The 115,343-nt window shown below is 35.2% G+C and carries 110 protein-coding genes, 3 tRNA genes and 1 pseudogene (2 of these 114 cut by a window edge); 60 read left to right on the forward strand and 54 right to left on the reverse strand.

The annotated features are described in order from the left end of the window. The 5 genes from aspA to pta form a co-directional block, all read right to left on the reverse strand. On the reverse strand, positions 1-730 hold the 5' portion of the coding sequence (gene aspA, locus CCY99_RS03410) for an aspartate ammonia-lyase (protein ID WP_112060012.1). Its footprint begins 653 nt before the window's first position; only the first 730 of its 1,383 coding nucleotides appear in the window; the start codon lies at positions 728-730; its stop codon lies beyond the left edge, outside the window. A gap of 95 nt (positions 731-825) precedes the next feature. Then, positions 826-2,340, reverse strand: a complete 1,515-nt coding sequence (locus CCY99_RS03415; protein ID WP_112060013.1) for an McrC family protein — start codon at positions 2,338-2,340, stop codon at positions 826-828. 25 nt (positions 2,341-2,365) lie between these two features. Beyond that, the gene (locus CCY99_RS03420; protein WP_112060014.1) at positions 2,366-4,054 is read right to left on the reverse strand and encodes an AAA family ATPase; all 1,689 of its coding nucleotides are present in this window, start codon (positions 4,052-4,054) and stop codon (positions 2,366-2,368) included. A gap of 469 nt (positions 4,055-4,523) precedes the next feature. Beyond that, a complete protein-coding gene (locus CCY99_RS03425) occupies positions 4,524-5,723 on the reverse strand; it encodes an acetate kinase (protein WP_112060015.1) in 1,200 nt (399 codons plus the stop codon). An 18-nt stretch (positions 5,724-5,741) separates the two neighbouring features. Then, positions 5,742-6,740, reverse strand: a complete 999-nt coding sequence (pta, locus tag CCY99_RS03430; RefSeq protein WP_112060016.1) for a phosphate acetyltransferase — start codon at positions 6,738-6,740, stop codon at positions 5,742-5,744. A 551-nt stretch (positions 6,741-7,291) separates the two neighbouring features. Between pta and CCY99_RS03435 the strand changes: the two genes are divergently transcribed. From CCY99_RS03435 to CCY99_RS03450, 4 genes are all read left to right on the forward strand, one after another. Continuing rightward, a tRNA-Ser gene (locus tag CCY99_RS03435) sits at positions 7,292-7,382 on the forward strand. Positions 7,383-7,643: 261 nt separating this feature from the next. After that, on the forward strand, positions 7,644-8,111 hold the full coding sequence (locus tag CCY99_RS03440) for a hypothetical protein (protein WP_112060017.1): 468 nt from the start codon (positions 7,644-7,646) through the stop codon (positions 8,109-8,111). A 12-nt stretch (positions 8,112-8,123) separates the two neighbouring features. Beyond that, a complete protein-coding gene (locus CCY99_RS03445; protein WP_112060018.1) occupies positions 8,124-8,387 on the forward strand; it encodes a hypothetical protein in 264 nt (87 codons plus the stop codon). Between the two features lie 64 nt (positions 8,388-8,451). Then, on the forward strand, positions 8,452-8,673 hold the full coding sequence (locus tag CCY99_RS03450; RefSeq protein ID WP_112060019.1) for a hypothetical protein: 222 nt from the start codon (positions 8,452-8,454) through the stop codon (positions 8,671-8,673). 298 nt (positions 8,674-8,971) lie between these two features. On the opposite strand, the gene CCY99_RS03455 is transcribed toward CCY99_RS03450, so the two are convergent. Continuing rightward, positions 8,972-10,756, reverse strand: a complete 1,785-nt coding sequence (locus CCY99_RS03455) for a hypothetical protein (RefSeq protein WP_112060020.1) — start codon at positions 10,754-10,756, stop codon at positions 8,972-8,974. A 399-nt stretch (positions 10,757-11,155) separates the two neighbouring features. Between CCY99_RS03455 and CCY99_RS09685 the strand changes: the two genes are divergently transcribed. The 4 genes from CCY99_RS09685 (at position 11,156) to CCY99_RS09460 (ending at position 12,865) form a co-directional block, all read left to right on the forward strand. Then, entirely contained in the window at positions 11,156-11,449 is a 294-nt protein-coding gene (locus tag CCY99_RS09685) for a hypothetical protein (protein WP_220092228.1), read from the forward strand. Between the two features lie 2 nt (positions 11,450-11,451). Beyond that, positions 11,452-11,676, forward strand: coding sequence for a hypothetical protein (locus CCY99_RS09690; RefSeq protein WP_220092229.1), 225 nt, complete (start codon positions 11,452-11,454; stop codon positions 11,674-11,676). 750 nt (positions 11,677-12,426) lie between these two features. Beyond that, entirely contained in the window at positions 12,427-12,714 is a 288-nt protein-coding gene (locus CCY99_RS03470) for a hypothetical protein (RefSeq protein WP_112060022.1), read from the forward strand. Between the two features lie 7 nt (positions 12,715-12,721). Next, on the forward strand, positions 12,722-12,865 hold the full coding sequence (locus tag CCY99_RS09460; RefSeq protein ID WP_181646817.1) for a hypothetical protein: 144 nt from the start codon (positions 12,722-12,724) through the stop codon (positions 12,863-12,865). A gap of 427 nt (positions 12,866-13,292) precedes the next feature. Here the strand turns inward: CCY99_RS09460 and CCY99_RS03475 are convergent. Further along, positions 13,293-13,383, reverse strand: a tRNA-Ser gene (locus CCY99_RS03475). Between the two features lie 26 nt (positions 13,384-13,409). Between CCY99_RS03475 and CCY99_RS09315 the strand changes: the two genes are divergently transcribed. From CCY99_RS09315 to CCY99_RS03490, 4 genes are all read left to right on the forward strand, one after another. Then, a complete protein-coding gene (locus tag CCY99_RS09315; RefSeq protein ID WP_146744930.1) occupies positions 13,410-13,643 on the forward strand; it encodes a hypothetical protein in 234 nt (77 codons plus the stop codon). A gap of 117 nt (positions 13,644-13,760) precedes the next feature. Further along, a complete protein-coding gene (locus CCY99_RS03480; RefSeq protein ID WP_112060023.1) occupies positions 13,761-13,991 on the forward strand; it encodes a hypothetical protein in 231 nt (76 codons plus the stop codon). Continuing rightward, positions 13,975-14,142 (forward strand): hypothetical protein, encoded by a 168-nt coding sequence (locus CCY99_RS09860; protein WP_258443271.1) that lies wholly within the window; start codon positions 13,975-13,977, stop codon positions 14,140-14,142. Before CCY99_RS03480 ends, CCY99_RS09860 begins: the two co-directional genes overlap by 17 nt. A 335-nt stretch (positions 14,143-14,477) precedes the next feature. Beyond that, the gene (locus CCY99_RS03490; RefSeq protein ID WP_112060024.1) at positions 14,478-15,272 is read left to right on the forward strand and encodes a phosphoadenosine phosphosulfate reductase family protein; all 795 of its coding nucleotides are present in this window, start codon (positions 14,478-14,480) and stop codon (positions 15,270-15,272) included. Positions 15,273-15,464: 192 nt separating this feature from the next. On the opposite strand, the gene CCY99_RS03495 is transcribed toward CCY99_RS03490, so the two are convergent. Both CCY99_RS03495 and CCY99_RS09865 read right to left on the reverse strand, forming a co-directional pair. Beyond that, positions 15,465-15,842, reverse strand: coding sequence for a hypothetical protein (locus CCY99_RS03495; RefSeq protein ID WP_112060025.1), 378 nt, complete (start codon positions 15,840-15,842; stop codon positions 15,465-15,467). Further along, positions 15,820-25,803: a DUF3519 domain-containing protein gene (locus CCY99_RS09865; RefSeq protein WP_258443274.1), complete on the reverse strand. Its 9,984-nt coding sequence runs from the start codon at positions 25,801-25,803 to the stop codon at positions 15,820-15,822. The genes CCY99_RS03495 and CCY99_RS09865 overlap by 23 nt, the downstream gene beginning before the upstream one ends. Between CCY99_RS09865 and CCY99_RS09485 the strand changes: the two genes are divergently transcribed. From CCY99_RS09485 to CCY99_RS09505, 5 genes are all read left to right on the forward strand, one after another. Next, positions 25,767-25,845, forward strand: a tRNA-Ile gene (locus tag CCY99_RS09485). The two genes, CCY99_RS09865 and CCY99_RS09485, sit on opposite strands and share 37 nt — an antisense overlap. A 166-nt stretch (positions 25,846-26,011) precedes the next feature. Further along, entirely contained in the window at positions 26,012-26,203 is a 192-nt protein-coding gene (locus CCY99_RS09490) for a hypothetical protein (RefSeq protein ID WP_181646818.1), read from the forward strand. Positions 26,204-26,311: 108 nt separating this feature from the next. Next, positions 26,312-26,449 (forward strand): hypothetical protein, encoded by a 138-nt coding sequence (locus CCY99_RS09495; RefSeq protein WP_181646819.1) that lies wholly within the window; start codon positions 26,312-26,314, stop codon positions 26,447-26,449. A 225-nt stretch (positions 26,450-26,674) separates the two neighbouring features. Then, positions 26,675-26,968 carry a hypothetical protein gene (locus CCY99_RS09500; protein WP_181646820.1) on the forward strand — a complete coding sequence of 98 codons (294 nt, stop codon included), beginning with the start codon at positions 26,675-26,677 and terminating at the stop codon, positions 26,966-26,968. Positions 26,969-27,658: 690 nt separating this feature from the next. After that, positions 27,659-28,159, forward strand: a complete 501-nt coding sequence (locus tag CCY99_RS09505) for a hypothetical protein (protein ID WP_181646821.1) — start codon at positions 27,659-27,661, stop codon at positions 28,157-28,159. 593 nt (positions 28,160-28,752) lie between these two features. On the opposite strand, the gene CCY99_RS03505 is transcribed toward CCY99_RS09505, so the two are convergent. The 8 genes from CCY99_RS03505 to CCY99_RS09870 all read right to left on the reverse strand — a co-directional run bounded on the left by CCY99_RS03505 (position 28,753) and on the right by CCY99_RS09870 (position 33,099). Continuing rightward, positions 28,753-29,880, reverse strand: coding sequence for a PP2C family serine/threonine-protein phosphatase (locus tag CCY99_RS03505; RefSeq protein WP_220092230.1), 1,128 nt, complete (start codon positions 29,878-29,880; stop codon positions 28,753-28,755). Then, entirely contained in the window at positions 29,877-30,560 is a 684-nt protein-coding gene (locus tag CCY99_RS03510) for a VWA domain-containing protein (RefSeq protein WP_220092231.1), read from the reverse strand. The genes CCY99_RS03505 and CCY99_RS03510 overlap by 4 nt, the downstream gene beginning before the upstream one ends. Before the next feature lie 50 nt (positions 30,561-30,610). Next, positions 30,611-31,141, reverse strand: coding sequence for a hypothetical protein (locus tag CCY99_RS09695; RefSeq protein ID WP_220092232.1), 531 nt, complete (start codon positions 31,139-31,141; stop codon positions 30,611-30,613). After that, a complete protein-coding gene (locus tag CCY99_RS09700; protein ID WP_220092233.1) occupies positions 31,101-32,105 on the reverse strand; it encodes a PIN domain-containing protein in 1,005 nt (334 codons plus the stop codon). The genes CCY99_RS09695 and CCY99_RS09700 overlap by 41 nt, the downstream gene beginning before the upstream one ends. After that, on the reverse strand, positions 32,102-32,368 hold the full coding sequence (locus CCY99_RS03520) for a hypothetical protein (RefSeq protein WP_112060028.1): 267 nt from the start codon (positions 32,366-32,368) through the stop codon (positions 32,102-32,104). The genes CCY99_RS09700 and CCY99_RS03520 overlap by 4 nt, the downstream gene beginning before the upstream one ends. Before the next feature lie 120 nt (positions 32,369-32,488). Further along, the gene (locus CCY99_RS03525; RefSeq protein WP_112060029.1) at positions 32,489-32,764 is read right to left on the reverse strand and encodes a hypothetical protein; all 276 of its coding nucleotides are present in this window, start codon (positions 32,762-32,764) and stop codon (positions 32,489-32,491) included. Beyond that, positions 32,739-32,888: a hypothetical protein gene (locus CCY99_RS09510; RefSeq protein WP_181646822.1), complete on the reverse strand. Its 150-nt coding sequence runs from the start codon at positions 32,886-32,888 to the stop codon at positions 32,739-32,741. Before CCY99_RS09510 ends, CCY99_RS03525 begins: the two co-directional genes overlap by 26 nt. Before the next feature lie 82 nt (positions 32,889-32,970). Next, the gene (locus CCY99_RS09870; RefSeq protein ID WP_258443283.1) at positions 32,971-33,099 is read right to left on the reverse strand and encodes a hypothetical protein; all 129 of its coding nucleotides are present in this window, start codon (positions 33,097-33,099) and stop codon (positions 32,971-32,973) included. 708 nt (positions 33,100-33,807) lie between these two features. On the opposite strand from CCY99_RS09870, the gene CCY99_RS03530 reads away from it, so the two are divergent. The 3 genes from CCY99_RS03530 to CCY99_RS09515 are packed head-to-tail and all read left to right on the forward strand — an operon-like array spanning position 33,808 to position 38,460. After that, positions 33,808-36,894 (forward strand): acyl-CoA dehydratase activase, encoded by a 3,087-nt coding sequence (locus tag CCY99_RS03530; protein ID WP_112060030.1) that lies wholly within the window; start codon positions 33,808-33,810, stop codon positions 36,892-36,894. A gap of 18 nt (positions 36,895-36,912) precedes the next feature. Then, positions 36,913-38,301 (forward strand): 2-hydroxyacyl-CoA dehydratase, encoded by a 1,389-nt coding sequence (locus CCY99_RS03535; RefSeq protein ID WP_258443286.1) that lies wholly within the window; start codon positions 36,913-36,915, stop codon positions 38,299-38,301. Between the two features lie 3 nt (positions 38,302-38,304). After that, complete coding sequence (locus CCY99_RS09515) at positions 38,305-38,460, forward strand: hypothetical protein (RefSeq protein WP_181646823.1); 156 nt, start codon at positions 38,305-38,307, stop codon at positions 38,458-38,460. Between the two features lie 83 nt (positions 38,461-38,543). Here CCY99_RS09515 and CCY99_RS03540 read toward each other — a convergent pair whose 3' ends face one another. Genes CCY99_RS03540 through CCY99_RS03570 form a run of 7 tightly spaced genes read right to left on the reverse strand, consistent with a single transcriptional unit; the run spans position 38,544 to position 44,027 of the window. Continuing rightward, positions 38,544-38,726, reverse strand: coding sequence for a hypothetical protein (locus CCY99_RS03540; protein ID WP_112060031.1), 183 nt, complete (start codon positions 38,724-38,726; stop codon positions 38,544-38,546). Between the two features lie 30 nt (positions 38,727-38,756). After that, on the reverse strand, positions 38,757-40,244 hold the full coding sequence (locus CCY99_RS03545; RefSeq protein WP_112060032.1) for a GTPase: 1,488 nt from the start codon (positions 40,242-40,244) through the stop codon (positions 38,757-38,759). Continuing rightward, entirely contained in the window at positions 40,241-42,046 is a 1,806-nt protein-coding gene (locus CCY99_RS03550; RefSeq protein WP_112060033.1) for a dynamin family protein, read from the reverse strand. The genes CCY99_RS03545 and CCY99_RS03550 overlap by 4 nt, the downstream gene beginning before the upstream one ends. Continuing rightward, positions 42,046-42,477 carry a hypothetical protein gene (locus tag CCY99_RS03555; RefSeq protein ID WP_112060034.1) on the reverse strand — a complete coding sequence of 144 codons (432 nt, stop codon included), beginning with the start codon at positions 42,475-42,477 and terminating at the stop codon, positions 42,046-42,048. The genes CCY99_RS03550 and CCY99_RS03555 overlap by 1 nt, the downstream gene beginning before the upstream one ends. Positions 42,478-42,488: 11 nt before the next feature. Next, the gene (locus tag CCY99_RS03560) at positions 42,489-43,319 is read right to left on the reverse strand and encodes a GTPase (RefSeq protein ID WP_112060035.1); all 831 of its coding nucleotides are present in this window, start codon (positions 43,317-43,319) and stop codon (positions 42,489-42,491) included. A gap of 10 nt (positions 43,320-43,329) precedes the next feature. Further along, the gene (locus CCY99_RS03565; RefSeq protein ID WP_112060036.1) at positions 43,330-43,728 is read right to left on the reverse strand and encodes a TerB family tellurite resistance protein; all 399 of its coding nucleotides are present in this window, start codon (positions 43,726-43,728) and stop codon (positions 43,330-43,332) included. 11 nt (positions 43,729-43,739) lie between these two features. Continuing rightward, positions 43,740-44,027 carry a hypothetical protein gene (locus CCY99_RS03570; RefSeq protein ID WP_112060037.1) on the reverse strand — a complete coding sequence of 96 codons (288 nt, stop codon included), beginning with the start codon at positions 44,025-44,027 and terminating at the stop codon, positions 43,740-43,742. Between the two features lie 485 nt (positions 44,028-44,512). On the opposite strand from CCY99_RS03570, the gene moaA reads away from it, so the two are divergent. Then, entirely contained in the window at positions 44,513-45,730 is a 1,218-nt protein-coding gene (moaA, locus tag CCY99_RS09875; protein ID WP_112060038.1) for a GTP 3',8-cyclase MoaA, read from the forward strand. Between the two features lie 263 nt (positions 45,731-45,993). Here the strand turns inward: moaA and CCY99_RS03580 are convergent, their stop codons facing one another. Together CCY99_RS03580 and CCY99_RS03585 are read right to left on the reverse strand one after the other, a co-directional pair. Continuing rightward, positions 45,994-46,308 carry an SMR family transporter gene (locus CCY99_RS03580; RefSeq protein WP_112060039.1) on the reverse strand — a complete coding sequence of 105 codons (315 nt, stop codon included), beginning with the start codon at positions 46,306-46,308 and terminating at the stop codon, positions 45,994-45,996. Beyond that, on the reverse strand, positions 46,305-46,862 hold the full coding sequence (locus CCY99_RS03585) for a multidrug efflux SMR transporter (protein WP_258443294.1): 558 nt from the start codon (positions 46,860-46,862) through the stop codon (positions 46,305-46,307). Before CCY99_RS03585 ends, CCY99_RS03580 begins: the two co-directional genes overlap by 4 nt. A gap of 253 nt (positions 46,863-47,115) precedes the next feature. On the opposite strand from CCY99_RS03585, the gene CCY99_RS03590 reads away from it, so the two are divergent. From CCY99_RS03590 to CCY99_RS03655, 14 genes are all read left to right on the forward strand, one after another. Beyond that, positions 47,116-48,210: an alanine--glyoxylate aminotransferase family protein gene (locus CCY99_RS03590; RefSeq protein ID WP_112060040.1), complete on the forward strand. Its 1,095-nt coding sequence runs from the start codon at positions 47,116-47,118 to the stop codon at positions 48,208-48,210. A gap of 147 nt (positions 48,211-48,357) precedes the next feature. Then, positions 48,358-48,909, forward strand: coding sequence for a DUF507 family protein (locus tag CCY99_RS03595; protein ID WP_112060041.1), 552 nt, complete (start codon positions 48,358-48,360; stop codon positions 48,907-48,909). A 48-nt stretch (positions 48,910-48,957) separates the two neighbouring features. Continuing rightward, positions 48,958-50,121 (forward strand): glutamine-hydrolyzing carbamoyl-phosphate synthase small subunit, encoded by a 1,164-nt coding sequence (gene carA, locus CCY99_RS03600; protein ID WP_112060042.1) that lies wholly within the window; start codon positions 48,958-48,960, stop codon positions 50,119-50,121. Next, the gene (bamD, locus tag CCY99_RS03605; protein WP_112060043.1) at positions 50,118-50,750 is read left to right on the forward strand and encodes an outer membrane protein assembly factor BamD; all 633 of its coding nucleotides are present in this window, start codon (positions 50,118-50,120) and stop codon (positions 50,748-50,750) included. Before carA ends, bamD begins: the two co-directional genes overlap by 4 nt. A 26-nt stretch (positions 50,751-50,776) precedes the next feature. Continuing rightward, positions 50,777-53,125, forward strand: a complete 2,349-nt coding sequence (lon, locus tag CCY99_RS03610; protein ID WP_220092234.1) for an endopeptidase La — start codon at positions 50,777-50,779, stop codon at positions 53,123-53,125. An 8-nt stretch (positions 53,126-53,133) separates the two neighbouring features. Next, positions 53,134-54,456, forward strand: coding sequence for a 30S ribosomal protein S12 methylthiotransferase RimO (gene rimO, locus CCY99_RS03615; protein WP_112060045.1), 1,323 nt, complete (start codon positions 53,134-53,136; stop codon positions 54,454-54,456). Beyond that, positions 54,431-55,450: a tRNA lysidine(34) synthetase TilS gene (gene tilS, locus CCY99_RS03620; protein WP_112060046.1), complete on the forward strand. Its 1,020-nt coding sequence runs from the start codon at positions 54,431-54,433 to the stop codon at positions 55,448-55,450. The genes rimO and tilS overlap by 26 nt, the downstream gene beginning before the upstream one ends. Positions 55,451-55,496: 46 nt before the next feature. Continuing rightward, a complete protein-coding gene (gene serB / locus CCY99_RS03625) occupies positions 55,497-56,123 on the forward strand; it encodes a phosphoserine phosphatase SerB (protein ID WP_112060047.1) in 627 nt (208 codons plus the stop codon). 2 nt (positions 56,124-56,125) lie between these two features. Continuing rightward, entirely contained in the window at positions 56,126-57,076 is a 951-nt protein-coding gene (locus tag CCY99_RS03630) for a transaldolase (protein WP_112060048.1), read from the forward strand. Positions 57,077-57,161: 85 nt separating this feature from the next. Next, positions 57,162-57,866 carry an outer membrane beta-barrel protein gene (locus CCY99_RS03635; RefSeq protein WP_112060049.1) on the forward strand — a complete coding sequence of 235 codons (705 nt, stop codon included), beginning with the start codon at positions 57,162-57,164 and terminating at the stop codon, positions 57,864-57,866. 48 nt (positions 57,867-57,914) lie between these two features. Continuing rightward, positions 57,915-58,367 carry a DUF2393 family protein gene (locus tag CCY99_RS03640; protein ID WP_112060050.1) on the forward strand — a complete coding sequence of 151 codons (453 nt, stop codon included), beginning with the start codon at positions 57,915-57,917 and terminating at the stop codon, positions 58,365-58,367. A gap of 207 nt (positions 58,368-58,574) precedes the next feature. Continuing rightward, a complete protein-coding gene (locus CCY99_RS03645) occupies positions 58,575-59,969 on the forward strand; it encodes a DUF3373 family protein (RefSeq protein WP_112060051.1) in 1,395 nt (464 codons plus the stop codon). 14 nt (positions 59,970-59,983) lie between these two features. After that, a complete protein-coding gene (locus CCY99_RS03650; protein ID WP_112060052.1) occupies positions 59,984-60,217 on the forward strand; it encodes a hypothetical protein in 234 nt (77 codons plus the stop codon). A 53-nt stretch (positions 60,218-60,270) separates the two neighbouring features. Then, positions 60,271-62,031, forward strand: a complete 1,761-nt coding sequence (locus CCY99_RS03655) for a methyl-accepting chemotaxis protein (protein ID WP_112060053.1) — start codon at positions 60,271-60,273, stop codon at positions 62,029-62,031. A gap of 15 nt (positions 62,032-62,046) precedes the next feature. Here the strand turns inward: CCY99_RS03655 and CCY99_RS03660 are convergent, their stop codons facing one another. The 3 genes from CCY99_RS03660 to thiC are packed head-to-tail and all read right to left on the reverse strand — an operon-like array spanning position 62,047 to position 65,362. Continuing rightward, positions 62,047-62,988: an alpha/beta hydrolase gene (locus CCY99_RS03660; protein WP_112060054.1), complete on the reverse strand. Its 942-nt coding sequence runs from the start codon at positions 62,986-62,988 to the stop codon at positions 62,047-62,049. Then, positions 62,988-64,055: an Mrp/NBP35 family ATP-binding protein gene (locus CCY99_RS03665; protein ID WP_112060055.1), complete on the reverse strand. Its 1,068-nt coding sequence runs from the start codon at positions 64,053-64,055 to the stop codon at positions 62,988-62,990. Before CCY99_RS03665 ends, CCY99_RS03660 begins: the two co-directional genes overlap by 1 nt. Further along, the gene (gene thiC / locus CCY99_RS03670) at positions 64,052-65,362 is read right to left on the reverse strand and encodes a phosphomethylpyrimidine synthase ThiC (RefSeq protein WP_112060056.1); all 1,311 of its coding nucleotides are present in this window, start codon (positions 65,360-65,362) and stop codon (positions 64,052-64,054) included. The genes CCY99_RS03665 and thiC overlap by 4 nt, the downstream gene beginning before the upstream one ends. A gap of 209 nt (positions 65,363-65,571) precedes the next feature. Here thiC and CCY99_RS03675 point away from each other — a divergent pair, with 209 nt between their 5' ends. From CCY99_RS03675 to CCY99_RS03685, 3 genes are read left to right on the forward strand one after another with little or no spacing between them, the layout of a single operon-like run. Further along, a complete protein-coding gene (locus CCY99_RS03675) occupies positions 65,572-66,696 on the forward strand; it encodes a bifunctional 2-C-methyl-D-erythritol 4-phosphate cytidylyltransferase/2-C-methyl-D-erythritol 2,4-cyclodiphosphate synthase (protein ID WP_112060057.1) in 1,125 nt (374 codons plus the stop codon). Between the two features lie 28 nt (positions 66,697-66,724). After that, positions 66,725-67,630, forward strand: a complete 906-nt coding sequence (locus CCY99_RS03680; RefSeq protein ID WP_112060058.1) for a response regulator — start codon at positions 66,725-66,727, stop codon at positions 67,628-67,630. 26 nt (positions 67,631-67,656) lie between these two features. Further along, a complete protein-coding gene (locus CCY99_RS03685) occupies positions 67,657-68,139 on the forward strand; it encodes a phosphatidylglycerophosphatase A (protein ID WP_112060059.1) in 483 nt (160 codons plus the stop codon). Positions 68,140-68,144: 5 nt separating this feature from the next. Here the strand turns inward: CCY99_RS03685 and lnt are convergent, their stop codons facing one another. Further along, positions 68,145-69,512 (reverse strand): apolipoprotein N-acyltransferase, encoded by a 1,368-nt coding sequence (gene lnt, locus CCY99_RS03690; RefSeq protein WP_112060060.1) that lies wholly within the window; start codon positions 69,510-69,512, stop codon positions 68,145-68,147. A 111-nt stretch (positions 69,513-69,623) separates the two neighbouring features. Here lnt and CCY99_RS03695 point away from each other — a divergent pair, with 111 nt between their 5' ends. From CCY99_RS03695 to CCY99_RS03715, 5 genes are read left to right on the forward strand one after another with little or no spacing between them, the layout of a single operon-like run. Next, on the forward strand, positions 69,624-70,190 hold the full coding sequence (locus tag CCY99_RS03695) for a CvpA family protein (protein WP_112060061.1): 567 nt from the start codon (positions 69,624-69,626) through the stop codon (positions 70,188-70,190). Between the two features lie 9 nt (positions 70,191-70,199). Then, positions 70,200-71,768, forward strand: a complete 1,569-nt coding sequence (gene lysS, locus CCY99_RS03700; RefSeq protein ID WP_112060062.1) for a lysine--tRNA ligase — start codon at positions 70,200-70,202, stop codon at positions 71,766-71,768. 9 nt (positions 71,769-71,777) lie between these two features. Beyond that, positions 71,778-73,025, forward strand: coding sequence for a serine hydroxymethyltransferase (locus CCY99_RS03705; RefSeq protein WP_112060063.1), 1,248 nt, complete (start codon positions 71,778-71,780; stop codon positions 73,023-73,025). After that, positions 73,022-73,561: a DUF1882 domain-containing protein gene (locus tag CCY99_RS03710; RefSeq protein WP_112060064.1), complete on the forward strand. Its 540-nt coding sequence runs from the start codon at positions 73,022-73,024 to the stop codon at positions 73,559-73,561. Before CCY99_RS03705 ends, CCY99_RS03710 begins: the two co-directional genes overlap by 4 nt. A gap of 25 nt (positions 73,562-73,586) precedes the next feature. Next, positions 73,587-74,300, forward strand: a complete 714-nt coding sequence (locus CCY99_RS03715) for an SPOR domain-containing protein (protein WP_112060065.1) — start codon at positions 73,587-73,589, stop codon at positions 74,298-74,300. A gap of 173 nt (positions 74,301-74,473) precedes the next feature. Here CCY99_RS03715 and glcD read toward each other — a convergent pair whose 3' ends face one another. Together glcD and CCY99_RS03725 are read right to left on the reverse strand one after the other, a co-directional pair. Further along, complete coding sequence (gene glcD / locus CCY99_RS03720; protein ID WP_112060066.1) at positions 74,474-75,847, reverse strand: glycolate oxidase subunit GlcD; 1,374 nt, start codon at positions 75,845-75,847, stop codon at positions 74,474-74,476. A gap of 16 nt (positions 75,848-75,863) precedes the next feature. Next, on the reverse strand, positions 75,864-76,592 hold the full coding sequence (locus CCY99_RS03725) for a plasminogen-binding N-terminal domain-containing protein (RefSeq protein WP_112060067.1): 729 nt from the start codon (positions 76,590-76,592) through the stop codon (positions 75,864-75,866). Between the two features lie 74 nt (positions 76,593-76,666). Here CCY99_RS03725 and CCY99_RS03730 point away from each other — a divergent pair, with 74 nt between their 5' ends. Beyond that, complete coding sequence (locus tag CCY99_RS03730) at positions 76,667-77,347, forward strand: 5-formyltetrahydrofolate cyclo-ligase (protein ID WP_112060068.1); 681 nt, start codon at positions 76,667-76,669, stop codon at positions 77,345-77,347. Continuing rightward, positions 77,229-78,788 carry a ribonuclease Y gene (rny, locus tag CCY99_RS03735; protein WP_112060069.1) on the forward strand — a complete coding sequence of 520 codons (1,560 nt, stop codon included), beginning with the start codon at positions 77,229-77,231 and terminating at the stop codon, positions 78,786-78,788. The genes CCY99_RS03730 and rny overlap by 119 nt, the downstream gene beginning before the upstream one ends. Positions 78,789-78,859: 71 nt before the next feature. Here the strand turns inward: rny and CCY99_RS03740 are convergent, their stop codons facing one another. Beyond that, positions 78,860-79,273, reverse strand: a complete 414-nt coding sequence (locus tag CCY99_RS03740) for a superinfection immunity protein (protein ID WP_112060070.1) — start codon at positions 79,271-79,273, stop codon at positions 78,860-78,862. A 409-nt stretch (positions 79,274-79,682) separates the two neighbouring features. Between CCY99_RS03740 and CCY99_RS09525 the strand changes: the two genes are divergently transcribed. After that, complete coding sequence (locus CCY99_RS09525; RefSeq protein WP_181646825.1) at positions 79,683-79,847, forward strand: hypothetical protein; 165 nt, start codon at positions 79,683-79,685, stop codon at positions 79,845-79,847. A 54-nt stretch (positions 79,848-79,901) separates the two neighbouring features. Here the strand turns inward: CCY99_RS09525 and CCY99_RS03745 are convergent, their stop codons facing one another. The 7 genes from CCY99_RS03745 to CCY99_RS03775 form a co-directional block, all read right to left on the reverse strand. Further along, the gene (locus CCY99_RS03745; protein WP_112060071.1) at positions 79,902-80,396 is read right to left on the reverse strand and encodes a flavodoxin; all 495 of its coding nucleotides are present in this window, start codon (positions 80,394-80,396) and stop codon (positions 79,902-79,904) included. Between the two features lie 404 nt (positions 80,397-80,800). Next, positions 80,801-81,664 (reverse strand): aldo/keto reductase, encoded by an 864-nt coding sequence (locus tag CCY99_RS03750; RefSeq protein WP_112060117.1) that lies wholly within the window; start codon positions 81,662-81,664, stop codon positions 80,801-80,803. A 239-nt stretch (positions 81,665-81,903) separates the two neighbouring features. Further along, a complete protein-coding gene (locus tag CCY99_RS03755) occupies positions 81,904-82,545 on the reverse strand; it encodes a flavodoxin family protein (RefSeq protein ID WP_112060072.1) in 642 nt (213 codons plus the stop codon). 36 nt (positions 82,546-82,581) lie between these two features. Then, positions 82,582-83,076: a cupin domain-containing protein gene (locus CCY99_RS03760; RefSeq protein ID WP_112060073.1), complete on the reverse strand. Its 495-nt coding sequence runs from the start codon at positions 83,074-83,076 to the stop codon at positions 82,582-82,584. Between the two features lie 33 nt (positions 83,077-83,109). Continuing rightward, positions 83,110-83,793 (reverse strand): NAD(P)H-binding protein, encoded by a 684-nt coding sequence (locus CCY99_RS03765; protein ID WP_258443320.1) that lies wholly within the window; start codon positions 83,791-83,793, stop codon positions 83,110-83,112. Between the two features lie 12 nt (positions 83,794-83,805). Continuing rightward, entirely contained in the window at positions 83,806-84,939 is a 1,134-nt protein-coding gene (locus CCY99_RS03770; protein WP_112060074.1) for an SDR family oxidoreductase, read from the reverse strand. Positions 84,940-85,070: 131 nt separating this feature from the next. Continuing rightward, positions 85,071-86,360 (reverse strand): MFS transporter, encoded by a 1,290-nt coding sequence (locus CCY99_RS03775; RefSeq protein WP_112060075.1) that lies wholly within the window; start codon positions 86,358-86,360, stop codon positions 85,071-85,073. A 285-nt stretch (positions 86,361-86,645) separates the two neighbouring features. Between CCY99_RS03775 and CCY99_RS03780 the strand changes: the two genes are divergently transcribed. The 9 genes from CCY99_RS03780 to gltX all read left to right on the forward strand — a co-directional run bounded on the left by CCY99_RS03780 (position 86,646) and on the right by gltX (position 94,218). Beyond that, a complete protein-coding gene (locus CCY99_RS03780) occupies positions 86,646-87,296 on the forward strand; it encodes a CAP domain-containing protein (RefSeq protein ID WP_112060076.1) in 651 nt (216 codons plus the stop codon). Positions 87,297-87,514: 218 nt separating this feature from the next. Continuing rightward, positions 87,515-88,504 carry a phosphoribosylformylglycinamidine cyclo-ligase gene (purM, locus tag CCY99_RS03785; RefSeq protein WP_112060077.1) on the forward strand — a complete coding sequence of 330 codons (990 nt, stop codon included), beginning with the start codon at positions 87,515-87,517 and terminating at the stop codon, positions 88,502-88,504. Positions 88,505-88,545: 41 nt separating this feature from the next. Continuing rightward, positions 88,546-89,190: a glycerol-3-phosphate 1-O-acyltransferase PlsY gene (gene plsY / locus CCY99_RS03790; protein WP_112060078.1), complete on the forward strand. Its 645-nt coding sequence runs from the start codon at positions 88,546-88,548 to the stop codon at positions 89,188-89,190. Positions 89,191-89,200: 10 nt separating this feature from the next. Then, complete coding sequence (locus CCY99_RS03795; protein WP_181646826.1) at positions 89,201-89,551, forward strand: dihydroneopterin aldolase; 351 nt, start codon at positions 89,201-89,203, stop codon at positions 89,549-89,551. Next, on the forward strand, positions 89,544-90,668 hold the full coding sequence (locus CCY99_RS03800) for an ABC transporter permease (protein ID WP_112060080.1): 1,125 nt from the start codon (positions 89,544-89,546) through the stop codon (positions 90,666-90,668). Before CCY99_RS03795 ends, CCY99_RS03800 begins: the two co-directional genes overlap by 8 nt. After that, positions 90,668-91,429 carry an ATP-binding cassette domain-containing protein gene (locus tag CCY99_RS03805; protein WP_112060081.1) on the forward strand — a complete coding sequence of 254 codons (762 nt, stop codon included), beginning with the start codon at positions 90,668-90,670 and terminating at the stop codon, positions 91,427-91,429. Before CCY99_RS03800 ends, CCY99_RS03805 begins: the two co-directional genes overlap by 1 nt. After that, positions 91,414-92,253 carry an MlaD family protein gene (locus tag CCY99_RS03810; RefSeq protein ID WP_112060082.1) on the forward strand — a complete coding sequence of 280 codons (840 nt, stop codon included), beginning with the start codon at positions 91,414-91,416 and terminating at the stop codon, positions 92,251-92,253. Before CCY99_RS03805 ends, CCY99_RS03810 begins: the two co-directional genes overlap by 16 nt. Further along, entirely contained in the window at positions 92,250-92,834 is a 585-nt protein-coding gene (locus tag CCY99_RS03815) for a hypothetical protein (RefSeq protein ID WP_112060083.1), read from the forward strand. The genes CCY99_RS03810 and CCY99_RS03815 overlap by 4 nt, the downstream gene beginning before the upstream one ends. 16 nt (positions 92,835-92,850) lie before the next feature. After that, a complete protein-coding gene (gene gltX / locus CCY99_RS03820; protein WP_112060084.1) occupies positions 92,851-94,218 on the forward strand; it encodes a glutamate--tRNA ligase in 1,368 nt (455 codons plus the stop codon). Between the two features lie 6 nt (positions 94,219-94,224). Here the strand turns inward: gltX and CCY99_RS03825 are convergent, their stop codons facing one another. Genes CCY99_RS03825 through hisC form a run of 6 tightly spaced genes read right to left on the reverse strand, consistent with a single transcriptional unit; the run spans position 94,225 to position 101,581 of the window. Beyond that, positions 94,225-95,136 (reverse strand): hypothetical protein, encoded by a 912-nt coding sequence (locus tag CCY99_RS03825; RefSeq protein WP_112060085.1) that lies wholly within the window; start codon positions 95,134-95,136, stop codon positions 94,225-94,227. Continuing rightward, entirely contained in the window at positions 95,133-96,959 is a 1,827-nt protein-coding gene (gene dxs, locus CCY99_RS03830) for a 1-deoxy-D-xylulose-5-phosphate synthase (RefSeq protein WP_112060086.1), read from the reverse strand. The genes CCY99_RS03825 and dxs overlap by 4 nt, the downstream gene beginning before the upstream one ends. 26 nt (positions 96,960-96,985) lie before the next feature. Next, positions 96,986-97,756, reverse strand: coding sequence for a flagellar assembly protein FliH (gene fliH, locus CCY99_RS03835; protein ID WP_181646827.1), 771 nt, complete (start codon positions 97,754-97,756; stop codon positions 96,986-96,988). After that, positions 97,749-98,780: a flagellar motor switch protein FliG gene (fliG, locus tag CCY99_RS03840; RefSeq protein WP_112060088.1), complete on the reverse strand. Its 1,032-nt coding sequence runs from the start codon at positions 98,778-98,780 to the stop codon at positions 97,749-97,751. Before fliG ends, fliH begins: the two co-directional genes overlap by 8 nt. A 2-nt stretch (positions 98,781-98,782) precedes the next feature. Continuing rightward, positions 98,783-100,471 (reverse strand): flagellar basal-body MS-ring/collar protein FliF, encoded by a 1,689-nt coding sequence (fliF, locus tag CCY99_RS03845; protein WP_112060089.1) that lies wholly within the window; start codon positions 100,469-100,471, stop codon positions 98,783-98,785. 9 nt (positions 100,472-100,480) lie between these two features. Beyond that, complete coding sequence (gene hisC / locus CCY99_RS03850; protein WP_112060090.1) at positions 100,481-101,581, reverse strand: histidinol-phosphate transaminase; 1,101 nt, start codon at positions 101,579-101,581, stop codon at positions 100,481-100,483. 608 nt (positions 101,582-102,189) lie between these two features. On the opposite strand from hisC, the gene CCY99_RS03855 reads away from it, so the two are divergent. From CCY99_RS03855 to CCY99_RS03875, 5 genes are all read left to right on the forward strand, one after another. Beyond that, positions 102,190-103,728 (forward strand): phosphomannomutase/phosphoglucomutase, encoded by a 1,539-nt coding sequence (locus tag CCY99_RS03855; protein WP_258443333.1) that lies wholly within the window; start codon positions 102,190-102,192, stop codon positions 103,726-103,728. 2 nt (positions 103,729-103,730) lie between these two features. Then, positions 103,731-105,125, forward strand: coding sequence for a dihydroorotase (gene pyrC / locus CCY99_RS03860; protein WP_112060091.1), 1,395 nt, complete (start codon positions 103,731-103,733; stop codon positions 105,123-105,125). 203 nt (positions 105,126-105,328) lie between these two features. Next, a complete protein-coding gene (locus CCY99_RS03865) occupies positions 105,329-106,417 on the forward strand; it encodes a metallophosphoesterase (RefSeq protein WP_112060092.1) in 1,089 nt (362 codons plus the stop codon). A 72-nt stretch (positions 106,418-106,489) separates the two neighbouring features. Next, complete coding sequence (locus CCY99_RS03870; RefSeq protein WP_112060093.1) at positions 106,490-107,380, forward strand: aldo/keto reductase; 891 nt, start codon at positions 106,490-106,492, stop codon at positions 107,378-107,380. Between the two features lie 161 nt (positions 107,381-107,541). Next, positions 107,542-107,784, forward strand: coding sequence for an NAD(P)H-binding protein (locus CCY99_RS03875; protein ID WP_258443349.1), 243 nt, complete (start codon positions 107,542-107,544; stop codon positions 107,782-107,784). Between the two features lie 98 nt (positions 107,785-107,882). Here the strand turns inward: CCY99_RS03875 and CCY99_RS03880 are convergent, their stop codons facing one another. The 8 genes and pseudogenes from CCY99_RS03880 to CCY99_RS03910 form a co-directional block, all read right to left on the reverse strand. After that, positions 107,883-108,800: a hypothetical protein gene (locus CCY99_RS03880; RefSeq protein ID WP_112060095.1), complete on the reverse strand. Its 918-nt coding sequence runs from the start codon at positions 108,798-108,800 to the stop codon at positions 107,883-107,885. Between the two features lie 23 nt (positions 108,801-108,823). Continuing rightward, a complete protein-coding gene (locus CCY99_RS03885; RefSeq protein ID WP_112060096.1) occupies positions 108,824-110,161 on the reverse strand; it encodes an LTA synthase family protein in 1,338 nt (445 codons plus the stop codon). Continuing rightward, a complete protein-coding gene (locus tag CCY99_RS09320) occupies positions 110,131-110,322 on the reverse strand; it encodes a hypothetical protein (protein ID WP_146744932.1) in 192 nt (63 codons plus the stop codon). The genes CCY99_RS03885 and CCY99_RS09320 overlap by 31 nt, the downstream gene beginning before the upstream one ends. A gap of 19 nt (positions 110,323-110,341) precedes the next feature. Then, entirely contained in the window at positions 110,342-111,301 is a 960-nt protein-coding gene (locus tag CCY99_RS03890) for a site-specific DNA-methyltransferase (protein ID WP_112060097.1), read from the reverse strand. Beyond that, entirely contained in the window at positions 111,282-112,532 is a 1,251-nt protein-coding gene (locus tag CCY99_RS03895; RefSeq protein ID WP_112060098.1) for a restriction endonuclease subunit R, read from the reverse strand. Before CCY99_RS03895 ends, CCY99_RS03890 begins: the two co-directional genes overlap by 20 nt. After that, entirely contained in the window at positions 112,529-113,314 is a 786-nt protein-coding gene (locus CCY99_RS03900) for a site-specific DNA-methyltransferase (protein ID WP_112060099.1), read from the reverse strand. Before CCY99_RS03900 ends, CCY99_RS03895 begins: the two co-directional genes overlap by 4 nt. Continuing rightward, the gene (locus CCY99_RS03905; RefSeq protein ID WP_112060120.1) at positions 113,311-114,120 is read right to left on the reverse strand and encodes a site-specific DNA-methyltransferase; all 810 of its coding nucleotides are present in this window, start codon (positions 114,118-114,120) and stop codon (positions 113,311-113,313) included. The genes CCY99_RS03900 and CCY99_RS03905 overlap by 4 nt, the downstream gene beginning before the upstream one ends. 257 nt (positions 114,121-114,377) lie before the next feature. After that, positions 114,378-115,343: pseudogene (locus CCY99_RS03910) on the reverse strand (ABC-F family ATP-binding cassette domain-containing protein); its annotated part runs 567 nt beyond the window's last position; the annotation flags it as partial.

Genomic DNA, 115,343 nt, shown 5'->3' on the forward strand with positions numbered 1-115,343 from the left:
TATTTTTATAATTTTTTGGAGCGTTTATCCCCGTGCCTATCGCTGTTCCACCTAGATTTATAATCTTAAATTCATTCCTAGAATCTAAGATTCGACTAGAATCTTTTTGTAGCATCGAAGCAAAGGTCGAAAACTCCTGCCCCAAAGTCATCGGCACGGCGTCTTGAAGCTGGGTTCGTCCCATTTTTATAACATCCTCAAACTCCTTTGCTTTTCTCTCAAACGATTCGCTTAGGATTTTCATAGATTCCGCCAAGTTTCCAAGCCTTAAATAAAGTGCTAGGCGAATCGCCGTAGGATAGACATCATTGGTCGATTGACTTTTATTTATGTGGTCGTTTGGGTGGCAAAATTCATACTCGCCCTTTTTATGTCCCAAAATCTCCAACGCCACATTCGCGATGACCTCATTTGCATTCATATTCGTGCTTGTCCCCGCCCCTCCTTGAATCATAGGGACTACGAACTGCTCGTGAAATTCCCCCTCTAAAATCCTATCACACGCCTTTATTATGGCGTCTTTAAGCTTAGAATCCAAAAGCCCAAGCTCGAAATTTGCTAGTGCTGCAGCTTTTTTCACCATTACAATACTACTGATAAAAATGGGAAAATCACTTAATTTTTCCTTTGAAATAGGAAAATTCTCAATCGCCCTAAGGGTTTGAATCCCATAGTAGCAATCATCACTAAGCTCCATTTCACCGATAAAATCTCTCTCAATTCGTTTCATATATTTCCTTTATTTTAAACTATTTTGATTATAACAATTTGTTACTAATTTTTAAATATTTTGCAAAATCTAAAGATTGTTATAAATATCACCCTCTAAAATAGTGGGAAAAATATGAGAGTGATGGGGATTTTGTTTGCTTTGAAATGCCAGTTTGCGAGGTTTTCGGGATTTTGGGGCGTGATTAAGTCGCTTAAATCTGCGGAATTTTCGTGGGATTCTTGGGTGTTGTATGGGCGGATTTCTGGGTAGATTAAAAGGACTTTGATTTTGGAATCCGGGGTTTGGGTGTCGCTGGTGTTTGCGTATTTACAAGCATAGGCGAAAACTTGATATAAATCGCTTTGGGCGATTTTATTCAAGCTATCTATATTTTTCCATTTTGTATCAATGATGAGAATCTTAGATTCGCCGGACTTTTTAAGTCTTGCTACAATATCCGGGAGAAGTTTAAACTTATCCCCATTCGCCGTGTTTATAAGATGTTTCGGGCTATGTTCGGCTTGGGCTTCTATCTCGTAATCTTTGGCGTGAATTTTTAGCATTTTTGTTACAAAAGATTCAAAAAGTTTATTCATGTCAAGTAGAAACGCAAATGCCAAATCCGCCCCGCTATATGGCGTCCAAGCCTTGTGGCATAGGAAAATCTCACACCACTTCAAAACTAGCTCATACGCCTTGAAATGCCGTGAAATGCGACATTTTGCAAAATCCGCACTTATGTTGCAGCTCGCCCTAATCTCATCAAAAATAAATCGCAATTGATTTAGCCGCACACTAGTTTTGGGGCTAAAACTCCCTTGATATAACAAATGTAGCGTAGAGACAATCAAGCGATTTGGCGCTATATCGGCGATAAATTCATCACTTTGGGTGAAAAATCGCTCTTTGTGGGCGAGATTGTGCTTTAAATTTTCGCCAAAAAGTAGCTTGCCTTTTAGGAATTTGCGATTTTGCGATTTTTCTACATAATCGCTTTTAATGCCTTGTTTTACGAGCTTTTCGACCTCATCGATAAACATAATGACAAAGATTTCTAAAAGCGGAAGTTTGTTTATATTTAGATTTGCCAAATCGTTCTTTTTAAATGGAGAATCTTTAAGCGATTCTAGGCAATTTAATAAAATCTGCTTGGAAGCACAAAGGGGGCAAGTTTTGAGATTCTTGCTATTTGGGGAATTTGCTGGATTTGTGGAATCTATGGGGCTTTTAGATTCTGCTGATTTTTTAGATTCGCCCACATTTGCGGAATCTTTACTTGTGGAATCTAAATCCGCCCCAAAATACGCCATTTTATCCTTAAAAGATTCCTTGTCAAACTTATATTTTTCCTCACATTCGCAGTCGATAGATTCTCTATCCCTATAAATCTTAGGGAGAATCTCCACGCAAAAGCCACTTTTAGTCTGCAAAAGCCCCACGAAATTTTTTGCTTGAAGTGTGGCTTTGCCGTGAAATCTTAGAAATTTATCGTTATTTTTGCCTTTGGCAAATTCCTCTAATTCATCAAAATACTTTTTTGCTTTTGCCTCATCGCCACAAATTGCCGCTATTTTATCAATGTCAATTTTTCCCCACTCGGTGATAATTAGCGTTCTTTTTGGATTCATTTTGTGGCTTTATTCGGCGGGATTTTCATTTGATTTTTTCTGCGGAATCTTTAGGGTAAATTGCTATAAAATCCGCTTCGCTCCAATCGCCAGAATCTGTGATTTCATACACCTTTTTATCGCTATCTTTAAAATAATCACTCGAACCCAAATCGCCCATATCTTTAACTTTTATCATTACATTATCGCCCAAAACAGCGGAGATTTTGGCGTAATCATCATAGAAATACTCTTGCAAAAGTGGAATAATTTTGTTTTTAAAGACCTCTTTTAAGTCCTCCAAATTTTTCACATTCATAAAAAAGCTATGCCCGATTGTGTGCTCTCTATCAAGTAAAAATTCAATTCGCCTATTCATCATCTCCAACATTTTCGCCAGATTCACGCCCTCGCGTTCCTCCAAATTCGAAGCGTCCGGCATCATCTCAATAAAGCTAAATCTCCGCCTTAACGCCGTATCCAGCAGTGCGATACTCCTATCTGCCGTATTCATCGTGCCGATAATATAAAGATTCCTCGGCACCCCAAAAGTATCGCCACTATATGGGAGCCTCACGCGGATTTCCTCGTTATTATCTTTGTCTTTATCTAAACAAATGCGTTTATTGTCCTCAATTAGCGTGATTAGCTCCCCTAGAATCTTGCTGATATTCCCACGATTTATCTCATCTATGATTAAAATATATGGCTTTTCCTTAATCTGCTCTTTGGATTTTTTTGAATCTTCAAGATTTTTTAACGCAATTTCGCAGAGATTTTTAAAGATTCCGCTTTGGACTTCGTAGGCGATATGTTCGCTTTCATCGCTTACATCAGGCTTAATCCCCTCGACAAATTCCTCATATGAATAGCTTTGGTGAAATGTGATAAATTCAATCTGCCCTTTTTCCTTAAAATCATTGAAAATTTTCTTTGCCTCACCCCTATTATCGTGTGGGATTTCGGCAATCTCGCCGTATTGTTTAAGAATCAAGAGTGCCTTATCTATCGTATTATAAGTTTTCCCCGTGCCCGGCGGTCCATATAGGATTTGATTTAGCGGAATCTCATTTTCACTTTTTGCAGATTCATTAATTTCACTTTGAGATTCCTCATCGTCTAATTCATCTTTGGCATTCTTGCCATATTTGTTCCACAATGGCTTAAATTTTTCATCTCTCATCATTTCATATGTGTATGTTTTATCTTTCAAAAGCTCTTTGTGGATTTTTGAAATAGGCGAATTTTCATCTATGTTAGGTTCATCTTTTGCGATTTTCCTTAAAGTTTCTGTTCTAAAAATAAACACAATTTTTAAATCATCTAAATTTTGATACATAAATGCAAGAGCCCACTTAGTGCTATTTCCCAAATCAATTTTATCAATAGCCTCTAAATTATTGTTTTGACTTGCTTCTATGATTTGAATGATTCTTTTTTTTATACTCTCAAATGCCTCTTGCGCACTCTCGCCATATTTTTGATTCCACTGATATTTTCCATCAAATTTCATATGTTCTTTTTGTGGCTTATTGTTTGTCCTAAAAATCCCCCAGTTAGCACTAAAAGCACCGCGAAAGCCGGTAATTTTTAATTTGTGTTCTAAAAAATATGTAAAATAATCATCGTTATTTTCGCCTTTTAGATTCGTGTATTCCTCTAGCTTCATTTTTTTAACATTCTCTAAGCTGTATTTCTTTTGAAATTCCGCAACAATTTCTCTAAAATTACCCATTCCCCGCTCCTTTAAATATATTATTTAAAATTATTTTAAGATTATGCTACATATTCCGCCTTGATTTAGATTTCTAATTGTAGCAAAAGCATTATCCTAATTACCCCAACATAGAATCCAAGTAGAATCTAAAAGATTCCAAAGCACGAAAGCATGAACAAAAATATTTTAAAGTATTATTATAACCCCCCCCTTAATACCTCATTAAAAGCGAGATATTTTTAAGATTTGGGTGAAAATGACAAATATCTTATAGAATCTCATTTTTTGTAAAAATGCCACTTTTTTGTTATTTGGCTTTTTTGGTGGGAAACATTCACTTTGTTTTATAAAGCAATGGATTTTAAAAGTGCTATGGGGTGGTAAAATAAGGTTTTCAAGGTGGAGTTACTAAGAAATGGTAAATTTCCTAAAAGGGCAATTATCGTAAGGACGGACTTTTTAAGAAATTTTGTCCGTCCGCTAAAAATCATAAACCTTTTACTATATCATAAGTATCTTGTGCGATTACTAGCTCTTCGTTCGTTGGGATTACGCAGACCTTGACATTAGAATCTGGCGTAGATATGATTGCCTCCGTGCCAACGGTATTGACATTTACCTCTTTGTCTAGCTTTACACCCAAGAATCCCAAATGCTCGACTATCATTCCTCTTATATATACGGCATTTTCGCCCACACCCGCACAGAATGCAACCGCATCGATGCCATTCATCGCAGCCATATATGAGCCGATGTATTTCGCCACACGATAAGCAAATACGCCCCTTGCGAGTTTTGCAAGCTCATTGCCCTCCTCATCAGCTTTTAGCAAGTCTCTAAAATCACTTGATAGCTTGGAGATTCCAAGCACACCGGATTTTTTATTTAATATATTTAGAATCTCATCAATATTTAGATTTTCCTTTTTTGCGATATATTGAATAACCGCTGGGTCAATATCGCCACTTCTAGTTCCCATCGCAATACCCTCTAGCGGGGTTAGTCCCATACTTGTATCAATGCTCTTGCCATCTTTTACCGCACAGATGGACGAGCCATTCCCAAGATGGCAAGTAATAATCTTAGAATTATTTATATCAAGTCCCAAAAACTCCGCAGTTCGCTTACTTACAAAGCTATGACTTGTCCCGTGGAATCCATATTTTCGCACTTTATATTTTTCATACCACTCATATGGAAGTGCGTATAAATAGGCTTTTTTAGGAATGCTTGAGTGAAATGCCGTGTCAAAAACCGCCACTTGTGGAATCTTTGGTAGTAAATCTCTACAAGCCTCAATTCCCATAATATGTGCTGGATTATGAAGTGGGGCTAAATCGCTACAATCCCTGATTTTCCCTAACACATCATCATTTATCAACACAGATTTAAAGAAGTGCTCACCGCCGTGAACTACCCTATGCCCGATTGCCTTTATCTCATCAAGCGATTTTATCACACCATATTCACTATCCAAAAGCGCATCAAATACAAGCTTGATGGCACTTTTATGGTCTGGCATTGGGGTTTCTTTTTGCATTTTTTTACTACCGGCTTTGTGTTTTATCACGCTACCATCTATATAAATCCTATCACATATCCCAGATGATAAAACATTTTTTGTATTAATATCAATTAATTGATATTTTAGCGACGAGCTACCACAATTTATTACTAATATATTCATTTTAATCCTTTATTTATTTTACTTTGTTGCTTGAATGGCAGTTATTGCGACTGCTCCAACTATATCCTTGCTATTGCAACCGCGGCTTAGGTCGTTTATCGGCTTTGTCATTCCCTGTGTGATTGGTCCATAGGCTTCAGCTTTTGCTAGTCTTTGAACCAACTTGTAGCCGATATTTCCAGCATCAATATCTGGGAAGATTAGCACATTGGCATTTCCTGCTATTTTAGAATCTGGAGCTTTTGATTTTCCTATCTCAGGGACAATTGCTGCATCAAGCTGTAATTCGCCATCGATTTGTAAATCTGGGTCTTGATTTTTTGCGATAGCTAATGCCCTTAATACTTTTTCTATTTTTGGGTGCTCTGCACTGCCATAAGTCGAGTGGCTAAGAAGTGCTACTTTAGGCTCTTCTCGCATTAATTGCCTAAAACTTTTCGCCGAGGAAATTGCAATTTGTGCGAGTTCTTCATCGCTTGGGTCTTGGATAAGCCCACAATCGGAGAATAAAAATATCCCACTACTACCATATCCTAACCCAAAGTTGCAATTAGGCACAATTATCACAAAAAAGCTAGAAACAATCTTTGTATTTTCCGCTGTGCCTATGATTTGCAATCCAGCTCGAATAACATCAGCAGTCGCATTAATCGCACCTGCGACCATTCCATCGGCTTTATCATCACGCACCAATGCTGCACCAAAATAAAGCGGGTCGTTTAGCAAGAGATTTCTAGCCTTATGCTCGTTCATTCCCTTATGTTTACGCAATTTTATAAACATTTCTACATATTTATTTGTTAAATCGCTATTTTTTGGGTCAATTATTTGAACCTTATCTGGATTATCAATTTTTTTTGCAATCTCATTTTCATCACCGATTAGAATAATATCCGCAAAATCATCTTTCACAATGATATTTGCAGCTTCTATCGTCCGCTTATCAACACTCTCAGGTAAAACTATCGTTTTTCGAAACTCTTTCGCTTTTCGCTTTAGATTATTTACAAAATCCATTTTTCCCCCTTATAATTTTATAGTTTGTAATGAATGATAAAATAAAAATAGCAAATAATGCAAATAAAAATTATTAATAATGGATTCTTGTTTGTATTAAAGTGTATAAATTTCGCGTAAAAATCTAATATTTAGATTTTTTTTGCTAGAATTAGCGACTTGAAATTTAAAATTTTCAAGTTTAGTAAGATTTTGGCAGAGATTTAGCGAAATTTCAACAAAAACTTTGCCTATTGCAAAGATGAGTTTTACTAGTTTCGCGAAGTAAACACCTTAGATTCTCGAATTTTGCTTTAGCAAAAGTATTTGTAGCTTTAAGGATTTGACAAGAAAGCTTCGCTTTGAAAGGGCAAAATCCTTTGTCCCAAAGACTAGCGTGGCAAGGAAACTTCGCTTCGCTTATTTTGGAGTTTTAAAACAAACGAGATTCTACTTCCCTTCTCGATTTTTAGACGAGGTCTAAATAATCGTAGCTTTAGGGTGTTTAAGAGGGCAACGCCCTCCATCGCAAGGACGAATTTTACTAGTTTCGTGAAGTAAGAAATCTTAGTGGACCGGTGGGTGAGTTGGCTTAAACCACATCCCTGCTAAGGATGCGTAGTCGCAAGATTACCGAGGGTTCGAATCCCTCCCTGTCCGCCATACTTTTTAATACTTATATCAATCAATTTAAAGCTTTTACATAAGATTAATTATTAGAAAACTAAGGGTAATTTAGCCTAGTTTTTTGGAATTACAATTTTCTTACAAAACTACATTAAAAAATATTTATTTTCTACTTTTTTCTATGCCATTCCCTGTATATTGGGTGAGTTGAGTAGCCAAATATAGAATTTAGGATATAATTAATTTAAAGAATTTATTTTATATTAATTTAATTTATTAAAGAAAGGGGAAAGAAATATGTTAAAAAGAGTATTAGTATTATTGGGCGTTTGTGGATTGTTGGTTACTTTAAGTGCAGATATGGATAGTTATTATAAAACACAAGAAGAGGCAGCAAAAAGACTTCAAAAAGAACTTGATGAGTTGGAAGCAAGAAATAAAGCTAAAGGTAAAATGCTTGATGAAATGACATTAGATGAGGGTAGACCACCATTTAGTGTTAAATATCTTTATAATAACAAACTTTTAACTGGTTGTATGTTGGTTGAAGGGGAAAAAGAATATAAGAAGTGTTTAAAAGGTGAAGTTAAAGCATATAAGGATAGAACCACTAATTCAGAAACATATCTAACTAGAGAACAATGGAAAGCAAAATATAATTTAGAGCCTGAAGATACTTATTTTTGTCGCTCAATCAATAAACAACTAAATAAAGAAGACTATTTAAAGCAATATAAAAAGGATAGATGTAGTTTGTTTTATTAAGAGATTAGCATTATGAGTGATAGGGAACTTAAAGTATTTATATTAGGCAAAATCCTTGTAGATTTATTAGGTGAAAAAGAGGCTATAGCTGATTTGGAATTGTTATATGAACGACACCCTGAAATGTTTAGAGATAGGGAAGAAGTCGCAGAAGTCATTGAGCGAGTTATTAATGAGCCTGAAATTGTTATGAAAAATCCACAGAACAAAAGAGATGATGAGATTTTAGTAGCAAAAATGTTAGATGAGCGTAAAATGGGAGATGTAATAATATAAGAATTACAACGAAAAAACTACTATTTTCCATGTGAATAAAAAAGGATTAAGAGATTTTAGGAGATTGCAGAGAAAAGCAATCGATGGTGGAGACGCCCTCTCTCTCCACACAGCAGGACAAGCCTACACGGGCGCGAATGTTGCATCTAGTGCACTTTCATCGACTGCTAATATATCTGATAAATCAGACAATAATATTATATCACAGGATAATCAAAAAGAATCTATTAAGCCTAAAAATTCCAAGAAAGTTGGCTTTAACCTAGCAAATAATAAACCTAAATGATTAAAGCGATAAGCTTAGTATTAAAGAAAGGGAAAGAATTAATATTTTAATAGAGTTTCCAAGCTCTGTAATATAGCATTATTACAAACCTATAAAATCCTATAAATAGATATAAAAACCTATAAGTTTCAGCTTTAAAACCATACATTGTAGGCTAACTTATAAACTAACTATTCCCAAGCTCTGTAACACATCTTTAAAACCACGCAATATAGGCTAATCCATAAAAGCAAATTTAAACTTTTTTACATTTTATGTGAATCTTTACTTTAGATTCTACTTTTACACTTTTGCTAAACTATCTTCTATTAAACCTTTTATGGATTGTTCTAGGTTCAACATTTCTTCTATTGCTTTTATCTGTCCATCGCATTCTATAATCGGCGATTCTTTTAATTCCCAGCTTATGGAGTGCGTTAGAGTGCAGAAGCACCTTATCCCCGATTTTACTTGTTGCCATATGCCATAAGGGCAATACTCGCAAATGGTTTCTATTGGTGGTAGATTGTTTTGATGTAATTGCTTTATTAGATTTGATTGGTATATTTTGTTTGTGTTGTGTTGTGTTAGCTCTCTCATTTCTATCCTTTGTTTTGAGTTTGATTTTATCTACATTTGCAATAAGCTCACTAGAATCTATTAAGCCATATTTATATAATAATCTTAAATCCTTTGTTAGATAATGTAATTTCTTAATTGTTTCTTTTGAATAATTAGATTCTTTAGTATGTGTATCGATACTATTAAAAATAAATTGCTTTTTAGATTCTAGATTTGCTTTTAGCTTATCTCTAGCTTGAGATAGAGAATCTAATATAAATGATTGTTTTTTAGCATCAAATATCTCATTTTCATTTAAAAAATTCAATGTTTTAGTTATTTGTGTAATGGAATTAATATAATGATATAGATTGCGTTTTGTGGATTTAGAAAGTATTAGAGTATGTTTTATAGAATCTTCGCTTAGATTCTCTATTTTTTGCTTATTTGCCATAATGAATCTAAGATTCTCAATATCATTTTTATTTAAAGTGCTATTGTTTTTTTTAAACTCCAAATAATCCTTATAATATTTAATTTGATTTAGCAAACTAAGAGAGCTAGTGTTTTTAATACTATAGTTAAGTTTATCAATGGATTTTAATAATTTCTTTTTAGTTGTGTGGAGTTCTTTTATACGCTCTAAATATGTTCTATACTCAATATTTACTTGCTTAATCTCATTTATTTTTGCAAAAAATGCACTATTTATATTATCTTCTTCTTTGAATATATCTAAAGACTTTTGAATCTCTTTTCTTTTAGTTTCTAAACTATCAATCTTTGCTTGTATTTTTGGAATCTTATCTTGTATATTATTTAATTTTTTAGTGCTTGAACTTAGATTCTTATAAAAAGAATCTTGCACATAAGATAGCTCTATTTCTTTAGTTAATTTCTCTTGTAAATCTATACAATCAATCTTATTATGATTTGTAAATTTTTTAGTAGTATGGTAGCAATTAAGATTATCTTTAAAATCTTCTCGTAATTGAAAGAAAAAGTCTTTAATATGAGTTTTAGATTTAAAATGTAGTTTTTTATTATTGAATTTATTATTTTTATTTAATAATACATGAATGTGTGGTTTGTTTTGATGGATATGTGGAACTAAAATATATTTATATTCTATAAAATTTTGTTGCATAGTATCGCTTACTGATTTTAAAATATCATCAATACTATTTTTATTATCATTCACACTAAATACTAAATGCCAAGCTTCTTTTGCATTCTTTTTAAAACTATAATCATATTGCCAATTATTAAGAATCTCATCAATACTTTTTTGTTGATTAAACTCATCTATACAATAATCATTATTTGAATTATTTACAATGTAATTTATGCAATTTTTAATACCACTTGAACCAAGATTTGATATTAACTTTACTAATACTTGAGATGATGGATTTTTATTATTGTTTTGTGAATAATTATAGCTTAGTGATTTTAATATATTTGGAAAGTTTGGAGCATTTTTTGTGAATCTATTTTTATGAAATTCTTCAATAAAATAATCAAGTTTAGCAATATCACTCAATTTTTTTTCCCTTTCTTCAACTTAAGTTTATTAACCAGACAAACTACATAGAAGAAAGGAAAGAAATTATATAAAAAAATATGCTAAAAATCTATAAAAAAGCATAAAAATAAAAAATTAGTAGAAATTAGCAGGATAACCCTTTTGTCTGACAAAAGTTAGCATTTTATGGCTTGAAAAGCCCTATATTACGAAGTAAAATGCTATTAAGGGGATAAAATAGATAAAAAAGAAAATTATTATAGATTTTATGATTAATAAATATCGTAAAAAATATTAATATTTATTTTAAAAGAATGTCAAATGAAAATCGAAAAATACTTATTAGGCATATTTGATAACTTAGATGAAATGGCATTGTTTGTTAAAATTAAAAAAGTAATTGGCTAAAGAGATTTTATGGCAATTTATAATATCGAATATTTTTTCTCAAATTCAGGCTCTAGAAATGAAGTTAGAACAAGGGTGATAAATATTTTTCTAAAAGAATTGGCAGGAAAGGGAAAAGGTAGTTTGCAAACAAAATATTTTTATTTTATTGAAAAATTAACATCGGGTAATAGAATTTATTTAGAAAGACCTGCTAATTTGCATAATGGTTTTGATTTTTTAATAAATGTTGAAAATGTAAATTTCTCTAAAACAGCTAAAGTAAAAATAATCCTGCACATAATAATATTTTTGATGATTTAAAAATGAAAAAACAAGAATCTCTAGAAAAATATGAAAAATTATATTCATTAATCTATGAAGTTTACGAATGTAAAGAAATAAAAGACAATATCGATTTAAACTTTAAAAATGGTTATCCTGTAGATTTAATTTTAAAAGTTTTAAAATGGTTTTTCATAGAACAAGATATTCGTTATTGGAACTATTCGGGGAGAGAAATGTTTATGGCAGGTGTTCCAAAGCCTTAATAATTCCTAATTAAATATTCAATAATTTTACCTATGCTATTGTCTTTTATTAATTGCACTAAGTCCAAATTTTTAAATTTATATTTGCATTGTGAGTTAGGGTGAGGAGGGGGGAGATTGGGGAATGACCCCCCCCCATAGCCTAAAATCAAATTCAAAACCCCCGCTTTCTTTTTAAGCCTCTTTCGTTTTAAATTTATTTTTTGCAAACGCCTTAGATTCTAGCCCCTTAAATTTTGAAGTGGGCTTTTTCGTTTTGGGATTTTGTTTTTTTGGGCTTGGAGATTTTTGGGATTTCTTAAAGTTTTACTGCCACACTTTTTTAAGGTTACTGCCCCAAAATGCAAATTTACCTTAAGCTTAATTTCCCACTCTCACACTATAGGCACTTTCAAGCCAAAAAAGTAAGTTTAATAGTTACTCCGACCCTTTAAACCTTAAGCCAACTCCCACTAAAAGACCCATAATCCAAAGTCATTTATGAGATAGAGCCACGCCTATTTTGATAGGAAAGCCCTGCTTCACTCGTTGGCAAGGAAACTTCACTTCGTTTGTTTTCAAGGAAACTTCGTTTTACACGAAGCTAACGCTTTGCACTTTTGCACTCACAATTTTTCCCATGTCCCCATTGCAACCACAAGGTAAAATCCACCCCAAAACCCAGCAAAAAACAATTGCTTTTAGTAGATTTTCCAAAAAATCACAGCAAAAACTCCAAAGTCAATACTCCAAAAATAGCGATTTTTCATAATGTGGGGTGGTGAGGCACAAAAAGGGGAGGCTAAAGGGTATGAGAGGCTAGAATGTGGTGAAGTAGAAACGCCAAAAGGCGGACAAAGTCGTATAGAGGGGTGTGTGGCTAGAAATGTGCGTGGTGATGGTAGTGAAAAATGTCGAGTGTGTGGCGGTGGAAAGGCAGACAAAGGGAATAAAAGCGAGTCGGTGAGGCGTGTGGCAAAAAAGATGTGGCACGGAGGACAAGGAGACAAAGCGAGGCGGCGTGGAAAAGGAAAAAGGGGCGTAAAGGTAGAAATGTAGCGAGATAATGGCAAAACGGCGAGGTGCGAAATATGGGCGGTGTGCGGGAAATAAAAAGGTATGTGGCGTAAAGGGTGAAGTCAAAGAAGTGGCAACTAACGAGGAATTCTCGTTAGTTGAAGTGGTAAATAAAGCACTAAAAAGTAGCTAGGTGCTTCAAAATGCACGAAGCTTTATTTATAATCAGCTATAAATGCATTGAAAATAAGGCACAAGAATCCTTTTTGATGACGAAGTAATCTCCACCGCCCATACTATTTTAACACTAGAAAATATAAGCGTGGGTGAAATAATCTTTATAAATAATATAGCTTGTGAAGTTTATAAGAATTAACAAATTTTATAAAAACTAATTAAGCTAAGCTGGTTTCTCATTTTTTTAGTGAAGTTAATAAACGAAGCTTTAGGACGAAATATCGGGCGGGGTGAAGTTTCCTTGTTACTATCATTTGCCAAACTCCCCCTTGCAATACTAACCAATCAAGCTTTTTATGTTTAAGGTCAGGGGAGATTTACTTAATTTACCTATGGTGCTAATTGCAAGGGGCAATTTTCCTATAGAATTTCCTTTAAAATAATGGCAGATAGGGAGAGATTCGAACTCTCGGTAGTTTTAACAACTACACTTCTTTAGCAAAGAAGCGGTTTAATCCACTCACCCACCTATCTTTAAGTAGCACCCTAGCTTTTGGAGATTGCATAGCTCTCTAGGGTTTTATACAAGAAACTTCGCTTCGCTTGTTTTACTAGAGAGTAAAGTTCAAACGGGCTTACTTGGGATTCCGCCAGAATCTGTCTTTCGCCATTTTATGATTCTAGCTACAAATAAGGACATCATTGCCCGTCCCCCATATCATTGGGTAGCCCATAATATATTATTATGGTTACTATGCTTAGTCTTATGCTTACCATTGCAACATTTAGCATAATGGAGTCAAAGCTATCCGCTAAAGACTAAGCACGAACGAAATATATAAAAATCCAAATTCCAATAAAAGGTCGGTAGTTTTTAGTATAATTTGGCAAGATTTTTACAAGGAAAACCTATGACTTTAATAATTGAAAATGTAAAAGATGAGTTTGTGCCTAGCTTTAAAGATTTAGCGAAAACTTCTAAGGCAAAGCTAAGGGTTACAGATAGCCTAAGCCCAAAAGACGCACAGAATCTAAAAGAAATTTACAAAAGAAGCCAAAAAGGGGATTTAGAGCTTTTTGAGATTGGCGAGGCAAAGCAAAAAATGGATAGCTTTTTAAGCAAATATGAAAATTCTATTTAGTGATAATTTTCTAACCCAGCTTGAAAATATATTAGATTTTATCGCTAAGGATAGCCCAAAAAGGGCGATTGAGTTTAATAGCTCTTTATTCCAAGCTATCGAAAATATCTATCCAATGCCCCTTGAGAATTCCGCCAAAATAGAGAGCTAGGCGATAAGAGCGTTAGGGATTTAATATTTAAGGGCTACATTGTCCCATTTATCATTCAGGGTGAGTTTATTGAGATTCTAGGAATCTATAAAAGCAATTCTTGGAAAGCCCTTTAGTCTTTAGCAGTAGTTCGGTATTACCGAACAGCTCACATAACACCCCAGCTTACTTACATAAATAACACACTTCATTAAGGTCTGCGTCCTCGCATTCAAATAATTTAGGCGTGGAATCTAGCTCTTTAAAAAAGCCTAACCCAAACCACAAAATCAACCGCCCTTTTATTGGAATCCACTTTTTTATATCTTTAAAAAAAATTCTTTTAAGGATATGCTATGACAATCTCAAAAATAAGCGGTGGGCGAGATTCTACGGCGATGACCTTGCGATACTTAGAGCTAGGGAATGATATTGATTTTATCATTTTCTGCGATACTGGCTGGGAGTTCCCCCTAATGTATGAATACATAGACAAAGTAGATTCCTACTTGCAAAAGCGATTTAATAAGAAAATTATTCGCCTTGATGAATCTAAGACAATAGAAAAATGGGCGTTCGAGTTGCCAATCACAGAGGGCAAGTATCAAGGACATACTAGAGGCGTCCCACGCTTAAATGGTATCGATTACTGCACTAGGGAGACCAAGATTCACAGCACAGAGAGATTTTTAAAGGAAAATTTACATAGCTTAGAGAAGTTTCGTAATGAAATGCTTATAGGCTACACCTATAACGAAGTGGCACGAGGTCGCAAAACTAATGCTAGGTATGGGATTAGCGTGTATCCGCTTTTTGAGTGGAAGTGGAATGAGCCTGAGGTAAATGAGTATTTAAATAGCATTGCCCTAAATAATCCGCTTTATCGCCATTTTAATCGCACTGGGTGTTTTATATGCCCTAAGCAAAGCAAAACTAGCTTGTATAATCTGTGGAAGCATTATCCCAAAGAATGGCAGAGGGCTAAGGATTTTGAAGCTAGGTGTGTTAAAGAAAATTGCGTTTTACAAAAATTCAAATATACAAAATCATTAGAGCAAATCGAAGCCGAATTTAAAGAGCTAGATTCCACACCAAAGCTATTTGAATGCGAGGATGCAGACCTTAACGAAGTGTGTTATTTATGCCGATAGGGAGAGGGTGTTATTGTGAAGTTGTTCATGTAAAACAAACGCAGTGTAGTTTATTATCAATTAAGCAAAATAGTTTTATAATTTTGTCCAAGCAAGGTAGTCGATGGAGTTTGGGGAGATTTTCTCCCCTCCAAGACATCTTTTAGGTGCTTCTTGTTCCTGCTACCTTGTTTGCTTTTTCAAATACACCAATTAATCATTTTTAATCATATTCATTACTCTATTATGCGACCCATGATAGCTAGTTTTATAATTTAGTATATTTCCATCGCTTACTTCCACGCTTACTAGATTTATTATTTTGCCATTTTCATTTGTAAAAGGCTTATAGAAAAATAGCGTCCTCTCTGCGTTTTTAGTAACAAATAGCGGATTTAATAATGTTGGCAAGATTCCGCCATTTAGGAATTTCCTATTTTCTAGCTTACCATTTTTAACACGCCTAAGATGACTAAACGCATACTGCGGATTTATTTTTAGCTCACCCACCGGCGTTTTTATAATGTTATCGCCTTTTGGATTTTTAAACTGATTTACAAATTGCTCTTTATTTAGCCTTTTTGGAATCATCGCCATTTTTTGCTATAATTTCGCCACTTGTATCCTTTGGGTGTAGATTAGTCCCATCACCCTTCGTAAGCTCGTTACTTGGTAGGACATCTGGGCGAGGGGATACAGGCTTATCTATTTCATACGCTGTAATTATCCAGTTATTATCGCCTTTTCTATCCCAGCCCTTAGATAATCCTATCCTATAAGTATTTTTGCCATTATCAAAAATTATCGTATTGATATTATTTTCAGTTCGCAATTCACCATTTTTAACAATGTTTGGAATCTCATCTGCTACTTGAGGGTGTTTATCCAAAATATGCTTTAATCCAAAATTAGAATCTCCCCATACTAAGTCAATATCCCCTAATTCATCTCTATAGAATGCACCGCTTACTTGCCCTTGCTTTTCATTTAGTAGCTTCTTAATCGCATTCACGCCGTCATGGTAGTATTCACTATAATTTACACCAAATTTCTTAATAGGCTCAGCTTTTGGGAGTTTGTTTTTTAAATACTCACCTATCAATCTTTTTACTTCTGTCGACCTTTGAAGTGAGCTGTCTTTTTTATTATGTTCTGTGGAGTAGTTGTTTTCCCTTAGCTCTTTTCGTAGTTCAGTGTGGTCTTTATAATCGGTGTATACTATCAGCTTATTTGCATTCACATTGTGCTTTGTGCCGTTCGCCTCGATTATCCAACTCCCTTTTATTTCGCCGATGATTGTTTTATATCCTATAAATCTTGTATTTGGGTATTTGCCTGTATATTCCTTTATAACAGCTAATCCTATCCCTTCGCTTTTTAATTTTTCTGCTTTGATTTTCGGTGCTTTTGTAACGCCATTTTGAGCTATCTCTGCTATGGCGTCAATAAAAGAATAATGGTCGGTTTCCTTAAAATCTATTCCCGTGTGGTGCCAACTTGCCCTACCAGCTTTTTTAGCACTCTCCCTAAAATCCACCACGCTTGTATTTTTTAGAATTTCCTTTGCCTTTTCGACACTCACGCCATTATCCTCTAAGTCGCTTTTGTATTTATCAATTTCATTTATAAGACGATTCATTCGCTCCCTATTAAAAAGACTTAATGGCATTTCGAAATGCTCGATAGCCCAGCTTGAGTTTCTACTCCTAGACCAGCCACTATAGCCACTATTGGCATTCATTGCTGCTATCGTCTCATCTTTTATTCTGCCGGAGTTTTCGTATTTGAATGTAAAATCATCATCGTAGTTATCTACTATATCATACACTGCTTTTTTGATTCGCTCATATGCGTTAGATTCTACTATTTCGCCAGTTTTCCCAGCCTTTGCCGCTCGGTTTAGTAAAATATCCTTGCTAAAAGCAAAAAGCCTCGTAATTGCATCTATTACTCTCTCAAATAGATTTACCGCTTTTAGCTTTTGCCTAAACTCCGGATTGCTAAGCTCAGCTATCATCTCATGCACATTCTTTAAGCCATAGTCGCCAGCACTAAACGCCCTTAATCCCTCTTGCTTCTTGGCGTATTCCGTGCTAGATTTTAGCTCGTTATAAATCGCATTTAAATCATTCACTGCCCTTTTTTGTATAGGATTTAGAATCTCCGGCTTATCTAATGCGCGTGAAGTAACGCTATGTAAAAGCTCGTGGAGTAGCGTTTTTGATTTACGCTCTGTTGGTGTAGATTTCTTAACTACGCTTAGATTCATAAGTGGGAAGTAAGCTCCAGCGATTTTCTTACGCTCCTCATCACTCATTACCACATCATTAAAGGTATTAACCGCAGTCCTTACCTTTACCCCTAGTCTTTTAGCAATAGGTAGGATTTTCTCAAATAATTCTTTTTGCTCTTGGTCGGTTTCGTGCTTGTTAAAGAATTTTATAACTTCCTTATAATCCGCTTCTTTTTGTAAATCAAGTGTTGGGATTGGCTTAGAATCAGTTGGGAGTTCTTTTATAGTAGTGCCTAATTTTTCTTTTAAATAATGATATTTTCTAGCTATTGGGAATAGCTTGTTTGCCACTTGTTGCATTTCTGCTCTAGTTCTATATTGAAACTCGGGCTTTAGCTTTAATCCATGTCCTTTCCTAGTTATTATGTAGCCCTCTGCCTCACCCTCATCAAGTATTTTTTTGTATCTTAAAGCTAGTTTGTAAATATCTCTTTTAGTCCAGTATTCTAAATCTAGTGGGAGATTTAGCTTATTTAGCTCTTGGATTGTTTTCTTGGACTTTATTAGCTTTTCTAGCTCATCTCTTTTTTGGATTAGTGGGGCGATTTGGTTATAGCTTTGTGCGTTTGTATATTCTACTCCACCTTTTCCATCTAGCTTTGCTAAACCATTTCTTATTAGCCCATCTATTTTCTTTTCATATTCTCCAGTTGCGGCATTTCTTTCTCGTATTAAATTAATTGTTTCATCGTATAGCTTATCGCTTTCCTCCTTGCTTAAGCTTGGGATATTATCCAAATCTAGCGAATCCACATCGATTTTATTTATGGTGTTTGGCGTTTGTGGCTCGGTCGGCTCGGTGGATTTTGTAGATTCTGCCTTTGGTGTGGCAATCCCCTTAGATTCTAGCTCTTTTATTTTAGCTTGTAGCTCGGCTTCTAGCTCATTTTTTAGCTCTTGGAATTCTTTTGCTTTGTTTTCTGCATAGATTCTACCCTTGTCGCTATTTGCCTTTGGGGCTAGATTCTTATAAGTATCGATAGTTCTATTTCGTGCTTCTATGTCGCTTAAAATCCTAATAATCTCTTTATTGTGCTTTAGATTCTCTGGGACTTGTATAGCTTGGGCTGGGGCTGGTGGAATCTCGGTGCTTTGAACTTGTGGTGGATTCTGCAAATCCACCGCCGAATCGTTTGCATTTTCTATCTCTTTTGTGGTAGAATCCCCTTGAGGATTACTAGGAGAAAAGCCCTCCCTAGTAGCGTTTGCTTGTCGAGAGTCGATAAACTTCGGCGAATCCTCTTTCTTGCTATACGCTGTTATAATCCACTCATTAGTATTTTCACCTTTCCAATTATTCCTAAGTCCTACAATATCATTACCTAAAACGATATTTGTTCGCCCTTGTGCGTCTTTTACTATCTCGCCATTTTTAATCACGCTATCTAATTTTTCCAAGATTTCGGGGTGATATTTTGCGATTTTTGATAATCCAAAGCCATCGCTTTTGCCACTGCCAACCTCGCCCCATACTAAATCAATATCCCCTAATTCATCTCTATAGAATGCACCGCTTACTTGCCCTTGCTTTTCATTTAGTAATTTCTTAATCGCATTAGCTCCGTCATGGTAAAACTCCGCATAGTTTTCCCCAAATTCTTTTATAGGATTTATATTTAGGGCTTTTTCTAAATTGCTTCTAAAGCTTAATATTTGTGTATAGACTTTTTCTGCTTGTTCTTTAGCAATGGATTCTAAGCTCTCATTTTTTAATTCACCTTTAGATTTTAAGTGATTGTAGTATTCATTTATTTTATATCTATTGCTATCGATTATGTCTTTTGCTTCAAGCTTTATAAACTCATCTTTAGTTATATTTGATAGGCTTAAAAGTCTTAGTTTTTTATAATGGCTTTCAAAGGAATGTTGATTTGCTACTTCTAAATGCGGAAAGAATCTACTTTCATCGTCATTATCTACAATATTGCTTATAGTTTTATTCCTACCTTTTACATCATATAGATATTCCTTTGCAATACCATTAGTCCCTATCGTATCTAGTAATTTTTGTTTTTCTATTTTAAATACAAAGTTTTTAGTATCTCTTATTGCTTCGGTGATACTATATGCACTATCAATATGCTCTATAATCCCCCTTTTAAGATTAATATCTATATTACTATCTAAGATAATATTCCACGCTTTAATCTCATCTTTATTTTTTAGCTTTTTAATATGTGGGAGAATCTCATCAATGCTATTAAATTTATAAGCCTTAGCAATACCATTTCTTAGATTCTCATTTGAGTTAAAAAACTCTCTAAATACTGCTTGATTAGCTTCCATTGTAAAGGAGAATCTTTTATTTGTTTCGTTTTCAATGATTTTTTTTAGCTCAAAAGCAGTGTTATTTAGTAGGCTTACTATATTTCCTTGCTCTCTTTGATTGTAATGCTTTAGGAATTCTTGGACTTTTAGTGGTTCTACAGGCTCTAGGGGTTCTAATTCTTTATTTACTAAATCGCTATCTTTATCTATAGACTGCTTATTTATCATTTGTGTTTCATCTAGTAAAGAAACTTCATCTTTTAGCGTTTTGATTGTTTTTAGTGAGTTTGTTATATTTTCAGCACCAAAAGCACCCAATGGATTATAATTAGCAATAGCTCTTTTAAGATTAATATCTATATTATTATCTAAGATTATCTCCCACGCTCTAATCTCATCTTTATTTTTTAGCTTTCTTTTAACATATGGGAGAATCTTATCAACGCCATCATTCTCAATATCATTAAGCTTCATCGCCTTTGCAATCCCTTGAAATAAAAGCTCGTTTGTTGGATATTTTTCTAACATTAACGCATTCATTTCATCATTAGAAAAGCTTTTAAGCTCTCCCCTTGCTCCTATTGGTCTTTCTCTATTAATCCTTTCTTTTAAAACATCAAAAACATCTGCTATATGTTTTTTTAACCAGCCTTGTTCTCGCATACTATAACCATTTAAAAAATCCACTAATTCTTTTTTACTTGGCTCTTGTAGCTCTAGGGGTTGTGTGGAATCTATTTTATCCACTGGGGAATCTTTTAGATTCTGTGGTATAATATCGCCACTATCGCCACTGGCACGAACATCGCTTGAAGTGTCGGTATTATGCCTAGTCTGCTGTGAATGTGGTGGATTAGGGGCGGTAGTATTTTCATAGGCTGTTATCACCCATTTTCTATCCCCCTCGCCTTTGTAGTCAAGTGCTATCACCACGCTATTATCGCTATTTCTTATGAACGCCCTAGATTCGCCCATTTTTAGCACTCCGCTTTCTACTATCTGCGGAAGCGATTCTATAAATTCATTAGCCTTGCTTATCGCCTCGCTCTCGCTAAATCCTTGCTTTACATAATCGCTTTTTCTGCGTTCTAAAATGTGTTGAATGCCTTTGCTAGAATCTCCCCAGACTAAATCAATATCCCCTAGCTCTTGGCGATAGAATGCACCGCTTACTTGCCCTTGCTTTTCATTTAGCAATTTCTTAATCGCATTAGCTCCATCATGGTAAAACTCCGCATAGTTTGTGCCAAACTCCCTAATTACATTATATTTTTTATCGGTGTTGTCCCAAATGTATCCCTCTAAGCTTCGCCTAAAAAAGTCAAGTTCAGTTAGGTATCCACCAAATGAAGTGCGTCCGCTAATTTCGCCTTGTAGTAGCCCAATCCTATCGGTAACCACGCTTTTTCCATTTTCCTCTTTTAAGAATTTGCCATAATTTTCCATAAAGATTTCAAAGTCAAGTGCATGTTTCTCATCATATCGCCTTATTTGGTCTGTTCCCAGCCCAGTTCTGCCTATATATTCCGGGTGGTCTCTATGGCGTATATGCTCGTTATGTTCGCCTTGAATCCGCCTAATAATCCTATCCGCCTCTCTCCCTACGTCCTTTTTTATATCATCTATTATTTCCCTATCTGCCCTAACCTCACCATAAGATATAGGCTCACGCCCTCGCTTTAATAACTCCTCAATTTCCGCTTTAATATCCACTTTCACATCTTGTTTTGGCGGATTAAATCTATTTTCCGCTCCTAAGTGATAGCTTAATCCCTCATCTTTTGGCAATACATTTATTTTAGTCTCCCCAGTGGCTTTATCGGTTTGCTTTATGGTCGTTTTCTTTGCTCCATGCGAAATTCTTACAATAAGCTCATTATCCTCGTAAGTCTGTTGTGGTTTAAGGTGTTTATATTTTTCCTCTTGGAGTTTTGCTAGTGTGGCTTCTGCTTGTTTTTTAGCTTCTGCAAATTCTTTATCTAATGCTTCTTTTGCTAGTTTTTGTGGTTCGGTTAGATTCTCGCCTTTTAATACCAGCTTCATATATTCGCGCATTTTATCATCGCCCATAGATTCCCAGATGATTTTATATTTTGGGTTAATCGTGCCATCAATGTTTTTTAAATCAGACCATACATAAGCATAATCATTTATGAAATTTTCAAATGTTTTTTGTTCTTGTGTTTTTGTGTGGATTAGCTCTCTGCCCTCGCTAATTTCCTTAATAGTTTTATTAGTTTTTAGTGGTGTTTTGCTGGTAAGTAGCCATTCGCCATTTTCATTTTTTGCCACGCTTAAAACATACCTAATGTTATCAAAAGCATCGTATACAAAGCTATAAGAATCCTCGCTTTGTTTAATAAGTGCGTCTGCGTTTTCAATTATGGCTTTTGATAGATTTAAAAACGCTATCTTATCTTGTAGGTCGTTGGCGGATAGCTTCTCGCCTTTAATAAGGATTCCATTATTAAAAATAGATTCTGTTGCTTTTGGAGTTTTTAGAAAAAAATCTTGCTCTAAGCTATCTACCTTAAATAGCCTTTGTAGCAATTCCTTATTTTTGTCTTTTATGTTGCTTTGTGTTTGGTTTAGATTTTTTGCTATACTTTCATTAGAGTTTAAAGGGAGAGTCTCCCCTTTTGTCAAGCCGCTAGAGTTGATAATCTTATCGGCTTCTCTAACATCATCATACGCAGTAACTATCCATTTATTAGCAGTCGGCTCACCTTTCCAATTTTGCTTTAATCCTACTTTGTAAACCTTGCCTTGATTTGTGGTGTATTCTAGCGTCGCCCTAGCGTTATCATCTATTTTGATATTTCCATTTTTTACAATCTCATTTATTGCGTTTTGGATTCCAGCCTCGCCCTCGCCAAACTCGCCAAATTCCTTGCCGTGTTTATCCAAAATGTGCTTTAATCCAAAATTAGAATCTCCCCAGACTAAATCAATATCCCCTAGCTCTTGGCGATAGAATGCACCGCTTACTTGCCCTTGCTTTTCATTTAGTAGCTTCTTAATGGCATTCACGCCGTCATGGTAAAACTCCGCATAGTTTTCACCAAATTCTTTTATAGGGGTTATGTTAAAGGCGGATTCTAAATTTTTTCTTGCATTATCAAAAAAATTAAATAAGTCCGGATTGTTTTCTTTGTATCGTTTTACTATTTCCTTATAGGCTTCCTCCTCGCTCTTGCCAGACTTTATTAGCTCATCAAAATCTTTTCTGCCACCTCGCTTAACGCTTCTTTTTGTCTCAAAAAGCACAAATTCATCTATACTTATATTTGCGAAATTAGCAAGGCGTAGCATAAAATAGCCATATGCGTCATCTCTGCCAAGTGCGCTATAAGCTGGTAAAAGCTTGTCTGCATTTTCAATAAAAAAAGATTCCATTCTTTTAAATTTAGCTGGGTTACTCTCCTCTAAATAATCCCTTGCGACACTCTCAAGCCCCTCTTTATTTGCTTTTTCTGCCAATCTAAGCTCAAATCTATCTCTTGCTTTTAAATCAACAAAATGAGAAAATTTGAGTTGCTGGGTTTGTGATGTAGGGATAAAACTTCCCTCCTTGTCTAATTCAATTAAAAATCTTGTTTCTTTGCCACTTTCTACCTCTTTTAATAATTGTTCGTTTTGTGCTAATTTATATTTATATTCATTGATTTCAAGTTTACTTGCTTTCTCCTTTAGCCTTGATATTTGGTTTTTAATTGGAAGTTCCCCAAATATATTCTCCTTGTGTGCATCTACTGGGTGCCATCTATCCATTGCTTTATTTCTTTGAAGGTATACTTTAAGTTTACGAGCAAGTTTTAGATTTTCTTGTCTTTGTTGCCTACCTAAATCCACTTCTTTTTCTATAGACCCTATTAGCTCTTTTAGTTGTTTTATATCTCTTTTTATAAGGTTGACATATTCCCCTTTACTTGCTTTTTTATATGTTTTTCCATTAAAAGTATATGTTTTTGGGAGTTTTTCATAGGGGACTAGACTTGGATTATGCTTTGTATTGCCCTCTATTATGAAGCCTCTTAGCCTTGCTTCTATTCGCTCTCCGCTCTCTTTATTTTGCGTATGTTTGACAATCTTGCCAGTTTCGGTATCTTTTATCTCAAAATCTACTTTATCGCCGTTGTGCGTGATAGTGGTCTCCCACTCATCATATTTATAAGTCGTGCTATTTGGTGTGGATTTGATAATGGAATCTTGTAGTCTTTGTGTGGAATCTTTTGGATTCTGTGGTATAATTTTATCTAGGGAGTTATTGCTCGCAGTGCTAGTAACACTGAGGTCAGAGGGTAGCTCTCTTTTATAAGCTATATCATTTTTATAATCCCCTCTATTTTTTCGCATTGTCTTAAATGCTAGTTCATTTGCCTTTGGTCGCACTTCCTCCACTACTACATAATATCCGTTTATTTGCTTAAACGATACGATAGCCTCCAAGCCTCTATCAGTAGTTGAAGTAATCGCTTCATCAGCATTTTTAACGATATTTGGATAATTTGCAATATCCTCTAAAGTAATAGCAATTTGCCCCCTACTTTCCTCTATTGCGGAATCTCCATGTGCTTTTAGCGTGTGTTTTATTTCGCTACCTTGTAAAGTCCGCTTTGTATCATTTGGGTATTTCATTCCCAAAGATTCGCCGTTAATAGATTCTATTGCTACTTTTTTATTATTTTTAGCTAGATAATCCACCACTTCACCACTTAATCGCTCCTCGCCTATTATTGGTAAATCTAAGCCTTTTTGTGGGGAAGTTTCGATTAAATCTATAATGTCGTTATCGTTTGCATTTGGTGTGTCGCTATTTGGTTTTGTTGTGCTTAATGTTTTTGCTTCTTGCTCGGCTAATAGCTTAGATTCTAACTCTTTTGCTATGTCGTAGTCTTTTATAAAGGCTTTATCATATACATTTCTTTTCCTAGCAAATTTTAAAAGCTCACCTTTTGTTTGTCGTCCATATAAGTCTTGCATAGCGGAGAATATATTTGCTAGTTTGTCTTTGTCATATGTTTTTCGTATATAATCATAGGTGTGTGGAAACTCCCTTTTAAAATAGTCTTTGCTAAATCTTGCCATTTGTGCTTTTTGGTAGCGATATTTTTCTATGTCTTGGTTTCTATAGAGTTCGTTTAGTGCGTGATTCGTCTCTGCACTCTCTAGCATATTTTTATATTTTCTGTAAAGCCCACTCGCACCTTCGTCGATATATACATTCCATAAATCAGTTAAAAATTTTAGATTTATTATCTCTTTGTTTGTGCTATTTTTAAATTCATTTTCTAGCTTTATAGCTTCTTTGAAAACATCTTTATTATCAAAATTCTTTTTTACTAGCTCATCATAAGCGGATTTTTCCGCCATATATTCACTACTCCATTCATCTAGTCCCTTTGTTCTTTCTAAAAATTTTTGATATTCTGTTAGCTTTTGCGTGTATAAATCTACCACTTCCTCCCACTTAGATTCCCCTAGTTGTGTTCTAACCCAATTATATTTTGGGGAGCTTAGATGTCCTATATAAGATGATTTCTCTCCATACACTTCGCTAACTTTTTCATTTACCTTTTTTATCTTTGCTTCGATTCTAGGGTCGCCTACTTTTGGGCGGTATGATGATAAAGGCGGATGTTCCGCTTTAAATTTGGCATAATCAAATGGACGCTTCTCCGGGCGTGGCGTTTTAAGATTTTGTGTGGATTTTGTTTTTGGCTTTGGCTTTGCTGGGCTAGATTCTGCTTTTGGTGCTGGTGGAATCTCGGCTTTTGGTGTTGGGGAATCTATAGAATCTAAAGGGGAATCTTTTGGATTCTGTGGTATAATATTGTCTGTGGCGTCATTGGGCGTTTTAGGTTTGCTAGTCCCTAACTCTGTTTGACTTTGATTCCCATTGGCTAGGTGGTCTTTACTAGCGGGATTATATCTAGCCTGACTTATTTCATCTTGGGTTGAAATGCCACGAGAATTGGTAAAGTGGGACAAGGATTCTTGTCGTATCGCAGGTTCGATTCCTGCTTCGACCCTCTGTAAATTTGGATTATTTAATTCACTTCTTAAAACTTTTTTAGCCGTTACTACATAATTCCCCTCTTTGTCTGCGTTAAAATGTAAAAAATTTACTTTGTCGGCATTTTCCATATCCTCAAAATCAATAATAAAATTCCTTTTTTCTGTATCAATTAGGGCAGATTTGGCACTAGCGATTATGTTTGGGATTTCTTTTATTTCATTTGGGCTAAGTGCTTTATCGCCCTTTCTTTCGGCTCGTATGTGGCTAAGGTGCTTTTTGGTTAAAAATACGCTAGATTGCGGTAAAGCTAAGGCGTCTTGTAAGTCTTTATTAATATCATTTAGGCGGACGACATTAGGAGCGGACGCATAATCCTTGCCTAATACATCATCAACAAAATTATTAAATCCCTCTTGGCTTATCTTTTCTTTTGGTAAATCATATCGCTTTAGCGTTTCAAATTCCTTTATTATGCTTTGAGTGGAATCTATTGTATTCCCACCGCTTGAATCTATAGGACTACCACCGCCACCGCCATTATTCGACGGATTGCCATTTGGATTTATCGGCGGAGTTGGATTCTGTGGGTCATATGTTAGTAGCTCTTTTTTATCATAGCCGATTAGATTCTTTGAGTTTTTTTCTGCATTTTCTAGCATTAAGTTCGCTAGATTTTGGGCGTTATCTTGGACTTCTTGCATAGCCATATTTGATTTTAAGTGTTCGTAGTCTAGGTGCTTTAGCCACTCTTTTATTAATGGTTTTAGCTCGTGGAGTAAGTCAGGTGGAGTATGGGGGCTTGATACTAGATTAAAGATAAATTCCTTTGGCGTCCTTGAATACTTGGTCGATTGCCTTAAGTGGTATAAAAAGGCTGCATTTCGTCCGCCTTGTGTTGGGAGATACTTCATAGATTTTTTGAAAGTTTCACTTGCGATTTGCATTGCGATTTTGCCCTCGACGCTAACTGCAATATTATTTTTTATTAGCTTTGGGTGGGATTGGGATATTTTCGAAGCGAAATATAAATCGTTTTGGAATATGGTCGAAATCTCTTTGATTAAGTCTATATGCTCTTTCACGCTTGGATTTACGATGTTTCGCACTTCACTCAATGCCCTATTTAGCCCTTTATAGTCTGGGACAAATTTATTAGGCTCTAGCTCAATTAGATTTTTCTTTATAGTGGCATTTACTATCCCTATTTGCAAGGAATCTCTAGTATCTGCCTTTAGCTTACCAAATAGCGTATTATCAAAGTTTTTTATAGATTTGCCAAACTGCAATAAGACTTTATCAAGGCTTTCATTATTTACCTTATAGCTTTCGCTCATTAGGTCATTATAAAGCTTACTCTTGCCATTATTGCCGTGCTTAAACTCGCTCCATAGCTTGTATTCATCATTGATTAAATCCCATTGCTTTTTAAAGCGAGAATCTAGCCCTTTTATTTTAAGTGCATTTTCCATGAGAGTATCTATGTGGCTTGTTATATCCATTAGGATTCCTTTATCGCTATAGTTGCCACGAGTAAAGATATTTCTAAACTTCTCGTTTATAAATTGCCTTGCTTGGATTAGCTCTTTTAGGCTCAAATCTTTATCTTTAATCTTATTTCGTATTAAGTCCAAATCGCCGCTTATGTGGTCTTTACTAATATTTGCTTCTATTTCTTGCATTTTAGAATCTAAGAAGTCGGTAATATTAAATCGCTCATTTGGCATTACACTATCTAGTATATCGATAGTTTCTCCATATCTGCTACTTAAATCTTTGTCATAATCCCTTATTGCTGTCCTTAGCTCATCTATATCAATAGTAGAATCTTTGATTAGCAAGTTATCTGCCCTATTTGTGATTTGCTCTAGGACATTTTTAGCTACTCTTGGCTCACTCTTTATAATCTCGCCTAAGAATCCAGCAAATCGTGGCTGCGTATATGCAATATCCCACGCTATCTTTTGGATTTTTTTGGCATTAGCGGAGTTGCTTTGGAATGGAGAGAATGCTTCTTTTAGATTAAAGTTCGTCTGCATATTTGTAGTAACAAATCTATCGATATTATCTTGGACTTCTTGTATAAACTGCTCTCCTAAAGCCCTATCGCCATTAGCTATCACATCAGCTACCACTTTTGGGACGACTCCTGCGTTCCCGTCTCGTATGTATTGGATTGCTTCGTTTATGCCATTCTTTACACCACGCCCCACTTTAAAGGCAGTAAATACTGCGATATCAGATATCCCACTTAGTGCCATTTCCTCGCCCATAAATGCGAGTAGCTCCTCTGTGTTCCCCTCTCTATTTAGAATCATATTATTTACATAGTAGTCCCCTACGCTTCCCATACCAGCACCCAAAGCCCCACCGATGACGCTTCCAACTCCAGCTCCTAGCTTCCCAGCTCTAGCTCCAGCCTTAGCCCCATAATATGCCCCAGCCATACCAGTAAAGATACCCATTCTATGGGCTTCAAGGGAAGTGGTGATGGATATTCTTTGGGTGTCTTTCCTTTGGATTTCTAAGTCTTGCGGATTTGTCGCTGGAGATTATGTTTATGTCTGTGGAGATGGATTCTGTGTATTCTACGATTGAATCCGCAATGGTAATCCGTAGAATCTATCATAATGAGAGCGAGAATTCACTATTTTTGTAAGATTCCATTTTTTACAAAATTTAACTTGTTAGATTCTATAAATCTACAATATTCTACTGAATTTATATGGCTATTTGTTAGATTTCATTGTTATTTTAGCATAATTTAATTGTGTGGTTCTAGACTCTTAGAATATTTGCTCAATTTAGATTCTAGATTTATCGAAATCTATGTATACCAAATCTATAACATCTAACAAATTTGCAAAAAAAGTGAAAATATCATAAGTCTTTTAATAATAAAGAGCAAATAAATACTTGCTATATTACTGATTTTTATTGAGCAATGAAAACTTTACTAATTTTTCCAACATATGCCTAAAGAAAGTATAGATTGATTTACGCGGATTTATATTATTACACATATTGTGTTTATTATTTTGTGTATTCATAATTAAAATAGTGCGATAGCAATTAGAATGTTTTTCGACCAAATTTAGCTTGCAAAGCCTATCGAGATATTTTTTTACATATTTTTCTTTCAAGTGGATTTCTTGCGAAATTTGGGAAAGCGTGTGTTCGCTCATCAAAAAAACCAAAATATCATCATATTTCTTAATCATTTTTTTAGGGGATTTGGTATTAATTTCCAATAATTTGCATTTATCTTCGTTTGATAATTGCAAATATCCTTCAAAAGATTCATCTCCTTTTACAAGCATAGCAATACTGCAATCATCGCTTGTTGTCTTGATAATTACCTTTTCAAAACTTTCTCTAAGTTGCTCTTGTAGTTTCTCAATGGGGATAAATGTCGAAATTTGCATTATCTTTTTTACAATATCTGCTATTTTGTGCTCTTGTTTGTTATATAAACTTGCTTCGCTCCCATCAGACATTAAAACAAATCCGCAAATTTCTCCCAAATCGCCATTTATTAGCTTCATTGTCATAATGGCATCTTTTGAGGTGGTAAATACGGTTGTATTCACAAACTCGCCATTTTCCGGACAAGAGGCAGTCTTTAGCTCATTATTTTTAAGATAGCCTATTACTCCGTCCCCAATATGTGCCATTATAAACTGCTCGTTCTTAACTGCCACTACTAGCAAAGTAGAAGCCAAGTCGTTTATTTCACATTCTAGTTGCTCCGCCCTTTCGCTTAAAACTTCTAATAAGCCATCTAAAAGCTGTTGTTTTATGACTACTCCATCATTATTAGCAAAATAAGAATCAAATTTTTCGCTTAACTCCAAGCATATAAATTTAGTAACGCTCTCAGCCCCATAATGGGAGAATCTAGCAGATCCAGCACCATCTGCCAAAGCAATAATGAATGTGTCATTAGTGTAGAGAGAATCTGTCTTATCTTGGCAAGGCGTATTTGATTTTATATGTCCTCTGCCTTGCACGGCACATTGCATTATATTCCACATTTTAAGATTCTCAATCATAGCGTTCCCCAACCTTGTATCGCCTCTACATCTAGCGTTATGCTCTCTCTGGGAGTTGATTGTGAAGTCCTTGATACACTTTGGCTAAGCCACGCGAAAAATTCACGGAATTTTAAGCCTTGCAGTTTTAAAGGCGTCCTTTTGGTGGAGAATCCTGCAAGTATTTCCATATTTACCTCAGCACCTATGCCAATTGGAAATATGGTGAGCTTGTTTTGATTTTCTAATTCTAGCACTCTATTAACAGCACGCCACAATTCCTCTTGACTGCTAGTTGGCACTCCATCTGTCATAAGAACTAGCCAAGGCTGGTAATAATCTACTCCTTTTTCTTTATATTCACTTTTCCGCCTCTCTAATAAATCTAACCCTAAATTAATAGCCTCTCCCATTGGGGTTGCTCCACTGGCTTGAAGAGTTGGGGCATTGGGCTGTATTTCCAAACCTGCAAAGTCACAAACACATGTTGCTCCCCCTCCACCAAAAGTTACAATGCTAATTTCTGCTGAATACAATGCCATTTCGTCCTCACGGATAGCCTCGTAAAACAAGCGAACACCATCATTTAGCTCATTAATGGGAGCTCCGCTCATAGAGCCACTAGTATCTAAGCAAAGACATACTGGCACTCTTGCTGTTGGATTATCTGCCAAATCATCTATTTTCACTAATGCATACATTTTTATCCTCCTAAAATTAAATATTTAAAAATATTCATTTGTTCCTACTATTACACGAAACGGGTCCTTTTGTAACGAGTAGGAAACAATTCTAACGACATACTATCTTGTGTGCCAAACTTGCCACTATCTAACAAATCAATATAAAATTTAAAAATTTTAAGCCATTTTGTTACTGAGAGCCTAGTGTCCTCTGTGGAATAATTACCTCCTTTACTAAAAGTGTGATAAAACGCTTTTTTTACTTTATATGGCAAGTGGCTCCACATAAAACGCCACGAACCATCTGGCTCTTTATTATTAGCCTTATCTTCAAAGCGATATGGAAAATTCATTTGAATAATATTTTCAATTTGGTTTTCCCCGCCTCGATGTGAATATGGCGGTTTCCCCGGAAGCATAATCATAAAAAGCAGTGTAGCTACTGCAAAATTTTCATTGCCTATTGTTCGTAAAAAACTAGCAAAATTCTTTCTTTGAATCTCTGGTGCAGTATAGTTGATAGTGCCTACTGGACAAGGGAAATCGCCAATTTGATAGCTATCCGTATCGACAAAATAAACTTTCTTTGGCGATTCCACTAAAATATTTAGTGGATTTATATCTCCTATTATGATTTTTTTTGTCATGTAGATATTTAATTTTCTTTAAAATAGTTATACATAGTTCTACAGTATCGCGTTTTTTCCAATCTGGAAAATTTTTCAAAAATAATTTTTTAATGAAAATGCTTTTTTGTATTTCCTTTCCTTTTGCTTTTGGCATTATAAAGCCGACAAACTCATTCTTAGAGTTCCACAGCTCTGCAACTGGACAGCACACACCCTTACACTTCATTTCTTTGCTAAGCATAAGTTTAATTTTTTCATATTTTTTTTCGTCAATATTTTCTTTTTTGTAGATTTTGGCGACATATGGGGTATCTGTTGAGTATATGATGCCCTCGCCTCCACTTGCAACTTTGGATTCCAGCTTTATTTGACCTAATTTTGAATACACGATTTCATTTTCTTTTGGGATATGAGTTACATTTATAAATTTACTTAAGAATCCATACTCATTGATTTGCCTAACATGAATACAATTCGCTTTGACTGATTTATTGTTGTTTAAGGCTAAAATATCTCTAGCCAAATTATTATCTTGTGTGATAAGCAATAATTTATATGTCATTCTAAATTTGGTGAAAACCACTTGAAAGACATTGTCCGCGAAGCTATCATTTTCCTCGCCCCGAATGTCTATAAAATTATCATCATTAATTCGTTGCTGTAAGTCTTTTAGGCATCTTTTGGCTCGCTTGGCAAGTTCAGGCTTTGCTTTATTTGCTTCGTGTTTTTGTAGCTCCTCAATGATTTTAAAGGGGATAATCAGCTTATTTTGATATTGTTGAAGAAATGGAATAATATTTATCCAGAATCTGTCTGATGCAAAGTGCAATATGCTACAAGTATCTATAAATATTTTCCAATCTTTAGCATAATATTCAAAAGGAATTAGTGATGTTGAACTTCCAGTGTTGCTATTTATAGCTCCATTAATCAAGGTGCTACCCTTAAAACTTGATTTAGATTCTTAGAAGTTATATGAAGCATTTTGTTTGCTAAAAAGAAAATGGGTCGAATCTTGATGTTATTAAAAAGTAAAATGGGAAATGTGGCGGAAAATAGAATCTTGTTTTGGATAGAGGATTCTGGGTCTAAATGTAATTTAGCTAAATTGGGAATTTGCTCTACGAGATAGCTAAATCCCCCCCCCATATTTTGGGGCTTTGTAGCGTATAAAAATTGCATTAAGAGAATTAGCATAATCCCTCCATTTAATCCCCAAGTATAAATCTAAGGCATGACTTAAATGCCAAATCTAGAGCGAATATTAGCTAATTTTTCTTTAATTTTACATTTCTTGCATTTTTTATATCTCAATTTTTATTCCAAACATAAGATTTCTAAAACAATATGACAATCTCGCTTAAAAATCCAATCCATCACAATCGTTTTTATGCCTGTTTGTTGATAGACCAAAATCCGCTTTGGCTTGTTTTTATACTTCGCCATTGCGGTATTGGACTTGGTGTTGTTTATCTGTATGTATTCTATTCTTGGGGTTATATCACCCTTTTCAAAGACAGCAGATTCCGCCCTGCTACCAGTAGCGACATCACTTACGATTACGCCATTAAAGGCACTTTGGATTCGATACATTTGGCGGACTTGAGAGCTTTTCCACGCTTAATTCGTCAAACATATCATTATTAAGTGCTACAATCTGTTTGGCTAATTTAATATCACAAGTGATAATGGCTAATCTATTGAAACATTTAAACATTGCAAAAACCGATACATCGCGTATATCTATTAGCTATTCATTTTTTTAAAGCCAAAGGTTGTATCGCATCTAAAAATCAACTTCAACTAAAGCCGTTTGGTCTAAAAAATCCAATAGTTTTCTGCAATATTATTAAAATATTCATTTGTAATTGATACTGCCTATTTCCATAGAATTCATTTGAATGCAATATGGTTGAAATAATCGACAATGATTCTGGCTTGGCTTTACTCTACGCTACTATTACTTTCAATTGTGATATTAATCTCATTTGCTTTTGCTACCATATCTTTTGATTTTATCCCTAGTTCAAAGGCGATTTCAATAATTTTGACTTTGATTCTTGCTCTTTTGCCGTTTATAAAATATCTCCTTCAAACTTAAATTATTTCACATTTCTTAGCCAGATTTATAATCCCATTTATCAAAGTAGAGCATTATTTTACAAATAAATTCAATACTAGTTTAAAATTAATACTACTGGTCTAGAATATTTATTGCTATAAAAATCCGTTCTATAGCTTAATATGCTACTAAAAGTAATAATTTTCTAATTATTATTTAAGTTATAATTAATTTTATTATAACTATAATGAGAATCTATTTTATTTTAGATATAAATTCAAATATTAAGTTAGAATTAAAAAGTTTAATAACTTTCTAGTAAAATTTTTTGTAGTTTTGGCGAGGAAACTTCGTCTAGCATTTGTTTTTAAGGTTTCGAAACCAAGCAAAACATAGTCGTTTGTAAAAGGTAAAGCCTTGCATCGCAAAGGAATGCTTGTTTTCTCTAAAAATACACCTTAGCTTCTCGAATTTTTAGCTAAAATTCGTAGCTTTAGTGGGTAAAGGGGTGAAAGCCCATTGTTGCGAAGTTTGGCTTGCCAATACTAGCGAAGTAAAAATTTAGGATAAATCTATGAGTTTAAGTTTAGGAATTGATGTTGGTTCGACGACTGCGAAGGTAGTTTTACTCGAGGGCGAGGAGATAATCTTCTCAAAATACGAGCGACACTACTCAAAAGTGCGTGAAAAAAGCATAGAAATTTTAAAAGATTTGAGAGAAAAAATCGGCGATAAACGCTTTAGCGTAGCAATCTCCGGTAGTGCTGGCTTTGGCATTTCAAAAATCACAAATATCGACTTCGTTCAAGAGGTTTTCGCCACGGCTGAAGCAGTAAAAAAGCTAATCCCAGACACCGATGCAGTAATCGAGCTAGGAGGCGAGGACGCCAAAATAATCTTTTTAAGTGGTGGCTTAGAAGAGCGAATGAACGGCTCATGTGCGGGTGGCACAGGCTCATTCATCGACCAAATGATTACGCTGCTAAATGTAACGCCAGAGGAATTTGATGATTTAAGCCTAAATCACAGCAAAATCTATCCAGTGGCTTCGCGTTGCGGAGTCTTTGCAAAGACCGATGTCCAGCCACTTTTAAATCAAGGTATTAAAAAAGAGGATATTTCTGCTTCCATTTTCCAAGCGGTCGTCGAGCAAACTATTTCAGGTCTCGCACAAGGGCGGAAAATCGAGGGCAAGATTCTATTTCTTGGCGGACCGCTATTTTACTACAAAGGCTTACAAGAGCGATTTAAGGAGACTTTAAAATTAAGCGATGAAAATGCAGTTTTCCCAGACTTCGCACAATTCGCCGTGGCAATCGGCGTTGCATTTTATAGTAGCAATAGCAATGTGGATTATTCATGCGATGAGTTGATAGATATTTTTGAAAATGCCAAAAATACCACGAGTAGGAATAAATATTTAGAGCCACTTTTTAGCTCACAAGCGGACTTAGAGGCATTTGAAAGTCGTCATAATCAAGCCACCACAAACGAAATTGATATAAAGGATTTTGTTGGCGATGCTTATCTTGGGATTGACTGCGGTAGCACGACTACAAAGCTAGTATTAATCGATAAAAATGGCGGAATCATCTATAAATACTATGGAAGCAATTTGGGGAATCCAGTGCAAGTGATTTTAGATGAGCTAAAAAAGATTTATATCCTTTGTGGTAATCGCATAAAGATTCGTGGCAGTGGCGTTACAGGCTATGGCGAGGAGCTTATAAAAAGTGCTTTTAAGATTGATATTGGCTTGGTTGAGACTATGGCTCACCTGAATGCCGCAAGATTCTTTAATCCAAAGGTCGATTTTATCATCGATATCGGCGGACAGGATATGAAGTGCTTTTATATCAAAAATAATTCCATTGATAGCATTATGTTAAATGAGGCGTGTAGCAGTGGCTGTGGGAGCTTCATAGAGACTTTTGCAAAATCTATGGGCTATGATGTGGAGAGCTTCGCAAAACTTGGGCTAGATTCCAAACACCCAGTGGAGCTTGGTAGTCGCTGCACGGTGTTTATGAATAGCTCGGTAAAAGAGGCACAAAAAGAGGGTGCGTGTATCGAGGATATAAGTGCTGGGCTTTCTATGAGTGTTGTGAAAAATGCGTTATACAAGGTGATTCGTGCAAAAGACGCCGATGATTTGGGGAAAAATATCGTAGTGCAAGGCGGAACATTCCTAAATAACGCTATTTTGCGGAGCTTTGAAAAAGAGCTAAATCGCAATGTAATCCGCCCAAAAATCGCCGGACTTATGGGGGCGTATGGCGTGGCATTATTCGCTAGAGAGTGCAAGGAATCTAGCATTATAACCCAAGCCGAGCTAGAGGGCTTTAGACATATTTCCGCCCCTAGCATTTGCAATATTTGTGGCAATAAATGTCAGCTTACTATAAATCGCTTTGAGGGTGGGCGAAAACTCATCTCCGGCAATCGATGCGACCGTCCACTAGGCATTAAGAAAAAGACGATTTTCTTGCCAAATATCTACGATTATAAGCTAAATAAAATCAAAAATCTAACCATAAAGCTCCAGCATGACGAGGAATTAAAGACATTTAAGGGCAAGGTTGGGATTCCACTTGGGCTAAATATCTATGAAAATATCGTGTTTTGGCACGAGCTATTTTCCAAATTGGGTTATGAGGTCGTGCTAAGCGATATTTCTACGCGAAAAACCTACGCCATAGGGCAGTATAGCATTCCAAGTGATACAGTTTGCTACCCAGCAAAGCTCTTGCACGGACATATTGAGAATCTGCTTTCAAAAGGCGTGGATACGATATTTTATCCGTGTATGGCTTATAGCTTTGATGATGGAGGGCAGTCTACTACGAATTACAACTGCCCTGTTGTGGCGTTCTATCCGGAGCTTTTAAATCGAAATATCGATAAGCTAAAAAATGTGAGATTCCTATACCCATATTTTGGTCTTCATAGGAGCGAGGACTTTATAAAAAAGGCGTATCCATTCTTTAAAAAGGAATTTAAAGCAGATAAAAAGAGCTTCAAACTCGCCGTCCAATCCGCCTATGAGAAGCGACAAATCCAAATTGATGATATTCTAAATCAAGGCACAAAGGCACTTGAATTTGCCATGCAAAATAATCTTAAATGTATCATTTTAGCTGGTCGCCCATACCACATCGACCCAGAGATTAATCACGGCATAGATAAGCTTATAAACTCGCTTGGCGTGGTCGTGCTATCGGAGGATTCCATAAGTGCGGAGATTGGCAAACTTGATATTTTAAATCAGTGGAGTTACCACGCTAGGCTCTATAGTGCGGCGAATTTCGCTAAGAAATATGACAATGTCGAGCTAGTTCAGCTTGTAAGTTTTGGGTGTGGGATAGATTCCATTACGACCGATGAGGTGCGGAGAATCCTAGAAAATGGCGATAAATTCTACACGCAAATAAAAATAGATGAGATAAATAATTTGGGGGCAGTTAAGATTCGCATTCGAAGTCTTTTGAGTGCGATGGAAGTGAAGCAAAAAGAGGCTATGGAATCTAGAGAATCCGCTGAATCTGCTGGGAATCCGGAATCCGCGAAAATAGCGGAATCTGAATCTTTAGATTCCACAGATTCTATGAAATCTGCCGAATCTAGCCACGAAAAAGCCAAAGAATTAGAATTAAATTATTAAAAAAATAAGGAAAATAAAATGACAAAAAGCATGAATATGAAAAATCTAGATTCGCAGAATCTTGAATCTAAAAATCCGCATTTGGCGAATCTAGATTCTAAGAATCTAAATCCTAAAAACCCACACAATGTCGAATCTTGCTCTAGCAATTGCGATTGTGTGAGTAATACCGAAGACGACTTTGTGAAATTCACGGAGGAGATGAAAGAAACGCACACGATTCTAGTCCCCACAATGCTCCCTATCCACTTTCGCTTTATGGTAAATATTTTGAAAAGCTATGGCTACAAGGCGGAATTGCTACAAAATCACGGCACAGAACTCGCCCAAGAGGGCTTGCGAAATGTGCATAATGACACTTGCTATCCAGCCTTGCTAGTTATAGGGCAGCTTATCGATGCACTCAAAAGTGGGAAATATGATTTGAGTAAAACTGCACTTCTAATCACGCAGACAGGCGGTGGCTGCAGGGCTTCGAACTATATTTATTTGCTTAGAAAGGCACTTAAAAAAAGTGGCTTTGGGGATATTCCAGTCGTGTCGCTGAATTTTAGTGGATTTGAGGAGGGACAGGCATTTCGAGTAACTATGCCGATGTTAAAAAAGCTCGTAAATGCCGTCATTATCGGCGATGTGCTGATGTGCCTACTAAATCAAAGCAAACCATATGAGATAAACGCTGGGGAGAGCGATGAGCTGGTCTCCAAGTGGATTGAACGCATCACAGACGAATCTCAAAGTAAGGCGTTGGTGGATTTTGGGGCGTTGAAAAAAGATGTGAGGGCGATTTTGAATGATTTTGGGAAGATTTTGCGAAATAATGAGCCAAAAATCAAGGTTGGAATCGTGGGTGAAATCTATGTGAAATACTCTCCAGTTGGGAATAATAACTTGGAGGAGTTTCTACTAAGCGAGGGTTGCGAGGTGGTGGTGCCGGGCTTTATGGATTTCTGCTTATATTGTATGAATGATGTAATGCTTGAAAATCGCCTATATGGCGGAAGTTTCGCTAAAAAAATCATTTATAAATTTATTTATAATATGTTCGTTGGCAAACAAAAAACGATTTACAAGATGATTAAAAAACACGGGATTTTTACCGCTCCAACGAGCTTTGAGCATACCAAAAAGCTAATTAAGGGCTATGTCGAAGAGGGCATGAATATGGGCGAGGGGTGGTTGCTGACTGCCGAAATGCTAGAGCTAATCAATAGTGGGGTGAATAATATCGTCTGCACCCAGCCATTTGGCTGCTTACCAAACCACATCGTGGGACGCGGAATGATGAAAGTCATCAAGGAGAAAAATCCACAAAGTAATATCGTATCAATCGATTACGACCCAGGTGCCACGAAAGTAAACCAAGAAAATCGCATTAAGCTAATGCTTGCAAACGCGAAAATGTAGGGCTTGGCGGGAAATCCGTGCGGGAATCTAGATTCGCGGAATCTAGGGTGGAATCCGTGCAGAATCTATGCGGAGATTCTGGCTAGATTCTTAGATTCTCACTTAGATTCTCAGCTAAATCCGCCTAGTTTTTTGGAATCTTGCTTAGATTCCAGCTAGATTTAACCGGATTCTCACTTATATTTTAGACAGATTCTAGCCCAAAGATCACCTAGATTCCCACTAGATTCCAGCCCAAATCGCTACTTAAATAATTCCTTTATAATGCCAAATATGTCGCTTAGGCTTGACATATCTAGCTTTTGGAGTTTTATTCCACATTTAGGACAGAATGATGATAGTGGCGATTTATAGTCTGGCACGATTTTCTTTGTATAGCCACATTTGGGGCAAGTGTAGAATGCCTTTATTGGTTTTTGTATCATTTGTTTTCCTTTAAAATAGAATCTCTGTTTTTAAGAAAGCCTATCAATGATAGCAAATAGTTTATTCTTCATTTCTAGCAATTCGCTATTATCGCTTTTAAGTTGCTTGGCTTTGTTGTCGATTTTGTCAATCGTGCCATCAAATGTGATTTTAATGCAGTTTTTATAGCCATTTATTAGTTGCTCTTTTAGCTTATTAATCTCGCTTTGGGATTTGCTTCTAGCCTCTAGTTGCATTGTCTTTTGTCGCTCCTCTTTTTGATAGCTATTAAACATATCTAATATTGCACTTACTATAAGGATTAATGTTTGAGTCCACCCAGCTTTTCCACCTATTTCGTTTATAATCGTTGGTATAAAAGCCTTTACTTGCTCTATTATCTTAGGCAATATTTCGTCGAATATATCACTACTTGGGGCTTCGATATTTGCGAGATTTGTAGTCGCATTTGGGGTGCTAAACTCTAAAAACTCATCAGTTTTTGTCCTTAGCTCTCTCTCTGCTATTTTCATAATGTTTATTGCTTTTTCATTGATATTTGAGACTTTGGCATTTAGATATTTTTCAATATCACTTTTCTTGCTCTCAATACTGCTTTGTTGGCTTAGTAGTATCTCTAGGATTCTGCTATCTGCCCCTACTAGTTCATTATTAACCATTTTTTCTAGCTCAATGTTTAGGGATTCTTGCTGCTTTTTTAGAAGCGTGATTAGCGTTTCGATTTGATTGGATTCCTTATTGTCGATTTTGTTGTCGAGCGTTTCAAGCATATTGTTTATAAAGTTTCTAATGTATTGATTTAGTGCATTTACGACTTCCTTATGCCCGGATTTTGTTAGGCAGTCATCTATGGCACTTTCAAGCCCTAGAATTTGGCTATCGCTTAATAGTCTATGCTTATTTTCAATCTTTGCCTTTAGGGCTTCTTTGGCATTCACTATATAAACGCTTATTTTATTCTCAATCTCCTCTATATCGTTTAGCTTCCCAATTCGCTCTAGATTTAAATAGACTTTGTTTATGATTTGACGCTCTTGTAATGAGTTTGGATTAATGCCATTTTTATTATTTAAGACCAAGATTATTGGCTTTTTTGCCTTTACTACTTCGCCTATTTTCTCATAGACAAACTCCACTTCAAGCGACCCATCAGTGCTAATGACAAATAGCACAATCTCGCTTTTTTCTAACTGCTCTTTTGTTACCAAGTCATCTTTATTGTCCACATTTATGCCCGGCGTATCAAATATCGTGTAGCCATTATATAAATATTCATGCACCTCTTTAGTCTCTGGGGCATCGCCCATTTTTGCAACTTCCTTGCCAAATAGAGCATTTATTAGAGTGCTTTTTCCAGTATTATATTCGCCATAGATTATCATCGTTTGCCTAAAGTCTCTAATCTTAGAATCTATATGCGAGATAAACTTTTCAATCTCACTAGATTCACATACTTTTTGTGCGACCTGCGTAACCTCATCTTTTATTTTTCTGTAATCGTTTTTGTCGTTTATCATAATGTTCTCCTTACTTTTTCCATATTATTTTTAAACTTTCCTATCTCTGTTTTTATTGCCCCTATTTCCGTTTTAATATCGCTAAAGCTCTCGCCTAATTGCAAAAAAGTCGCCTCAAATGCTTGGCTATAAAAAGATTCTACTTTGGCTCTAAAGCCCCTTAAAACAACCTCTTTATTATCACCAATAAGCGTTTTTTTGACTATTTCATCATCATTAATTATATCAGCCACTTTATCGCCGAATGCAGCTAAGCCGCCGCCGATAATTTTGACAAATGGATTAGGAAGTATCGCCAGAATGCTTCCTGCAACTTTTGCTCCACCCTTAAAAGCTTTTTTATACCATGGCTCCTCTTTGTGTTTAGTTTCGATAAATATATCTTCTATCTCAATATCTCCAACCTCAAGACCCTCAAATAGCACACCAAAATCATTGCTGATATTTTGCAGAATCTCGTTTGTGTTATTGGTGATAATCTCACTTGTCTTAGAGTTTATTTCATTGGTGATTATTTTGCATTTTTCTTTGACATTTTCCTTAGTTGTGCTATCTATGTGCCTATTAAATGCCTTATCTATCGCCACTTGCAAATCTACTTGAGATATTTTTTGTGCGTCTTTAAGTTGCCTTAATCCCTCATTAAGCGAATTTTCTAGCTTTTCAATCTTGTTGTATATATCTTTGATAGACCCCTTAGAATCTGTGGAATCGCTCAAAATTAGGCTTATAAACGCATTCAATCCATCATAAGGCACTTGACTTTTTAAGCTTTTGGCTTTTTTGATTGCATGGTCTTTCATTAGCTCATAAAATTTTGGGATATTGCTATTTTCAAACATCTCCAAATCGTTATTTTTTATTGCTTCTTTTGCAGTCGCCACAGAAATAGAGAATATGTCCCCTAGCTTATTTTTTATTTTTTCTTTTGGGATAATTTCATTTATGGTGTTTTTTACATACTCTTCTTGGTTTTTTCTATCTTTATCATTTTTATTTACTAGCTTTTTAATAATGCTTTCTTCGCATTTATCGCAAGCAGTTTTGCTATCACACTCGCACTCATCGCTTTCGATTATGTCGGATTTTGTGATACATATGGTTACCTTTTTATTTTGGTCAAAAAGCTCTTTTATGTTGTCCTGCTCATCTTTTTGTAATGGACTAGTTGATGAAGTGGGGTAGATTATATAATCTGCATTTTCTATATATTCCCTTGCTAATGCTCCATTTTCCTTTGTAAGAGAACCAAGCCCCGGCGTGTCAATCCACGCCATTCCACCGAGATTAAATCGTTGGATTCTATCAGTGCACTCCACCACATCGGTGGCAAATCCGCTTTCTTCAGATTCCCCATTCTCTTTCGTATCTGGCAGCTCTTCTAATCGCTCGATTTTATGCCATTTTTTATGTCTGTATTCTAAAAACTCCACTTTTTGTTGTTCTAATTTATTATTTGCGATAAAGTTCCCAAAAGTGCTTTTCCCAGCCTTAACCTTGCCAAAAATAATAACAATAAACTTATTCTTTAGCTCCGTTCGAAACTTCTCTCTCTCAAGCATTTTGCTAAAGTTATGATTCCACATTAAAAACACTTCTTTTAAAGAATTCATAAGTTCCTTAAAAGATTCCTCAATGTCCGGATTTTTAATATTAATATTAATGCCCTCTATGGCATTTTTAAAGCTATCAATGTGGCTTCTAATCTCACTTCTTGTGTTATCTAGCTTGTTGTTTACATCTGCTATATCTTTTAGCGATTCATATAAAGACACATAAAAGCTATTTAGCTGTTCTTTCATTATAATCTCCTTATTAATTCACTTAAAGTAGCAAGCCTTTCATTAAGGCTTCTTTGCCCTACTTCATTCATAATTACATTGTCAACACCTCTAATCTCTCCGCCCCTTATATTTTCTAGCTCTTTAATTGTCGCCTCAATTCCCTCTATATCATCATTAAGATAGTCAATATTTTCGTCTAAAGTGGCAATTTGATGTTCTAGCCTCCTAAGTTCTACTTTTATGGGTTCTTTTATTGAGAATTCTGTCTCTATAGGCATTATTTTTACAGGTTCTTTTCTTTGGACTTGCTCATGTTGTTCTTTTGCAAGTTTTTCAGAATCCTCTTGTGGAGCTTTGTCATTTTCGTTGTCGGCAAACAAATCGTAAGCAAGTTTTCCAATAGTTGCTACTGCGACCACTCCGCCGATTACGGGTAAAAACGGTATCATATCCTCTCCTTTTATTGATTTAAGTGTGCATTCCATTCACTAACTTTTCTAGCTAGTTTGGCTCTTTGATTTTCTAGTTTGTCCTTTTCTAGTTGGATTCTCTCTCTTTGTGTTTTAAGTTTTTGTATGTATTCGTCGCATTTTAGAGCTAGGCGATTTTTCTTTGCTTGCATAATTGTATTTCCATATTTTTCAATTAAGGTATTTATCTCTACTCTAATCTTGTCAATATTGCTATTTTCAACTAGCCTGTTTTTGTTCTCCTTTTTGCCTTTTATATAGTTTTTAGACGATGTGGCGATAACCTTATTGTTAATTGCTTGATTTGGAGTGCCAAAAATATCTATTATCTGCCGTTTCATTTTATTACTAATCTTATCTATGTCGCTTTGTTGCAAACTATCAGCTCTAGATAACACAAAGATATTTTTGTTTATGAAATCATTAGGATTATCCCAATTGCTTTTTATGTGGTGCAAAAAATTCATTTCCGGCTGGTTAAATTCGCCCTCTGCACCATTATGAACGAATATATTAAAATCAGCTTCCCTTATGGCATCAATTGCCCTTTTGTCGTCATTTTCCCTTGCATTTAAGCCCGGCGTATCGATATACTCAATATTTTCGTAAACAAAAGATTTGTTTTTAGCAGTCGTTCGCACATCGCCGATTTTAAAAGTTTTTTCTTCAAAATCATCAATTAAGGCGTTCATAAGAGAGCTTTTTCCGTGGTTATAAAGCCCCGTGCAAGTGATTTTTACGACATTATTTTGGATATTCTTTCGCAATATTTCTAGGATTTTTATATCCTCTCTAGATAGGTATTTGTCCATTTTGCTCATTTATTCCCCTTTAAATCTCAATAAGGGCATAGCCTTGCACATACGCAGATAGCACCGTTTTCGCCCACTCTACATAGATGGTTTCTAGGTAGTAGCTAAGACCAAATTCCTCGCGAACTTTCTCCAAAACTTTCCTTTCCTCCTCGTGCAAAAAATGGTCGGAATAGATAAGTAGGAGAATCTCCATTAATACTATTTTTTGGCTTTTCTTGTTTTTGATTTTCCCAAGTGTGTCGTAAATATCAAAGTTTTCTTTATCAAATTCAATATCCCCAATCTGCATTTCAAGCAAATATTTTTCTATGATGTCATTTTGCGTCTGACTGAAGTTGTTGCAACTCTCAGCGATATAATGTGCTAGCTCCAAAAATCCTATTTTTTCCTCATTCGTTAGGCGGTTTAAAAACATATTTTCTCCTTTTAATTTTTATTTACACTTTTTAGGGTTTCTAAAATCGCATTAAATTTCTTTTTGCCCTCTATTTCGCCATATTCGCTAATTAGCGTATTTTCAATATTTGCGATGAAGTCTTGCAAGGCTTGGGATTCTATAGATTCTGTGGAATCTTTCGATTGGCTGGATTTATCAGATTCTCCAAAGTCATCAAAATCACTAGAAAAGTCCCAATCTTTTATAAACTCATCATATATCTTTTTCCCCGCTATCCCTACAATTATCCCAGCTAGTAAATGAAATGGAAATCCCATTTTGTCTCCCTTGTTTAATATTTAATATTTTTAAAGTCATTTGCCATTATTGTTGAATTGATTTCACAGCAAGTATTGACCTAGAACAGAAAATAATTTTGGCTGATTTGTAAGATTTGTAATTGGATTTATAGGACACTTTAAAAGATATTTAAGGGAAATGGAAATAATTTGAAGTAGTTTAAAAAGGCTTTTTAGAATGGGATTATATTGATTGCTCCCCCCCCCCTATTTGCATATTTTTCGCTTTGGATTCTATGGATTCTATAAGATTTTGGGGGTTTCGCATTGTAAATTTGCTAATTATAAAATCATTCATCGCCATTCCATTTTAAAATATGCAAAATTATAACCAAAAATCACTAGCGATTTTTTAAATTATTTTGAATGTATATTGAGAATTCACATAAATATAATACAATACGGGATTTAGAAAATGTGGAAGTGCGAAATTTTGGTTAAATTTAGCGAGATAAAGGAGTCATATGCTAATCGATAGTTTTGGTCGTAGTATCGACTATATCCGCGTGTCTGTAACGAAAAATTGCAATTTTCGCTGTTTGTATTGTATGCCTGATACGCCCGATGAAATTAAGGAGAATCTAATCCCACTAAACCAAATGCTAGAGTTTCTAAAAATTGCTATGGATTTGGGCGTGAGAAAAGTGCGATTAACTGGTGGAGAGCCACTTTTGAGAGGCGATTTAAGCGAATTTGTAAGGGGGATTTATAGCTATAAAAACGATGTGGAAGTCGCCCTAACTACGAATGGATTCTTGCTTAAAAAATACGCAAAAGAGCTTAAAAATGCGGGGTTAAAACGGATAAATGTCTCGCTTGATAGTTTGCAATCGCATAAAATTAGCACCATTTCAAAGAAAAATGACGCACTAGATTCTATCTTAGAGGGCATTTTTTTGGCGAAAAATGTCGGTCTTGGCGTAAAAATCAATATGGTTCCGCTAAAAAATATCAATGAAAATGAGATTATCGATTTATTAGAGTTTGCCAATAAAAATGGCTTTCTAATCCGCTATATTGAGTATATGGATAACACATTCGCAAAAAGCGGTATTGTAGGGCTTAGGAGCGAAGAGATACTAAAAATAATTGATAAAAAATACCGCTATAAAATGTTACAAAAAGAGCATTTTGGACCCGCGAAATTATATGAGATTGAGGGACTAAGTGGGGAATCTAAAGCGTTAGATTCTATAAATTCACTAGATTCGGCGGAATCTAAGAATCTAGATTCCGTGATTTTAAGAGATTCGGCGGATTTGAAAAATTCAGCAGAATCTTGGGATTCTGTGGATTCCAAGAATCTAGATTCGGCAAGTTTGATAGAATCTAATTACTCGCTGGATTCGGCAGAATCTGGGGATTTTAAGAATCTAGATTCCACAGATTCCACCACAAATCCAAGTAAATTTAAAACCACCAAAAAGCCCGTATTTGGGATTATCGCTCCACATAATGATGAGTTTTGTTTATCTTGCAATAGGATTCGCCTAAGTGCTGAGGGGATTATTTTCCCCTGCCTATATTTCGAAGATGCGGTAGATGCGAGTGTGGCGATACGAAGTGGCGATAAAATTGCGATGAAAGAGGCACTTTTGAAATCCATTTGCAATAAACCAGAAAAAAATAAATGGGGAGAAAACGAGCGTTCAAATCGTGCATTCTACCACACTGGCGGATAAAATATTGATTAGAAATGGATTTTTAAAAATAAGTGCAAATTAAGATTTTAAACTAAAGCACCCTGAGATATATAAAATATATTGGGATTCTTAAGGAGCAATATTCTTGATTTTTTGGATATAAAATAAATGAGAATTTACAAAATGGGATTTTTAGGATTCGCTAGATTTAGATTCTGTGGAATTTAGCTTAATCTTGCTTTTTAGATTGCTTGGAATTTGCCAAATTTATAAATTCGCCAAATCACACTTTAAAACATATTTTACCCAAGTGCTTTTAGTCCAATGGCTGAAGCGATGATGATAAAGATAAAAAATATCTTTAAAAACGAGGCAGATTCCCCAAATACTAAAATCCCCACAAGAACGCCTCCACTCGCCCCTATCCCAGTCCAAATCGCATATGCCACGCCCATTGAAATCCCCTGCATTGCAAGGCTTAGGAAACTTAAGCTCACCATAAATAAAAGTGCAATTGGGAGTATGAATATTTTTTTATTGGTTGTTGCGAATTTTTTCATAGTAAATACGCCGGCAATCTCCATACAACCCGCTACGATTAGAAATATCCAGCTCATTTCTCGCCCCCATTTTTTAACAAAATCTGTGCTTTTGTGGCTTTATTTTTTGCAGATTCCACAGATTCTGTGAAATTTATAGATTCCGCATTTTTCCTAGATTCGACAAAATCCGCACCATTAACATTTTTTATAGATTCCCCAGATTCCCCAAGATTTACAGCATCTAGCACTGAATCTAGCCCAAACTCCGCACTTAAATCTCTAGCTAGTTTCTTATCACTTTTATTACTTGTGAGTTTCAAGCCAACTACGCCAATTAAAAGCATTACAATTAATGCGATTTTAATAATGCTTACTTCCTCGCCAAATGCGACCATTTCAGCGACCACCACTCCAGCCGTGCCAATCCCTACAAACACCGCATAAGCCACGCCTACTTCTACATATTTAATCGCAATCAACATCACACAAAATGAGAATAAAATAGCCACTCCAGTTAAGGCGTAAAGCCAAAAGCTATCGGCGTATTTCAATCCGCTAACCCAAAATACCTCTAAGATTCCAGCACTTATGATTAGAATCCAACTAATGCTTTCTTTGGAGATTTTCAATGTTTTTCCTTAAATTTATGCGATTTTCGAATTGATTTATAAACCCATAATTCGTCTTGTAAAATTTTGGCTGGGATTCTATCCAATCCAATAAATTGATGTCAAGATTTCCGCTAATAAGGGAGATTCTTATAGTTTTAAAATATTTTTAATGATAAATTTATTTATAAAATTCAAATCAATTTAAACATTTTAAATAACCTAATTTATGCTAGAATCCAAGCCAAAATTATAGAATCTAAAAAGGATAATTATGCTTTTATTTACTCCCGGACCGACTCCAAGCCCAGAATCTATCCGCCAAGCAATGGCAATCCCCACACTTCACCACAGAACAAAGGAGTTTGAATCTTATTTCGCATTCTGCCGCGAGAAACTCATAGAAATGCTAAAAATGCGCGATGTGCTAATGCTAGCAAGTAGCGGAAGCGGGGCAATGGAGGCGTGTGTAAGGACATTTTGCAAAAAGCCCTTGATTGTAAATAGCGGGAAATTTGGCGAGCGATTTAGTAAAATCGCCAAGGCTTACAATATCGATTTTATTGAGCTTAAAAGTGAGTGGGATACCGCTCCAAGCGTGGATTCCGTGGAAAAAATATTGAGTGAAAATAAAGATATAGATTCCATATGTATTCAAATCTGCGAGAGTGCTGGGGGACTGCGACACAATGTCGAGGCAATCGCAAAAATGGCAAAATCACTAAATCCAAAAATCGCCATAATCGCCGATGGGATAACTGCAATCGGCGTTGAGAAAATCGACACGACGCATATCGACGCCCTAATCGGTGGCTCTCAAAAGGCGTTTATGCTACCACCGGGAATGAGCCTAATTGGCTTGAGTGATTTGGCTTTGGAGCTAATCGAGGCAAATGATGTGGGATTCTACTTCAATCTTAAAACCGAGCTAAAAAATCAGCGTAAAAATACCACTGCTTGGACTTCGCCGACAAGCATAATTATTGGCTTAGCGAAGTATTTTGAAGTGGCGGATTTGGAGGCGATTTATAGGGAAACGAGGGCTAGGGCGAAAGCCACGCAAAAGGCACTAAGTGCAATTGGGCTAAAAATCTACCCAAAAAGCCCAGCACTTGCGATGACTACGATTTACCACGAGGATTCCGTTGCGATTAGAAAATTGCTAAAGGAAAAATACGCCCTAAATATCGCAGGAGGGCAAGACCACCTAAAAGAGCTGATTTTCCGCATAAACCATATGGGGATTATCCCTATTTATGAGGCTTCGTGGGTGGTGAATGGGATTGAGTTGGCATTAGACGAGCTTGGGCTTAGGAAGTTTGATGGCACTGCAAATAAGGTGTTTTTGGAGAATTATAATCGAATTTAGATTATTGTAAATTTTTATAAAAATACTAGCAATTTTACTAGTATAATTTAGGCTAATGATATAGCTTTTATTTTGCAAATAACATCAAATAAAATATTGCAAAGAATCTATGATACAATATAAAAAAATATTTACAAGAGAGATATTATGAGATTAAAGGCTTCGCATATACGATATATTGCTGATAAAATTGCATTGGATTTGGTAAATGCTCCATATATTGAGATTCTAACAAATGATAAAGATATTGTTAGAATAGCCATTAAATATCTTGAAAATAATATTAAAAAAGAGCTTGCCATAGAAGAAAAAGCTAAAAACTTTATTGATGATAATATAGATGAGATTGAAAGTAATGGAGCTGATGAAAAGCGTTTATTTGCCTTAGTAAAAAAGAGATTTGCAGATGATGAAGAGTTTATTTTATCTTGGGACGATAGGTATAGCAATCTATCACACGAAATAATGGACGAGCTCATTGATACGAGCATTATTAATTTTCATGTTTCAGAAATGATGATAAAGAACCTTATTTTCAAATCAATAAATACATATGCTAAAAATTATAAAGACATAGAAGAAAGGGTAATTGATAGAATTAAAAATTATAAAAAGAAACTTTTAGTTGGCACTGAGGAATATGATTTGGTATTTGAAAAGATGTATGAAGAAGAGCTGAAAAAACAAGGTTTTTTATGATTTTATTGCAAGATTCTACTTGCTTTTAGATATAAGGATTTCAAATAAATGAAAAAAGCAGTTTTATATTTAGAAAATGGAATGAGATTTGATGGCATAAGTTTTGGTGCTAAAGGCACTAAAGTAGGTGAAATGATATTTAACACTTCACTTACTGGCTATCAAGAAATCATTACAGACCCTAGTTATGCTGGGCAATTGATAGTATTTTGTATGCCAGAGATTGGCATTGTCGGGGTGAATAATCAAGATGTAGAATCTTTATCCAATACATCTTATGCAAAGGGTGTTATTGTTAGAAGTTATAATGATTTTTACTCTAACTTTCGTGCCACTGGAACTTTGGGAGAATATCTTAAGAAAAATAATATAATGGGAATTGCAAATATTGATACAAGATTTTTAACAAAGCTTATTAGAACACAAGGTGCGATGAATGCGGTTATTTCAAATGAGATTTTTCAAACAAAAAAGCTAAAAGATATTTTGGATTCTACTCCAAGTATTGAGACAATAAATTATATTAAAGATGTTAGTTCCAAATCCCCTACAACACACAAACAAAGCACTTTTAGTTTTAAAACTCTTTCGTATGGCAAACCAAAATTTAAGAAAAAAATAATAGTAATAGATTTTGGAATCAAACAAAATATACTAAATGAACTTAGTGCAGTTGGATTAGAATGTGAGATAGTAAGTCATAATATTAATGCAGATAGTATTATCAAAAAATTTAATGATAAAGAAATTGGCGGAGTTTTTCTATCAAATGGACCCGGCGACCCAAAAATTTTAAAAAAGGAAATAAAGGAAATAAGGAAGTTAATAGATGCTAAGATTCCAATGTTTGGAATCTGCCTTGGACATCAACTATTAGGTTTAGCACATGGATATGAAACCTACAAACTTCAATTTGGACATCACGGAGCAAATCACCCTGTAAAAAATATGCAAACAAATGAGGTTGAAATCACATCGCAAAATCACATCTATTCTGTCCCAGAATCCATACAAGAAATCGCCCATATAACATATATAAATCTATTTGATGGCACAATAGAGGGATTGCGTTATAAAGATTCTCCTATTATTTCATTGCAACATCACCCAGAGGCTAGTCCGGGACCAAAGGAATCTAATAAGATTTTTAAGGATTTTTTTAAAATGGTGCAAGATTGCAAGATAAATAAATCAAAAGAGAGTAGCAAGTGAGATTCTATTTAGTAACAATTTTTATAGCATTATTTTTTGTTTCTTGTAGCAGTGTTGATGAGTTTAACAAACCAGCATTATTTTGGTATGAGAGGATTATAGTAGCAATTAGCAAGGGTAATTTGGAACAAGCAGATAGTTATTTTAATTCACTTCAAAGTGAGCATATAGCTTCTCCTTTGATTAATGAGGCTTTGATTATGCTTACAAAAGCACATATTGATAGAAATGAGCATTTACTTGCTGGATATTTTGCGAATGAGTATAAAATTCGCTTTAGCAATCCTAAAAATGTAGATTATATGCCATTTTTAGCAATGGAATCTAATTATTATGCTTTTGGTAGTTATAGCAAAGACCAAGGTTTTATTAATGATAATATTGACGAAATATCACATTTTGTAACCTTAAACACAAATAATAAATATTTACCTTATATAAGGCATATTTTGACAAGTTTCAAACTTTCTCAATTAGAAATAAATAAAGAGATTATAAGAATCTACAATATAAAAGACAAAGATGCAGCAAAAGAAAAATACGAGCAATATAATGAGGAATTAGGTGTGAATGATATAGATTTTATACCATCACATATACCTTGGTATGTTAGAATTTTTAGCTGGTAATTAGACAAAATTAAAAGGATATTAACTTGAACAATACAAAATTTCCAACAACCTTACCTATTTTAATTGAAGAAAATTCATTTATCTATCCATATACAATTAGCCCTATTTTTATAAATGATGATGCAAATATAAGTGCATTATCAAAAGCACAAGATGAAAATAATATTATTTTCATAACCACTTCTAAAGATATTGATATTGAAAGTGATGAGCAAAGTGATTTTTACGATGTGGGCGTCGTGGGGAATATTATGCGAAAAGTTTCTCTCCCCAATGGAAAAATCAAATTTCTTTTTCAGGGCGTTTCAAGAGCTAAGATTCTAAAGGTGGAAAGTCAAAAGCCACTTATAGGTTTGATTGATTTGATTATTCCAGACCCATACGACCCAATAAAGCTTAATGCTACGCTCTCGCTATTAAATGAACGAATTGATGTTATGTCAAAATTACTTCCATATTTTCCTAGCGATTTGCTAAAAACGATAGAAAGCTATGAGCCAAATCGTATTATTGATACGATTTTAAGCACACTTAGAATCTCCAAAAATAAAATCTATAATATTTACTTAAATAGCAATACAATTGAGAGATTGATATTGCTTATAAGCTACATTGATGAGGAAATAGAAGCTTTAAAATTACAAAAAGAGATTAAAACAAAAGTTAATAATAAAGTTGAAAAAATTAATAGAGAATTCTACCTAAAAGAGCAATTAAAGCAGATTCAAAAAGAACTAGGAATCAATAATCAAAAAAATGAAGAGATTGAAAATTATTATAAAAAGCTGGAATCTATAAAACCACATATAGAAAATGACGGATACAAGGAGATTAAAAAGCAAATAGATAGGCTTTCTCGTATGCATCAAGATAGCTCTGAGGCGAGTATGATACAAAATTATATCGAGTGGATGCTAGAGATTCCATTTGGTAAATTTTCATCTAAAAAAATGTCGATTAATGCCGTAGCGAAGCAATTAGACAACGACCATTATTCGCTTAAAAAGCCAAAGGAGCGAATCTGCGAGTATTTTGCAGTAAAAGAGCTTTTGGCATTAAGGGGTAAAGAAAGTGAGCAAAGCAAAGGCACTATTTTATGTTTCTATGGACCGCCGGGCGTGGGGAAAACCTCCCTTGCAAACTCCATTTCTAAAGCACTTAAAAGGTCGCTTGTTAGAATCGCACTTGGCGGATTAGAAGATGTAAATGAATTGCGAGGGCATAGGCGGACTTATCTGGGAGCGATGCCCGGGCGAATAATACAAGGGCTAATCGACGCAAAAGAGATGAATCCAGTAGTCGTTTTAGATGAAATCGATAAGGTTGGCAAGAGCTATCGAGGCGACCCTACTTCCGTGCTATTGGAGATTCTCGACCCAGAGCAGAATGTGGCGTTTAGGGATTATTATGCGAACTTTAATATCAATTTAAGCCAAATTATTTTTATCGCCACAGCAAATGATATAAGCCAGATTCCCGCTCCATTGCGTGATAGAATGGAATTTATCCAGCTAAATAGCTACACGCCACAAGAAAAGCTAGAGATTGCCAAAAAGTATCTAATTCCCCAAGAGCTAAAAAAACACGGCATTTCAAACACGGAATTTAGCATAAACACAAACGCCCTAAAGGAAGTCATCGAAAAATACACTAGGGAGGCAGGAGTTAGGAAACTAAGAGAGCAAATCGCCCAGATTATGCGAAAATGTGCTAAAAATATCCTAGAAAACCATGAGGCAAAGAAAATCAGCATTACGACAAATAATCTTAAAGATTTCTTAGATAAAACTATTTTTGAGATAGAAAGCACGAAAGGTATTCATAAAGTCGGTGTTGTAAATGGCTTGGCATGGACAAGTGTGGGCGGTGATGTGCTGAAAATCGAAGCGATTAAGATATTTGGTAAGGGCGTTTTAGAGCTAACTGGGAATCTTGGTGATGTAATGAAAGAATCCGCCAAAATCGCCCTAAGCGTAAATAAAGTGCTAATCGATAAGAAATTTAGAACAAAAGAGCAAATCTATAATAAATATAATATCCATATCCATGTCCCAGAGGGTGCTACGCCAAAAGATGGACCAAGTGCGGGGATTGCGATGGGGCTGGCGATACACTCTGCCTTGCTTGATAAAAAGGTAAATTCAAAAATCGCAATGACAGGGGAGCTAACGCTAAGTGGCGATGTGCTGCCGATTGGAGGATTAAAAGAGAAGCTAATCGCTGCATATAAAGCTGGAATGGAAGCCGTGCTAATCCCAGAGAAAAATTATAAAAGAGATTTAGATGAGATTCCAAAAGAGGTTTTGAGTAGTCTTAAGATTATCCCTGTATCACGCATCGAGGAAGTTTTAGAAAAGGCTTTAGTTAAATAATTTAATAAATGAAAACACTTTGCTTAATCTCACTTGGTTGTAATAAAAATCTAATAGATAGTGAGGTTATGCTAGGGAAATTAAGCGATTATATATTGGTAGATTCCCCAAAAGATGCGAATGTAACAATAGTAAATACTTGCGGATTTATCCAAAGTGCTAAACAAGAAAGTATAGAAAAGATTCTAGAAGTAGCACAAGATAAACCAAAAGACAGCATTCTAGTAGTAAGTGGATGTTTAAGTCAAAGATATGCCAATGAGCTTAGAGATGAGATTAAAGAGATTGATATAATAACTGGTGTAGGGGATTATGATAAGATTGATAAAATGATTTTAGATTTGAATAAAAATCAAAAAATCATAAAAAGCAACGCTACATTTTTAATAGATTCCCACTCAAGAGTTATCACCGGCTCTTCTATCCACGCATATATCAAGCTTAGCGAGGGTTGCAATCAGCAATGTAGCTTTTGTGCTATCCCAAATATCAAAGGGAAACTCCATTCTAGGAGCTTAGAATCCTGCCTAAAAGAAATACATCATTTAGTGGAAAAAGGATTCTATGATTTTAGCTTTATCGCACAAGATTCTAGCTCGTATATGCGTGATTTAGGTAGAAAAGACGCATTAATCGAGCTTATAGATAGGGTTGAGAAAATACAGGGTATTAGGAGTGCTAGAATCTTATATCTATATCCCAGCACTACGACAAATAGGCTTATTGATAGAATCGCAGAATCTCCCATTTTTCAAAACTATTTTGATATGCCAATCCAACACATCACAGATTCTATGCTAAAGATTATGCGACGAGGGAGCGATAAAAATCGCCATATTGAGTTACTCAAACATATGAGAAAAGTAAAAGATAGCTTTATTCGCACGACTTTATTAATCGGGCATCCGGGGGAGAGCCAAAAAGATTTTGATGATATTTGTGGATTTATGAGCGATTTTGTATTTGATAGAGTGAATATTTTCGCATTTTCTAGTGAAGAGGGGACAAAGGCATTTACAATGCCACAAAAGGTAAATTCTAAGATTATAGATAAACGAATTAATATCCTAAATAAGATTATAAAAAAACAACAAAATGAGATTTTTAAAAATTATAAGGGAAAAACAATGACTTGCATAATCGATGGAATCTCAAAAACAAGTGAGTTTTTTTTGAGTGCTAGGGATATAAAATGGGATAGGGAAATCGATGGCGAGATTTTAATAAATGAGAATCTAACGCAAAAGCCACTAGAAGCAGGATATTATAATATCAAAATAGAAACATCTAAAGATGGGTATTTGATTGGGAAAGCGATTAATAGGCTCTAAAAAATTTAATTTATTTGGCTTAGAGGCTCTCACAAACGGGCGGAATCTGCTTGGATTTAGTGCGGGGGTGGATTCCACTTGCCTTTTTTTCTTGCTTTTAAATTCTAATATTGATTTTGATATTGCAATCGTGGATTATGGCATAAGGGCAGAATCTAAAAGCGAAATCGCATATGCAAAAAAACTAGCAAAAAAATATAAAAAGCAAATTTTTATCTCCAAAGCCCCAAAGTTTAAAAATAATTTTGAAGCAAATGCAAGGGCATTTCGATTTGATTTTTTCGCCAAAATTATCTTGGAATCTAATTATCAAAATTTGATTTTAGCCCATCAATTAAATGATAGATTCGAATGGTTTTTAATGCAGTTTGCAAAAGGAGCTGGATTAAACTCTTTGCTTGGATTTGATTACATCACTAAAAATGTGGATTTTAATATCATTCGTCCGCTTTATAATACAAAACGAGCCGATATTTTGGCATTTTTAAAGAAAAATAAAATTAAATATTTTGTCGATAAAAGTAATAAAAATCAAGCATTTTTACGCAATTATTTCCGCAAACATTATGCAAATAGATTTATAAAAGATTTTGAAAAAGGGGTAATAAAATCATTTCATTTATTAAAAAATGACTATCAAGCCATATATGGCAATGTGTTCGTATATAATGTAGCAAATATTTTTATATGCAAGAAAGATTCTGCTCTATTAAATTTATACAATATCGATATATGTGTTAAAAAGCTTGGTTATGTAGTTTCTAGCAAACAAAGAGATGAGATTTTAAAAAGTAGGTATTCTTGCGTAGTAGCATCTAAATTCATTATTGATTGCAATGATAGATTTATTTTCATTACAAAAGATTCTGCTAGATTTAGCCACGATAAACAAATAAGAAATATATTGCGATTGCATTCCATTCCACCAAAGATACGACCATTTGTGGATTTGAATCTCTTAGAAGAAATAAAAAATATAGTGGATAAAACTTAAGAAGCCAAATTTTATTATAATACCTTTAAAAATTTTAGGAATAATAATGAAATTAGCAGTATTTGATTTTGATTCAACACTTATGGACGGCGAGACTATCGATGAATTGGCAAAATATTATGGTGTGAAACAAGAAATAAATCTAATAACAAAAATGGCGATGGAAGGAAAGCTCGATTTCTACGAGAGTTTAAAAAAACGAGTTAGTTTTCTAAAAGGAATGAGAGAAAAAGACGCAATCGAAGTATGTGAGAATCTGCCATTAGTAAATGGTGCAATTGAAATAGTGAAAGAATTGCAAAAAATGGGCTACAAGGTAGTGTGTTTTAGCGGTGGATTTAAGATTGCAACTTCTTATTTTAGAAGAGTTTTAGGACTTAATGCCGATTTCAGCAATATACTTCATTGTAAAAATGGATTTTTAAGTGGCGAAGTGGGTGGAGAAATGATGTTTGGAGATTCCAAAGGAAGAATGATATACACGCTCCAAAGGCTACTTGGGACTTCTAAAGAAAATACTATTGCAATAGGTGATGGTGCAAATGATTTATCGATGTTCCCATATGCGAGTAAAAAAATAGCATTTTGTGCCAAAGATGTATTAAAAAAAGAAGCAAATATCATAATCGAAAATAGAGATTTAAGAGAAATTTTGAATTATATAAAGGTGTAAATATGGACTTACGAAATAGTGGATTTAGCCTATGGTGCGATTTTATAGAACGCAATTTCTTAAATACAGAGTTTAAAAATCTAATCACTAGCAATATCATTTATGGTGCAACTAGCAATCCAAGTATATTTGCAAATGCGATTTTAAAGAGCGACGCCTATCGGGCAGATATTGAAAAACTAAGAGACAAAAAAGCAAAAGATATTTATGAGAATCTCGCATTTAGTGATATTAAAAATGCTGCACATTTATTATTGCCACTTTGGGAAAAAAATAAAAATGACGGATTTATTAGCATTGAGATTGACCCTATGCTATGTGATGATGCTACAAAAAGTATTGATGAGGGGAAGCGAATCTTTAAAACTATAGGATTCCCAAATGTGATGATAAAAGTCCCTGCTACAAATGCTGGATTTGAAGTGATGAATGAGCTTTATAAGAGCAGTATTAATGTCAATGCGACATTGGTTTTTTCAACGAAGCAAACGAAACTAGCCCTAGAATCTTTTGGAAAAACCACCAGCACAAATGCACCAAAAGCCGTAATTAGTATTTTTGTATCTAGGTTTGATAGGGCATTAGAGGATATAAATAAAACAAAAGATTCTACCCCAAAATTAGGAATCTACAATGCCATAAATTGCTACAACCTAATAGAATCTTTTGCAAATCCAAATATCCGCACACTTTTTGCCTCTACAGGAGTAAAAGATAGTTTTATAGATTCTAGTTATTATATCAATTCGCTACTTTTTAAAAATTCAATAAACACTGCCCCGCTAGATACTATCAAAGATTTTATAAAAAGAGATTCTAAAATCATTATCCCAGAATCTAATATAAATGATTATTTGCATAATATAGATGTGGATTCTATGAGTAAGATTCTCCTAGATGATGGTTTAAAATCGTTTATAAAAAGTTTTGAGGATATGTTGGGAGCAATTTAATTGGAATTAAGAATAATTAATTTTATTCCTAAAAAGCTAAAAAATAGCTATAATCTACGATTACAGCTATTTGAATGGGATTAATATGAAGATTATTATATGTGTATTATTGCTATTATCAGGCATCTATGCTAATGATAGGGCTATAAATGAGAGAATGCTAAGGCAAAAGGCATTCAATAATCGTAGCAATGTCATAGCGAGAACTCAAAACCAAACGCAAAATACAGATACAACTAGCTTTTTTGTCGCACTAGAAGGCTCTCTAAACAATACCGTGTTAAAAAAGAATATAGAATCTACAAATGTAAATACTACTAGCTTCATCAAACAACGAGTTTTTGGCGGAGCGATGAAAGTTGGCTTTATGGATATAGATAGATTTATAGGTGGGAGATTCTATGCGGAGGGCTCATATACTGGGCTAAGTGATTTTATGATTTTTGGGCTTGGATTGAATTTAGATATTTTGGTGAATTTTTTAGATTCCAAGATGTGGAATGTGGGTGTTTTCGCTGGGATTGGCGGAGGAATGTATGTAGCGACTTTTAAAAATGATAGCCTAAACTCAAGCGGGAAAACGCCCCTAAGCCCTGCTGGGTGGATAAATGCTGGATTTAGATTTACTATATTTGGCAATCAAGCCATAGAGATAACTTATCGCTACCCATATACTTATGCTTCAATTTATAAAGATTCCATTGTAGTTCCGGGGACAACAGGTCAAGAAACCACAAGCTATTCATATAAAAGCGATTATATCGGCATATCCTATGCATTCGCATTTTGATTATGAGATTAAATAGAGGAGTTAATAACACATAAAAGGGGTTAGGCTTTGGATTTTTTGCAAATTAGCATTTATGATTTTTTTGTTTTTGGCATTCTTTTTATTATTTTTATTGCGATTTTCTTGCTATCGCTACTTTTAAATGGTGCTTTTCGTAATGTTTTGCTTGTGTTTTGCCTATTATTTTTTATCTCCATTCCATTTTTAAATATTTTTATTATGGATAATTATATAAACAAAGTCGCTTTCAACCTAAATATTGCTAGAAAAATGCACTACACAAACGCATTTATACTTAATGGTGAGATAACAAATCAAGGTAAAAAAGCCATAGAATCTTGCAATATTTATCTATATATCAATAAAAAATATCCGCTAAATCCAGATTTCATAATCCAAATCAATGAAAAAATCGCCCAAAATACAAGCCTAAATATCGATAAAATCATCAATGATTTTGATTATAACGACCCAAAAAGCATTAAGATTCGCTGTTTTTAATACAAATAATACTAATGTGAAAACATAGAATCTTTAATTAAAAATATTCATTATCCAAATTATAAAAAAGCAAAAAACAAGGTGAAATATAAAAGCTAATTAAAATTTAAAAAATTTTATAAATGGCGATTTTACTATCTATGAAATTACTAGTTGAACATACAAGATTGAATTACTACTTAAACTACTATAAGGAGACAAGGGGATATGGCGAATTTTAAAAAAATTCTAATTTTAGGTTTGATTATTTCACAATCTATCGCTTTAGCTCAAGATGTTCCAGAGGAAAAGCAAAGCAGGGAATCTAAGCTAAGTAATGCTACAAACTTGCAACAGCAAATTGATGACCTAGAGGAAAGCATTGCCGAGCTACAGGAAAGAGCCGATGAGAACGAGCTACAAGCAGCACTTAGTAAGATTAAATTTGGGCTTGAATTTAATACAATGGTATCAAACTTTTTTATTAAAAATCCACTAGGACTTGGAATCCCAGAATCTCAAAAAACACAGCCAAATCGCTGGGCTATGGGGCTTTACCTAAATATGAATGCCGATATAAATGACTATACGAAATTCACCGGCAGACTCTCAATGTCAAAGGCATTTGGGGATTTAAGCATTCAAGGCAATGGCAACCCAAGTCCGCTTGATGCAGGACGCGGATTCTATGGTCCAAATATCTATGTGGAACGAGCATATATCGATATTTACGGCGGAGACCATTTTGCATTCACCATTGGGCGACTTCCTAGCACCGATGGACCCGGCTCAAATTTACGCAATGGTGGGGCTAGAATGGCGACTTACCCAGCTTTAATGGTAAATGCACTTGGCGATGGAGCGGTATTTACATTTAAAAACACAGAGGGCGATATTGCACTTAGGGCTGGATATAGCAAGATTTATCAGCCACTTAGCGATAGCAATGGGGTTAGCAATATTTTTGGCACAAGAGACGCCATAGATTCAAATCTATTTTTTGCGATTTTTGAAACGCCATTTTTACCAAAATCCGCTGGGGAGAGCCTATTTATGCTTGGGTATGCTGCGATTTTAAAATACACACTTCCAGAAGGCTCATTTACTCTACCCACATCAAACTCCGTATCCAATAATAACTCAAATATCGGTGATTTACACTATATCGGGGCTCATTTCGAGCATAGGTTTAATTTTGGGCTAAATTGGTTTTTATCTGGCGTTTATTATCGTGGGCTAAATCCAAAAAATATGGTTCTTAACAATGGAACTCCAATGGCGATTTTCAATGACAAAGGAGCTTATGCAATACATTTAGGATTAAGACAAGATATTGGAAATCACTTTAAAATCGGTGTGGAGTATTTCAACTCCTCTAAAAATTGGTATGCACTCTCTCGTGCCTCTGTAAATGACCCGCTAAACTTCCGCAATACAAAGGGCGATGTAATCGATGTTTATGCGATTTTTCAAATCGATTTATATCAATTCTTTAGATTAGCATTCACACAACAAAATAATAAATATGCCAATTACGCCGCACCAATCGCCCCAACCGGAAGTGCAACTGCGATAAATACTAAGATTCAAAATGTCTCTTTATCGTATATTTTGAGATTTTAATTAAAGGATTTAAAATGAAAAATCTAATATTTTCGGCTCTATTTTTAGTTTTGCCACATTTTGCATTTGCAGATTGTGCCGCACTTATGACTAAATACGACGCCCCTAACCCAGCGTCAAAAACGATGAAGCAGATTCAGCGATGGCTTAAAAAAGTGGATAATCCAGCAGACGCAAAAACGCTAGAAGAATGTATGATAAGCCAAGCCGCAGATAATCCAAATAAAGCACAATTAGCAGGAAAATAAGATTCTAAAATTAGGAGGGTAAATGAAACAGAATAAACTATGGAGTAAGACCAATGTCATTTCAAGATTTTAAGAATCTTAGTCTTTCTAAGAAATTAAATATTAGCTTAGGTGCTTTATGTGCATTGATTATTCTTAATACATTGTTATTTTTTGTATTCAAATATACTTTTTCTAGTTTTATAAATACAGAAGAGGATAATTTCGAGCAGATTAATACTAGCTTCAAAAGTCTAGAATCTCTTTCTAAAAATGCAAATGAACAAATTGAATCTATGCTTAAATATATTAAAGAAACCAAAGATACTATGAACGATATGGAATCTTTAATAGAGCAATTTGAGTTTATTGGAACTATAAATGCCAGACTTGTGAAACTTGCATTAGAGCCACAAGATATATCTAATAAAAATATAGTAATCCAAATGACTAGAAGTTGGAATGATAGCTTTATCAAAAATGATTCTGCACTAAAGGAATTTCATCCTAAGATTCAAAGCACTTTAAACTTGGGTGATACAAAAGCTATATCACTTAGACTTCAAGGGTATTTTGAAGATATTTATAGTATTTTGATTGAAAGAATAGCAGATACTTCGTCTAAAACTAGTGAAAACCTAGTAACTTCAGCAAATAATCTAGAAAAAATTGCTGTTGATATGAATGATAATTCCACCTCACTTTTAGATGTGCTAAATAATCTATCATCATTAAGTAGCATAAGAGATGCCGCTGTTTTACAATCCAATATCGTAATGACAATTCTAATTATTGTTGTAATCACTACCATAATAGTAGTATTCCTACTTTTTAAGGTTTTAGATGATTTTACAAAGGATTCTAATACAGTTGTCAAATATCTACAAGATGTATCAAAAGGCGGAGAAAAACTAATAGCTGGTGGGAATCTAAATCTAAAAAGAAATCAATACGATGAGCTATTTATTATTAGCAGATTTATAAATCTATTTATTGATAAAATGAAACAAACTATAGAAATAGCAGGTGAAACAAGCACAGAAATTGTGAATCTTAATAATTATATTGCGAATCTAAAAGACAACATACTAAGTGTAAGTCATAAAACCCAAGAAAGTGTGGAACAAAGTGCCATTATATCTAGAGGTTTAGATAATAATATGGAATCTGCAAATGAATCTAGAACTAAAATCAATGAAAGCAAAACATTTATTGATGATACAAGCTTAAGTATAGAGAATCTTTTAGCAGAATTAGAAAATAGCATAACAAGTCAAAATGAGCTTAAACTAAGGCTTGATACCTTAAATAATAGTGTTTCCCAGATTAAAAATATATTATCTCTTATTTACAATGTTTCCGAACAAACAAATCTCTTAGCTTTAAATGCCGCAATAGAAGCTGCCAGAGCTGGAGAGCATGGGCGTGGCTTTGCTGTGGTTGCTGATGAGGTTCGCAAACTAGCAGAAAGCACTCAAAGAAGTCTAAGTGAAGTTGAATCTACAATAAGTGCCATAACAGATAACTTAGATGATATTTCTTTAGCGATAAAGAAAAATGTTACTATATTTGATGGTCTTTCAAATGAGGGCAAACATTCTAAAGATAGCCTTCATACGATACAAGAATATATGATTGATGTTGTAAATGATATACATAATCAAAGTGAAAATACTATCTCACTAGCAAAACAAACTAAAAGCATTATTAGCAGTATGAATGTTGTTAATGACTTATTAGGAGAATCTTCAAAAGTGATTGAAGATGTTATGTATCGTTCGCTAAAACTTAAAGATAATGATGCTATTTTAAGTAAGGTTATTCGTGGATTTTAAAAGTTAGCTTGTGATTTAATGATTTTTAAAATAATCTATTAAATCACTTGCAACCTCATCTTTATTTAATTCCAAAAATAGCTCATGCCTTGCTTTGGCATATAGAATGCATTTTGCATTATTATATCCTTGTTTATTTAGATGTTTAAAAGCACTCAAAACACCTTTACCAAACTTCCCACAAGCATCATCTTCGCCACTTATAAATAATATTGGAATATTTTCTTTATTTATCTTATGTGGATATTTGCTAAATACTTTTTTTAAGCCAGAAAGTAGATTTATAAAGCTATTGATTGTAAAAATAGCACGATGTTCCCTATCATTTAGATGTTTTATAAGTTGGTTTTCATCGCGATTAACCCACAGAATCCCACTTGGCTTTCCAGAATCTAGCTTATCAAATTTATAATATTTTGCATTAAAAGTGCAGAATGAAAACCTATAAGCAATATTTCGCCCAATCTTATTTATACCTACAAATCTACACATTTTTAGAAATAAGATTCCAAAGCTAATACCAAAATACGGGCTTGGCGTCCCACAAATAACCAATATATCAATACTACTTTCATATTCCTGCAAGAATCTCCTTGCCAAAAGTGAGCCCATACTATGCCCGATTAATATAAATTTCTTTGGTTTAAATCGCTCTTTTAGTATATTTGATAATTTATACATATCCAATAGAGCAGCTTCAAATCCATTTTCTCCCATTTCGCCTAAATGGATATTTCCGCCGATACTTTCTCCGTGTCCCCTATGGTCATTTATCGCTACTATATAACCATTTTGGGCTAAAATACTAGCGATATATTCATAATTTCCCCTATGCTCCATCATTCCGTGTGCTATTTGGATAAGATTCCCATTTGGAATCTTGGGGATATAAATATCATATTTAATATAAATAGAATCTAATACATCGCTTTTGAATTCAAGTGTTTCTTTATCCATTAATGTTTAATAGGCTGAATCTCAGCATTACTAGCTTTACCTTTTGCTTTTTCTAAAAAATCATTTAGTTTATGTGCCGCTTTTATATATTCTTTTGCACCAGCACTATTTGGCTCAAAAAATACAATCGGTTTGCCTTCATCTCCACCCTCGCGGATTTTGCCCTCAATTGGCACTTGTGCTAAAACATCGCATTTATTTGTATTTGCAAGTTCTATCGCCGTCCCTTTGCCGAAAATATCATAATGCTCCCCACATTTCGGGCAGATAAAACCACTCATATTTTCTATTATCCCAGCTATTGGGATATTTAGGCGATTAAACATATCTAGGCTTCTTGCACTATCATCTAATGCGACTAATTGTGGTGTGGTAACTGAGATTCCAGCACTTACAGGCACACTTTGTGCTAAAGTTAGTTGTGCATCGCCCGTCCCCGGTGGCATATCTATAATTAACATATCTAAATCCCCCCAAAGCACATCGCTTAGCATTTGCTCGATTGCTCGCATTATCATTGGACCACGCCAAATTAGACTCTGCCCCTCTTCATACATCATTCCCATACTAATTACCTTTATTCCATAAGCCTTAAGTGGGATTAGCTTCATTACAGATTCATCGACAAGTGGCTTTTGTGCGGTTAAAGAAAGCATTCTAGGAATGTTTGGACCATAAATATCAGCGTCTAATAAACCTACTTTTTTTCCCATTTGTGCTAGTGCAATGGCTAGATTCACACTTGTAGTGGATTTCCCCACGCCTCCTTTGCCAGAGCTTATCATTACAAAGTTTTTAATATTCGGGGCTATATTCTTGCTTTTTTTTGTTTCATTTTCTAATTGTGGGGTTTTTATGTGAATCTTGGTTTTATCACCTAGAATCTGTAGAATCTCACTATGAATCTTTTTTGCAACCTCTGGGTTATTTGATGGAATCTCTAGTGAAATCTCCACATTTTCACCATCAATTTCTACATTTTTCACAAATCCAAAATCCACAATATCCCGCTTAAAATTCGGGTAAATTACATACTTTAGCTTATTTAATATATCTTGTTTATTCATACTTCACCTTCATATTTTTTAAAAATATTTTGACTAATTTTATAACTACAAAATTTTGGACCACACATTGAGCAAAATTCTGCTTCCTTAAATACATCTTGGGGGAGCGATTCATCGTGGAATTCCCTAGCTCTATCACCATCAAGTGCGAGATTAAACTGCTCTTCCCATTTAAAAGCATATCTTGCATCGCTCATTTTATCATCTCTAACCCTAGCATTTATCCGTCCTCGTGCAATATCTGCGGCGTGTGCGGCGATTTTATAAGCGATTATGCCCTCTCTTACATCTTTTACATTTGGTAGCCCTAAATGCTCTTTTGGTGTTACATAACATAGCATTGCCACACCTTTCCACGCCGCTACACACGCACCAATAGCACTTGAGATATGGTCGTATCCCGCACCAATATCAGTAACCAATGGTCCCAAAACATAAAAAGGTGCTTCATTGCAAAGCTCTTTTTGGATTTCTACATTTCGCTCGATTTGATTTAGTGGAATGTGGCCGGGTCCCTCAATCATTACTTGCACATCTTTTTGATATGCTCTTTTTGCTAATTCTCCTAATACTTTCAACTCTGCTATTTGTGCCTCATCACTCGCATCAGCCAAACAACCCGGGCGAAGCGAATCCCCAAGTGATAAGCTCACATCATATTGTCTGCAAATATCTAAAATATCATCAAATGCCGAATAAAAAGGATTCTCCTTATGATGATGTAACATCCAGCTTGCCATTAGTGAGCCACCTCGACTTACAATTCCCATTTTTCGTTTTGCCACAAGTGGCATATGAAAGAGTAGGAATCCGCAGTGGATAGTAAAGTAGCTAACACCTTGTTTGGCTTGTTTTTCTAATGTGGATAGCATTTTATCAATGGTTAGATTTAGAATATCATCTTTTAAATCGTGTAAGATTTGATAAATAGGCACAGTGCCAATTGGCACATTTGAATTTGCCAAAACTGCCTTTCTAATCTCGTCTAAATTACCACCTGTGCTTAAATCCATAATTGTATCTGCTCCATATTTTATGGAAATCTGTGTTTTGCAAATCTCATTTTCAATGGAGTTTTGAATGCTAGAGCTTCCAATATTTGCATTGATTTTCGTTCGTGTGGCAACCCCAATGCCGATTGGATTTAGATTCTTATGATTGATATTTGCAGGGATTATAAGTCGCCCTTTTTTAATCTCATTTTTGATTAGATTTACATCTAATTCCTCGCTATTTGCGACGAATTCCATTTCTTTAGTGATTTTGTCTTGCTTTGCGTAAAATAATTGTGTATTTACAGAATCCATATTATTTGCCTTGAATGTAATTTAAAAGTTTAAAATTATCGTAAAAAATATAAAATAAAGCTTTTTTGCATAAATTTCAATTAAATATTTTTTAATATCATTTTTCTTTGAAAATCCTTAAAAATTAAATATAATAGAAATGATTATTTATTTTAAATAGGGTTCTTATAATCGCAACAATACAATCCACTATATTAAGGTGAGAAGTTTTGAAACAAAATATTTCATTAATCGTTATGAGTGCAGGAGAAAGTTCTAGATTTAGACAGAAAACGAAAATAAAAAAACATTGGATTCGGGTAGAAAATAAGCCTATTTGGCTTTATGTCGCCGATACATTACAAAATAGATATGGTTTTGATAAGGTTATTATTACAAGTGCGAAATTGGAATTAGATTATATGAAAAGATTCTGCTCCTATGAGATTATAGAGGGCGGAGAAAGCAGACAAGATTCTCTTACTAACGCACTTAGGGCTGTTTCTAGTGAGTTTGTAGCAGTTAGCGATGCGGCTAGATTCAATCTTGATTTTGATGTTTTAGATAGGCTATTTAGCTATGATTTGAGTGATTTAGACTGCCTTATTCCTGTGGTTGGTGTAAGTGATACCATTTTTATGGAATCTAATCATATAAAAACATATCTAAATAGAGATTCTGTGCATTTGGTGCAAACTCCGCAAATTTCAAGATTAGATATATTATTAAAATCATTAAAACTTGGGAATTTCAGTGATGAAAGTAGTGCGATAAATAAATATGGCGGTAGAGTTGTTGCGATAGAGGGCTCAAGGAAATTAAATAAGCTCACATATTTTGATGATTTAAAAGAATTTAATATAGATTCTTCTAGCGATATTTTTAGCGGATATGGCTTTGATGTTCATAGATTCTGCGATAATAAGGAGATGTTTTTAGGTGGCGTTAAGATAGATTGTGGTTTTGGATTAGAAGCACATAGCGATGGAGATGTTGTTATACACGCATTATGCGATGCGTTACTTGGTGGAATTGGGGCTGGTGATATTGGAGAGTGGTTTCCTCCAAATGATAATAAATATAAAAACATAGATTCCAAGTTGTTACTAAATGAAGTTGTGGATTTTGTTTATGGCGTTGGTTTTAAGATAATCAATGTTGATATTATGATAATGGCACAAAAGCCAAAAATTCTACCTTATAAAAATAAAATGATAGAAATTTTTAGTAATATCTTAGATATACAGAAAAATTATATTAATATTAAAGCTACAACAATGGAAAAAATGGGTTTTATAGGCAGAGAAGAGGGAATTTGTGCTAGTGCAAATGTATCTTTAAAGTTTAAACAATAATTATTAATATTACATACAGGGATTTATTATGAAAACATTAATTATAGAAAATGATATTTATTTAGCTCAAAGCATTAGTAACAAACTAATTGATAAAGGTTATGAATGTGTCATATCCAAAGATACAAATTTAAAGATTGATAATAGTAGTTTTTTTGATGTTATTTTAATATCGTATGATACTTGTAGTAAGAATTGTGCAGGTATCATAAAACAATTTCCTGATAGCATAGTTATTATGATGATAAAGTATATTAATGATGATACTTTTACTAAGATGTTTAAAGCTGGGATTCACGACTATATAATAAAACCACTTATTGTAGATGAACTCATTAGAAAAGTAGAGCATTATAAGCAATTTATTAGATTGCAACGAGAGGCTATTTTTTATAAAAATTATTTTGAATTTATCGAGGGAATGCTAAATACACCATTTCCATTTACCTATAATTTACCATTTATTATTAGAAGTAGTTCGCAAAGAAGTGCCGATATTTATGCGATGCGATATGCGAGATTAAAGAATATTCACTTTAATTTTCTATCGTTAAAAAATATTAATTGGCAAGATATTTTGAAATTCGATAATAGAATTAGCGAAACAATATATTTAACAGGATTGGAACATATTAGAAGAAATGAAAGAGATGAATTATTATCAAAGTTACATAAACAAAATGTAATCTTTTCATTTATCTCACAAGAAGAAATTCCATTTAGTAACATTGTAGATATTTCAATGCCACAAAATGGAATTGACCTAAATGGCGGGATTATACCTATAAAAGAATATGAAAAAATGGTTATTACAAAGTATGAGAATCTTTACTCGGATATTGAGCTTGCAAAAGAGCTTGGAATCTCCCGCAAAAGTCTTTGGGAAAAGCGTAAAAGATATGGCATAGTTAAGCAACGAAAACATACAAAGTAGATTCCATTAAAATAGGATTAGATATTATGAATAAAAGAGAGCATTTCTTAACATTATTTAAGATTGGATATACTTCAAAAGCACCCGGAACTTGGGGAAGTGCATTTGGTCTTATTATTGGGATTCCAATCCTATATTTTTCTGCTTCTACTTTATTTGTTTTGGCGATTTTAGTAGGAATTATTGCAATTAAGCAAATAGATATTTATGAAAAAGAAGAGGGCGGAATCCACGATGCAAGTTATATCGTAATTGATGAGCTTATTGGAATCTGGTTTGCTATGAGTATAGCTGGATTCCATATTTTGACTATTATTTTTTCATTTATATTTTTTAGAATCTATGATATTTGGAAACCATCTATAATAAGAAAAGTCGATAAGAATGTGGAGGGCGGTTTGGGCGTTGTCGGTGATGATGTATTGGCTGGATTCTTCGCTGGAATCTCGAGCCTTTTATTTGTCGCAATCCTAAGCTTAATTGGATTTGATATAAAATTTAATGTATAGAAATCTCATTTACTATAAGCCCCTTTAACATAAAATTTTAAGCTGGTATTTGGTGTGATGATTCCACTTTTTGTGCCATTTGCGGAGTGGAAAACTATTGTTTTATATATTCTTGCATAGTATTTTATTAACATCATTTGTAACACTGGCTCGATACTTGGCTTAAACCACGCATTATTGCTTATTAAAACAATGTATTTTGGATTATCTTCATATATCTTTCTAGTTGTAGCTTCGTAACAAATCGCATTTCTAAAAACAACGCTTCCAGCATTTATATTTTTTGGTTTTACGGTAGTTATATCAAATGTAGCATATGCTATCCCAGAAATCTTTGAAAATGCGTCGGCTAAAAATATAGGTATTGGCATATATTCACCAAATGGTGCTAAAAAAACCTTATCTGCAAACTCATATATACCATCTCTAAAAACATAAGTGGTATTATAATAGCCAAAATCATCGTATCTTTGTGCTCCTACTATAATTACAATATGATGGCTCAAATCAAATAATCGTTCTAATATATATGTGTTTTCTGGGGTATTTAGAAGAAATGGAAATGCTGTTTCTGGCAAAACAACAATATCATATTTATTATTTATTGCATTTTGTATGAGTTTGATATTATATTCGACAATCCTATTAAAACTTTCCGTATTCCATTTTATATTTTGCGATATGTTTGTTTGTGTAATATCTATTTTTGCTTGTGGTAACGATGCTTCTTTTGTGTTGAAATCTACAGCAAATATTAATAACAAAATAGCAAAAAATCGAAAAAATCGTAGTTGTTTAATGCTTATTATCGTAATTATCGTTACAATTATTACAAATGAAATCTTATCAACCTTAAAAATACTAAATGCAAACATCGCATCTGGCACAAACCAATCAAATCCAAAAATCACAACATACCCAACTAGGCTTAGTGTTATAGCTCTAAATATTTTATTATTAAACAATAATGCAAACCATAATAAAATAGCATATCCAATCCCAACCCCAATAATTGCTACATACACAAAATATGGATTATTTGTGAATCTAAAGCTAAGTCCCGTCCAATAAAACCACAGGATTCCAACAAAAAAGCCAAACATAAATCTAAATTTTTTATCAATATTTATAAAAACAAATACTGAAATAAGTGCAAAAATAGAGTTTATATATGGAAAATAAACACCTTTTCCATAAGTAAGAATATTAATATAAATTGGAAAGCTAAAAATAAATGCAAGTATAAATGGAACTAAAAGCCAATTTTTTAGTATATAATTTATTTTATTTTTCGTATTAAAGATATGTTGTTTTGGCGAATCTTGCTCATTTCCCTCACATTTCTTTAGAAAAAGTATTATTTTCTTAAACATATTTAATTAAGTTCCTTTAGGTTAAAATAATGCAAAATATTACCGTAGAATTTTATAATTCTAGTAAAATCACTATTTTTTATTCTAATACTTTATAAGGAAGAATCTATAATGGAATTTCCAGATTACTTTGACATTATTATCGTAGCAATCGTTATTATACTCGCACTAAAAGGCTTATTTAGTGGGTTTATCCGCGAGGTTTGCTCAACTATAGGGATAGTGGGTGGCGTTTTGGTTGCTTCGAGATATAATATTGAATTTGGTGCTTGGATAAACTCTTTTATAAAGTTACAAAGCACTACTTTATTGAATCTAATTGGATTTATGATTATCTTAGCTTTGATTTGGATTGCAGCTTTAGTATTAGCGGAAGTTATTGTAAGATTTGCAAAGTTTATAAAATTAGGTCAAGCTGATAGATTCTTAGGTGTTTTTGTAGCTGGAATCAAGATATTTTTAGTGCTATCAATTATACTTTTTACATTTTCTAAGATGAATTTTCTATCAAATTTCACTGCTAAATTACAAGATTCTAGCTTTTGCTATCCAGTGATGATTAAGGTTGGCAATTTTATCGTCAAAACCGATTTTGTAAGTGATGTGAAAGAAAAAACTACACAAAGTATTAATGACGGTTTGCAAGAGATGCAAGAAACATTACAAAATAATCAATAAGGAGCAAGATTGTTTTCAAATATCTATATCCAACAGCGAATCCAAAAGGCGGAAAATATCCGTGAGAGCGGGGGGAATCCATATGATAACAACGCCAAAAAAACTATTTTAAACGCGGATTTTTTAGAAAAATATCAAAACGCCCCAGATTCTGCGAGTGCGAGGGAAGATTCTAGCATTAATTCTATTAGAGAGTGCGTGGCTGGGCGGGTCAAGCTAATCCGCCTTATGGGGAAAGCCGCATTTATGGATATCGAAGATGAGAGCGGGATCTTGCAGGTTTATATCTCTAAAAACGACCTAGAGAGCGAGTTTGAGGCAGTAAAAAAGACTTTGGAAGTGGGAGACATCGTAAATATTTCTGGCTATCCGTTTAAGACAAAAACCAATCAACTAAGCTTGCATGCGATGAGTTTTAAGATTCTAACCAAGTCCATTATCCCCTTGCCAGAGAAGTTTCACGGGCTTGTTGACATTGAGCTTCGCTATCGCCAACGATATTTGGATATGATTATGAATAGCGATGTGAGGGGAGTTTTTAGGCTACGAAGTAAGGTTATAAGTCTACTTCGGCGGTTTTTTGAAAATAAGGGATTTTTGGAGGTCGAAACGCCAATGCTCCACCCAATCCCGGGCGGTGCGAATGCAAAGCCATTTATCACCCACCACAACGCCCTAAATGTCGAGCGATATTTACGCATTGCCCCTGAGCTGTATTTGAAACGGCTCATTGTGGGCGGGTTTGAAAGCGTGTTTGAGATAAATCGTAGCTTTAGAAATGAGGGTATCGACCACTCGCATAACCCCGAATTTACGATGATTGAGTTCTATTGGGCGTATAAAAATTATAATGATTTAATGGATTTAACTATCGAGCTTTTTTCTTATTTGCTAGATTCTCTAAAGCTTCCAAAAGTGCTAAAATGGGGCGAAAACGAAATTGATTTTAATCAATTTAATAAGATGTCATATAAAGATTCTTTGCATTCAATCGGCGGAATCCCGCAAGATATAATTGAAAATAAAGAAAAGCTAGAATCTTTCCTGAAATCGCAAAAAATTGAGGTTGAAAAAAATCTAAATTATGGCAAGATTCTAGGCATTGCATTTGATAATTTCGTGGAATCTAAGCTTATTGCACCAACTTTTATCTATGACTTTCCAATTGAGATTAGCCCCCTAGCGCGGAAAAATGATAAGAATCCAAATATCGCTGATAGATTCGAGCTTTTCATCGGTGGCAAGGAGATTGCCAATGGATTTAGCGAGCTAAACGACCCGCTAGACCAAATGGAGCGATTTAAAAGCCAAGTGGCAGAAAAGGAAAAAGGCGATGAGGAAGCGCAATATATGGACGAGGACTATCTCTGGGCGTTAGGCTATGGAATGCCCCCTGTGGCGGGACAAGGCATAGGCATTGATAGGCTTGTAATGTTGCTCTCTGGGGAAAAAAGCATAAAAGATGTGATTTTATTCCCAGCGATGAAGCCACAAAAAAATGAATTTAATGTAGAATCTGGGGAATCTAATGCGAATGCGGAATCCGCAGAATCCAAAGCGGAATCCACCAAAAAATAAGGAGCATAAATGAGCTATTTAGAAAAAGAAGATAAGGCGATTTTTGATTTAATACAAAAGGAATGGGAGCGACAGAGCGATTATTTGGAGATGATTGCAAGTGAGAACTTCACATTTCCAGCCGTTATGGAGGCTCTTGGCACGGTGCTAACGAATAAATATGCCGAGGGCTACCCAAAGAAGCGATATTATGGGGGCTGTGAGTTTGTCGATGAGGTCGAGCAAATCGCAATTGAGCGGGCAAAAAAGCTTTTTAGATGTGAGTTTGCAAATGTCCAGCCACACTCCGGAAGCCAAGCAAATAGCCCAGTTTACTCCGCACTAATCAAGCCATATGATAAGATTCTAGGAATGCACCTAAATCACGGCGGACATCTCACACACGGGGCGAAAGTCAGCCAAACAGGGCAGATTTACCAAAGCTTTTTTTATGGTGTTGAAATCGATGGGCGAATAAACTACGATAAACTCGAGGAATACGCCGATGTGGTTAAGCCAAATATCCTTGTGTGCGGCTTTTCGGCTTATAGTAGGGAGCTGGACTTTAAGCGATTGCGTGAGATTGCCGATAAAAATAAGGCGATTTTATTTGGCGATATCGCCCATGTAGCAGGACTAGTCGCAGCTGGTGAGTATCCTAACCCTTTCCCATATTGCCATGTCGTTAGCACCACCACGCACAAGACGCTTCGAGGTCCTAGAGGCGGGATAATTTTAACCAATGACGAGGAAATCGCCGCAAAAATCAATAAAGCCGTTTTTCCGGGAGCCCAAGGCGGACCTTTGATGAATGTAATTGCCGCAAAAGCCGTGGGATTTGCTGAAAATCTAAAGCCAGAGTGGAAAACATACGCAAAGCAAGTCAAGGCAAATGCCAAGATTCTAGGGCAGGTTTTCATAAAAAGGGGCTATGATATCGTAAGTGGTGGGACAGATAATCACCTAGTTTTAATGAGCCTAATAAATAAGCCATTTAGCGGGAAAGACGCCGATACAGCCCTAGAGAGTGCGGGGATTACGGCGAATAAAAATATGGTTCCGGGCGACACACGAAGCCCATTTGTAACAAGTGGACTAAGAATCGGCTCTCCAGCACTTACAAGTCGTGGTATGAAAGAAAAGGAATTCGAGTGGATTGCAAATAAAATCTGCGATGTGCTAGATAATATCGAGGATAAGAATCTCCACGCCAAAATCAAGCAAGAAATTAAGGAATTTAGCTCTAATTTTAGAATCTACGAAAAGGCGATATTTTGACCTCGATGGATTTAAAATTAATAAAAATAGACACAAGTCATTATTTCCAAAAAATAAATGATGTTACAATGCAGATTAATCACAATGGCAGGGTATTTTTTGATAGATTTAAGAGAGTGGATTCTATGCTAGGCTTAAATATTATTGAAAAACATTTTGCAAATGAAATCATAGTAGCACACGATATTATTAAAAATAATAAAGTTGAAAATATTGTTATTGATTATAATGGCATAAATGACGATATATTCTATCATAAGGCACAATTATTGCTTAGAGAAGAGGGATACTTAAATTTTACGGCTTATCGGTCGAAGACAAAAGGTCATTTACATATTTATATTCATAAAGGACATACTAGTTTGGAAGAAGCTAAATTATTAGCCAAGACCATAAGTTTAAAACTAGAACATTTAGCCCCAAAACAATGGAAAGTATTTCCTACTGATGAGGTGCCTCCTAGCTTTAATATTTTGGTTTTACCATATGATATTTATGCAAAAGAACGCGGAGCATCTTGGTCAAAATATATGTGATTAAATTTTAAAGAGAGGTGTAGAAATGGACGACAAAAGAGAATTAAATGATATATTAATAGGTGGTGAGGATAGTAGAGCAAAGCAAACTAAAAAATTAATTTTATTGATAGCTGCTATTATTGTATTAGTTATTGCTATTGTGGTAATCGCTCTAAGTATGACTGGAAGTAAAGAAGAGGAAGAAACTATCATAATAGGCACAGAAAATGTCAATCCAGCTTTGCCTGATAGCTCATTTGATAATGTTCCGGTGAATAACGAGGAAGACCAATTTGAAAAAATAGTTAAAGAGATAAAAGCAAGACAACAAAGTAGCGAATCTCAAACTCCGCCTACTGCCCCTGTAGCCCCTGTTACTCCTACTGAAAGTGCAAAAGCTACGATGCCAAGTAAAGCACAACAAGCAACAAAACCTGTAATTTCATCGCAACCACGAGTAGCAACTGCCACAACAACAAGCAATAGAACAACTGCTTCTAGTGCCTTTAGGGGAAATAATGGAGATATAGCTGAAAGCGGATATTATCTACAAGTTGGGGCATTTAGCAAAACGCCAAATAAAACATTTATGGATAATATTAATAAATATAGCTATAGAGTGCAAGAGATTATGATAAATTCAAAAGTTATAACAAGATATTTAGTAGGTCCTTATGCTAGTCGTAGTGATGCACAGAAAGACTACAATAATGTATCAAGAGATATTACAACGCCGGTATTTTTAGAAGTTCAATAGGTTTATTAAGAATCTTTAAAGATTCTTAATAGGTATTTTAAGCTTATTTTATTGGCTTTAAGAAAATAATATTTCTTGATATTAACTCATCTATTTTTAGAATCTATAAGATTTATTTGATATATTTTATATTATAAAATCTCTTGGAATCTTATATTCTCAAGGCTAGAAACTTATAGCCCCATTTTGCCGGGGTTTAGGATATTATTTGGGTCAAATGCCCTTTTTATAGAGCGGAAAAGCTCCATTTCTGCCTTGCTAAATGCTAGATTCATAAAAGGTGCTTTAGATAGCCCTATGCCGTGCTCCCCACTTAGCGTGCCTCCAAGCTCAATCGTGGCTTTGAAAATCTCTGTGATTGCCTTGTGTCCTATTTCAAGCTGGGCGGCATTCTCTCCATCTATCATCACATTTGTATGCACATTGCCATCGCCAGTATGCCCGAAGCACGGCACAACCACATTATATTTTTTCGCAATTTCGCTAATTTTTGCTAGTAAATCCGGTAGCGAAGCCCGTGGCACGGTAATATCTTCATTTAGCTTTTTAGAACCATAAATATTTATGCACTGGCTTACATTCCGCCTTGCAAACCAAATATCCTCCGCCTCCTTGGCATTTTTAGCAACTTTAAACTCCTTGCAAGAGTTCTCCCTAAAAATCCGCTCAATCTGCTCTAATTGATAATCTATCTCGCTAGGAAGATTCCCATCAACTTCCGTTATCAAAATCGCTCCAGCCTCCACCGGCAAACCTTTTTTGTATTTCTCCTCCACTGCTTTTATGCTTAGATTATCTAAAAACTCCATTGCCACGGGCGTTACACCGCTTGACATCGTTTGATAAACCGCCTCCATAGCCGAATTTATCGAATCAAAAATCCCCAACGCCGATTGCTTCAATTTGGGCTTGGAGAGCAACTTTAAAGTTATCTCCGTAATCACCGCCAAAGTCCCCTCACTAGCGATTAAAATTCCCATTGTGTTATACCCAGCGACATCTTTTATGGTCTTTTTCCCAGCACGGATTATCTCGCCATTTGGCAACACCGCTCGAAGTGCCATTACGAAGTCTCGCGTAATGCCGTATTTTGCCGCACGCATTCCTCCGGCATTCTCGCTCACATTACCGCCAATTGTGCTGTAGTCCTGACTTGCGGGGTCTGGCGGATAGAATAGCCCCTCGCTCTCAACGGCATTTTGCAAGTGCTTATTTACCACGGCTGGTTGCACTCGAGCTATCATATTTTTTTTATCGATTTCTAGGATTTTATTTAGGTGCTTTTCAAGTGCTAGAATGACCCCCGCTTCTTTTGGCAAAGCCCCACCGGTAAAGCCACTCCCAGCTCCCCTTGGGGTAATTGGGATTTTATGTTCGTTGCAATATTTTAGGATTTGAGAAATATCGCTCTCACTTCGTGGGAAAACCACGCAACTAGGCTTATATCGCTCCCTTGTGGCATCATAACAATAGGCGTTCAAATGTGCTTCATCATCGAAATAATTCTCCGCTCCCACGATTGTTGCTAAATGTTTAAAATCTGGCATTTTGGCTCCTTAAAGGTCATTTATTTGCCTTATTTTGAGATTCTATAAGATTCTTATAATAGCTATTGTAATCTTGCATTTTTTCTATATTAAATAGCTCATTTATAGTTTCATCGCTTAGTCGCGTAAAAAATGGTCTTTTCTGTGTGGAATCTTTAAGCGATATAGAATCTTTTGCTATAACTTTGAAACTTTGGCAATCTAGTATAGAAACATCATTTTCTTGTGCAATAAAAATCAATCCTACATTAAATTTATCACAAAATCTTTTAAAATCATTGATATTTGGCATATTTTCGTCATTGTCTGCTAGATAAGATACAAAAATATCAGCGTGAATAAAATCAATATTTTTATTGCTATCTAAAATATCTTGGTATGTGCTTTGATTTGGTGCAATTATAGTCGCCCTATCATATAAGATTCTAAATATTATCTTATCTCCTTCCTGTGGGATTCCTAAAGGAGTGGGCATATATCGCTCTTTCATCGCTTCAAATGGTGTTACTTTCAAACTAGCTATGCCCTCATCATCTATACTATCTACGATGGCATTTCCTAGTATAAATTCATTGTCTTTTATTTCTCGTGTGATTATTCCACTTTCACCAACTTTTAGATTAAGAGCTGGAATCTTTAGAGTTTGGCTATCTTGCTTTGGTATTGTAATAATCAATCTACTTTCTATTTGAGCAGACATTAGGGGAATATAGAGCATTAGTAATATATAAAATATCTTTTTCAAAAAAAATCCTAGTATAAAAATTAAAACATTGCTATTATAACAAACAAAATATTTCAACAATAATAAAAAAACCTATGAAACATTTAAAAAAAAATTTTAGAAAACTTGCAAAAGAGCGACTTTTTTCGTTAGATAAAAAAAAGCAGATTTTTAGTGATAAAAAGATTTGCAAAATAATAGAAAATGAAATACATAAAAGAAATGCGAAAAATATCCTTATTTACTTACCTATGAAACACGAAGTAGATATATTTCCGCTTATAAAATCGCTTCGTAAAATCAAAAAAATCAATCTTTTTACGCCTTTTATAGTAAATGATACTTTTAAAATTGTCCCTTTTAGGCTACCATTAAGAAAAAATAAATACAATATTTGCGAATCTTATAATTCAACATTTATAAATTTTAATAAAATAGATTTAGCAATAGTGCCTATTTTGGGTATTGATATTTATTTTGGGCGAGTTGGTTTTGGTAGGGGAATGTATGATAGATTCTACGCTAATCTTAAAGCAAAACCTTTTAATATTTTTGTTAGCAGAATCTTAAATTTTGCTAATGTTAGAATCACCGATAATTATGATATTGTTGGTGATATGGTAATAGCAAATTACACTAGAACAAGAAGAGGAAATTATGACTTTATTGATAATTCTTGGGTTTATACTAAGTGGGGTATTTTCAGGTGCTTTAGTATATCTTATAACAAGAAGAGTTTATGTATCAAAGCAAAATATTGCAATAGAACAAGCTAAAATTAAAGCTACGGCGATAGAAAAAGAAGCTGAAATAAAATTTCAAAATCAAAAGATAAAACTAAAAGAAGAAGAAATCGAATTAAGAAAAAAATACGAAAAAGAAACATATAAATTATTTAAAGAATTCGAGGAAAAAACCTTACATTTAGAAAAAAAAGAGATTGTATTAGAGCAGAAAATACAGAAATTAGATGAGGAAAAAAAGTCCATCTCAATAGAGCGAAACGAGCTTATTCGCTCACAGAACACTATTGATGAATTAAAGCATAAATATAAAGAAAAGCAAAATGCCCTAGTTGCTGCACTTACAAATTATACTTCTTTATCTCTTGATGAAGCAAAAAGTATGCTTTTAGTGCATCTAGAAGATAATCTAAAGATTGAAAAGGCGAATCTAATCCGCCGATACGAACAAGAGGCAAAGGAAGATTCTAAGCGAAAAGCAAACTATATAATCGCACTTGCAACTTCTCGCTACGCAGGGGAATATAGTGCCGAGAAGCTCATAAATGTCGTAAATCTCCCAGATGATGATATGAAAGGTCGCATTATCGGCAAGGACGGACGAAATATCAAAACACTTGAAATGATAACTGGGGTTGATATACTAATCGATGATACGCCAAATACTATAACCCTAAGTAGTTTCAATCTATATCGTCGTGCAATAGCGTTAAATACGATAAATCTACTTATAGAAGATGGCAGAATCCACCCAGCTAGAATTGAAGAAATATATAAAAAATGCGAAAGTGAAATGGAGCAAAATATCCTAAGCGAGGGAGAAAATGTAATTTTAGACTTAGGACTTGGATATATGCAAACAGAACTAAAAAAATTAATTGGCAAGATGAAATATAGGGCTAGTTTCGGTCAAAATGCACTTTTCCACTCCATCGAGGTCGCACATTTATCTGGGCTTATTGCAGGGGAATTAGATGGTGATGAGGTTTTAGCAAAAAGAGCGGGATTATTGCATGACATTGGCAAGGCATTGACGCACGAAATGGGCGGAAATCATGTAAGCATAGGATATGATTTGGCACGAAAATACAAAGAGCATCCCGTTGTTGCAAATGCAATTCTAGCTCATCACGGAAACGAAGAACCAAAAAGTATTGAAGCAGCGGCTGTTTGTGCTGCTGATGCCATATCTGGAGCTCGTCCGGGTGCTAGGCGAGAAGTGTTAGAGAATTTCCTAAAACGAGTGCAGAATCTAGAAAAAATCGCTACAAATAAACTTGGAGTAAAACAAGCATATGCGATAAATGCGGGACGAGAGATACGAATAATAGTTAAATCTGACCAAATAGATGACAAAGAAGCAATTATTATGGCAAGAGATATTGCCAAAGAAATCGAGTTAAACTTGCAATATCCCGGCGAAATAAAAGTCAATGTAATCCGCGAAGTTCGTGCCACACAATACGCAAGATAGCGACGAGAGAGCGGAATATTTCGACGACATTAACCTTTATTTTCCTGAGATTCTAAAATCTTAGGAATTATCTAAGCAAGGGCGAAATTACTATTTTCGTCCCTCATACTCCACACTAAAGCCACAATCCAGCCGATAATACTCCAACCAGCAATTAAATTAAGCCCTATAATGTAGTTCTGCTTACTATGTCCTTTTATCGTCGCTATCAATGAAGGAATGATATAAATAAGCCCAGCAATAACAATAATCATAAATTCAACATATGGAATCGCCGATATAGAGCGAACTACATCATAAAACATATTTTCCAATCTATATTCAAGCATCCAAAAAAATTGTGCAATACCAACTGCCGAGCTATGAAGAGTAGAATCTCTAAAAATCATATATTCAAAAACATCATCAAAAACAATCGCAAATATAACTCCTGTAACAATCAAACCAAGAAATAAAATTAAAATAACTTTTAATGATTTAGCCATTTTATTGCTCCTAAATTAATTTATATGATTTTATATTTTATGGCTTAAAAATCACTTAAATATTACTAAGTTTTTCTTTTGTAGTTCCCTTATAAGCGAAAAAATACAGAATCTAAAATAATAGAAATCAATATTATTTAAAGCCAAATTTTATTGCTATAAAATAACATTAAACAATCAAGATTCCCTAAAATCATAGAATCTAATATTTATTAAATAATCAATAAAATCCAAGAATCTAAATAGAATCCAAATCTTATAAGATTCCCAAAATCAATCACTTAAGATTCTATAAATCCAGCTATTTGGAGAGGAAACTCGATTCATTCATTTACTAGAAATTTGCCATGCTCGTTTTATGGGAATATTTGCTTTCAAGGAAGCTAATTCTTTATGGCGATTACAAAATATGAGAGCAAACCTTAGCTTTGACAAGGAAAATGTGTTTTACAGAAACTTTGCTTCGCTTGTTTTACAGGAAACTTCGCTACGCTTGTTTTCAAAAACATACAACATAGCTTCGTATAAAACGAATAGAAGCGAGTTTCCTAGCTACAGCGTAAATTTAGTGTAAAATAAGGTGTAGCCAAGTTTTCTTGCCAAATTTGCGAAGCAATAAATTTCTTTACTAAATCCCAATATTTAGGCTTTTTAGCCATTTTTCAATATCATTTTCGCTAATCCAGCCGCCCAAAATACCGCCATTTTTAAAACTCGCCTTGCAAGTTTTTTCTAAGACTTTTTGGGTCTCGCCCATTCCGCTTCCGCCTGATGTGGCAAATAGCACGACCTTTTTAGTGCTAAAATCGCCACTTTCCAAAAAAGTTTGGATAATCCTAGGGGCGACATACCACCAAATAGGGAATCCCAGCACAATCACATCATATGGATTCACATCAATAGAATTTGCGATTTTAGGGCGTGAATTTGGGTCTTTCATCTCCACGCTACTGCGACTTTTCTCATTATGCCAGTTTAGGTCATTTGCGCTGTAAATCGCCTCTGGGATAATCTCGTGCAAATCTGCATTTATCCCCTTTTTGTTTATGGCTTGGGCGATGGATTGTGCTACTTTTTTTGTAACGCCGCTTGCTGAAAAGTATGCTACTAGAATGTTACTCATTTTTTTCTCCTTTTTTTATTTTTTGATTTCTGTTTAGTTCAACTTAATATGGGCGTCGTCTTTTACGCGCTTTTTCACAATCTCCCCTATCGGCAGCCCTTTTAGGCTAGCCTTAGGGGAGATTGCAAAAAATCATCGTAAAATACTTCCGCTCTAGGCATTTTGGAATCTCCCAGTCTAGCTGCAAATTTCAAGGCGAAATTTCTCAATGATTCGATGCGAATCCACATGCTAAATTCCGCCGATTTGAAATCTGCAAAACGCCCACATTTGCCTTAGATTTGCGGTGTTGCTTTGGGCGATTTTAGTGCTGGTGGCTAAGAATAAGACTTTGGACGACGCCACCAGCACTAAAATCGCCCGAATGAATACCCAAAGCTGAGAAATTCAAAACAACACACCAACTATAATTTTCCCTTATGTGCGTTGATTAACCACTTCACCGCCTCCGGATCTTGGTGGCTTAAAAACAGCGATTTATTCGTATCCATCGCCCTTATAGTCGCCATATCGCTAGAATCTAGCGTAAAGTCAAACACATCAAAATTCTCCTCCATTCTAGCTTTCCTCGTGGTCTTTGGAATCACCACAATATCTCGTTGTATGAGCCATCTAAGTATCACTTGCGCCACGGTTTTATTATATTTCGCACCGATTTTTGATAGAGTTGGATTTTTAAACATATCATTTCGCCCCTCAGCAAAACTCGCCCATGACTGCGTTGCAATCTTATATTCATTTAGTATTTTTTGCGCCTCGTGCTGCTGTAAAAATGGATGAGTTTCAATTTGATTTATCGCCGGAATTACCTCGTTATTTAGGCAGAAATCTACGATTCTATCCGGGTAAAAATTACTCACACCAATTGCACGGATTTTCCCCTCTTTATAGAGCTTACTCATCGCTCGCCACGCCCCATAAACATCGCCAAATGGCTGGTGGATAAGGTATAAATCTAGGTAGTCTAAGCCCAGCTTTTTTAGCTGAGTATCAAACGCCTTGAATGCGTCCTTTTCATTCATATGCGAAATCCAAAGCTTAGTAGTGATGAATAAATCCTCTCTTTTCACGCCGCCTTTTATCGCACTCTTTATCGCCGCTCCCACTGCCTCTTCGTTAAAATACGCCTGAGCGGTGTCAATGCTGCGATAGCCCACGCTGATTGCGTCCTCTACGCACCTCTGGCACTCTTTTAAGTCCTCAATTTGATACACACCAAAGCCTAAAATTGGCATTTTCACGCCGTTATTGAATGTTACGAATTTCATTTTTTCTCCTTTTGAATTTGATTTCGTAAGCGAATCTTGTCCGCTTGATTTTCCGCTTGACTTGCCACTTGCTTTGTTTTCACTCGCAAAAAGTGGGCTAAGCCCAGCCACACTCGCCATTCCCATTACCCCAGCGAATCTCGCTGTATTTTTCATAAAATTTCGCCGTTTAGATTCCATGCTTCTCCTTTAAATTTGTTTGATTCCCGCCCACCGCCCTTTTTCGCTTAGAATTTCGCCTAGATTCCATCTCGTATAAAATTTGTATAAATGACTTCCTCTTGCTCTGGGGGCAAGATTCCAGCATTTTTAGCCGCCTCTTTGCATTTTAAAAGATAGGCAAAATTCCTAGCCAAAAAGCGTAAGTTTTGCATACCCTCCAAATCTTTCACAACCTCATCTGGCGAATTGCCATGAACCATATTCCAGTATCGCCCAGATACCACTGGCATTTGGGTTATTTGAAAGTATTTATTTAGCTGGTCTATCGTGGTAGTCGCACCAGCACGCCTTGCAGAGACAATCGCTGTGGCTGGTTTATGCTCGAAGCAATTTCGCGCCCCCATATGATTTACCAAAAATACCCTATGTAAAAACGGCACGACGCCCCCACTCGCCCCAGCATAATGCACTGGTGAGCCGATAACATAGCCGTCAAATCCCATAGCAAATTCTAAAAATTCATTGACCTTGTCCTCAATAATGCATTTTTGTAGCTTGGCACACGAATAACACGCCCTGCAAGGTGCTACTGGCTCTTTGCCGATGTGATAAATCTCACTCTCCACGCCCTCGCTTTTAAAAACCTCGCTCATGTGGCTAAGGGCGGTAAATGTAGAGCCTTTTTTATTTGGTGAGCCATTGATTAGTAAAACTTTCATTTTTTCTCCTTTTAAATTAAATTTAGAATCTAGATTCTATTTATTTGGCTGTTTTGTTGCCTCTTTTAGTGCTTGTTTGTATTCCTCATCGCTCACTTTTTCAAGCCAAATGGTTTTGTTATCATTTGAATCCATTATCGCCAAATGTGCCATCCAAGTAGTCGCTCCCCCAGCGTGAAAATGCTTTTCGTTTGGGTTTATTTTGACAATATCGCCGGGCTCAATTATCCGTGCCTTGCCTCCCCAGCTCTTGTAGATTCCGCTTCCGGCAGTTACCACGAGTGCTTGACCTTTGGTGTGATAATGCCAGTCAGTTCTAGCGCAAGGCTCAAAAGTTACATTTGCAATGCTTACTTTTCGCCCACTATCTCCGTCATCTAGGCTATTTAGATAGGTTATCCCGGTAAAAAACTTGCCATATGGATTGACCTCCCCAGCACTAAAAGGCTGCTTAAAATCCTTTACATCATTTGCCATTAAAATTCCTCCCAGTAGCGTAAATATCGCTATGCTTGATATAATTTTTCTCATTTTTTCTCCTTTAATTTTAGATTCCCAAAATCGCTATTTTGGATTTATCCCTAGGCTTTGGCGGATTCCAAAATCCTCAAAAATACATCGCCGAACCAAATCTGCAATGGATTTACGCGAGATTCTAGCCTCAGGGTTTTTAAATGCCTCGCCCTTGTAGGTAACCTCGTAATTTATCTCATTCTCACTGCTAAACCAGCCCGGGCGGATAATCGTATAATCCAGCGTGGAATCTTCAATAATTTTGGCAGATTCCACATAGCTTTTTGGTGGGGAAAAGCTCCGCCCAGCCTCGCCATAAATGCCATAGCTAGTTATCCAAACTAGCCTTTTTACGCCAACTTCATTCATCGCTTGAATAAGCGTTTTTGCCATTATTTCTAGCTCTCCGGCAAGTCCGGCATAGACTGCATCTACGCCTTTTAGAGCATTTTTAAGGTCGGCTAGATTCCTCGCATCACCCTCAAAAATCTCAATGTTTTGTGCCTTGTATCGCTCTAATTTACTTGCATTGCGTGAGAAAAGTCGCAAATTCACGCCATTTTTATTAAGCGCATTTATCACATACTCCCCCAAGCTCCCACTCGCACCTAAGACTAGAATCCGCATATTTTTCACCTCATTTGTATTTTTCGCCATATTTTCACTGGCATTTATAAGACTTAAACCGCCAAAAATCCCAAGAATCCAAATTATTTTAAATGCATTTTTTAACATTTTATTCCTCCCTTACCTCGCGTCAAACGCACTTCCAGCGGAATCTGCAAAGTCCATTGCCACTCCAGCGTAGCTTTGCGTGGATTCCATTTCCTCTTTTACCCATTCAAGCTTATTTCTCGCACTTTTATACGCTGAATCGCTCATAAATAGGCTAAATGGTGGCTTTTCCATGCGTGAGATTTTGAAAATCACTTCGCCAAATTTAGCTGGATTCCCAGCTTGTTTGCCGTTGTAGCTTTTTGTGCGGCTCAAAAACGCCTCGCGACGCTTATCATAGTCGCTAATCGCCCTATCGCCTAGCCGCAAACTCTCGCCTACAAATTCCGTCCTAAATCCGCCGGGCATTACATTTATGGTGTGGATTCCAAATGGGGCTAAGTCCAGCAAAAGCCCCTCGCTAAGGGCAGATAGGGCAAATTTACTCATGCAATATGGCGTGGAGACGCTAGAAGCGCGGAATCCGCCAATAGAGCTTATGTTAAAGATTCTAGCCCTTATATTATTCTGGCTCCCTCCCTCGCTTAGAGCTTGTGGGCGCATAATTTTCAAGGCATTTTGAGTAAGGATAAATGGTGCAAAAACATTCACCTCAAATTGTGCCCTTAAATCCTCCTCACTCACTTCCTCAACAAAGCCCAAAAGCCCATACCCAGCGTTATTTACAAGATTATCAATCCGCCCAAATTTTTCTCTAATCGCCTCTAAGTTCGCTTTCATATTAGATTCCATATTTTTGTCAAATTTAAGCTCTAATGGCAAGAAATTCTCACTCTCCGCACCTAATTTGGCGATGATATTTTTTAGATTCCTTGAAGTTCCAGCGACTTTATCGCCCTTTGAAAGTGCGTATTTTGCTAGCTCCAAGCCAAAGCCTCCGCTTGCTGCGGTGATATACCAAGTTTGCTGCATATTTTTTCCTTTTTGTAAATCTGTGGAATCTTGCGAAGTCGCGTTTGGATTCGCTTTTTTATTCGTGCGTGGATTCACATTTGAATCCGCGTTTTGATTCTTATCTTTCGCGTTTGAATTTGTGTGTGGATTTCTATCTTTAGCGTTTGAATCTGCCCACGCTTGACTTACTACGCCACTTCCTAATATCAAGATTCCGCCACCTAGATTTTTTAAAAATTTTCGTCGTTTCATATAAATCTCCTTTTTGATTTGATTTCGCAGTAGCTAAGCTATTCCTAAAGTTATTGCCTTTTTGTTGTATCCGCCCACCACCTTTTATGTGTGAATCTCACGCTTTATAGAATCTAAATTCCCAAGCCGCACTATTTACCTTTTTCATAGTTTTTCCCTAAAAAATACCCCAAGATTCCCCATATAAAGGAGATTCCAGCACCTACAAGCAAGACTAAAGAAATGCTAATTTTCGCCAACGCCCCCTCGACTTGTGCTCCCAACGCATCGCCTCCACGATAGACCACCGTGTCGAAAAAGTTTTTGACCTTGTATTTAGATTCCGAATCTAGTGGCACAAAGAGCATTTCTCGCCCCGGCTTTACCAAAGCATACTCCCCAACTCGCCTAATACTCATCACAATAACCATTGGTAAGAACGCTGGGTGCGTAAAAACAAGCACAACAAAGCCAACCCCAATGACAAATCCAAGTATGGATAAAAGCGATTTCAGCCCGAAAAACTGGGCGATTTTGGAAGTTAGAAAAATTTGGATTATAAAGCTTGATATTTGCACGATTAAATCGATATTTGCAAACGCCGCCACTCGCTCAGCTCGGCTGGTGAAGGTCGCTGTGATGATTCGCGCCTGCTCCATATATAAAAATGTGCTGACACTCGTAAGCAAAAGGATAAAGCCAAGCAAGGCTAGGAGGTATTTTGAGTGGATTATTAGCGAAAATCCTACGAATGGATTTTTCGAGCCAATGGGTTTGTTGAAACGCTCGATTTGAAGCTCTCTCTCTGCTCCCTCTAGCATTTGGGCGGATTCTTTGATGATTAGATTTTTTAGTATTATGGAGAGAACTAGTAATAACACGGAGATAAATAGAAAATTATTAATGCCAATTAGCTTATTTAACGCACTCACCGCCAATGCACCGCATACACTCCCCAAGCTCGCTCCAGCAGAGATAATGCCAAATAGCCGTTTGCTTCTATCTTTTGTGAAAATATCCGCGAGTAAGCTCCACGCCGTGCTAATTACAAACATATTAAACACACTCGCCCAGATGTAAAAAATCCGCGATAGGTTCAAATACCCAGCAGAATCTTCCTTTAAAATGCTTATTGCCACAAAAAAGCCGATGAGATTTAGTGCGAAAAATATATAAATACAATCTGTATATACCTTTCGCTTGACAATTCCGCTGATATTCATGGCTATAATTGAACCAAAAATCGTAGCGATAAATGTCCCTAAAAAGAGCCACTTTAGCTCATCGCTTCCGCCACTTAAGCCTAGAGCGTCGCGTATGGGGCGAAGCAAAGCGTAGCTTAAAAAAAGCGTGAAAATAAAAAGCACGGAGTAGATTAGGAGCTTTTTCTCGCCCTCTTCTAAGCTTAGACTTTTGTAGAATATTTTTGATAGTTTTAGCATTTTATCCCTTCTTTTGTTGATTGAAAGATTTGGATAGATTCTAAAATAAAATCAATTATTCTTAATAGAATAAAAATTAAAAAATTATTGCCTGATTCTCCAAAATATTTTAGATTTTAAGTAGCACTAAAATCCCAAAAAAGAATATTTATTCCATTAAAAAAGCGTGGTAATCTACTAAATGTGAAGCGATTGAAATGTAGAAAATGCAAAAGATTCCAATAAATTATTGGCTATTTTTATATTTTTTCGCTATCGTTATATATCTTAAATTAAAGGAAATATATGAAAAAGATTTTACTATTTGTGGCTTTTGTTTTGGGATTTGGTGTTAGTGTTTTTGCGTGGGACGATTCGCTAAATACGGCGAAAAATGCCCCTTATTTGAGTGAAGTAGAAAAGCAAGTGATTTTTGAACTAAATAAGGCTAGAAGTAATCCAGCTCGTTTTGCAAAGGAGTATTTAGAGCCTATGGTGGGGCAATTTAATGGCAAAATGATTAAAAAAGGCAATATGAATATGATGACAAACGAGGGCGTAGCTGCGGTAAATGACGCAATAAATGCCCTAAAAGCACAAAAAGCAGTTAGCCCTCTTCAGCCAAGCAAGGGCTTAAGCAAAGCCGCCCAAGACTTCGCCAAAGAGCAGAGCCAAACAGGGGCGATGGGGCATAATGGAAAAGATGGCTCAACTATGAAAAGCCGAATTGAGAGCAATGGCAAGTGGCAAAAAACAATTGGGGAAAATATCAACTATGGGAGTGCAAATGCAAATCAAATAGTGGTTGATTTAATCATCGATGATGGTGTGCCAACCCGCGGACATAGAAAAAATATCTATAATGATAATTATAAAGTCGTAGGAATTGGCGTAAATACGCACCCAAAATATAAAAATGTATGTGTGATGGACTTTGCCGGAGGCTTTAGCAATTAAGATTCTAATTAATTTATGTTTAGAATCTTGTGAATCTAAATCTTGCATTCTCTAAAAAGCATAAAAATTCGAAAAATCTCCCCATATTTTATAAAATAATTATTTGTGGCTATTGTGGTATTTTAATATTGCTAGAGGAGAGCAAATTTTATTTATCTAGCTTATTAAGCCATACTTGTATATAATCTAATTTTTATATTTTTAATAAGGTTGGCATTTTGGATAAACTTAGCTATAGAGATTCTGGTGTAAATATCGATGAAGGAAATGCTTTTGTAGATAGAATAAAACCACTTGCAAAAAGCACTTTTGATAAAAATGTAATCGGCGGAATAGGCTCATTTGCTGGGGCTTATGCTATTCCTAGTGGATTTAAAAATCCTGTGATTTTAAGTAGCACTGATGGCGTTGGAACAAAGCTAAGACTTGCGATAGATAGCAAGAGATTAGATACCATTGGGATTGACTTAGTGGCAATGTGTGTGAATGACTTAATTTGTAATTTCGCTACGCCTATGTTTTTTTTAGATTATTATGCAATGGCAAAGTTAAATAAGGATTCCGCATTAGATGTGATTAGTGGCATTGTAAAGGGCTGCAAGGAAGCAGAATGTGCTCTTATAGGTGGGGAGAGTGCTGAAATGCCCGGAATGTATAATGGGGACGATTTTGACTTAGCGGGGTTTGCTGTAGGCATAGCAGAGAGGGAAGATATAGAATCTACTAAGGTTAAAGTAGGCGATGTATTAATAGCACTTCCAAGTAGCGGAATCCACTCAAATGGCTATTCTTTAGTTAGAAAAATCTGTTTTGATAAGCTTAAAATGGGTTTTGAAGATTTAATAGATAATAAAAAAATCATAGATGTTTTACTAGAGCCAACAAAAATATATGTCAAAACATATAAAAAATTAAAAGACAAAATAAACGCCCTAGCACATATCACAGGTGGAGGATTAATCGAAAATGTGCCTAGAATCCTAAATAAAGATTTAGGAGCTACAATAGATAAATCAGCAATCAAATCACAAAATATCTTTAGATTTTTAAGCAAATATGTTGAAGAAAATGAGCTTTACCGCACTTTCAATATGGGTGTTGGAATGGTGCTTGTAGTGGATAAAAATAATGTAGATTCTGTGATTCAATCTAGTGATGGATATATCATCGGCGAAGTGAATAATAGCTCCAAAATAACAATATTATAAGAATTGTTATATAATAGCTAGAGAAAATGTAAAGGCGGATTATGCTTAGTATAATTACTAATATTAATATCATATTTTATGTTATTGCTTATTTGGTAGGGGGAATTCCCTTTGGTTATTTAATCGTAAAATGTTTCTACAAAATAAATATTTTAGATATTGGCAGTGGTAGCATCGGTGCAACAAATGTATATCGTGCATTAAAACACAAAACCCAAAATGCAAAAAAACTATCCATTTTAGTAATAATATTAGATTCCACAAAGGGGCTTGTTGTTGTTCTAATGGCAAAATTATTTGGGCTATCTTATGAAACACAATGGGCGATTGCTATATTGTCTGTTATCGGGCATTGCTATAGTCCATATTTGAAATTTAATGGCGGAAAGGGGGTTTCTACGACTATTGGCTCTGTTATTTTGCTAATACCCATTGAAGGCATAATTGGGCTTTTTGCGTGGTTTATCGTAGGGAAAATTTTCAAGGTATCATCAATCTCATCGCTAATTGGTGTAAGCGTTGGAATCTTATCTTCTTTTGTTTTGCCTACAATTTCTCCTAGTATTTCCATAACCGCACAAATTGGCACTCATACACCTTTAATAATATTGCTTGTTTTAATCATCTATACACATATACCAAATATTGTTAGACTAATCAAAAAAGAAGAAAATAAGCTATTTTAGGATTCTAATAGTGGATAATGTTTTCAAAATCTCAATTCATAATTTTAAGATAAATACGATAATTGGAATCCTGCCAAAAGAGAGAGAAACCGCACAAGATATAATATTGGATTTAGATATTTTATATATTAAAAAGGAGATTTTGGATTATTCACATTTATATAATTTAATTATAGATATTTTTAATAAAAATCATTTCTTTTACCTAGAAGATGCACTTTGTTTTGTAATAGATTCTATTATCTTGCATTTTAAAAATATTACATATATTACTCTTAGCATTAAAAAGCCACATATATTCACAGATTGCATTGTTAGCGTTAGCAAAGAATTAGATTTGCAAAAGGTTAAAAATGATTAGTTATGAAATCCAGAATAAAACATTAACCATTATCTTAAAGGGACATTTTGATAATAGAATCAAAAAAGATGAGATTGATAGATTCTATAAGATTCTAGATTCTAAGGACATTAATACATATTTAATAAATCTAAATGAAATTAGTAAATTTGATATTTCTTTTCTTGTTTTTTTGTCTAATTATGCAGATGAGATTAAATATCAAAATAAAAATATTAACTTCATTGCAAACAATGATAACGCCAAAAAAATTTTAGAATTATTAGAAAATATCACCATTTCAAAACAAAGCAAACCTGCAGAAAAAAAGCTAAATCCGCTTTTGGCTATGATTTCTAAGACAGGTTTTATGGTGGTAGATTCTATCAATGTGGCGGTTGATTTTATAAATTTTATTGGAATGGTGATTTATTCTCTTTTAACTTCATTGTTTAGACCACGAACTATTAGATACAAAGCGATTAGTTACCACATATATCACGGCGTTATTACTGCTATGCCAATAATTTGTATGGTTTCATTTATCGTAGGTGGAGTTATTGCCTATCAAGGTGGAGTTACACTACAAAGAATGGGATTCTCACAAGCCACAGTTGAAATGACTGCAAAACTAACTCTAAGGGAGATTGGACCTTTTGTCGTAGCGTTGATTGTCGCTGGGAGAAGTGCATCGTCATATACCGCACAAATTGGCGTTATGAAAATGACCGAAGAAATAAATGCAATGAAAACAATGGATTTTAATCTATTAAATTTTATTGTTTTACCTAGATTTTTGGCACTTGTTTTATCCTTTCCTTTAATGGTTTTTGTATCGGATTTAATATCTATTTTTGGCTGTATGGTTTTTCTAAAAGCAGGATTTGATATAACATTTCCTGATTATATTACACAATTAAAAGATTTTGTAGATATGAATAGTTTTTGGACTGGTATGATAAAAGCACCATTTTATGCTGCAACAATTGCTATAATTGGGTGTTTTGTTGGATTCCGCGTTGAGGATAATACACAAAGTGTAGGTGAAAAAACAACCACAAGTGTAGTTTATGCTTTATTTGGGGTTATTTTAGTTAATGCGGTATTTTCACTAATCTTTACAGAGTTGAAATTCTAATGACAAAAAATATTATTGAAGTATCTAATCTAACTACTGCTTATAAGGATAGAATCATTCAAAGCAATATAAGTTTTAGTGTTAGGCATTCCGAAATTTTTGGGATACTAGGTGGTAGCGGTAGTGGGAAATCAACTTTATTAAGCACGATGATTTATCTAAAAGCACCGCTTAGCGGAAGTATAAAGATTCTTGATAAAGATATTTGGAAAATTGATAAAAATAAAAGAAGTGTGATTTTGCGACATTGTGGTGTGCTTTTTCAATTTGGAGCGTTGTTTTCATCGCTAAATGTGCTTGATAATGTCGGCATTATGCTCGAAGAATATAGCTCTTATCCTAAAAAAATTATAGATGAGATTGCGGAATATTTTCTAAATATTGTTGGTTTGCCAAGCTTTGTGAAAAATATGTATCCTTATGAATTAAGCGGCGGTATGAAAAAAAGAGTTGGCTTAGCTAGAGCACTTGTTTTTAATCCTAAGATTTTATTCCTTGATGAGCCTACAAGTGGATTAGACCCACAAAGTGCAGAGAATTTCGATAAACTAATATTAAAATTAAGAGATTATTTCAAGCTAACTGTGGTTATGGTTACGCATGATTTAGATTCCATAAAAGATGCTACAGATAGATTTATCTTACTTGGTGAAGGTAAGATTCTATTTATCGGGAATCTAGATGAATTTAAACATAGTAATGTTAGTAATAATAATCTATTAAAATCAAAAAGAGGAGAAAGGATTTGGAAAGAGGAATAAACTTTATCCTTATTGGTGCATGCTTTATTGCTTGTATGTTTGGTTTAGTGGTGTTTATATTATGGTTTAGTGATTCTAATGATTTAGGTAGCATTCCAAAAACCTATAAAGCATATTCTAAAAATGCCATAGATGGTATAAGAATTGATAGCGATATAAAATATAAAGGGATAAATGTAGGCAAAGTAAAGAATATAAATTTTAAAGATAATAATTTCGATGAAATTATATTTGAGCTATCTATTCGCTCGGATTTGCCTATTAAAAAAGATTCCACGCTAAAAGTGGCACAAAGTGGCTTACTAGGAAGAAATTATTTAGAATTAATCCAAAATAATAAAAATGATGAGATTATAAATAAAGATGCTATCTTGCAAATAGAAACTAGCTCTATGGATAAGATTATGGAATCTGTTCCAAACCTAGCAAATAAAGTTGATTCTTTATTATCAAATGCAAATAATATGTTAAATGAGGAAAATGCAAATAATATAGCAAAGATTCTCGTTTCAATAAAAGATTCCGCTGATAATCTAAATAAAATAATCCTATCTCTACAAAAAAATACAGATGATGTTGAATCTCTCATTCAAAATGTAAATAAAGTCTCCATAGATGCCGATGAAATGCTCAATATCCTTACTAGTAAAATAAAAAATGGGGAATATGATTTGAAAACAACTTTAGCCCCTGCACTCATATCAATCGAGCAATCAATGAATAGTATAAATTCTCTTGCAAAAGAAGGCTCTACCCTTTTAGATAGCTTGAAAGAAAATCCATATAACACCATATTTGGTTATAGAAACGAGGATAAAAAATGATAAATAAAATCTTAATATTTACAATACCTTTATTATTTAGTGCTTGTATTGATGTGAATCTTAGAAGCGAATTACCTGCTGTAGATTATTATAAGCTTGATACCTCAAATGCAGAATCCACTAATTGCGAATCTTTTAATTTTATTGCACTCACAGGCATTGACATACCAAAAGAATACCAAAGTAAGAAAATTTTTTATAAGGAAAATAATAAAATAAAGTATTTTAATAATATAAATTTTATTAGTAATATAAATCAAAGCTTTGAGAATATGCTTATAAAAGAATTTAATAAAAAATGCTTAAAGATTGTCTTGCCACCATTTAGCGGGATTAGTTTGGAGAATTTTTTACATATAAAATTACTTGATTTTGATATTGTAAAGCAAAATGAAAATGCAAAAGCCATAGTTAATATATCCTATCAAATAACACAAAAAGGAAATATTTTGCAATCTGGAATAATAACTGAGAGTAAAGATTTAGAAAATTTTAGTGAAGAAGAAGCGATAAAAGCACTACAAGAAACTTCGCTAAATGCGATAGAAACGCTATCAAATAATATTATCCCGAACTTATAATTAAGGATTCTTACATATGATTAAAACTCGTTTTGCACCAAGTCCAACAGGATATTTGCATATTGGTGGACTTAGAACGGCATTATTTAATTTTTTATACGCAAGGGCAAATGGCGGAGAATTCCTACTTCGCATTGAAGATACAGATTTCAATCGTAATAGCATTGATGCGACAAATGCCATTATAGAAGCTTTTAAGTGGGTTGGAATGGATTACGACCAAGAGATTGTATATCAATCAAAACGAATTAATATTTATAAAAAATACATTGATATATTATTAGAGAAAAATCTAGCATATTATTGTTATATGACAAAAGAAGAGCTTGATTCCCTAAGGGAAACGCAAAAAAAAGAGGGCAAAACCCCGAGATATGATAATCGATATAGAGATTTTAAAGGCATACCACCAAGCGGAGTAAAGCCTGTAGTTAGGATAAAGATTCCGCTAGAAAGTAGCATTATCTTTAATGATGCATTAAAAGGGCGAATAGAGATTAACACAAAGGAGATGGACGATTATATTATTATGCGAAGTGATGGCACACCGACTTATAATTTTGTTGTAGCTATTGATGATGCACTAATGGGTATTAGCGATATTATAAGGGGAGATGACCACCTAACAAACACACCAAAACAGATTATAATCTATCAAGCATTGGATTTTAAGATTCCCAATTTTTGTCATATACCTATGATTCTAAATCCACAAGGCAAAAAGCTAAGCAAAAGAGATGGGGCTTTGAATGTGATGGAATATAAAGAAATGGGGATTCTGCCCGAAGCATTGCTTAACTTTCTTTTAAGGCTTGGTTTTAGCTATAAAGATAAAGAGATTTTTAGTATGGAAGAAATGATAGATTTATTTACTCTTAAAAATCTTAGCACCTCAGCTTCTGCATATAACGAAACAAAACTGCTTTGGCTAAATAATCACTATATTAAAAATGCCCCAAATTCTAGGCTTGAAAATCTATTAAATATAAACCTAAATCTAGAATCTGCAAAGAAAGAAGTGTTATTTAAAGAGTTAAAAGACCGCTCAAATACTATAATTGAATTTAAAGAGATGTTAGATTCTATATTTAAGATTCCAGAATCCTACGAGCAAAAAATGCTCTCCAAGATAGATAATCAAACAAAAGAGTTGCTAAATAACGCCATAGAAAGCATTACAAACTTTAATGATTTAGAATCTATAAGCCAAACTTTACATCATTTTGCTACTACAAATGATATTAAGATTGGGAAAATATTAACTGCCTTGCGATGTGCTATACTCGGCAAAAATGGCGGTATTGGGGTAAATGAGCTAATATTTATACTAGGAAAAGATGAGATTCTAAAGCGAATCGAAAAGTTTCTAACACAAAATAGATAATTAAATCTATGTAGTTAATAGCTTAGATTCTGCATTTGGGGCGATTTGAATTATCGTTGGATTTTTATTACTAACAACCCTATAGAGAATATAGAAATACACAATTGGCATTAGAAAATACAAGAAAAATACATTCAAAATATATTTAATAGTAAGGTTAAGCACGATGCTAAGGGTATCACCGATGATTTGCATTCCATTTAGCATTTTTTCCTTTGCATTATCTAATGCTTGAGTAGTAGAATCTATCGGCGAAGTAATGGTATTTGCGACACTTTTCGCCCCATCATTTATGCTTTGTCCCATCATTCCAATCTCGCCAATAAGCTTAGAAGTCGCACTTCTAGTATCGCCAAAATTTAGGTCGATTTCTGGCATAACACGAGCTTGTGGAGGAGTGATTCCAAGCATATTTTTAATATTTTCCATTTTTACTTTTAAATCATTGTCAATAGTCATATTTGCTTCATTGGAAATAATCTTAATTGCATTAATATATAGATTTAATCCGGGATTAAAAAATAATAAAATAATTAGAATCTTTGTTGATACAAGTCTAAACTGCGGAATAAGTCGCAAAGCAAAAAATAAAATTATTAAGATTTTTACAAATAGAATCTTATTTATAATCAATAAAACATATTGGATTCCAATCAAGATATTTGCTAGAAAGAAAAAGTTAAAAATCTTATCCAAAATATCACTAATCCCACTAGTTAGGGGCAATGCACCAACAATTATTTTTAAAACAGCTACAATCCCTATATTGCTTAATGCAAATGTAAAGGAATCTTCTATATAACTAATAGCACTTTTATTGAAAAAATCAAATATCGCTAGAATGCTAAATACAAGCAAAATAATCGTTAAGAAAGCTTCCTTTTTATTTTGTTTTAGAAAATCAATGATATTACTCATATTTCTTTCAACTCTTTTTTTATGATTTTAGCGATACTAGGTGGGTCTAAATGTAGTAGTTTTTCTATATCCTGTGTTTTTCCGTGTGGAATAAAACTATCTTTAAACTCAAAACTTTTAATAGGTGTAAATATGGAATCTTCTAGTAAAAGCAAACTTATCATTTGTGCGATTCCGCCATTTCGCACATTATCACTAAAAACATAAATCTTTTTATGTGTTTTTGCAATTTCTTTTATAAGTGTGGAATCCAATGGCTTAGCAAATCGTAAATCAACCAAAGTAGCCCTAAAATCCAAAAGCTCATTTACCAAATGTGCCCTTCCCACACCATTTCCAAATCCCAAAAACGCAATATCGCTACCTTTATGTAAAATTTCGGCTTTTTTAAATTTGAAATGTTTATTTTTAAATGTTTTATTTTTGAGTAAAAATCCGCCTCGAGGATACCTAAAGGCAATAGGAGATGATGAAAAATTATATGCAAAGGTAATAGCCATTTTTAAACTCTCATCATCTCTTGGTGCAAAAACCACCATATTTGGGATAAGGCAAAGATATGAAATATCAAAAACTCCTTGATGAGTTTCGCCATCTTCGCCAACGATTCCAGCTCTATCGATGGCAAATTTCACAGGCAAATTCATAATGCTAACATCGTGGATTATGCTATCAAATGCCCTCTGCAAAAATGTCGAATACACCACCACAAAGGGCTTAAAGCCCTCTTTTGCCATTGCTGCCATTGAGGTTGTGGCGTGTGCCTCTGCTATTGCCACATCGAAAAATCTATTTGGCAAGTTATCCATTAGTAAATCTAGCCCCGTGCCACTTGGCATTGCCGCTGTTACGCCAACTACTTTTTCATCTTTTTTGGCAATTTGTAAAAGTGTATTTGCAAAAATTTTTGTAGGATTCGTAGTTTTTACTTGATTAATTGGGATTCCGGTATTTATATCAAAAGGAGGCATAGAATGCCATTTTTCATATTTCCCTTCTGCAATCTTATATCCAAAACCTTTTGTTGTTTGAGCGTGGATTAAAATAGGTATTTTTGATTCCTTTACTTTTTGAAAAATATTTATTAATTCGCCAATATTATGCCCATCTATCGGTCCAACATAATGCAAACCTAATTCTTCAAATAGGATTCCCGGAGTGATTAATTTTAAGGATTCTTCAAATCTCTTTGCCATATAAGTGGCACTCTCGGGCATTTTGTTTAGGATTCTTTTAATTCCCTCTCTCATTCCTTGATACATTTTACCCGCTGTGATAGTAGATAAATGCTTACTCACTGCACCAATTGGTTTGCTTATACTCATCTCATTATCATTTAAAATAATAATCATAGGATATTTTATATAACCTATCTCATCTAATGCTTCAAATACCAACCCCGAGCTCATCGCACCATCACCAATCAAAACAATGGGGATTCTATCTTCATTATTCAATTTTATCGCTCTTGCAGCTCCAACGCCAATCGATAATGATGTAGAACTATGTCCAGCTATGAAATAATCACTATTAGATTCTGCTGGATTCACAAAGCCACTTATTCCGCCCATTTGTCGCAAGGTATCAAATCTATCCCATCTATCTGTGATTAGCTTGTGGGCATAGGCTTGATGACTCACATCAAATATAAATGGGTCTTTTTTGCAATCAAATACATAATGCATTGCCATAATTATCTCAACACTGCCAAGATTTGAGCTTAAATGCCCACCATTCTTGCTAACAACTTCGATTATCCTATTTCTAATTCTTTTTGTTTGAATCTCAAGCTCATCAATATTCATAGATTTTAAATTAATCATATTACTCCCCAAGCCTTAGTTTTATTTTAACTTCTAAAGTTCTCCAATACATTTTGTTTTAATATTTGGTATCTTGACATTACATTACCATCAATATTACCATTTTCACTTATCACTACAACCCCGCCTTTTTGGATTGCATCATCGCTTTTTATCTTAATATTCTGCTTATTTTTAACGAGATTGTTTAGAAAATCAAAATCAATAGGATTTACTTTTATTATTATATTTAGATTTGCACTCATTGATTGCAATAGCTCTTTACTAATCAATGCAGCTATTTTCGCACTATTTGCATCAACTTCCTTAACTATAACTTCCTTTGCAATATCAAGAGCAATTGCACTTAATTCGGATTCTAGTTTGACTATCTGTTTTTTTGCATTCTCAATAGTATCATCTAATGTTACTAAGGATTTAGCAATTTTTTCTTTTTCATTTTCTAGGCTATCTTTAAAACTTAATTGTGCTTTTAGCTCACCTTCCTTAAAACCCTCTTCCCTTGCGATTTTCTCTTTTTCATTTGTTTGGGATTGTAGTTTTTCAAATTGCATTTGGAGATTGTTGAATGAATTAGCTAATTCATCGCTTTTTATTAGTAATTTTTCAATAAGCTCTTTTTCCAAACTACTTTGAATCATTGATACTTGGGTTTGTGTAGGCATTTTATCCTCATTGGTATTTTTAGTTTCTTGAATCTTTATATCATTCATATCTATTTTTTTAAACTCATATTTTTTCATATTATGCCCATCTAATTCTTGTAAGGAAATGATACTTTTATCATTATTATTCAACAACATCTTCCTCTTCACCTATTTGGATAATTCCTTGCTCGGATAGTGCCTGAACTATTTCAACAACTTTTCGCTGTGCATTTTCCACATCTCTAACCTTAACAATGCCTAAATACTGCAATTCCTCGATAAACTGCTCTCCAGCTCTTTGGCTCATATTTGAAAGGAATTTCTGTTTTAATTCCTCTGGAGCGGATTTTAACGCCATTGTTAAATCTTTTTTATCTACAGATTTGAGAATCTCTCTAATTGCTCCGCCATCAAGTTTTACAATATCTTCAAATGTAAACATCATCTCTTTAATTTTCGCGGCTAATTGTTCATCGATTTGTTCAATATGGGCTATTGTTGTTTTTGCCGCCTTTTGTCCTAAGCGATTAAATATCTCGGCAACTGCTCTTGGACCACCCACTTCAACCTTATAGCTTGTAAGAGAATCTAATTGATTTTCTAATACTGCAGAAACTCGCTTTACAATAGGAGGGGCAATATCACCTAAAGAAGCCATTCTTATAGCTACATCTGCTCTTTGATTATCTGAAAAATAGCCAAGTGTTTCAGCCGCAGAATTTGGGTCCATATGTGCCAAAATTAATGCGATAGCTTGTGGGTGCTCTCCAGCAATAAATTCTGCAAGTTGCTGAGGTCGCACTTTTGAGAGATAAGAAAAATTCTGTGCTGTTTGCATTTGTTTTGATAATTTATCAAGGACTTTTTTCGCCTCTTCTGGTCCAAGAACACGATATAAAAGCTCTTTTGCATATTCAAAACCACCGCTATTGATATATTGATTAGATTGAAAAATGGCATAAAATTCTTCCAAAACTGCCGCACCAATATTTTTATCTGTGCCTTTCATCTGGGCTATATACTTTGATATTTCAGTGATTGAATCTATATCCAAATGTGCAAAAATATCACCTGTAATAGAATCGCCTAGCTGTAATAGCAAAATAGCAATTTTCTCTGACATAGAAAATTCTTCATATTGTGCTCGCTGCTTTGGCGTTAGATTAAAAGCCATTTTTATTCTCCTTTCTTAATATCTTCTATACCTAATTCATCGTGAATTAATGTTTGGAATAATCCTGCAACCTCTTCTGGTCGTTCTGCTATTAAGGTTTTGATTTTTTCTAGTAAAACATCGTATTTCACTTCATCTTCATTAAAGCTACCAAGCCCAAGTTGGTCTTCAATTTTCCTTCTCATATCATTAAATTTATTTGATTCTTCCTCCTCATCATCAATTCTAAGTAAAGATTCCACATCTTCCTCTTTTGAATCCGAAACCTCGAGCATTCGCTCCGCAAAAGGTGCAATAATCTTTTTGTAAAAAATAAATAAAATAATTGCAACAAGGATATATTTTAGTAGAGGCGAGAACGAAGCGAGTATTGCATTGATTTTTTCTGTGGTGGTTTGTGGCTTGAAACTACCACTTTTTGCGTTAAACTCAAAGTTACTCACACTCACTTCATCGCCCCTAGCTTGGGAGAATCCTATTGCTTGCTTTACTAGACTATCGATTTCTTGCATTTTATTAGCATCAATTGGCACATATTGCATTTTTTCAACACCATTATCACTTACCAATTGATAGCTACCATCGACTACAACGGCAGCACTAAGTCGCTTTAGCGTCCCAAACTCACCTTTTATCTCCGAAATCGTTTTGCTTATTTCATAGTTTGTAGTCGTTTGATTTTTCTCATATAATTCTTGTGAATTAGCGGAATCTAGCCCTTGAACTGGACCGATATTACTAACTGCTCCGGGAACTCCGCCTATTTCTGGCTCAGCCCTACCCTGCCTTCGCTCCTCTAGATTCTGCTCACTTCGAACGACATTATTCGGGTCGAAAACCTCCTGTGTGCTTCGCTTTTGGGAAAAGTCAAACTCCGCAGTAACTTTTGCTACAACCCTATCTTTTCCGCCAACCACTGGAGAAAGCACATTTGAGATTTTATCCTCTAGAATCTTTTCAAAATTATTTTTATATTTTAATTGTGTGTTTATAAGCTCCCTTGAGGCGATATTCTCATCATCGCTTCCTAAAGCCTCGCCATTTTGGTCGATTATGGAGACATTTTCTTTAGTTAGTTTTGGAACTGCAGAAGAGATTAGATTCTTTATGCCATTAATTTGTGTGGGAGAGAGATACATATTTGCGCGGATTTCTAGCACGGCAGAGGCAGTTGGCAGAACTTCATTGCTAACAAATACGCTCTCCTCTGGCAATGCAATATGAACGGACGCCTTTGCAATTGGTTTTAGGCTCTCAATGGTGCGTCCAAGCTCGCCCTCAATCGCCCTTGTAAGCTTCACTTTCTGCTCAAATTCCGTCATACCAAAGCTCTGCTCATCAAATATCTCAAAGCCGACTTTGGAGCTTTTTGGGATTCCACTGCTGCTTAGGGCGATTCGCTGCTCGTAAACGACTTCTTTTGGGACTAGAATCGTATCTTCTTTTTGGATTTTATAGGGGATATTGTTTGCTTGTAAATGCTGGATAATAAGCGCGCTATCGCTTGGCGTAACGCCCTCAAATAGCACGGCATAGTTTCCAGCTGCATTTCGCTCATTGATAGAAAATATCACAAAATACGACAAAAACGCCACCACAGCGACCACACCGCCGATGATGACTATCTTTTGCCTTTTGTTTAGCTTATCATACAAGCTAAAAAGCTGGTTAAATACGCCTTTTATATCCAAAACTTACCTTTAATTTTTTAGAAATTTAGTGATTAATTTTAGCACTTTTTTATTTTGAGATTCTTTGCCGATGGTTATCCTAACGGCATTTAGCCCATAGGATTTTAAGTCTCTAATTATCACGCCCTTTTTTAGCAAAAACTCGCATAGGCTACTTGAATCTACCTTTTTATCGAAAATAAATGTGATGAAATTCGTATAAGATTCTATGAAATTTATATTATTTTTTCTAGCGAAATTCTCATAGATTTTCATTTCTTGGAGGTTATTTTTTAGCGTTTTTTGGATAAATTTTGTGTCATTTAATGCACTCAATGCAGCTTTTAGCGAAATATTTGTGATATTAAAAGGCGGACGAAGCTTGTGTAAGATTTTAATCACACCAGATTCGCCAATGCCAAATCCCACCCTAAGCCCACCTAAGCCATATAGCTTGGAAAATGTGCCTAGATAAATGCAGTTTTTATACTTTTTAATTATCTCGCTTGGATTTAGTGCCTTATTTTTATCTCTATATGCCGCAAACTCCCCATAAGCGGAATCTAGCACCACCAAGCAATCTTTGGAGATAGAATCTAGGATTCTATAAACCTCAGCTTTATCCAAGCAATCCCCAAGCGGATTATTCGGCACACAGAGGAAAATAATATCTGGCTTGTGCTTTTGATAGGCTTCGATGAACTCATCTGCGATGTGGATTCCATCTTTTGTTTTGATGATTTGGGCTTGGGCGATTTTGGCGTATATCTCATACATCGCAAAAGTCGCACTAGAGATGAGAATCTTAGAATCTTTTGAAGCGATAGATTGGATTATAAACTCAATGATTTGGTCGCTCCCACTGCCGATTATGATATTGCTAGATTCCACATTATATTTTTTTGCCAAGGCGTTTTTAAGCTCAAACATCGAGTCATCTGGGTAGCGAAAGGCGTTTTTCACCTCTTTTTTTATAGTATTTTGGACTTTTTTTGAAGTGCCAAGCGGATTTTCATTGCTAGCTAGTTTGATAATACCCTTTGGCTTTATGCCGTAATCACGCACCACAAGCTCGATAGGCTTGCCCGCCTCGTATGAAACTAGCTTTTCTAAATGTTTTTTAAACCCCATTAAATCTCCAAGTTTTAAGCTTCAAAAATAGTTATAATTTTAGCCAAAAATACTAAATACTAATTAAAAGTTTTTAGGATTCTTAAAAGAAGCAAAGGAAAATGATAGGTATTTTTAGAAAGTTATTCGAAGAATCTTAAAAAAAATTAACGATTTAAAGAATCTAACCCAAACTCCAAGAATCCATCTCGGGTTTATTTTTCCGCCAAGCATTTTTATGTCTATATTATACCTGCAATATCTCGCTGTGATAATTTAATGTGCTTAGTCATTTTATCTTAAAATATTGGCTTTTTTGGGAATCTACAAGTAATTATGATGCTTTATTTACTACACAATTGGCTATCTAAAATATATAAATTAAGAATCTAGCAAAGGGGCTTGAAACAATATCTAAGTTTGTATGGGAAAGCAATATTTGCCATAGTTTTATTGAGAGTGTTGTTTTTGCTTGGGTGATTTATAGTTATACACATTATACTTTGGCGATGGAATTATGAGCGTGGTTGATTGTATGAATGGCAAACAATATTCACTAAAAAAGCAAAAATAATATGCGATTTTAAAGTATAATTATGGCTTAAATTATTTCTTAAGTGAGGCTGTAAGTGAGTATTTTTAGAGAGTATGATATCCGCGGAATCTATAATGTGGATTTGAATAGGGAAGTTGTCTTTAGCATTGGTAAGAATCTAGCAAAAATCATTAAGCAAAGGGGCGAGGAAATAGATTCCACCATTGATTCTGCGGATTCCACAAAAAAATCCGCTGGGGAATCTGTGCGAGATTCTAGCGTAGATTCCACACGAGATTCTAGCGTAGATTCCACAGATTCCACTTCCGCAGATTCCGCGAAAAAATCAAATGCACGAAAACGAGCCGTGGCAATCGGCTATGACGCTAGAATCCACAGCCCAACGCTATTTAATTGGCTTAGCCAAGGCATCGCAAGTGAGGGTTTGCAGATATATTTCCTTGGTATGATTCCAACTCCAGTGGCGTATTTTAGCCTTTACCACGACTTTGGCGAGGCGATTGACGCAAGCATTATGATTACTGGCTCACATAATCCGCCCCAATACAACGGCTTTAAAATCACTATGTTTAAAGCCCCATTTTATGGCAAAGACATTGCAAATCTAGGCAAAACTATAGAATCTCAAATCACCCAAAAAAGCACAGAATCTAGCAAGGATTACGCCCCAGAAATTATAAATCTCCCAGCACTTGAAAAATACATCGATTTTCTAACCACACATTTTAAACATCTCGCAAATTTTAAAGAAAAAATTGCGGTAGATTGCGGGAATGGCGTGGCTGGGATAGCTATAAAAAAAGTGCTAGAAAATCTAAAAATTGATTATTTGCCCCTTTATTTCAAGCCAGATGGGAGCTTCCCAAATCATCACCCAGACCCAAGCGAGGAAAAAAACCTAAGCGATTTAAAAAATGCAATGAAAAAAAATAATATCAAAATCGGCATTGCATTTGACGGAGACGCCGATAGACTGGCACTTTTGAGTGAGAATTATTCATTCAAGGGCGATGAACTAGCAATCCTTTTTGCTAAAAAAATGGCAAAAGAGGGCGTAAAGCCCCTAATAATCGGCGAGGTGAAATGCTCTGCGATAATGTATGAGGAAATCAACAAAATCGGCAAAGCGATAATGCATAAAACGGGGCACAGCAACCTAAAAGTAAAGCTAAAAGAGACAAACGCCCATTTAGCCGCAGAAATGAGCGGACATATATTTTTCAATGACCGATATTTCGGCTATGATGATGCGATATACTCGAGCTTTAGGGCGCTAGAGCTGTTTTTAGATTCCAGTGTGGAGGAGGTCGAAAGTGCTATAAAAAACCTACCAAAAATGTATTCCACCCCGGAGGAAAAGATAGAATCTAGCGAGGAAAAAAAGTTTCAAATAATCCAAGATTTGGCACTGAAGCTAGAGAATCCGCCGAAAGATTTCCCAAAAATACTAGAGATTATCACCATTGATGGGCTTAGAGTGGTGTTTGAAAATGGCTGGGGGCTAATTCGTGCGAGTAACACGACGCCCGTGCTTGTAACGCGATTTGAGGCGAAAAGTAAGGATTTGGCGGAGTTGTATAAAAATAAACTTTTGGGTTTGATTGGGGTGTGAAAATGGCTAATGATAAAACTTCGGCGAATGCGTGGGATTCTGTGGGTTTAGATTCCGCGGATTCTGTGAATGCAAAGGATTCCGCGGAATTTGTGAATTTGGCGAATTTAGATTCTGCGAATTCTACAAATCGTAATGGGGTGGATTATGTGAATATAAAAGATTCTGCAGATTCTGTGGCGGATTTAGCAGAATCTGCAATTAAAAACAGCCCAGATTCCGCCCCGGATTTAATCTTAAAAAATCCGCTTGATATGCATATCCATTTGCGAGAGGGCGAGGTTTTAGAAGCTGTTCTGCCCTTTAGTGCGAGGTATTTTAGCTCCGCCCTTGCTATGCCAAATCTAAAAACGCCACTTTTAAATACGAATCTTGTGATGAGCTACAAAGCCCAAATTGAGGGCGTTTTAAAGACGCAGAATCTAGATTCTTTTAAGCCCACTTTGTCGCTGTATGTGAGCGAAAACTTGGATAAAAACGAGCTACTAGAGGCACAAAAAAACGGCATAAGGATTTTAAAGTTATATCCAAAAGGGGCTACCACAGGGAGCGAGAGTGGCGTTAGCGAAATCCTAAATCAAAAGATTATGGATATTTTTGAAATGGCAGAGGAAATGGGCTTTATCTTATCAATCCACGGCGAGAGCAATGGCTTTTGTATGGAGCGGGAGTTTGAGTTTGGTGCGGTGTTTGCGGAGCTTGCACGCACTTTCCCACGAATGAAAATCATAATGGAGCATTTGAGCGATAGGCGGAGCATTCCCCTTTTGGAGCGGTGTCCTAACCTTTTTGCCACGCTGACTTTGCACCATATTTCAATGAGCCTTGATGATGTGCTGGGAGCTGGGCTAAATCCGCATTTTTTCTGTAAGCCAATGCTAAAAACTCCGCAAGATAGGGACGCACTCCTAGAACTCGCACTAAATGCACACCCAAAAGTTAGCTTTGGGAGCGACTCCGCCCCACATTTGGAATCTGCCAAATTAGCCCAAAATGGCTCTGCTGGGATATTTTCCGCCCCAATTCTAATCCCTAGATTATGTGAGATTTTCGAGGCGAATGGGAAGCTAGAAAATCTACAAAAATTTATTAGCGATAATGCGATAAAAATCTATGATTTGGCGGTCGTTGGGGATTCTGTGGATTTTAAAGATTCTGTGGCTTTCGCGGATTCTGGCGACTTTAAAGACTTAAGCAATTTGGGCAAATCTAGGCAAGATTCCGCCATTTCTAGCAAAGATTCCACAAATTTCAGCGATTACGCCAAGATTCCAGCAAAAACAATAAAATTAATTAAGGGGAATTTTAAGAATCTAGATTCTATAAAAACTCGATTCGGTCACATTATCCCCCTACTCGCTGGAGCCAATCTAAGCTGGAAAATCCAAGAAAAATAGATTTTAAATCCTAAGAAATTATGCTTAGGAAAGCAAATATTGAAAAGTAAATTAAAGATTAAATCTAAAAATCAAGCTAATGTTTTATAATAATCTGGAGAATCAGGCAAGAATCTTGGATTTTTATTCTATCGTTTTTTTGAAATTTGCTCTAGAATTATAGGATTAAAGCAAGAATCTTAAAAAATTAATAAGGCATTTAGATGTTTATTGTAATTTTACTTTTATTGGCGTTTGCTGCGTGGTTTGTGCCATTTCGCTTGCAAAGTTTGCTTGGCTTTGGAAGCTTGTATGCGTGGATTGGAACTATTATAATCATCGCACTTTTAGCACTTTTCCCGCTTCTAATGCGTAGTGCCGGAGATGGTGAAAGTGCCTTAATCGGGGTTATCTATAATATCGCTGCGATATTTTTTATGTTTTTTACATATGTGTTTTTTGCGTTTCTAATAGAGTTTATTTTGCACCCATTTTTAAAACAAATAATAGGCTGGAAAATCGCCTCTGTTGCGATACTTATCCCATTTTTTGTTACTCTTTATGGCTTTATAAATGCACAAAATTTCAGTGTTACAAACATTGAAATTCCACTTAAAAATCTAAAATCACCTGTTACTTTTATGCATATTAGCGACATTCATCTAGGCACACAAAGGGGCGAAAAATATCTCCAAAAAATAATTAGTTTAATCAATGAGGTAAAACCAGATTTTGTTGTATATAACGGCGATTTAGTCGATAGTAATATCGCTTTAGATGAGAATCTTTTTGAGCTTTTTAAGAATGTAAAATCTAAGCAAATCTTTACCATTGGTAACCACGAATACTATATAGATACGCAAAAAGTTTTAGAGCTTTTGAGAAAAAATAATATAGAGATTTTACGAAATGAAAGCGTGGAGATTAACGGCGTGCAGTTTATCGGGCTAGAATATATGAATGCGGATTTAGAGACCGCAGATTCACATCGTGTAAATGATTTGACCGTCAAAGATGAGCTTCCAAAAATGGAGATTTCTAACTCTTTGCCTACGATTTTAGCTCACCACACGCCACAAGGGGCGAAGTATGTGGCAGAAAATGGCATTGATGTAATGATTAGCGGACATACACACGGAGGGCAGGTTTTCCCAGCAAATATCATTGCAAAATTTCGCTTTCCGTTTGTCAAAGGAATTCATAAGATAGGCGATACAACCTTGATAATCTCGCAGGGAGCAGGGACTTTCGGTCCAATGCTACGAATTGGCACAAATAACGAGATACAAATAATTCGGCTTATCCCATCTTAGATTTTTAGATGGTTAAAAGGCGATAGCATAAAATTTATAGGTTAAAACAATATCAAATTTAAAGGAGAGAAAATGGAAAATCGTAGAGCATTTTTGAAAAATACTACATTTTTGGCTGGTGGAATGATGATATTTGGAGCAAATAATATCTTTGCAAGTAACGCAAATGCGATAAATACAAATAAAGGTGGGAGTATGGGCTATATCACATTAAATAATGGCGTGAAAATGCCAAATATGGGCTTTGGGACTTGGAATTTACGAGCAGATGAAGCAAAAGCGACGATTTTAGAGGCGTTAAATGTGGGCTATCGCTTGATTGATACAGCTAGTTATTATCGTAATGAGAAAGAAATCGGCGAGGCGGTGAGGGAATTTATGGCTAAAAGTGGCGTAAAAAGAGAGGAAATTTTCATCACCACAAAGGTTTTTGAGGACAATGCGGAGGCGGAATTTACGCGGAGTATGAAAAACTTGGATTTAGGCTATATCGATTTATACTTGATACATTGGCCAAAAGGTAGCGATAAAAAGCGTTGGGAAGTCTTGCAAAAGCACTATAAGAGTGGGGAAATTAGAGCGATTGGCGTGAGTAACTACGATATAAGCGAGATTGAAAACTTGATGAAAACAAGCGATACGAAACCCGCACTAAATCAAATCCGCATAAATCCATTTAGTAGAGATAAGGCAACGATAGAGTATTGCAAAGCTCAAAATATCGCAGTTCAGGCATATACATCGCTTGGGAATCTAAGTGTTGCACTGAAAAATAAAACCTTACAAGAAATCGCCAAAAAGTATAATAAGTCAATCCCGCAAATAATGCTCCGCTGGGCGTTACAACAGGATTTTATACCGATTCCAAAATCAAGCAATCCAAAGCGAATAAGAGAGAATTTTGATATTTTTGATTTTAGTCTAAGTAGCGATGATATGGCGAAAATCTCGAGTATTTCGTAATCTCTGGAGTTTGGGGAGATTCTAAGCATAGTAGATAGAATATTCCGTATTAAATCCGGTATAAAAATCTAAATGAATGTTGGGGATTTTTGAATACTCCATAAATTAGGTGGTAGTAGATAATAATGTATTCCTAAAACTACAAGTGCTCTGCCAAAATTATTGAGGATTCCACGCTAGATTACACGATTATCCGCCCGGGCTGGTTTAGCTATGAAAATGAGATAAATTATGAGGTAACCTACAAGGGTGAGGCATTCAAAAATCCAGAGGCTAGAATCTCGCGTAAATCCATTGCAGATTTGGTTCAGCGCTGTATTTTTGAAAATTTTAGAATCCGCCAAGTAGAATCTAATAAACTAGAATCTAATAAATTGTTGGATTGCTTTAGAATAAATCTTTAAGAAAATCTAAGATTTAAAGTCTAGTGCAAAATCTAAAGCAAAATCACCTATAAAGTAGGGAGATTCTATGGAGATTCTAAAAAACTCTACGAATACTTTTAGTATGTTTTACAGCTCTTGCCCTCGCATTTGCCACTTTTTAAATCCCAAAAGTCCGTGTAAAACATACTCGCTCTTTTGCCTAGATTCTCACCGATGAATTTTTCCTCATTGCTTGAAAATACCATTATACAACCCCCAGCTTTTATGTAGTTTTCCGCCTCTTTTGGGGCGTTTTTGATAGCCGAAGTGTGCGCGGCGACCATAGGGATTTTTAGATTTAGTGCTAGGTTAAAGTCCCCAGTGGAGAGCATAGGATACTTTATCCCCGCCTTTTTTGCCGCGTAGTAATTTTGTAGCCCAAAGACTTCAACCAGCACTCTATCCATAAACTTTATCTGCGTTTTCATCGCACTAAAATCATTGAGCTTATCGCTCACAAGGTAGGCGTGTGGGTGTCTAGCGAAAATCTCATTAATATCATTTATATCTAGCGGCGTGTAGATTTTGTGGATTTTGCGGCGTTTTACATCACTAATTTTGGGGGCTAATCGCTCATCATTTTCGCTAATTTTGCCTCCATTTTTAGATTCCAGCTCTTTTAAAATAGGATTTTCAACGCCTGTGATTTTATCAAAATGCTTATAGTCATGTGCCCCAAATATCACGCCCTCAATTGATTTCATTAAATCAATTTCAATAAATTTATAGCCATTTTTGAGCGACTTTTCTAGTGCCTCGCGGCTATTTGTATAGGTCAGCCCATTTATCGCGCCTCCGCCGTGTGCGATAAAAAAGCGATTATCATGCATAAAATCGCTCGTGTCGCTAATGTGAAACTCGCATTTCTCCATAGGGCTATTTTGCATTTTAAATGTGATATATTTTGTGTAGATTCCGCTTTTATTGTTCCACACCACAAGGGCTAAAATCATAATCACCACAACCCCAACAATCCCAAAAATTTTCTTTTTCATTTATTTCCCCCTTTATTGTTCGCCTATTTTTTAACTTGCCAAAAGCTATCATAGATTCTATTATTTTGGCTTAAGTTTTGATTTAGCGTTTCTAGCCCCATAGATTCTAAAAGCGTGGGTTTATCGCTAAATAGGCTCACTCCAAGAGCTGCTTTCCGCCCCTCCACTTCAATGCCGATAGATTCTAAAATGCTAGGCAACATATCAAAATGACTTGCATTTCTATTTTTCACTTTTCTAGAATCTATCTTTAAATCACTCGGCGGATTTATAATGGCATTGTAGATTCCACGCCTTACACCATTTGGGACAAAGCCACGCTGCATAGTGTAATGGTCGCCAAGAACAACAATCGTAGTGTTTTTATAAAAATCTTGCGCCTTCAGCCACGCGATAAATTCGCCCAGCATTTTATCGCTACACGAGATAGAATCTGCATATTGATTGCCCCTTGAAGCCATACATGAGCTATCCACATAGCCCGGAAAATGTGCGTCCACGCTCTCAATCCTAAGGACAAATGGCGTAGAGCTATCATAATTGCTTAAAATTTCCTTTGCAAATTCAAAGGTTTTGGCGTCCTCCATTCCCCAATTTATGTGATACTTTTTCGGTAATTTGCCAGAATCTCGAAAATATTCCAAATCATAGACATTTTCCAAGCCGTGAGCTTTTAAAAAGTTTATTTTTCCACCAGTGTTCCCCTCGCTTAAAACCATATCTTGCCTATACCCAGCTTGTTTTAAAATATCACCCAAACAAGTAGCGGAGCTTAAAAAGTATTTGTTGCGGAAGTCGTTTCCGCCGATTGGCATTTTTAGATTTATGCCACATTCATAGCCCACCATCGCTGCCACAGTCCAGCCTACGCCGTTTGTTTGGATTAGATTTGTGCTGATATTTTGAGTGGCGATTTGGCTTAGATTTGGTATTAGATTCCTATCAAACGCCCTAGCAAAAGTCGCCTCCATAGATTCTAAATATACGATGATTAGATTCCGCTTTTTCTCTGGGAATCGTATTTGTAAGTCGCTTGGCGCGGTGTAATGCTCCTCGTAAAATGTGGAGAAATGCTTCTCTTGCTTTTTGGTGAAATACTCATAGATTCCAAATTTATCATTTGTATATTTCACGCTTAAAGCACCAAAAATAAGCACGGCAAGGCTAAGAATATAAAATCGTGCCAAATAAAGTTTGCTAAAAATAAATCTTAAAAATCGTAGCGTTTGGGTGAAAATGAGCCTCTGTATGGGGCTACTAAGCAAAAGAAATAAAATAAGAAGCGAAAAAATGAAAGTGGGGAGTAGGACATTTTTCCCCATTGATAGGATTATGCGTGGGTCTGCTCCGTCAAGTGGCATATATAGGTGGAATAGGAATTGTTCAAAGGTAATCCCCCCCCATCACTTGCGAAATACCACTGAATCCACCAAGTAAGGCAATTTAATAGCATAGAGACAACAAGCCCAATAAATGTAAGGGTTTTTAGAAATATCTTTGTTTTGTTGGTAATTTTTGCCATTTTGTTCCTTTTGTTAAATTTAAAATAATCTCTGTTTAGACTCATTTATCCTTTTATTTGCAAGATTTATGTAATCTTTATTTATCTCATAGCCCACAAAGTTGCGTTTTAGCTCGCTTGCGGCGATTGCACTCGTGCCACTTCCCATAAATGGGTCTAAAATAATGTCATTTTCAAAGCTATAAAATTCTATCAATCGCTTTGGCAATTCAAGCGGGAAAGGGGCTGGGTGACCGACTTTCTTCGCACTCACCGCGGGGAATCGCCAAATAGATTTGCTCCACTCCATAAAATTTTCCTTAGAAATCGAGTCGTTTTTATCGCCCCTCTCTCGCCCAAAATCGCCCTTTGAAAACACCAAAATATACTCGTGCGTATCTCGCAATACTGGATTACTCGCACTCTTAAAACTCCCCCAAGCAAGGCTCACACCGCTACTTGCACTCTTGTCCCAGATGATTTCGCCACGCATTAAAAAGCCAAGCTCTAACATAATTTGATTGACATACATCGTAAGCGGGATATAGGGCTTTCTGCCGATGTTTGCGATATTTATACATGCCCTACCGCCATTTATTAGCACACGATAAGTCTCGCTTAAAACCGCCCCCAAAAGCCCCAGATATTCGCTAAGCGTGAGATTCTCATCATATTCCTTGCTTACATTATAAGGCGGCGAAGTTAGCATTAAATGGACGCTATTATCGGGCAGCTCGTGCATGTTTTCGCTACTATGATTAAAAATGGTGTTTAGATTTTCTTGTGGAATCTCGCTAGATTCTGTGGTGTTTTTTGTATTTTTAAGCGGAGATTCACGCGATATTTTTGTAATTTTGGGCGCGGAATCTAGGGAATTCGGAATCGCTAAATCTAGATTCTCATACAGCTTAGAATTATAAAATTTTGACGAATTATGCCCTATTCGCCCACTTACGCCAAAAGATGAAGTTTGTGTATTTTTAAGTTTTATCTGTAGCATTTAGCAACTCTTTATTGTAGTCAAGCATTAAATCTTGTTTTTTTGTATCATATTTTATATTTTTTTCATTCTCGCAATAAACTTGATTATTCGACAAATCACTAAAAATTGCGTCGTTTTTATTGAAATTAAGGATAATGTTTGCGTTCTTATTTTGCGTGATTTGGCTGTGTGAATAGGCGTCGATATAGACTAGATTTTGCCACTTATCTATCGTGTGAAATTCGACCTTACTTTTGGCAAAGCATAAAGGCACGATGTGGTGCAGCTCAAAGCCCTTAGTTTTTTGGGCGATATTGTGCTTTTCAAAATACAAGATTTTTTCATTTAGACTTCGTTTTAGCTTGGAAGTATCTTCAAAAATCTCATCTTTTCCAACTCTAATGTAGAGTTTATTTTGCTTTTTATTCCACTCAAAATACGCCATTTGCGAGAGAAGCGTGAGAATCTGTTGGGTCTCATTTATCCAATTATGAAAATCTCTTTTTTGCGTTTTATCACCACTAAAATTATTTGGATTGCAGTAACTTTGAATTTTTATCAGCAATGCTTCTTTTACAATTCTACTAGTGTTTCTGTATTCCTTGATAAAATGCAAAATATCGCTTCGCTGATAAATGCGCGAATCTAAAATTTGATACAAAAAAGTCCCAAAAAATAGCAATTCATGCGTTGAAATATAGTTAGATTCTAGCTCCAAGCAAAGACTTAAAATCTCCTCACCAAAGCCATTCATAAGATTTTCTAACGCCCTTGTATAAAATAGATTCTGCGTAAAAATATCCTTTGTTTTTAAAAACTCTATGCCAAAATCGCTTAAAGAAATATACTTTTTAACGCCCCTTGCAAATGGGCTTAGCTCTTTTTTATTCTTGTCAAAACGGCAGATTAAGCCCATTCTATGCATATCCACAAAGATATTTTTACGCAAGGAATCTTGTGTGCATCGCTGAATTTTTAAGCCTATATTATTTGTGAGTTTGGCGTATTTTTCTTCGCCATTTATGTTGTGTGGTCTTTTGCTTAAATCAGTTGTGCGAATCTGTAATAATTCGCCTCCACACAGCTTATAAATTTCTTCTAAAATGACTAAAACTATTTCTTTTGTGTAGCGATTGTGTTGCGAGATTTGCACTCCGCGATAATTTTCGCTCTGCAATCTTTTTACTAAGAATCTTAAAAATTCTTTGCTTGGGTCAATATCTAAAATTTCTTGTAGTTTTTCATTCATGTCTCACTCCCTTTTACTACGCTTAAACTAGAATCTAAATAATCCGCATTTATCTCACAGCCGATAAAATCCCGCCCCAAGTCCCTTGCCACAAGGCTAGTCATTCCACTTCCGCTAAATAAATCAAGCACCAAATCGCCCTCATTGCTACTTGCCTTTATCATTCGCTCAATCATCTCTCTTGGCTTTATGCTGGGGTGAGGCGGCTTTACTACTTTGCCATTTATTTTGCTTTTATGTCTTTGGCTTGTGATTTCCCATACATCAGGGCAGAGTTTGCCATTCTTATTTGGAAACCACCTTTTGCCATTTTTTAAGATTCCCTTTTCTTGTGCGTGGGCTATTCGCTGGGTTGATTGATAGGGAATCCTTACAGATTCCGCATTAAAAGTGTAGTTTTTAGAATCCATTGTGTAGAATAAAATGCTTTCTTGGTTGCTATTAAAACGCTTTTTAGAATAGCTCAGCCCATCTTTTTTATACCAGCAAATAAAATTTTGAAAATTGACATTAAAATTTAATAGATAATTTAAAATAATTGCCGCATTATAGGGCGTATTAAAGATATAAAAACTCGCATTTTGCTTTAATTTTGGTAGCATTAAACTAATCCATTTATAAGTAAAATCCAAAAATTCACTTTGGTTTTTAAAGCTATCCCAAGTGGCGATTTTAAGATTATATGGTGGGTCAATTATGGCTAAATCAATAGCGTTATTTGGCAAGGATTCTAAGAAGTCAAACACATCGGCGATATAGATTCTATTTGTTTTAAGATTCATGTAAAAAGCCTATTTGCACAATCTAATTTGGCGTTAATTATGTCTTTGTAATTCTCATAAATCTCATATCCTATGAAATTCCTATTTAATTCCTTTGCCACTTTTAGCGTCGTCCCACTCCCAGCAAATGGGTCTAGCACTACATCGCCCACAAAAGAATACAGCTTAATAAGCCGGTATGGAATCTCACTTGGCATAATCGCTGCATGCTTGCCAAAAGCCAAATCGCTTTTATTTGGGATAGGGATATCCCAAATTTGCTTAGTGAAATTCACCCATTCTTCTTGGCTTAGCTTACTTTGCTCCTTTTTCTCAATACTAATTTTTTCTTTACTCGCTCCATTTTTCACAAAAACGGCGATAAATTCGCTTGTATTTTGTGCATAAAAATTACGCGGATATGGATAGCTACCAAACATTAATTTTTTAGTCGTATTCGTGCGATTCCAAATATATAAATCAAGCAAAAATATATCTTTAATCTCACTTAAAATGCTATGCTGAATGTCGCTTTGCAAATCAAAAATATGGCGATTATAATGCGTATTTAAGTCTTTTTTAAGCATTGGCATAAGTGGGACATTAATGCAAAGTTTGCCATTTGGTTTTAGCACTCTTTGGCACTCTCTCCAGACTTTTAAAAGCTCTTTTATATATTTTTTATAGCTATTTATTGAGCCTAAATCTTGCTTTTTTTGCTTGGAGTGCGATATATCTTGGTAGCCATTTTTGGCATAATCTTTGATATTAAAATAAGGCGGAGAAGTGATAATCAAATCCACGCTAGAATCTAGAATCTCGCTCATATTTTGACTTGATTTGTAAAATACTTGGTTTAGCATAGATTCCACACCTAATGCATGTTCCTGATTTATCACACATTTCGCTCCAAATACTCCTCATAGCTTCCGCGGAAGTCGATGATTCTTGCTCCTAGTTTGACGGAATCTCTTGCGGATTTACCGGATTTGCCGGCAGATTTTGAGCTACTATTTGAGCCGGTTTTCCCCGATTTAGATTCCCCAGATTTCGTGCTAGATTCCCCAGATTCTGCGATGTCTCCCGGGATTAGCTCAATTATGCGATTTGCAAAAGCGTCGATTAGCTCCCTATCGTGGCTTACGCACAGCACATTTCCGCCAAATTTATACAACGCCTCGCCAAGTGCGATTATCGCCTCTAAGTCAAGGTGATTTGTCGGCTCATCGAGGATTAGGAAGTTCCCGCCCTCAATCATCAGCTTTGATAGATAGATTCTGTGTTTCTCGCCCCCGCTCAACGCCGATAGGCTTTTTTCTTGCTCCTCGCCACTAAAGAGCATTCGCCCGAGTGCATTTCGTATCTCGCCACTCTCCATTTTTTTATTCATACTTCTAAGCCACTCATATAGGCTCTCCTCGCCCTTTATCTCTTCAGCGATATTTTGCGGGAAATAGCCCTTCTCAATGGTCGCCCCAAGCTTCACAAAGCCAGTATCTGGCTTCATCTCTTCGGCGATTATCTTGCATAGCGTGCTTTTCCCCACGCCATTTGGACCAATTAGGGCGATTTTATCCCCGGGGAGAATCTTCAAATCGACCTTTTCAAACACCACCTTTTCGTCATATCTTTTAGAGATATTTTCGCACTCAAAGACCTCATTGCCAATCTCTCGGCGGAGTTTAAACACGATACTTGGGTCTCGCCTCGAGCTTACTTTTAGATTTTCAATCTGGAGTTTTTCAAGCTGTTTTTGGCGGCTTGTGGCTTGTTTGGCTTTGGAGGCATTGGCGGAAAATCGGCGGATAAAGTTCTCCAAATCCTCTTTTTCCTTTAGCTTTTTATTTCGCTCTAATTCTTGCTGTTTTAAAATGAGATTTGAGGCGATATACCACGAGTCATAATTCCCGCTAAACTCTCGTATCGTGCAGAAATCAAGGTCTAAAATATGCGTGCAGACCTCGTTTAAAAAGTGCCTATCGTGGCTAATTACTATCATCGTCCCCTCGTGGTTTTTTAGGTTATTCTCCAGCCACGAAATGGCGTTCAA

Source organism: Helicobacter sp. 16-1353 (assembly GCF_003288815.1).
Classification (GTDB): domain Bacteria; phylum Campylobacterota; class Campylobacteria; order Campylobacterales; family Helicobacteraceae; genus NHYM01.

What these genes read in the sequence shown, in the direction of transcription:
- CCY99_RS03415 (WP_112060013.1), bottom strand. Translation starts at nt 2,340, where the DNA reads ATGAATCCAAAAAGAACGCTAATTATCACCGAGTGGGGAAAAATTGAC.
- CCY99_RS03420 (WP_112060014.1), bottom strand. Translation starts at nt 4,054, where the DNA reads ATGGGTAATTTTAGAGAAATTGTTGCGGAATTTCAAAAGAAATACAGC.
- CCY99_RS03425 (WP_112060015.1), bottom strand. Translation starts at nt 5,723, where the DNA reads ATGAATATATTAGTAATAAATTGTGGTAGCTCGTCGCTAAAATATCAA.
- pta (WP_112060016.1), bottom strand. Translation starts at nt 6,740, where the DNA reads ATGGATTTTGTAAATAATCTAAAGCGAAAAGCGAAAGAGTTTCGAAAA.
- CCY99_RS03440 (WP_112060017.1), top strand. Translation starts at nt 7,644, where the DNA reads ATGTTAAAAAGAGTATTAGTATTATTGGGCGTTTGTGGATTGTTGGTT.
- CCY99_RS03445 (WP_112060018.1), top strand. Translation starts at nt 8,124, where the DNA reads ATGAGTGATAGGGAACTTAAAGTATTTATATTAGGCAAAATCCTTGTA.
- CCY99_RS09685 (WP_220092228.1), top strand. Translation starts at nt 11,156, where the DNA reads ATGGCAATTTATAATATCGAATATTTTTTCTCAAATTCAGGCTCTAGA.
- CCY99_RS09690 (WP_220092229.1), top strand. Translation starts at nt 11,452, where the DNA reads ATGAAAAAACAAGAATCTCTAGAAAAATATGAAAAATTATATTCATTA.
- CCY99_RS03470 (WP_112060022.1), top strand. Translation starts at nt 12,427, where the DNA reads ATGTGGGGTGGTGAGGCACAAAAAGGGGAGGCTAAAGGGTATGAGAGG.
- CCY99_RS09460 (WP_181646817.1), top strand. Translation starts at nt 12,722, where the DNA reads ATGGCAAAACGGCGAGGTGCGAAATATGGGCGGTGTGCGGGAAATAAA.
- CCY99_RS03480 (WP_112060023.1), top strand. Translation starts at nt 13,761, where the DNA reads ATGACTTTAATAATTGAAAATGTAAAAGATGAGTTTGTGCCTAGCTTT.
- CCY99_RS09860 (WP_258443271.1), top strand. Translation starts at nt 13,975, where the DNA reads ATGAAAATTCTATTTAGTGATAATTTTCTAACCCAGCTTGAAAATATA.
- CCY99_RS03490 (WP_112060024.1), top strand. Translation starts at nt 14,478, where the DNA reads ATGACAATCTCAAAAATAAGCGGTGGGCGAGATTCTACGGCGATGACC.
- CCY99_RS03495 (WP_112060025.1), bottom strand. Translation starts at nt 15,842, where the DNA reads ATGATTCCAAAAAGGCTAAATAAAGAGCAATTTGTAAATCAGTTTAAA.
- CCY99_RS03505 (WP_220092230.1), bottom strand. Translation starts at nt 29,880, where the DNA reads ATGATTGAGAATCTTAAAATGTGGAATATAATGCAATGTGCCGTGCAA.
- CCY99_RS03510 (WP_220092231.1), bottom strand. Translation starts at nt 30,560, where the DNA reads ATGTATGCATTAGTGAAAATAGATGATTTGGCAGATAATCCAACAGCA.
- CCY99_RS03520 (WP_112060028.1), bottom strand. Translation starts at nt 32,368, where the DNA reads ATGCTAATTCTCTTAATGCAATTTTTATACGCTACAAAGCCCCAAAAT.
- CCY99_RS03525 (WP_112060029.1), bottom strand. Translation starts at nt 32,764, where the DNA reads ATGTATCGAATCCAAAGTGCCTTTAATGGCGTAATCGTAAGTGATGTC.
- CCY99_RS09510 (WP_181646822.1), bottom strand. Translation starts at nt 32,888, where the DNA reads ATGTTTAAATGTTTCAATAGATTAGCCATTATCACTTGTGATATTAAA.
- CCY99_RS03530 (WP_112060030.1), top strand. Translation starts at nt 33,808, where the DNA reads ATGAGTTTAAGTTTAGGAATTGATGTTGGTTCGACGACTGCGAAGGTA.
- CCY99_RS03535 (WP_258443286.1), top strand. Translation starts at nt 36,913, where the DNA reads ATGACAAAAAGCATGAATATGAAAAATCTAGATTCGCAGAATCTTGAA.
- CCY99_RS03540 (WP_112060031.1), bottom strand. Translation starts at nt 38,726, where the DNA reads ATGATACAAAAACCAATAAAGGCATTCTACACTTGCCCCAAATGTGGC.
- CCY99_RS03545 (WP_112060032.1), bottom strand. Translation starts at nt 40,244, where the DNA reads ATGATAAACGACAAAAACGATTACAGAAAAATAAAAGATGAGGTTACG.
- CCY99_RS03550 (WP_112060033.1), bottom strand. Translation starts at nt 42,046, where the DNA reads ATGAAAGAACAGCTAAATAGCTTTTATGTGTCTTTATATGAATCGCTA.
- CCY99_RS03555 (WP_112060034.1), bottom strand. Translation starts at nt 42,477, where the DNA reads ATGATACCGTTTTTACCCGTAATCGGCGGAGTGGTCGCAGTAGCAACT.
- CCY99_RS03560 (WP_112060035.1), bottom strand. Translation starts at nt 43,319, where the DNA reads ATGAGCAAAATGGACAAATACCTATCTAGAGAGGATATAAAAATCCTA.
- CCY99_RS03565 (WP_112060036.1), bottom strand. Translation starts at nt 43,728, where the DNA reads ATGTTTTTAAACCGCCTAACGAATGAGGAAAAAATAGGATTTTTGGAG.
- CCY99_RS03570 (WP_112060037.1), bottom strand. Translation starts at nt 44,027, where the DNA reads ATGGGATTTCCATTTCATTTACTAGCTGGGATAATTGTAGGGATAGCG.
- moaA (WP_112060038.1), top strand. Translation starts at nt 44,513, where the DNA reads ATGCTAATCGATAGTTTTGGTCGTAGTATCGACTATATCCGCGTGTCT.
- CCY99_RS03580 (WP_112060039.1), bottom strand. Translation starts at nt 46,308, where the DNA reads ATGAGCTGGATATTTCTAATCGTAGCGGGTTGTATGGAGATTGCCGGC.
- CCY99_RS03590 (WP_112060040.1), top strand. Translation starts at nt 47,116, where the DNA reads ATGCTTTTATTTACTCCCGGACCGACTCCAAGCCCAGAATCTATCCGC.
- CCY99_RS03595 (WP_112060041.1), top strand. Translation starts at nt 48,358, where the DNA reads ATGAGATTAAAGGCTTCGCATATACGATATATTGCTGATAAAATTGCA.
- carA (WP_112060042.1), top strand. Translation starts at nt 48,958, where the DNA reads ATGAAAAAAGCAGTTTTATATTTAGAAAATGGAATGAGATTTGATGGC.
- rimO (WP_112060045.1), top strand. Translation starts at nt 53,134, where the DNA reads ATGAAAACACTTTGCTTAATCTCACTTGGTTGTAATAAAAATCTAATA.
- serB (WP_112060047.1), top strand. Translation starts at nt 55,497, where the DNA reads ATGAAATTAGCAGTATTTGATTTTGATTCAACACTTATGGACGGCGAG.
- CCY99_RS03630 (WP_112060048.1), top strand. Translation starts at nt 56,126, where the DNA reads ATGGACTTACGAAATAGTGGATTTAGCCTATGGTGCGATTTTATAGAA.
- CCY99_RS03635 (WP_112060049.1), top strand. Translation starts at nt 57,162, where the DNA reads ATGAAGATTATTATATGTGTATTATTGCTATTATCAGGCATCTATGCT.
- CCY99_RS03645 (WP_112060051.1), top strand. Translation starts at nt 58,575, where the DNA reads ATGGCGAATTTTAAAAAAATTCTAATTTTAGGTTTGATTATTTCACAA.
- CCY99_RS03650 (WP_112060052.1), top strand. Translation starts at nt 59,984, where the DNA reads ATGAAAAATCTAATATTTTCGGCTCTATTTTTAGTTTTGCCACATTTT.
- CCY99_RS03655 (WP_112060053.1), top strand. Translation starts at nt 60,271, where the DNA reads ATGTCATTTCAAGATTTTAAGAATCTTAGTCTTTCTAAGAAATTAAAT.
- CCY99_RS03660 (WP_112060054.1), bottom strand. Translation starts at nt 62,988, where the DNA reads ATGGATAAAGAAACACTTGAATTCAAAAGCGATGTATTAGATTCTATT.
- CCY99_RS03665 (WP_112060055.1), bottom strand. Translation starts at nt 64,055, where the DNA reads ATGAATAAACAAGATATATTAAATAAGCTAAAGTATGTAATTTACCCG.
- thiC (WP_112060056.1), bottom strand. Translation starts at nt 65,362, where the DNA reads ATGGATTCTGTAAATACACAATTATTTTACGCAAAGCAAGACAAAATC.
- CCY99_RS03680 (WP_112060058.1), top strand. Translation starts at nt 66,725, where the DNA reads ATGAAAACATTAATTATAGAAAATGATATTTATTTAGCTCAAAGCATT.
- CCY99_RS03685 (WP_112060059.1), top strand. Translation starts at nt 67,657, where the DNA reads ATGAATAAAAGAGAGCATTTCTTAACATTATTTAAGATTGGATATACT.
- lnt (WP_112060060.1), bottom strand. Translation starts at nt 69,512, where the DNA reads ATGTTTAAGAAAATAATACTTTTTCTAAAGAAATGTGAGGGAAATGAG.
- CCY99_RS03695 (WP_112060061.1), top strand. Translation starts at nt 69,624, where the DNA reads ATGGAATTTCCAGATTACTTTGACATTATTATCGTAGCAATCGTTATT.
- CCY99_RS03705 (WP_112060063.1), top strand. Translation starts at nt 71,778, where the DNA reads ATGAGCTATTTAGAAAAAGAAGATAAGGCGATTTTTGATTTAATACAA.
- CCY99_RS03715 (WP_112060065.1), top strand. Translation starts at nt 73,587, where the DNA reads ATGGACGACAAAAGAGAATTAAATGATATATTAATAGGTGGTGAGGAT.
- glcD (WP_112060066.1), bottom strand. Translation starts at nt 75,847, where the DNA reads ATGCCAGATTTTAAACATTTAGCAACAATCGTGGGAGCGGAGAATTAT.
- CCY99_RS03730 (WP_112060068.1), top strand. Translation starts at nt 76,667, where the DNA reads ATGAAACATTTAAAAAAAAATTTTAGAAAACTTGCAAAAGAGCGACTT.
- rny (WP_112060069.1), top strand. Translation starts at nt 77,229, where the DNA reads ATGACTTTATTGATAATTCTTGGGTTTATACTAAGTGGGGTATTTTCA.
- CCY99_RS03740 (WP_112060070.1), bottom strand. Translation starts at nt 79,273, where the DNA reads ATGGCTAAATCATTAAAAGTTATTTTAATTTTATTTCTTGGTTTGATT.
- CCY99_RS09525 (WP_181646825.1), top strand. Translation starts at nt 79,683, where the DNA reads ATGAGAGCAAACCTTAGCTTTGACAAGGAAAATGTGTTTTACAGAAAC.
- CCY99_RS03745 (WP_112060071.1), bottom strand. Translation starts at nt 80,396, where the DNA reads ATGAGTAACATTCTAGTAGCATACTTTTCAGCAAGCGGCGTTACAAAA.
- CCY99_RS03750 (WP_112060117.1), bottom strand. Translation starts at nt 81,664, where the DNA reads ATGAAATTCGTAACATTCAATAACGGCGTGAAAATGCCAATTTTAGGC.
- CCY99_RS03755 (WP_112060072.1), bottom strand. Translation starts at nt 82,545, where the DNA reads ATGAAAGTTTTACTAATCAATGGCTCACCAAATAAAAAAGGCTCTACA.
- CCY99_RS03760 (WP_112060073.1), bottom strand. Translation starts at nt 83,076, where the DNA reads ATGAGAAAAATTATATCAAGCATAGCGATATTTACGCTACTGGGAGGA.
- CCY99_RS03765 (WP_258443320.1), bottom strand. Translation starts at nt 83,793, where the DNA reads ATGTTAAAAAATGCATTTAAAATAATTTGGATTCTTGGGATTTTTGGC.
- CCY99_RS03770 (WP_112060074.1), bottom strand. Translation starts at nt 84,939, where the DNA reads ATGAAACGACGAAAATTTTTAAAAAATCTAGGTGGCGGAATCTTGATA.
- CCY99_RS03775 (WP_112060075.1), bottom strand. Translation starts at nt 86,360, where the DNA reads ATGCTAAAACTATCAAAAATATTCTACAAAAGTCTAAGCTTAGAAGAG.
- CCY99_RS03780 (WP_112060076.1), top strand. Translation starts at nt 86,646, where the DNA reads ATGAAAAAGATTTTACTATTTGTGGCTTTTGTTTTGGGATTTGGTGTT.
- plsY (WP_112060078.1), top strand. Translation starts at nt 88,546, where the DNA reads ATGCTTAGTATAATTACTAATATTAATATCATATTTTATGTTATTGCT.
- CCY99_RS03800 (WP_112060080.1), top strand. Translation starts at nt 89,544, where the DNA reads ATGATTAGTTATGAAATCCAGAATAAAACATTAACCATTATCTTAAAG.
- CCY99_RS03805 (WP_112060081.1), top strand. Translation starts at nt 90,668, where the DNA reads ATGACAAAAAATATTATTGAAGTATCTAATCTAACTACTGCTTATAAG.
- CCY99_RS03815 (WP_112060083.1), top strand. Translation starts at nt 92,250, where the DNA reads ATGATAAATAAAATCTTAATATTTACAATACCTTTATTATTTAGTGCT.
- gltX (WP_112060084.1), top strand. Translation starts at nt 92,851, where the DNA reads ATGATTAAAACTCGTTTTGCACCAAGTCCAACAGGATATTTGCATATT.
- CCY99_RS03825 (WP_112060085.1), bottom strand. Translation starts at nt 95,136, where the DNA reads ATGAGTAATATCATTGATTTTCTAAAACAAAATAAAAAGGAAGCTTTC.
- dxs (WP_112060086.1), bottom strand. Translation starts at nt 96,959, where the DNA reads ATGATTAATTTAAAATCTATGAATATTGATGAGCTTGAGATTCAAACA.
- fliG (WP_112060088.1), bottom strand. Translation starts at nt 98,780, where the DNA reads ATGGCTTTTAATCTAACGCCAAAGCAGCGAGCACAATATGAAGAATTT.
- hisC (WP_112060090.1), bottom strand. Translation starts at nt 101,581, where the DNA reads ATGGGGTTTAAAAAACATTTAGAAAAGCTAGTTTCATACGAGGCGGGC.
- pyrC (WP_112060091.1), top strand. Translation starts at nt 103,731, where the DNA reads ATGGCTAATGATAAAACTTCGGCGAATGCGTGGGATTCTGTGGGTTTA.
- CCY99_RS03865 (WP_112060092.1), top strand. Translation starts at nt 105,329, where the DNA reads ATGTTTATTGTAATTTTACTTTTATTGGCGTTTGCTGCGTGGTTTGTG.
- CCY99_RS03870 (WP_112060093.1), top strand. Translation starts at nt 106,490, where the DNA reads ATGGAAAATCGTAGAGCATTTTTGAAAAATACTACATTTTTGGCTGGT.
- CCY99_RS03880 (WP_112060095.1), bottom strand. Translation starts at nt 108,800, where the DNA reads ATGAAAAAGAAAATTTTTGGGATTGTTGGGGTTGTGGTGATTATGATT.
- CCY99_RS03885 (WP_112060096.1), bottom strand. Translation starts at nt 110,161, where the DNA reads ATGCCACTTGACGGAGCAGACCCACGCATAATCCTATCAATGGGGAAA.
- CCY99_RS09320 (WP_146744932.1), bottom strand. Translation starts at nt 110,322, where the DNA reads ATGGCAAAAATTACCAACAAAACAAAGATATTTCTAAAAACCCTTACA.
- CCY99_RS03890 (WP_112060097.1), bottom strand. Translation starts at nt 111,301, where the DNA reads ATGCTACAGATAAAACTTAAAAATACACAAACTTCATCTTTTGGCGTA.
- CCY99_RS03895 (WP_112060098.1), bottom strand. Translation starts at nt 112,532, where the DNA reads ATGAATGAAAAACTACAAGAAATTTTAGATATTGACCCAAGCAAAGAA.
- CCY99_RS03900 (WP_112060099.1), bottom strand. Translation starts at nt 113,314, where the DNA reads ATGAATCTTAAAACAAATAGAATCTATATCGCCGATGTGTTTGACTTC.
- CCY99_RS03905 (WP_112060120.1), bottom strand. Translation starts at nt 114,120, where the DNA reads ATGAGCGAGATTCTAGATTCTAGCGTGGATTTGATTATCACTTCTCCG.